This is a genomic window from Carnobacteriaceae bacterium zg-84 (assembly GCA_013874835.1).
GTDB lineage: Bacteria > Bacillota > Bacilli > Lactobacillales > Aerococcaceae > WM01.
This window is the reverse complement of record CP059430.1, coordinates 1,441,784-1,557,126: the sequence shown is the minus strand read 5'-3', so window position 1 is coordinate 1,557,126 and position 115,343 is coordinate 1,441,784. Positions and strand designations below refer to the sequence as shown.

Genomic DNA, 115,343 nt, shown 5'->3' with positions numbered 1-115,343 from the left:
AGGTTTAAATATTATTGGTGTTACGACATCTATGGCAACAAAAAAACAAGCAGAAGAGTTAGGTATTCCTTTAAAAAGTGTCGATGAAGTACCATATATTGATGTGACGGTTGATGGAGCTGATGAAGTAAATCATCAGTTGAATGGTATTAAAGGTGGCGGTGGAGCATTATTATTTGAGAAAATAGTAGCACGTCACTCCAAAAAAATTGTGTGGGTAGTAGATAAGTCTAAAGTGGTAGATACACTTGGGAAATTCCCGCTTCCCGTTGAGGTTGTCAAATATGGTTCTACTTGTCTTTTAAACTATTTTACAGAAAAAGGCTACTCTCCTGTTTTACGCCAAAAAGATAATGCTGTCTTTGTAACAGACGATGGCAATTATATTATCGACTTGCATTTAGACAAAATTGAAGATGAATATGCACTTGCGAAAGAGTTAGATAGTTTAACAGGTGTTGTTGAACATGGATTATTTTTAGATATGACATCGGTCGCATTGGTTGGGACGGAAAATGGTGTGGAGGAAAAATATCATGTTTAGAATGGTTGATTTAATCGAGAAAAAAAGAGATGGTTTTACCTTGACTAATCAAGAAATTGAATGGATGATTGATGGTTTTACAAAAGGGGAGATTCCGGATTATCAAATGAGTGCAATGGCTATGGCGATTTTGTTTCAAGGGATGACTCACGAAGAATTAGGTGTTTTGACGCTATCAATGGCAAAATCGGGAGATCAATTTGATTTAAGTGCTATCCATGGAATAAAAGTTGATAAGCATTCAACAGGTGGCGTTGGAGATACAACAACATTGGTTTTAGCACCATTAGTAGCTAGTTTAGGTATTCCTGTGGCAAAAATGAGTGGTCGTGGGTTAGGGCATACTGGTGGTACGATTGATAAATTAGAGGCGATACCCGGTTTTAAAGTAGAGGTGTCTGAACAAGATTTTATAGATTTAGTGAATAAAAATAAAGTAGCGATTGCTGGACAAAGTGGTAATTTGACACCAGCAGATAAAAAGTTGTATGCTCTACGTGATGTGACAGGTACAGTACAATCTATTCCGTTAATTGCAAGTTCGATTATGAGTAAAAAAATTGCATCTGGAGCAGATGCGATTGTTCTTGATGTGAAAACTGGTGCAGGAGCATTTATGAAAACTGTTGAAGATGCTCAAGCTCTTGCAACTGAGATGGTGGCCATTGGGAATCAAGTTGGACGTCGTACAATGGCTGTTATTTCAGATATGAGTCAACCATTAGGAGTTGCGATTGGGAATGCCAATGAAGTGATTGAGGCAATCAATACGCTAAAAGGGAACGGGCCTAAAGATTTAGTCGAATTGTGTTTAGTGTTAGGCTCCCAAATGGTTTATTTAGCAAATGGTGCTTCTAGTTTAGAAGAAGCAAGACAAAAATTAGAAGAAAATTTACAAAACGGCAAAGCATTGGAAGTATTCAAAACATTTATTGCTTCTCAAGGTGGAGATGCCAGCGTGGTTGATGATACAAGTAAATTACCGCATGCTTTATATGACATTGATGTAGTAGCAGATAAGAATGGTTATGTGACCTCTATTGTGGCAGATGATTTAGGTGTTGCAGCTATGATGTTGGGTGCCGGACGTGCCACAAAAGAAAGTCAAATTGATTTAGCGGTAGGTATTTCAGTTTTGAAAAAAGTAGGCGATAAAGTTGTGACTGGTGAACCGTTCGTTCGAATACACTCTAATCAAGAACATGTAGAAGATGTTATGTCAAAAGTAAAAGAAGCCTATACAATCGGTGATGAAAAAATATATCAACCGTTAATTTACAAAGTGATAACAAGTAAGTGAGGATAACTATGGCAAATCAAGTAGAGCCACTGAAAATAGGCATATTAGGTGGAACATTTAATCCTATTCATGTGGGGCATTTGATGATGGCAGAGCAAGTAAGAGATTTTTTTTCGTTGGATAGATTTCTATTTATGCCAAGTGCAACACCTCCACATAAAAAAGAGAAAAAAACAATTGATAGCGTTCATCGTCAAGAAATGGTACGTTTAGCGATACAAAATCATCCTTGTTTTGATTTAGAAACTTATGAAATTGAAAATGGTGGTGTAAATTATACATATAATACAATACAAGCATTAAAAGAAAAATATCCAAATGCTATATTTTATTTTGTGATAGGTGCTGATATGGTTGAAGATTTACCAAATTGGTATCGTATTGACGATTTGGTACAAGAGGTTCACTTTATAGGTATCAATAGAGTAAGTGCGTCTTTAGAAACACCGTATCCAATTTCTATTTTGAAATTACCTCTTATTGAGATTAGCTCAACAATGATTCGAAAACATGTGAACATGAAAAAGTCTATTACATACTATGTGCCTGAATCTGTTGAAAACTATATTATGAAACATAAATTATATGTAGAAAACGAGGGATTTATGCATGTTGAATGAACAAAAAAGACAAAGCATTTTAGAGGTATTAGAAACACAAATATCAAAAAAACGATACGAACATGTTTTAAGAGTAGAGAAAAAAGCGATTGAATTGGCTACCGCATACAATGTTGATGTTGAGAAATGTCAGTATGCAGCATTACTACATGATTACGCTAAAGAATGGAGTATGGAACAATATCAAGTGATATTAAATAAATATGCATTAGATATGACCATGTTAGATTACGGAAGTGAAATTTTACATGGACCTGTGGCTGCGATGATTGCTAACGAACAGTTTCACATAAAAGATAAAGATATTTTAGATGCTATTTTTTACCATACGATTGGGCATGATGTCATGAGTGATGTTGCTAAAGTTTTGTTTGTTGCAGATTATATTGAGGATGGACGAACATTTCATGGTGTTGTAGAAGCACGTGTGTTAGCAAGACAAAGTTTAGACAGTGCCATTGTGTATAAGCTACAACAAACTATTATGTTTTTGGCACAAAAGAAAGTACCTATTTTTCCAGATACGATAAAAGCGTATAATACATGGATAAGTAAATTTTAAGGAGAAAAAAGATTGAAATATACAAGTGAACAAATATTAGAAAAAGTAATTTTAATAACTGATGATAAATTAGCACAGGATACTGTAGCATTAGACGTAAGAGGACTGACACCTATTGCTGATTTTTTTGTAATTACACAAGGTAAAAATGAAAAACATGTTGACGCCATTGTCCAAGCTGTTTTAGAAGAAGCGCATAAACAAGGTATGGATGTGAAAAATATTGAAGGACGAGATACAGGGAAGTGGACATTAATTGATTTAAATGATGTGATTGTACATGTCTTTTATCCAAGTGAGCGTGAGCATTATCAATTAGAAAAATTATGGCATGATGCTCCTTTATATGATATTGCTAAATGGGTAAACTAAGTATGGCATATAATAAATTTGCTGCTGTCTATGATAAACTAATGGATAAAAGTATGTACCAACAATGGTTTGATTATGTCAACCTTATTGGGAAACCCACTGATACCATATTGGAATTAGCTTGTGGAACAGGAGATTTAGCTGTATTGCTTTGTAAAACGTACAATGTGTATGCAAGTGACCTTTCAGAAGATATGCTTGCCTTAGCTAGTCAAAAAGTAGCGAGTATTCCTTTGTTTCAAATGGATATGTGCCAGATTGATGTGAATAGAACATTTCGTATCATTACTTGTTTTGCAGATTCGCTTTGCTATTTAAAAGATGAAAAATCTGTTAAAAGAGCTTTTCAAGAAGCATATCGTGTATTAGAAGTAGGTGGATACTATTTGTTTGATGTACATTCAACTTGGCAAATGGAAGAAGGGTATCGTGATTATGTGTACCAATATTGTGATGAAGATACGGTCTTTTTGTGGCAATCCTTTCCAGGAGAGTTTCCATATAGTGTAGAGCATGATATAACGTGTTGTCAAAAAATATATGATAATGAATGGTATGAACGTTTTGATGAGTTCCATAAAGAAAGAACATACCCATTAGATAGTTATATAGCATGGCTAAAAGAGGCAGGATTTCATACGATACACGTAACAGCAAACTTTGGGCAATCAAATATAACAGAAACAACACCAAGATGGTTTTTCTGTTGTGAAAAAAAGTAGGCATGAGATGAAAAAACTAAGAAAATATGTAATGAGATTTATCTTGGTTGTTTTTTTATTAACAGTTATTATGAATATTTATGTGATATACAAAGGCAATACAAAAATTGTTGATAATCAAACAGCACAAGAATTTAAAGCGGATGCTATTGTTGTATTAGGTGCAGGGTTGCAAGACGGAGAACCCGGTTCTATTTTGCAAGACAGATTAAATACAGCTATTGAGCTATATAAAAAAGGTAAAACAAAAAAAATCATTATGAGTGGTGACCATAGTAGTGACTTCTATAATGAAGTATCTGCAATGAAATTATATGCGATGCAAAAAGGTGTGCCATCACAAGACATTTATTTAGATCATTATGGATTAAATACGTATGATAGTATGTACCGTGCTAAATACATATTTGGAGTCAAAAGTCTGATTGTTGTCACACAAAAATATCATTTATATCGTGCTTTACACATTGCAGAAAATTTAAATCTTGATGTAAAAGGTGTTGCATCATCTTTAGAATGGTTTAATAGTAAACTTGAACAAGAAGTACGAGAGTATTTTGCTCGCGTAAAATCTATGTATAGTTTAATGATGCAAGAAAAATCAGAATTTATAACACCTGTCGTTGATTTAAATGGAAGTGGCGACGATACAAATGAACAAATAAATAACTTTAAATAAAGAACGAATCGGAATAGATTCGTTTTTTATTTAAAACTATTTTACAATAAAATGAAAACGTGATATATTTATATAAACCGGTTTACTTTTGATTAAAACAACAAAAAGGAGTCTTTATATGATAACACGTCAAACGTTAAAAAAAGCAATATATGTTTTTTCAGCGTCTATGACTCTTTGTGCTGTGTTAGCTTATCACACAACACAAGTAGAGGGTGTAGAAACATTGCAAGCGGCACCAGTAACACAAGATAATTTATTGAAAAATGGTGATTTTTCAGAAACTATCTCAAATAATATGTGGACAGGAGGAACAGGTGCAAAAGATTGGAATGTTTGGGTAGATAGTAAATATAAAAATGTAACGTATACAATCGGGGTTGAAAATAATCATTTAAAAATTTCAAGTACAGATGAGTTTCGTGTTGCTGTTTATCAAGAAGTATCTATTGATCCAACTAAAAAATATCAATTAAGTTTTAAAGTGAAAACGACAAATAAAACAGGTGTTGCTAGAGCGCGTATTCAAGCAGGCACAGGTGATAGCAAGGTACTTACTGTTTCTGAAAACACATCAGGTACAACAGATTGGAAAGATGTGACAGTTGATTTTATGCCACCGGCAAATGTTGATAAAGCTAAAGTAGAATTATTTTATGAACCAGGTACCGGAGAAGTTTTATTCTCAAATCTTGCGTTTAAAGAAGTTGTACCAGAAAAAGTAGTAGACACACCAGCAACATTAGAAGAAAAAGTATCAGTACCATTAAATAAAAAATATTTATTTAATGTAAAAGATTATCGTTATGTAACAGATAATGCGTCAGTTGTAGATGTTATAAATGGATTATTGATACCAAAACAAGAAGGAACTGCAAATATTAAAGTGTATCAAGACAATACTCTTTTAAAAACAATTCCTGCAACCGTTTCACCTAGTGTAGAAGATGATTATACGAAACGATTACAAGAATGGAATGATATTATTGCAGGAAATCAATTTTATGATCCAAGTAACGAACAAATGAAAGCGCTAAATGATGAGTTGGAAAAAAACGTTGAAAAAAGCATTGCTGATTTGTCGACAGAACCGAATCGTACGTTTTTATGGGCAAAACATGGTGATTATACAAAATCAGCTAATTTAACGGCGACTTATCGTAAACTTGAAGAAATGGCAAAACAAATTACGAATCCACATTCTAAATATTATCAAGATGGGCATCTAGTTCGTATTGTCAAAGAATCTTTAGATTGGCTAGATAAACATGTTTATAATGAGTCAAAAAGTATTGTCGGCAACTGGTGGGACTATGAAATTGGGACACCAAGAGCTATCAATAATACTCTTTCATTGATGAATGACTATTTTAGTGATGAGGAAATAAGACATTATACAGATGTGATTGAAAAATTTGTTCCAGATTCTAATTATTTTAGAAAAACAACAAATAATCCGTTTGAAGCTTTGGGTGGAAATCTTGTTGATATGGGTCGTGTAAAAATTATTGCAGGTCTGTTAAGAAAAGATGATGCTGAAATTAGCAGTACGAGTAAATCAATAGAAAAAGTATTCAGAATTGTAACAAGTGGCGAAGGCTTTTATCCAGATGGTTCTTACATTGATCATACCAATGTTGCTTATACAGGAGCATATGGAAGTGTGTTGATTGATGGATTATCACAATTATTGCCAATTATTCAAAAAACGAAGTCACCATTACCAACAGATAAAATGACAACGATGTATCAATGGATTGATCGTTCATTTGTGCCACTTATTGTGCATGGCGAGTTAATGGATTTGAGTAGAGGACGCTCTATTAGTCGTGAGAAAAGCAACGATCATGCTGCTGCAGTAGAAGTATTAAGAGGTATTCAACGTATTGCGAATATGTCTGATGAACCGACACGTAAACGTTTAGAAACAACGATTAAATCATTTGTTGTATCAGATACGTTTTATGATGTATTCCAGAATTTGAAAACATATCGTGATATCTCTTTGATGAATACTTTATTAAATCGTGCAGATGTTCCAACTGTTAAACCAGATAATGCTCTACATGCTTTTAACGCAATGGACAAAGTAGCGATGTATAATGCGGATAAAGATTTTGGTTTAGGTTTGTCTATGTTCTCAAGTCGTACGAAAAATTATGAGGGTATGAACAAAGAGAATCGTAAAGGGTGGTATTCAGGAGATGGAATGTTGTATTTATATAACAATGATTTAAGCCATTATAGTAATGACTATTGGGCAACAGTCAATCCGTATAGATTACCGGGAACAACAGAGTTAACAACAGCTCGTGACAATGATTCAGGTCAAGTAGTATTGCCATCGGCTTTTGTTGGTACAAGTAAATTAGACGAACAAAATGGTACGTCTGCTATGGACTTTACAAATTGGAACAATGTACTACAAGTTCATAAAGGATGGTTCATGTTAAAAGATAAGATAGTTGCTTTGGGTAGCCAAATTAAAAATCAATCAACTGATGAAGTTATTACGACTATCGAACAAAGAAAAGTAGATGCTAAAGTACCATACAAAGTGTATGTGAACGATAAAGAAGAAGCTTTGACTGATGATGAAAAAGAATATAAAGAAACAGAAACCGTCTTTTTAGAATCAAGTGATACAAATCGTAATATTGGCTATGTCTTCTTCAAAAAAGCAGACTTGATAATGTCTCAAGCGTTACGTAAAGGAAAATGGAAAGATATCAATGATGCGCAATCAGATGAAGAAAAAGAAAATACATTTATCACAATGTATCAAAAACATGTCAAAGATAATGATGAATATGCGTACATGATTGTTCCAAATGTAGATCGTGACACATTTAAAAAACTTGTAGATGCAATGAAAAATAGTGTTTTACAAAATGATGACACTTTACAAGTTGTGTATGATCCAACACAAAATGTATGGGGAATTATTAAGTACGATGATGAACCATCTACGATTGATGGAAAATTCCAAGTATTAAAACGTGGTATTTATACCATTAAAAAAGAAGATTCAGATTATGCTGTTTCTTATTTAAATCCAGAAAAACAAGAAACAGATAAAAAAGAAAATGTGTTTAAAGTATTAGAAACAGATACGGAAAAACCAGAAGAGTCAAAACCAACACCTGATATGACGACAACGACATCTATGACTTTACCAATAACGACACAAACTAGAAAACATGTATCACTAGGTGTACCATACGTTTTAGAAAAACATGCAGATAATCGTTTATTTAGCGTTGTGTTTAAAGAACGCGTAGATGCTGATATGCTTCATGTCGAAAAAGTAGAGAATCCTGTTATTGCAGAAAAATTAAAACCAAAACATGCAATGGTTTATGATATTTACTTAACAAAAAATGGACAAAAAGTAGAGATTAAAGATAATCGTATTGTGGCTATTGAATTATACAAAAACGAAAAAAATCCTGTGTTATATCATGTATTATCTAATGGTCAATTAGAAAAAATAGAAGCAAAAGTTGAGAATGGTAAACTTGTTTTTGAAACAAATCATTTTAGTCATTTTGTTTTAGCTGTAGATGCAGGCGTATCAAAATCATTGCCATATACAGGTACACAAGAAACGCATATCTTTACATATGTAGGTGTTTTATTTGGAGGAATGGCAATATTCGCATATAATAAAAGAAAAAGCGAATAAATGGTAAAGGAAATTTTTCATGTTTGACACATATTTTTCTCATCTTATGAAAACAGATACAATTAAAACAGCTAAAGCCTTATTAGGTATGGATTTGTTTTTAAATGGTAGAAAACTTGGAAGAATCGTTGAAACAGAAGCCTATTTAGGCACCATAGACAGTGCGTGTCATAGTTTTAATGGTAGACGTACACCCAAAAATGAAGCAATGTATTTAGCTTATGGACATTGGTATGTGTATCATATACATCAATACGATATGCTAAACCTAGTGACAAAAAAAGAAAATATTGCAGAAGCTGTTCTCATTCGTGCTATTGAAGTATCAGAGGGGATTATTGCTAATGGTCCAGGAAAACTGACAAGATATGCACACATTACGAGAGATTTTAATGGGAAATTACTCGACAAATATTCTTTAACCGTAAAATATGGTGCTACACCAAAACGTATTCAAGCACGTGCGAGAATCGGCATCACTTGTCAAGATGAATGGCGTGATAAATTTCTGTGTTTTTATGTTGCTGGTAGTCCTCATGTGTCGAAGATGAAGAAAAAAGACATACAAGTAGATAATGATGTATGGATGTAAAACGATTTTTTGTTAAGTTATGGCATTAAATCGTTGCAAGTAAAAAAGTCACACAACTTTTCACTGTGAAAAGTTGTGTGACTTTCTTTTTTATAGATTTATATTGTTATATTATACAAGATGACGATAATCTTGTGCTAATGTTGTGATTGCTTCAAAATCTTGTTTTGCAGCTAGTTTATTAAATTCTCCACCTATGCCAATAGCATCTACACCTGCGTTCAGCCAATCAGTAGCGTTTTGCAAATTAACACCACCAGTAACCATAATTGATACTTGTGGAATTGGAGCTTTAATGGCGGAAACATAGGATGGTGAAATGGCATTTCCAGGGAATAATTTAATGATTTCACAACCGCTTTCAAGTGCTGTTGTAATTTCTGTTAGTGTAAAGCATCCAGGAATATATAAAACATTATATAAATGACACATTAAAGCTGTTTCTTGATGAAATGATGGGGATACGATGTAACGAGCACCGGATAAAATGGCTAATCGTGCAGTGGTTGCATCTAATACTGTACCTGCACCAATGATAACGTCCGTGTCATGTTTGTATGTTTGATTTAATACTTTGATAATATCACTTGCTTCAGGGTTTGTATAAGCCACTTCAATGGCTTTAATACCACCTTTAATGCATGCATTAGAAGCATTTATACCTTCAGCTGAGTTTTCTCCACGAATAACAGCAACAAGTTTTTGTTGTTTTAATTGAATAACTGTATCAGATTTACTCATAATGTTTCCCCTAACGTATAATATCTTTGTGTGTTACTAAAATTTTTTCAATATCTGAAACGGATTTAGTCATGTTATCTCCATAAATGGTACATTTTAAACTTGCACTGGCGGCACCAAAATTTAAAGTATCTACTAGATTAGATTCCGTCACAAGTTTATAAATAGCACCTGAAACAAAAGCATCTCCGCTTCCGATACGGTCTAAAATAGTTGTTTTCATCGGTGTAGATTCTACAAATGTATCGCCCAATGCGTAGGCTTTGTAGATATGTTGTCCGTTTTCGTCAGTGGAACGTTGTGTATGAAAAATTGTTTTGAACTGGTAAATCTCTTTTAATTGTTGCATACGATCTTGTAACTGTGCGATACTAGCATTTTCTCTATCGAACATTGTTAAATCTTTTTCATTCATCATTAGTGGTTCAATACCAAAACAATAGTCGGCGTATTTTGCAAAAGTAGAGAATATTTTTTTAGCGTCTAATATACTAATAAGTTTTGTACGTAAATTTAAATCAATAGATATGGTAATACCTCTTTTTTTTGCTTCTTTTAAAATGAATAAAAGCGTTGTTCGAACGTTTTCGCCAAGAGCAATGGTAATACCACTAAAATGGAAGTGGGACACATCTTGAAGAAGAGTGTCTATATCCAGTATATCTGGTTTGATGTCGCAAATACTTGTATGTTTACGATCATAAAAGACTTCGGTTTGTCTGCAACCAAATCCTGTTTCTGTGTAATATGTACCGATGCGATCGCCAATATGACAAATGGCACTTGTGTCAATGGAACGTGTTTTCAAAAAATCTAAAAATCGATTTCCTAAATCATGTTTAGGAAGTGCAGTTAATACTTTAGTAGGAAGACCTAGATATTGTAGATTGCATGCCACGTTAATTTCTGAGCCACCATAATATAAAGTAGAAAGAGTACCATTTGATACACTTTGATAATCTATTGGTGTAATTCGAATGAGAGGTTCACCAAAAAATAGAACTTTTGTCATAGAAAAGACCTCTTTATTTTTCAAGAATTGTTTTTAAATAATCAGCAATTGCTTTATCTTGGCAATTTGCAAAGAAATATTCTTGGAATTTTTCTCCAGAAATTGTTTCTTTTAAAAATTCTTGATCGATTGTTTTTAGAATAGTTAATAAGTCAGTATGTGTGATTTCTTTTAATTCATTTAAAATACGTGCATTGCGTTGTTCAGGAATAGCACGTTCTTTAGGATAACCACCGCCTGATGTTTCTGCGAATAAACGTTCAAATATCAATTTAAGATTTAATTCAGCTCCCCAACCAAAGCCTTTTGCATAAGGAATAGACAGAGCGTTTCCTCCATTGATTTGTGAGAATAAATATGCGTCTGTTGGTTCAGAAGCAAATCCACACACAACACCAGGGAAACTGTTTAAAGCTAACATAGCACCTACACCTGTTCCGCAACCTGTTACAACGAAATCTGCTGCTTTACTATTTAATAAAATAGCTGCTAATAGACCGTTTTGAACGTATGTTAATTGACTTTCTCCTTCTTTTCCGTACATACCATAATTATAAAGCTCATATCCGTGTTTTGTTGTTGTTTCTTTTAACGCATCGTAAATAATGCTGTTTTTACTTGCTTGACTATTTTCATTAATTAAAGCTACTTTCATGTTTTCTTTCCTTTCGTATTTTATTCTGGCTGTTTTCCGATATAGGCTAAAATCCCACCGTCAACGTATAAAATGTGACCATTGACAAAATTACTTGCATCACTAGCTAGAAAAACAGCAGGTCCCATTAAATCTTGTGTTTCCCCCCAACGTGCAGCAGGTGTTTTAGCGATAATAAATTGATCAAATGGATGACGAGAACCATCAGCTTGGCGTTCTCTTAATGGTGCTGTTTGTGGAGTGGCAATGTAACCAGGTCCGATACCATTACATTGAATATTTGCATGACCATACTCAGATGCAATATTTTTTGTTAACATTTTTAAACCACCTTTTGCAGCAGCATAAGCACTAACTGTTTCACGACCTAACTCACTCATCATTGAGCAAATGTTAATAATTTTTCCATGTCCTTTTTTAATCATAGAAGGGATAACATTTTTAGCCAAAATAAATGGTGCGTTTAAGTCAATGTCAATTACTTTACGAAATTCTTCAGCGCTCATATCACACATTGGTATACGTCTGATAATACCGGCGTTATTTACCAAAATATCAATAATGCCCACTTCTTGTTCAATTTTTTGTATCATGTGAGATACTCCGTCTTCATCTGTTACATCACAAACATATCCATGTGCAGTAATGCCTTCTTCTTTATAAGCAGCAGTACCTTTGTCCACAAGTTCTTGCGTAATATCGTTAAACACAATGGTTGCTCCTGCTTGTGCGTAGGCTTTTGCAATGGCGAATCCAATACCGTACGAAGCTCCTGTAATAAGAGCGATTTTTCCTTCTAATGAAAATTGTTGTATAGAAAATGTATTACAAGTCATATCATTATCTTCCTTTCATCAATTTTTTATGGTAAGTTTATTATAGATAGGTAAACCGGTTTTGTCAATGTGATAGAGCATTTATCATGTAATGGAGTTGTATATAAAAGATTTTTTAATTATTTTATTTAGTTTTTATATGAAATGGGTGTGATATTGAAAGAATAATTTTGTTATAAAAAATGTAATCGCTAACTTTTTTTATTAAAAAGTATTGACAATAGTAAATCAATCCACTAAAATAACCTATATAAGTAAACCGGTAAACTAAAAACAGAAAGGAGATCCAATGGTAAAAATTATAATGACAGGGCATGGACACTATGCAACTGGTATTTTAAGTTCATTACATTTGATTGCAGGGGTACAAGAAAACGTTGCAACCATTGATTTTGTAGAAGGTATGTCCAGTGAAGATGTCAAAGTAGCATTAAAAAATGCGATTGAAGGGGCAGATGATATTTTAGTTCTTTGTGATTTATTAGGAGGAACACCATTTAATGTCGCTTCACAAATAATGTGTGAATATCCAGAAAAAACAATAAATGTTTTAACAGGATTGAATTTAGCGATGATTATGGAAGCTGTTTTTGCACGTACAGAGGGTACTTTTGATGAGATTGTTTCTAAAGTTCTTTTAGCAGCACACACCGGTATTGTCGATGCGAAAACATTATTTAATACATCAGATGATACAGAAATTGAAGACGGGATCTAAAAGAGGAAATGGTAATGATAAAAAAAATGACACTGGAACCACTTCAAAATCCTAGTAGATTTTTAAGTGTAGATCTTTTAACAAAAGAAGAAATAAAAAAAGCAATAGACCATGTTGTAGAACAGCTACTTATAAACATAGAATATTTCAAGGAAGATTTTCCAACACCTGCTACAAAAGATAATTGCTATCCTATTATGGATAATACAGAATGGACAAATGGTTTTTGGACAGGCCAATTATGGTTGGCTTATGAATATAATAAAAATAATGTGTTTTATGATGTTGCACATAAAAATATGCTATCGTTTTTAAATCGTGTTAATCAACAGATTGAATTAGACCATCATGATTTAGGTTTCCTATATACACCGTCGTGTATGAGTGAATATAAATTAACCGGAGATTTACAAGCAAAAGAAGCATCATTAAAAGCAGCTGATAAACTGATTGAACGTTATCAAGAAAAAGACGGCTTTATACAAGCGTGGGGTGAACTTGGTAAAAAAGAGCATTATCGTTTAATTATTGACTGTTTATTAAATATTCAACTACTATTTTTTGCTTATGAAGAAACAGGGAATGAACGTTATTACGATATTGCAAAAAATCATTTTTATACTTCTGTTAATCATGTTATTAGAGATGATGCCTCATCATTCCATACATTTTATTTTGATCCAGAAACGCATACACCATTAAAAGGTGTTACACGACAAGGATATAGTGATGATTCTTGTTGGGCGAGAGGTCAGTCTTGGGGAGTTTACGGCATTCCGTTAACGTATCGTTTCTTAAAAGATGAGCAATGTTTCGATACATTTAAGAGCGTTACAAACTACTTCTTAAATCGTTTGCCGCAAGATTTTGTATCTTATTGGGACTTGATTTTTTCAGATGGTAGCGGACATGCAAGAGATTCTTCAGCAACAGCAATTAGTGTTTGTGGTATACATGAAATGTTGAAGTATTTACCTGAAGTAGATAGTGATAAACAATATTACAAATATGCAATGCATGCGATGTTACGTTCGTTAATTGAGAATTATGCAAATAAAGACATTTCTTCTGGAGGAGCAACATTGCTTCATGGTGTTTATTCTTGGCATTCTGGAAAAGGTGTTGATGAAGGAAACATTTGGGGAGATTACTATTATTTAGAAGCACTGATGCGTTTTTATAAAGACTGGGATGTCTATTGGTAGGAGGAAAAGAATATGGCACCAAATATTGTAATGACTAGAGTAGATGAACGTTTAATTCATGGACAAGGTCAATTATGGGTAAAATCACTAGGATGTAATACAGTGATTGTAGCAAATGATGAAACAAGTGAAGATAAAATACAACAAACATTGATGAAAACGGTTATTCCGGAATCTGTAGCAATGCGTTTTTTCTCACTTCAAAAAGTGATTGATGTAATACACAAAGCAAATCCTGCCCAAACAATTTTTATTGTTGTAAAAAGTTTGGAAGATTTACTTACTTTAGTACAAGGAGGTGTACCAATTACAGAAGCGAATATCGGAAATATTCATAATGCAAACGGAAAAGAGCAAGTAACACGTTCTATTTTCTTAGGTGCAAAAGACAAAGAAGCGATTAAAGAATTAAGTCAAAAATATCATGTCAAATTTAATACGCAAACAACACCTAGTGGAAATGACGGAGCAGCCGTTGTAGATATTTTAAACTATATTTAAGAAGCAAAGGAAGGGAAGTCTTATGACAATCAGTATATTTCAAGCCGTTTTAATCGGTTTATGGACAGCATTTTGTTTTAGTGGGATGCTTCTTGGAATCTATACAAATAGATGTATTATTTTATCATTTGGTGTAGGTATTATTTTAGGAGATGTTCCAACTGCTCTTGCAATGGGGGCTATTGGTGAATTAGCATATATGGGATTTGGTGTCGGTGCCGGAGGTACAGTACCACCTAATCCAATCGGTCCTGGTGTATTTGGTACATTGATGGCCATTACAAGTGCCGGTAAAGTAACACCAGAAGCAGCGCTTGCTTTATCAACACCAATCGCTGTGGCAATTCAATTTTTACAAACTTTCGCTTATACAATTCGTGCGGGTGCACCAGAAACAGCAATGAAACATTTAAAAAATCGTAATATTAAAGCATTTAGATGGACAATCAATGCAACGGTTTGGTTATTTGCTCTTATCGGTTTCTCATTAGGTTGCGTTGGTGCATTATCAATGGATACATTGTTACATTTAGTTGATTATATTCCACCTGTTTTATTATCAGGATTAACAGTTGCAGGTAAAATGCTTCCTGCTATTGGGTTTGCAATGATTTTATCAGTTATGGCTAAAAAAGAATTGATTCCATTTGTTTTATTAGGATATGTATGTGCTGCATACTTAAAAATTCCAACAATCGGTATTGCAATCGTCGGAACAATTTTCGCTTTAATTGAATTTTATCATCGCCCAGAAAAAGTGGTTGTGAAGGAGGAAGAAAAAGATGACTGGATATAATAAATTAGAGAAAAAAGATTATGTAAAAACATCTTTAAGAGCATTTTACTGTCAAAACGGATTTAATTACAGCAATTATCAAGGTTTAGGTTATGCGAATGTTTTATATCCTGCTTTGAAAAAATATTATGGTGACGATCAAGACGGTTTATACAAAGCTCTTGAAGAAAACTGTGAATTTTATAATACTAACCCTCATTTCTTACCATTTGTAACAAGTTTACATTTAGTTATGTTAGAAAAAAATAGACCAGTTGAAGAAACACGTAATATTAAAATGGCGCTAATGGGGCCTTTAGCAGGTATTGGAGATTCTTTATCTCAATTCTGTTTAGCTCCTCTATTTTCAACAATTGCTGCATCTTTTGCAACAGATGGATTGATTCTTGGACCAATTGTTTTCTTCGTCGCAATGAACCTTATTTTAACAACAATTAAATTATCAACTGGTTTATATGGTTATAAATTAGGAACAAAAATTATTGATAAATTAAGTGAACAAATGGGAACTATTTCAAAAATTGCTAATATCATTGGTGTAACAGTTATTTCTGGATTAGTTGCAACGTCTGTTAAAATTATGGTACCAATAACATTTGCTGCTGGTGAAGTGAATAAACAAGCAAATCAAAGTATTGTAAGTATTCAAGGTATGTTGGATAAAGTGGCACCAGCATTATTACCAGCTCTATTTACGGTTTTAGTTTACTATTTAATCAAAAAGAAAAAATGGACAACTTATAAACTTGTTATTTTAACAGTTATTATCGGTATTATCGGAAGCTGGTTACATATTTTATCATAAAAATGTCGGTTTATCGTGTTAGTCATGTGACTAACACGATAAATTGTCTAGTGTAAAAATGAAACTGAATAACTATTCAGTTTCTATTTTTGTTATAGGAGAAGTCATGGAAGTAGAAATAAAAAAATATTTTGCAACATTTGATAAAGAGTATTGTCGAACATATATTCAAACAGTTTGTGCAGATGAATATAAGCAAGTTAAAAGAAGAATAGATAGATTATTAGATAATCGTTTTATTTTTGATAGAACGTGGGATATGGAACCTTGTCTAGTTGAGCATCAGCTAATAAATATGGATTGGACGACTGTATATCACGATGATCCAGAATGGGCGTATATGTTAAATCGACACGAGTATTTATTAGATTTTCTTGTTGGATATTTAGTTGAGGAAAATCCTCTTTATATTGAGAAATTAAAATGGTATATTTTCCACTGGATAAATCATGTGACCGACTTCTTCCCAAACAGTGTAACAACGAGAACACTTGATACGGGTATTCGTTGTTTTTCTTGGTTAAAAATTATTTTGTTTTTAATAGAGTGGGAACTATTAGATGAGCGTGAATTAACGATTTTGTGTCAATCGCTACAAAAACAAATTGACTTTTTAATGACATACTATCGTGAAAAGTATACATTAAGTAACTGGGGTGTTTTACAAACGACTGCTATTATTGCTTGTTATCATTTTTTAGCAGATAAGCTAGAGATTGATGATGCGTATTTATTTGCAATAAAAGAGTTAGAAAAACAATTATGCACACAAGTTTTAGAAGATGGTACACAATTTGAGCAGTCTATTTTATATCATGTGGAAGTATATAAAGCGATATTTGAGTTAGTTGTTTTAGTTCCAGAAATGAAAGAGAGTATTGCTGCTATATTATCTAAAATGGCTCATTATATTCGTATGATGACGACATCAAGTGGGAAAACAGTAGCTTTTGGGGATAGCGATGAGCATGATACAGCAGATTTATTACATGCTAGTGCTATTCTGTTAGAAGATTCGCAATTATTAGATAATCATGCACATTTAGAAATATATGGTGTAATGTTATTTGGTAAAAAAGGAATTGACTTGTTTAAAATATTAAAAGAAAACAATGTAGAAAATACAAGAGAGTCTGCTTTTTATAAAAACTCGGGACATGTTTGTATTAAAGAACAAGATAGTTATCTTTTCTTTAAAAATGGTCCAATAGGAAGTGCACATTCTCATAGTGATCAAAATAGTTTTTGTTTATATGTAGATAATTGTCCAATTTTTGTTGATTCTGGTCGATACACATATAAAGAAGAGGAAAGACGATATGACTTAAAAAGTGCATATAGTCACTCAACTTGTTTAGTTGATGGTATATCTCCAGATAATGTTGTAGGTTCTTGGGAATATGATGACTATCCTCAAACTTTGTATTGCGATTATCGTCATGAAGAGGCGTATCATTACATAGAGGGAGCATATCTTTCTCATCGTCATCATCATTTATGTGTACATAAGCGACATATTGTTGCTATAGGTAATAGTGCGTGGTTTGTGATTGATGAGGTGATTTGTGAAGGGGAGCATGGATTGAGCACACAGTTTATTTTAGATGATACAGCTGTTTTTCAACATAACACTGTGAATACATTAAATATTATGAGTAAGGTACCTTTTACAGTAGAACCTGCGATTATATCTAAACAATATAATACTATTGTGGATACGAAAAAATTAGTGAAGCACCAACCATTTACAAATCAGATAATTGATTATACTTTATTTGCTAAAGATACTGTATCTATTAGGAAAAAAGACGTTTATCAAAGTGACGGTACTTTATTAGAAAACGGACTTGCATTTGAAATAAAAGACAACAATAAGCATCTTCTTCTTATTTTAGTTGTTGAAGAAATTTATAAGGGAGAAAAATTAATCGTTGTTGATGATGTGAAAGTAAAAGGAAAGTGTAGTATTTATGATAAAAAAACAAATAAATTACATCGTCTGAAATAATAAGGAGTAAAAAGTCGTGAATATGGCATTATACGTAACATTTTTCTCATTAAAATCACGCTATTTAGCTATTTTTATAGGATAAATATGTTATAATATGAAGTGTTTTTAGAGGAGGAAATGTTTTGATGAAAAAACTTACCATTAAAGATATTGCAGAAATGGCACAAACGTCAAAAACAACAGTCTCTTTCTATTTAAATGGTAAATATGAGAAAATGTCACAAGAAACTAGGGGGAAAATTGAGCAAGTTATTCAAGAAACGAATTATAAACCCAGTATTGTGGCACGGAGTTTAAATTCAAAAACGACGAAGTTGATTGGCGTATTGATTGGTGATATTACAAATAGTTTTTCAAATCAAATAGTAAAAGGTATTGAGGATATTGCAAGTCAAAATGGATATCAAGTCATCATCGGCAATAGTGATTATAATCAAGAAAATGAAGATAGCTATATAGAAAGCATGCTCTTATTAGGTGTGGATGGATTTATTATTCAACCGACTTCTACGTTTAGAAAATATTCACGTATTATTGAAGAGAAAAAGAAAAAAATGGTATTCTTTGATAGTCAATTATATGAGCATAGAACAAGTTGGGTAAAGACAAATAATTATGATGCTGTTTATGATGCGATTCAAACTTGTGTAACGAAAGGTTACGAAAATTTTGTGATTATTACTGCCGATACTAGTCGTATTAGCACACGTATTGAACGTGCAACAGGATTTATTGATGCGTTAAACGATGTCAATATTGGACATGATATACTGATTATTGAAGATAAGCAAACGGTTTTAGAAAACATTCGTGAATTTTTAAAAGAAATTTTTACAAGAGAGAAACGTACACTTGTATTTGTACCGAATTGTTGGGCTTTACCGCTCGTATTTACTGTGATGAAAGAGTTAGATTATGATACATCTCGAATCGGACTGATTGGATTTGATAATACGGAATGGACAGATTTATCATCTCCACGTGTAACGACGATTGTTCAGCCAGCTTTTGAGGAAGGTCAGCAAGCAACAAAAATTTTAATTGATCAAATAGAAGGTAAATATCAAGAAGAAAAGCAACAAGTTTTAGACTGTGTTATTCATTGGAAAGAGTCTACAATTTAGTGGTATAAAAGAATGAATTGAAGAGTCTAAAAGAAGTATATAATTGAATTATATGAAAAATAAGCGTATGATACTCATGTAAAACATAAATGGAGGTTTACCATGAAAAAAAGGATAATGCTTGTAGGTACACTTATGTTATTGGGTGCTTGTAATCAGCAACCACCAAAACCTATGACAGCAGTTGAAGTGATTGAAAAACAAGAAGCAGCGGCTAAAGAAATAAAAAGTATGTCAATGGGAATGGATATGTCTATTGATATAAAACAAAGTGAAATGACTTTGCCGACTATCAAAACACATTTAAATTTAGATGTTATTGAAAACCCACCTGCTATGAAACTAGATATGGGTGGAGTCAATCAAATCATAAATGGTCAAGTTTATTATGTAGATAATACGCTATACACGAATGTTTCTGGAACGTGGGTTAAAAAAGAAGGCACTATGGATGAGTTTGAAGAAATGAAAAAAAGTGCTCAAAGAACCAATACAATTCCGGCGGGTATAAAAGAGAAGTTTGAAGTAAAAGAAACGATGGATAATTATGTTTTAACCCTTCAACTAAAAGATAAAGAAGACTTTGATAACTTAATCAATAGTATACCAACATCAGCAGAAGCGATAGAGAATTTTAAACAAGCTGGTGCGACATTTGAAAGTGGAGAAGTAACTTATGAAGTGGATAAAAAATCGTTCTATATCGAAAAAATGGATATGATACTTTCTATGGTGACAGAAGATACTACTGCACAAAAAATATCCGTTAAAATCACGATACACGCTGATCTTAAAGGTATCAACAATGTAAATAAAATAGAAGTACCACAAGAAGCAAAAAATGCAAAAGAATCATAATGTAAAAGAGCAAGCCAAATTTGGCTTGCTCTTTTACTATAAAATAGAAAGAGGTAACTTCCTACATTTTTATCCATATAAAAGGTTAATTTTAGTAGTTTTTTAAATTTATAATATAAAATACAAGGTAAAAAAATGGATACAAATCCTTTTGATTTGAACCTTAATTTGATAGCTATTGATGAATATTATTTAAAGAGAATGACTGTTCTCTTTTTTTCTTGTCTTAAAATATGATAATACAAAATATAATGTTTTAAGGAAGCAATTTGATGAATATTTAAATTTATACTATTCAGGACAAATAACAAGGGTGTTATATTGCTAGAAGTACCTAAAAGTACATTTCATAATTGGATAAAATCTAACAAAATTTGTCCAAAAGAGTAGACTTTTTTGGATTATGCTTCTACCTTTAAAATATTCAAAAAATTAAGATAAAAACCTTGTTTTCTTATTATTCTCCGAATATTTATGAACATATTTAATATATCATCAATGTCCAAAAAAGTCTACTTTTATGGACAAAAAATATCGAAAACATAAGGAGGTCATTTTAAAATGACAAAAACAAGTAAAATTTTATCTGTAGCATTTGCTGCATCAGCAATCTTAACACCATTAGCAACTGCAACTCAAACTTATGCTGCAGGAACAACGTACGAATATAAAGGCACTTTTTCAAAAGTGAAATACGAAACTGACGGTATTTTCGATTCATTTGAAGAAGCAGAAGCATTTGCTAAAAAAGTTCAAGAATATTATGGTACGCTAGTTGGTAAATACGGAGTTGCTCATGCTACTGCAATGCCGGCATTGCCAAGTACTACTAAATATATGGTTTCAGGTGATATCGACTTCCCACTTCATCGCGGTGATGTCGAAGCTGAGATTAAAGCCCGATTAGAAGGATACGCGAATCACATCATTGCTATGTCAACAGAATTTAAGGCAAGTTTAGCAAAAGCTGAAGAGCCTAAACGTAATCATTCAGTTGGAGAACCTGCTTTAGCAGAAGAAAAATTAAAAGCTAATGTGACTGAAAACGGCGTAAACGCTGTAGTGAACGAAAACTTAAAAGCTGAAAAACCAACTCTTTCTCAATCAGAAGCTGAAGAGCCTAAACGTAATCATTCAGTTGGAGAACCTGCTTTAGCAGAAGAAAAATTAAAAGCTAATGTGACTGAAAACGGCGTAAACGCTGTAGTGAACGAAAACTTAAAAGCTGAAAAACCAACTCTTTCTCAATCAGAAGCTGAAGAACCTAAACGTAATCATTCAGTTGGAGAACCTGCTTTAGCAGAAGAAAAATTAAAAGCTAACGTGACTGAAAAAGGTGTAAACGCTGTAGTAAATGAAAACTTAAAAGCTGAAAAACCAACTCTTTCTCAATCAGAAGCTGAAAAAATGACGAAAGAGAGAAAAGGTAAATATACGATTAAATCTACAGAACCAGCTAAATCCAAAAACATAAGTAAACCTGATGAAAAAAGCACTGTTACATCTAAAGGTACATTACCAAAAACATCTGCAGTTCGAGGCTCACGTCCATTTGTTGAAGTGGTTGTAGAAGTATCGTTAGTGATTATTGGAGTAGTTGTGGGATTGAAGAAAAAAGTTTTTAAATAAAGATGGGTATTCGAAATGCATATTTTCTAATTTAGATATAGGGTATTTATAAGGGAGGTAAATATGAATTTTACAAGCTATTATATAAACAAATTGGGAATAGAGCTTATAGATTCAGGATTGATAAGGGGATAAAAACGAAAACAGAATTATTAGATAAATTATGCGATTTTTATTCATCAACTTCAAAACATTCAGAAATTTCAGTAGAAGAAATTCCAGTGAATACGAAAGTGATTTCGCATTTGGAAAAAATAGAAAAGCTTCGCATTATAAGTACCTTATGTCTTCTACTGTATTTACTATATTGAAAGATTTTTATAAAGTCGATGATGAAGTGTTTCTATTTGGAGAAGAAAAAGAAAAAGTGGACTTTATTAAATTTTGCTTAATCTTACTATTAATGCAAGATGTGGGCAATCCATTTTCTGAAAAAGGTGAGGATACATTTTTTGATAATAAAGTGATAAAAAAGAAATACTTACCTGATTAAATAACAAAGATAAACAAAAGATGTTTCTCGGTAATTATTACATAAGAAGATGAGATATTTTTGAATCATACTAGTGTAGAAAGAAGATGGAATTACTGAGAATGATAATCTATGCTTAAAATATATCGTTTAAAGATATTGGCATAAAAATGATTATCTGTTTTAATTAGGCTCTATAATAAATCGTGTTGGTGGGAATAATCCACCAACACGATTTTGTATATAAAAGTGGACAAAAAAAGAGAAATACCTGTATGATTAAATCACCACAATTAAACAAGGAGGTATTTCTCATGGATTATTATACAAAAAAATTATTGACATTAACAGATAAATCTTTCATAGCTGATGAACATTGGTTAGAAGAAAAAACAATAAATGGTATTCCACACCACTTTATTAAAGGTACTTGGACAAAGCCTTGCCACACCTGTCCACATTGTCATGCTAAAACACTCATCAAACATGGGACATATCAAACGAAAACATTATTACCAAAGTTTAGACAAATCAAAACTGTTTTACTTCTTAAAAGAACCCGTTATCGCTGTAAAACGTGTCTAAAAACCTGTTCTTCTTCGTGTTCTTTAGTCGATAAACATTGTTGTATTTCTAAAGAATTAAAACAACTTATTGCACTTGATTTAACGAAAAATATTTCAAGAAAACATATCTGCCAAGACCACTTTGTATCTGATGTGACCGTACAACGTGTCTTAGATAAATATACAAAACAAGTTAAACCGTCTTTTCATTATCTACCTAAGGTACTATGTATCGACGAATTTAAGTCTGTGACATCTCATTTAGGGAAGATGAGTTTTATCTGTGTAGACGGATTGACGCACCGTATTATTGATGTGTTACCTAGTCGCCAATTAGACCATTTAATCACTTATTTTAAACAATTTTCTAAAAAAGCAAGACATAGCGTTCGCTATCTTGTTATGGATATGAATGCCAATTATGGCAAACTTATTCAGAAGGTTTTTCCTAATGCCGTTATTGTCACAGATAGATTTCATATCATACAACATATACATCGGAATTTAAATACACTACGTATAAAAGAAATGAACACCTTTAAAAAAGAAGAAAAGGCTTATAAACACTTAAAGAAATACTGGAAATTATTATTAAAAGATGCCTTTGATGTAAATGATACAGACTATCACTATCACCAATCCTTTAAAACATATCTGACACACGCACAAATCCTGGATAGATTATTAGACTATAGTCCTGTTTTAAAACAAGCATATGAGTTTGTACAAGAGTTGAGATATGCTTATAGACAGCGAGATTTTGAGTCATTTATGGAGGTTATTCATCATATTGACCCGTCATTACCAGAGTGGTTTAGAAAGAAATTTGATATTTTTAAAACCTATCAGAATGGTATTTATCAAGCTTTTACCACACCTTATTCAAACGGTATCACAGAAGCTATCAACAATCATATTAAAGTCATCAAACGGATTGCCTATGGCTACAGACGTTTTTCTTATTTTAGATTGCGTATTTTAATCATACAACACCATTCTCAGTGGCAGAAAAAGAATGTGAAAAAGGTAGTGAATGGTTAATGCCATTCACTACCAACATACTCACTATTTCTCTCCACCAACACAATTTGACGAAGAGCCTTTAATTAACGATTTGATAATACACAAAAAGGCTTGATATCAACTTATGCAATATGTTGATGCCAAGCCTTTTTACTATTTACTTAATGTGTATATTACTTTTAATCAAATAATTGACTAACAGCATTTTTAACTAAATCTTCATCTGCTAAGTAAGGGATTGTGATATGATCACTTCCTGCACGGTTTTTATTGTATTCAATAGAAGTTTCAATAGCGTGTTCATTTCTTGCCCAGTTGCGACGAGCAACGCCACCCATTGTGTCCCAAGCGATAGCTGATTTGATGATTTCATCACATAATTCACTACCGTCTAATACTAGACCAAATCCACCATTGATTGATTTACCGATACCAACGCCTCCACCGTTGTGTAAAGCAACTAAGCTCATACCACGTGCAGCATTACCTGCATAACATTGTGTTGCCATATCAGCTGTGATATTACTACCGTCTTTAATATTAGATGTTTCACGGAATGGAGAATCTGTACCAGATACGTCATGGTGGTCACGGCCTAGCATAACAGGACCAATTTTTCCTTCGCGTACTAATTGATTGAATTTCAATGCGATATTAACACGTCCCATTGCATCTTGGTATAAGATACGTGCTTGTGTACCAACAACTAGTTGATTTTTCTCGGCGTCACGAATCCAAACGTAGTTATCACGATCTTGGTAACGACGAGTTGGATCAATGGCTTCCATGGCAGCTTTATCTGTTGCAACTAAATCTTCGTGTTTACCACTTAAACATACCCAACGGAATGGACCATACCCATAGTCGAACAACATAGGGCCCATGATGTCTTCCACATAAGACGGCCAAATGAAACCGTCTTTGTCATCAATGCCATTTTTAGAAATTTCTTTAATACCTGAGTCATAAATAGATTTCATAAAGGCATTACCATAGTCGAAAAAGTAAGTTCCTTTAGCTGTTAATGATTTAATAACATTATAGTGACGTTCTAATGTAACATCAATCAAACGTCTAAATTCTTTTTGGTCTTCTGCTAAAAGACGTGTACGTTCTTCAAAGGTGATGCCGACTGGACAATAACCACCAGTGTAAACATTGTGACAAGATGTTTGGTCAGATAATAAATCAACGTGGATATTATTTTGGTCAATGTATTCTAATAAGTCAACAATATTACCGTGATAAGCAATAGAAGTAGATTCACCTTTTTGTAAAAATTCTTGTGCTAAGGCAACTGTTTCTTCTGGTGTATTGCGAACATGGCTAATCCAACCTTGAGAGTGACGTGTTTCGATACGAGATGCATCCACTTCGGCAATAATAGCCACAGCATTTGCGATTTCACCGGCTTTTCCTTGAGCACCACTCATACCACCTAAACCAGATGAAATAAATAATTTACCAGTTAAATCGCCGTCATCTGCAATGCCAAGTTTTAAACGGCCAGCATTTAATAATGTATTGAAAGTACCATGAACAATACCTTGAGGACCAATATACATCCAACCACCAGCTGTCATTTGTCCATAATTTGTGACGCCCATTTGCTCGGCAATTTCCCAATCTTCTTGATTGTCATATTCACCAACAAGTAAGCCGTTTGTAATAATAACACGTGGTGCATCTTTTTTAGATTTGAATAAACCTAATGGATGACCAGATTCAACAACTAATGTTTGTTCGTCTGTCATTTCTTCTAAATAACGTTTAATTAAATGATATTGCATCCAGTTGGAACAAACAGCTCCTGTTTCTCCGTACGTCACTAATTCATAAGGGTAAAGAGCAATTTCAAAACTTAGGTTATTATCAATCATCACTTGCATAGCTTTAGCTGCAGTACATTTTCCTTTATACTCGTCAATAGGTTTTCCGTAAATGCGTTCTTTTGGATACCAACGATAGCCATAAATACGACCACGTGTTTTTAATTCTTCTAAAAATTCTGGAATAATTTCTTCGTGATATTTTTTAGGAATATAACGTAATGCGTTTTTTAAAGCCACTTCTGTTTGTGCTTTTGTTAAACGAAATCCTCTATCAGGTGCACGACGAATTCCTTCTTGAAATACTGTTTTTTCGGGAAGGACATCATCTAGTTTGATTGTCATGGCTGCTTCTATATCTTTGTATTGAATCATTATAAAATCCTCCTAATATAAAATAGTGGCATCATTGCCTTGTAACGCTTACATCATATCCTCTAGTTGTCTACAGAGTGTCTATACACATAAAAAACATCAAAAAACTATCTTAAAAATGCTTTTATGTTTTTTTGACACAAATTAGACTTAAAAAAGATAAAGTACGTTTGTATAGATAGTTTACTACAAAATATAAGGAATGAGGAGTAATATAGATATGAGAGCAAATAAAATTTTAGTACATTTTAATCAAGTGTTCTGTCCAAATGATAAAGGATATGCACTATATGGAGAAGATATGTCCCATGCAATGATTATTGAAGATGGTTATATTGCTATTAAAGATGGAAAAATTTTAAAAATAGGTTCGGGTAATCCTGATAAATCGTTGATAGATGAACAGACGGAAATCATTGATTACAGTGGTAAAATAGCAACACCAGGTCTTATTGATTGTCATACACATTTGGTTTATGGAGATAGTCGTGAAAATGAGTTCGCTCAAAAATTAGCAGGAGTGTCTTATTTAGATATTTTAAAAAATGGTGGAGGTATTTTAAGTACAGTACGTGCGACACGTTCCTCATCAGAAAATGTGTTATATGAAAAATCAAAACATTTGTTAGACCAAATGCTCGTTCATGGTGTGACAACCGTTGAAGCAAAAAGTGGGTATGGGTTAGATTGGGAAACGGAGCATAAGCAATTAAAAGTAGTGAAAGTATTGGAAGAAAATCATGTTATTGACTTAGTGTCTACTTTTATGGGAGCACATGCTATTCCAGAAGAATATAAAGCGAATCCAGATGCTTTTGTTGACTTAATTATTGAAGAAATGCTACCGAAAGTAAAAGAAGAACAATTAGCAGAATTTTGTGATATTTTCTGTGAAACGGGTGTCTTTACACCAGAACAATCTTATCGTTTATTAAATGCTGCCAAGGCATTAGGTTTTAAGTTACGTATTCACGCTGATGAAATTGATTCTATTGGTGGTGTGGATGTTGCAAGCCAATTAGAAACGGTTAGTGCAGAACATTTGATGAAAATAACAGATGAGGGTATTGAAAAATTACGAGATAGTCATGTTATTGGTAATTTATTACCTGCCACAACATTTAGCTTAATGGAAAATACATACGCACCGGCTAAAAAAATGATAGAAAAAGGTGTTGCCATTACTTTGTCAACGGATAGTAATCCAGGAAGTTGTCCAACAGCTAATTTACAATTTGTGATGCAACTAGGTTGTTTTAAAATGAAATTACAACCGATTCAAGTATTAAATGCTGTCACGATAAACGCAGCTTATTCTGTTTGCCGTGAAAAAGTATGTGGTAGTTTTGATGAGGGAAAAAATGCTGACATAGCAATTTTTGATGCACCAAATATTGATTTTATTTTTTATTTCTTTGCTACAAATTTAGTGACAGATGTTTATAAGAATGGGCGTTGTGTTGTTGCAAATGGAGCTATTGTCAAATAAACGAGTAGGAACTATCTGTTTTGATAGTTCCTTTTACTTATATGACTATGATTTCATGATGCTTTATTGTAGAATACACTTAGTGAATAAAAGAAGGTGATAGTATGTCAAAGAAGTTGTATTTAAAACTATTAGGAGATGCACAGGTCTTTTTGGACGATAAACCTATTTTGTTTTCTTTTGCCAAAATTCATGCACTTCTTTACTATGTGCTAGTGAATAAACATGTTAGCCGAGATGAAATGGCAGGGGTTTTATGGGCAGATAAAACAGAAAAAGGAGCTAAAAAAAATTTACGAAATACGATTTATCAAGCGAATAAAGTGCTTGGAGATGACTATATCGTTTCTCCTAATAAAAGCGTGTTAACGTTGAATGAATCATTGATGATTGAAAGTGATATTGACTTATTTTTAAAAAATCCAGTAAAACATCTAGATTTATATGGAGGAGAATTTTTAAAAGGATTCTTTTTAAAAGATGCAGAGATGTTTGACTTATGGGTTATCAAAACACGACAATACTATGAACAAAAATTTGTACAAGCGTGCTATCAAAAAATACAAACGGATATTGAATATAATGATACACAGACAGTTGAAAAAAATATTCGACGTTTAATTGAAATTGATGAATTTGATGAACGCAATTATCAATTATTGATGTCTTACTATAAAGATAAAGGATTAAATGGCAAAGTTGTTGAGACATATTATGAATTGTCAAATTCTTTAGAAAGAGAATTAGGTATTTCTCCAAGTAAGGAAACAAGAGAGATATATGAACAAACATTGATGATTGTTGACGGGAATAAACGTAAAAAAGATAATCGTACTCTGTTTTTTGGACGGACAAAGGAAATTGAATTTTTAGAAAAAAATGTGCATTTCTTTTTTGAACAAAAAGAGTATAAAAATATATTAATTAAAGGGGATATTGGTTCAGGAAAATCTGTTTTAGTAGAACAAGTATTACATCATGCTAAGAAAAAAGGAGATGTGTTAAGTGTTCAATGCTATCAAGTAGAGAAGCATTATCCTCTACGCTGTTTTAGAATTGTTGTTGAAGAAATATTTAAACTATTGGAAGAAAAAGCTGTTATAACGCAGTTCTTTAAAGAAAAAATTTACCGTTTTTTCCCAACTTTATCAGACTACGAACAAGATGCTATATTGAATAATGAATTAAGTGCTCTATCACAGCTTATTTGTGAACTATTATATAAAATAACAGAAAATCAAAAAATTATTTTATTTATTAAAGATATTCAATGGATGGATAAAGAAAGTTTTTCTTTATTGACAAGTTTAATGTTGCGTCTGCATTCTCAAAAAATTTTATGGTTGTTTACAATGCGCCGTGAAGAACAAGAATATATCGACCGTTTTATCAATACAATGACAATGCATCATCAATTAGATACATTGATGTTATTGCCACTTAACTTTGAGGAAACACAATCTTTTTCTAAAAAATATTTACCTAATAAAGTATTATCAAATGATATTGTAGAACAACTTTATGATGAAACTCAAGGAAATATTTTCTTTTTAACAGAGTATTTAAATGCCTTAAAGGTAGATGCGAAATTGGATTATATGTCGCTAAAAATGCAAGATGCGATTAAAAATAGATTTGCGTATCTAACGGCAAATGAAAGGGAAATTGTTTATTTTATTTCGTTTTTTGACCGTCCTGTGTCGCTTTCTTTTATTGCAAAAGTGCTTGAAAAAGATGTTTCATCTGTTGTAGATAGTGTGGATTCTTTAGTCAAACAATATATTTTAAAATCAGATATTGAGCAAGAGGATATAGTTGTTATTTTTACCCATAAAAAATTAAAAGAATTTTTATATCAAAATCAATCTGTTGCAAAAAAACATTTGATGCATGGAAAAATTGCGAGATTACTTGAAATGGATATAGATGTCCAAACAGCAGATATATCAGTATTATCTTTAATTTCTTATCATTATCAACAAGCTAGACAAGAGTTGGAATCATTGTATTATCGATTACTCTGTCTACAAAATCAACTAAAAATACAAAATGAATTATTTCCTATCTATTCAGATAAAGTACCATTAAAAGAGTATCCTATAAAAATTAGCCAAGAAGATATTTTTTTACAATTTCAAGATATTAAAGAAAAAATTGAACGGTTAAAAGAACAATATAATGGACATAAACTCTATCAAACGCTTGTCTTAAAATCATTGTATTTAGAGGGAAGATATTTTATTTTCTGTGCGGAATATGAAAAGGGACTTGAAGCTATTCATCAAGTTATTTTAAAAGCAAAAATGAGTAATGATACGGAATATGTTCTAGAGGGATACAGACAAATCATTCATTATTATATTCAATTAGATGATGCAGAAAACATGCAGCGTTATATTGAACTTGCAATCAATGCAGCGACACAAGCTAATAATCATGAATTTATTGGTATTTTACTAAGATTAAAAGGATTGTATCATTTAATGAGTGGGGATTTAGATACAGCTATAAACCTGTTTTATCAATCTATTTCAACATTAACAATTACAGATTACTTAAAAGAAAAGTACTCATTGAATATTGCAGCAGCTTATGATTATTTGTCTGAAGTTGAAAGTATCAAAGGAAATTATGAGAATGCTGTTCTTTTACTAGAAAAATCAATTAACATTGCTATTAGTCAACAGTCACCGTCAAGTTTAGTTGTATTTTATACAAATATGGGTGTTATTCTATATATGATGGAAGATTATGAACGCTCTAAATATTTTTTATTAAAAGCAAAACAGTTATATAGTAATACATTTTCATCTCTTTGGAAAGAAGTACAGTTAAATGCACATATTGCATTGATTGCACTAAAAGAACGAGATACACAAACGGTTTATCGTTTTTTGAAAGAGAATAAAACAGACATTAAATTAATTTCAAATAAGAGAGATATTGGATTTATTTATTATGTAAAAGCAATAACAAAGCATGAAATGGATAGAGGTTTATTAGTGGATAAGCACTTAGAAACATTATTGAGGCAACCGTTTGGTTACTATAAAGAGCAAGCTTTAAAATATTTAAGTCCAAATCGAGATGTATCGGAAAGTAAATTGTTAAAAATGATAAATTGATGAGAAAAAATACTTTTTTTAGAAAAAAATAAAATCTATAAAACGTCAAAAACATATTTTTCTTTTTTACGCATCTTCTGTATATGATGTGAGATTAAAAAAGGAAAATATGTTTTTTTATATGTATAAGCGTCCTTTTTTTCAAAAAGGTCAAAAAAGTGTCAAAGAATAATTTGTTATGAAAATATAGAAAACTTAAAAAATACTTTCATTTTTTTACAAAGAGAAAATATACACAAAAAGAGTATTGAAATGTATTTTTATAACGTTGACAGAATACTTTTTTATGTTAGTATGAACACATAAAGATTTAGAAATATTGCTTTTTATAGGTAGAGTAATGATGCAAAAATAACGAGTGATAATAATGTTAGATAGGTGTATTATGTGCTATTATTTTTTGAAAGTAATATAAAATCTTTATGTATTCATATTAGCACGTTGATACATGTGCTTTTATTGTTAACCGTGGGTAACGATATACAGAGTTCATTGTGATAAATCAAATGGGAAGAATGTTACAAGAGCTCAATTTTAAATTAGTTTATTAAATAAAAAATAAATAGTAAGAAAGGAAGAAAAAAATGGCAAAATTAGTTGAATGTATTCCAAATTTTAGTGAGGGACGTAATGAAGAGGTGATACAAGGGCTTGTACAAACGGCTAAGAGTGTACCGGGTGTTACATTATTAGATTATTCATCAGATACTAGTCATAATCGTAGTGTCTTTACATTAGTGGGTGATGAAGAAAGTATTCAAGAGGTAGCTTTCCAATTAGTAAAATATGCAAGTGAACATATTGATATGACAAAACATGTTGGTGAACATCCACGTATGGGAGCGACAGACGTTGTACCATTTGTACCAATTAAAGATATTACAGCCCAAGAATGTGTTGATATTTCTAAAAAAGTAGCTAAACGTATCAATGATGAGTTATCTATCCCAATTTTCTTATACGAAGATTCTGCGTCAACACCGGAACGTGTGAATTTAGCGAAAGTAAGAAAAGGTCAATTTGAAGGCATGCCTGAGAAATTGTTAGAAGAAGAATGGGCACCAGATTTCGGTGAAAGAAAAATTCATCCAACAGCAGGTGTAACAGCTGTAGGTGCGAGAATGCCTTTAGTAGCATTTAATGTTAATTTAGATACATCCGATATTACCATTGCTAATAAAATCGCAAAAATTGTACGTGCATCAAGTGGAGGGTTTAAATATTGTAAAGGTATTGGTGTTATGTTAGAAGATAGAAATATTGCACAAGTATCTATGAATATGGTGAATTATGAAGGAACACCATTGTATCGTGTGTTTGAAACGATTCGTTTTGAAGCAAAACGTTATGGTGTCAATATTATCGGTAGTGAAGTCATTGGGTTAACACCTGCCAAAGCTTTAGTAGATTGTGCAGAATATTACTTACAAATTGAAGATTTTGATTATGGTAAACAAGTTTTAGAAAACCATTTATTAAATTAGTAAACTGGAAAATAATAGAATAAGGAGAGAGGGCATGAAATTAGTTGATTTAAAAGTAAGTGAATTTATGCAAGTGTTAGGTTCTAATGAACCGGCTCCAGGGGGTGGTTCTGCTTCTGCTTTAGCGGCTGCAATGGGAATATCATTAACAAAAATGGTGTGTGAGTTAACTGTTGGCAAGAAAAAATACGTAGAATTTGAAACAGATGTGCAAGTATGTTTAGATAAAACAATTATATTACAGGAAAAACTATTAAAAGCCATTGATGATGATACAGAAGCATTTAATGTTGTTTCAGCAGTATTTAGTATGCCAAAAGAAACTGATGAAGAAAGAGTAGCTCGTCAAAAAGCGATGCAAAATGCTTTAAAAGTAGCAGCAAAATCGCCATTGGATTTAATGGAAATAATTTTAGATGCTTTAAACACAACAAAAAGCATTATTGGAAAATCTAATACAAATGCAGCAAGTGATTTAGGCGTTGCCGCATTGAATTTAAAATCTGGATTACAAGGTGCTTACTTAAATGTTTTAATTAACTTATCTAGTATTAAAGACGATGCTTTTGTATCGGAATATAAAGCAAGTAGTGACCGTTTATTAGAAACAGGTATCGCATTGGCAGATGATATTTACGAACAAATTTTAAAAACATTGTAAAGGTGGGTAAATATGGCATATTTAACAGATATTGAAATTGCAAATCAAGTAGAGATGGAACCGATTGAAGAAGTTGCTAAAAGAGTCGGTATTGACAAAGATAACTTATCACTTTATGGCAAATATAAAGCAAAAGTGGATGTCAATCAATTAACAGCTTTAAAAGAGCATAAAGACGGTAAATTGATTTTAGTCACAGCGATTACACCAACACCTGCAGGCGAGGGTAAAACAACAACGTCAGTTGGATTAGCGGATGCTTTATCATATATCGGAAAAAATGCAATGATTGCATTGCGTGAACCGTCTTTAGGTCCTGTTTTTGGTGTGAAAGGTGGAGCAGCTGGTGGTGGCTACGCACAAGTTGTACCAATGGAGGATATAAACTTACACTTTACAGGTGATTTCCATGCGATTGGTGCAGCAAATAATTTATTAGCAGCGCTATTAGATAACCATATTCATCATGGGAACACATTAGGGATTGATTCACGTCGCATCACTTGGAAACGTGTTGTAGACATGAATGATCGTCAATTACGCCATATTGTGAATGGATTACAAGGGAAAGTGAACGGTGTTCCTAGAGAAGATGGATATGATATTACCGTTGCTTCGGAAATTATGGCAATTCTATGTTTAGCAAGTGGTATTACTGATTTGAAAGATAGATTACGTAAAATTATTGTTGGGTATAGTTACTCAGGAGAGCCTATTACAGCGGGTGACTTAAAAGCAGAAGGAGCATTAACGGCCTTATTAAAAGACGCTATTCATCCAAACTTAGTGCAAACATTAGAGCATACACCTGCATTCATTCACGGAGGTCCCTTTGCAAATATTGCACATGGTTGTAATAGTGTATTGGCAACAAAATTAGCAATGAAGTATGCTGATTATACGGTTACCGAAGCAGGTTTCGGAGCTGATTTAGGTGCTGAAAAATTTATTGATATTAAATGTCGTATGGCTAATTTAAAACCAGATGCTGTTGTTTTAGTTGCAACTGTGCGTGCATTAAAAATGCATGGAGGTGTGGCAAAAGCAGAGTTAGGAACGGAAAATGTTGCTGCTGTTTTATCCGGTTTAACAAACTTAGACAAACATTTAGATAATATACAAAATGTTTATGGGTTGCCAGTTGTTGTTGCTATCAATAAATTCCCTACAGATACACAAGAGGAATTAGATGCTGTTCACAAAGCGTGTCAAACACGAGGTGTTGATGTGGTATTATCTGATGTGTGGGGTGCAGGAGGAAAAGGTGGTATCGAACTTGCACATAAAGTTGTTGAATTAGTAGAAAAACCAAATAATTTTAGTTTTGTATATGATTTAGAAGATAGTATTGAAGAAAAATTAAATAAAATTGTTCAAAAAGTGTATGGTGGTAAAGGTGTTGAGTTAACACCGGCAGCTAAGAAAGAACTGCAAGAATTAGAAAAACTAGGTTTTGGTGAATATCCAATATGTATGGCAAAAACACAGTATTCTTTCTCAGATGATGCTACTTTATTAGGTGCACCAAAAGACTTTACGGTGACCATTCGTAATTTAAAAGTATCTGCTGGAGCAGGATTTATTGTTGCTTTAACAGGAGCTGTTATGACGATGCCAGGTTTACCAAAATCACCAGCAGCTGAACGAATTGATGTAGATGAAAAAGGAAATATTACTGGATTATTCTAGTTAGGATTTATGATGAACATACAAATAATTGATAAAAAAGAGTATGTTGTATCTGTTTGGAGTGGTGGTAAGACAACTCAAATTTGTCTTGCTCCACCACATGCCAAATTTGAAGTAGGCGAATTTGATTATCGTGTGTCGTCTGCGACGATTAATTTAGAAAAAACAGTATTTACGTCGTTACCAAATTATAATCGTATCATTATGCCGATACAACAGACATTGACATTGCAACATCCTGATATAAGTCAGAAAAAAATTGTTTTACAATCCTTTGAGATCTATTTCTTCAATGGAGATATGAAAACAGTTAGTTATGGGAAATGTGTTGATTTTAATGTTATTTATAAGCCCACATATAAAAGTGAGGTAGGCGTGTATAACGCAAAAGATGTAAGCGTATTAAAAAAAGGTATTGTGTATATTTTGTTCGCCATACAAGATATTCAGCTTACATTTTATAAAAATGGCAAAGATATGGTAAATCTCACATTACCTAAACATCATAGTTTACATGTAACAAATATCCTAGATGATTATGAAGTACACACTTTATCACATATACAAGATCATGTACCAGTATATATTCAAGTAAGTATATGTGATAATGATTATGAAAAATTGTGAGGGAAGAATATGAGTAATGAAGTACAAAATGAAAAAGCTAAATTTAGTTTAGGTGGAGCTACATTATACGGTATCAATGCTGTTATTGGTTCGGGTATTTTCTTATTACCTAAAAAAATATATCAAGATTTAGGACCAGCCTCTATTGCGGCGATGGTATTTGATGCTATATTAGTGTTAATGTTGGCTGTTTGTTTTGCTGAAGTAGCCGGCTATTTTAATAAAAATGGTGGAGCATTTCAATATGCTAAAGCAGCATTTGGTGATTTTGTTGGATTTAATGTTGGATTTTTAGGTTGGGTTGTTACAGTAACAGCTTGGTCAGCAATGGCGGCAGGATTTGCGAAATTATTTATTGTCACTTTTCCAGCGTTTGAAGGACAAAATTTATTATTGAGTATCTCTTTAATTGTTTTGCTATCTTTAATGAATATTGCAGGATTAAAAACATCAAAAATGTTTACATTGAGTATGACGATTATTAAATTGATACCAATCATTGGATTTGCTATCTGTACATTGTTCTTTATCGGACATGGTATTGATAAAGGGAATTTTACACCATTTTTACAATTAGCACCCGGAAAATCATTATTTGACGGTGTATCTGCAACAGCTTTAATCGTATTTTATGCATTTATTGGTTTTGAATCAATGCCCATTGTTGCTGGAGAAATGCGTAATCCAGAGAAAAATGTGCCAAAAGCAATTTTAGGTTCTATTTCTATTGTATCTGTTTTATATATTTTAATTATTGCAGGTGCTATTGCTATGTTAGGCAATGATATTATGAACACAAATGCACCTGTGCAAGATGCTTTTGCCATGATGATTGGTCCTGCTGGGCGTTGGATTGTTGCGATTGGTGCGTTAGTATCGATTACAGGTTTGAATGTTGGAGAATCTATTATGGTACCACGATATGGAGCAGCTATTGCTGAAGAAGGATTATTGCCGTCGTTTATTGCTAGAAAAACAGCAAATGGAGCACCTATTGCCGCTATTCTTATTTCTGGTGGATGTGCATGTCTATTCTTGTTAACTGGTTCTTTTGAGCAATTAGCTACATTGAGTGTCGTTTTCCGCTTTATTCAATACATTCCAACTGCTGCAGCTGTAGTTGTTTTACGCAAAAAAGATATGGGTATTAAACCGGTGTTTAGAGTACCATTTGGTCCAGTGATTCCAATTATTGCAACAATTGTCAGCTTGTTGATGATTTGGGGAGATACACCAAAAAATTTCCTTTACGGTGGTATCGGTATCTTAGTTGCCTCTGTATGCTATTTCTTATTTGGTAAGAAAAGGGTATAATAGAAAGTACATTGTTTATAGACAATAATTAAAGATAGATAGGATGATATGAATGTCAATGAATATTGAAGAAGCGTTAGCATGGATTCACTCAAGAGTGACACTTGCCCCAAGATTAGGATTGGAAAGAGTGGAAACATTATTAGAAATGGTTGATAATCCGCATCGTGCTATTCCAACTATTCACATTGCTGGAACGAATGGGAAAGGTTCAACAGTAACATACTTACGTTATATGCTAGAAGAATTAGGTTTAACTGTTGGAACGTTTACTTCACCATATATAGAAGCCTTTAACGAACGGATTGCCATCAATGGCGTTCATATTACAGATGAAAAAATTATTGAATATGTTCAAAAATATAAACCTTTAGTTGAAAAAATGGATACAATATCTGAATTATCAGGTATAACAGAATTTGAAATATTGACAGTAATCGCATTTGATTACTTTAAAGAAACAAAAGTAGATATTCTACTATTAGAAGTTGGTTTAGGTGGCTTGTTGGATAGTACAAATGTTATATCTCCAATTTTAACAGCTATCACTACCATTGGGTTAGATCATATAGATATTTTAGGTCATACATTAGAAGAAATTGCTGCACAAAAATCCGGTATTATTAAGCAAGGTATTCCGGTTGTTACAGGAAATATTGTTTCGTCCGCTTTACAAGTCATTGAAGAAACAGCACATAACAAAAATAGTCGCATATATATGCTAAATCGTGATTATCAAGTGACGTATGTGCCACAAGAAGAAAACTGGGGTGAATGCTTTAATTTTTCAAATCAGACTTGTCATCTTGATAAACTTTTTGTTTCTTTACTTGGTAAACATCAAGTGGAAAATGCGGGATTAGCTGTACAGCTCTTCTGTGTGTATTGTCAAGAACAAAATGTTCTTTTTAAAGAGGAATATGTTTATGCAGGCTTATCCAAAGCGTTTTGGCCTGCACGTATGGAAAAAGTATTAACAGAACCTGATATTATTTTAGATGGTGCACATAATGTTCATGCAATGTTACGTTTGGTGGATAATATTGAAAACAAATTTACAAAAGAAAATCTCACAATTTTATTTTCTGCTTTAACAACAAAAGATATTCATGAGATGATTGGAATGCTGAAGAATATTCCGCATGTTAAACTTGTGTTAACGACATTCGATTATCCAAAAGCGATGACTTTAGAAGATGTTGAACAATATCGTCAAGAAGGTATTTGTACGATTGATGACTGGCAAAATTTTGTCAATGTGTATAAAAAAGAAAGTAGTGCTGAAAGTACCTTATTGATTACAGGTTCATTATATTTTGTTTCTCAAGTAAGAGCATTTTTAAAATAAATCAATAGATAGGGACGGTTGAAAATTATGACAAATGTTGTTGTATTAGATGGAAATAGTTTAACACTAGATGAAGTTGTTGATGTAGCTCGTTTTTATGCTAAATGTGAAATAAAAGAAGATGCAAAAGCAGCTGTTATTGAATCAAGAAGAATTGTTGATGACATCGTAAGAGAAAAACGTGTTGTTTATGGTGTTAATACAGGATTTGGTTCATTATGTAATGTGAGTATTTCTCCAGAAGATACTGCACAGTTACAAGAAAACCTGATTCGCACACATTCAAGCGGATTCGGTGATCCATTTCCAGAAGATGTAGTACGTGCTATTATGTTAATTCGTGTAAATTCGTTATTGAAAGGTTGTTCAGGTATTCGTTTGAGTACCATTGAAGCATTGATAGGTATGCTGAATGCAGGTGTACATCCTTTTATCCCTGAAAAAGGATCGCTAGGAGCATCTGGAGATTTAGCACCATTATCACACATGGTATTGCCTTTATTAGGTTTAGGTAAAGCATATTATAAAGGTGAATTATTACCGGGTAGACAAGCAATGGAGAAAGCAGGGCTAGAAATTATTGAGTTAAGTGCAAAAGAAGGGTTAGCCTTAATCAATGGGACAACGGTATTAACTGGTGTTGGAGCACTAGCAACATATGATGCCATTGAATTATTAAAATTATCAGATATTGCAGGAGCATTATCTTTAGAAGTACATAATGGTATTTCAAGTCCATTTGAAGAAGATTTACATACAATTCGCCCTCAAAGTGGACAATTAGCGACAGCTCGTAATATTCGTCACTTAATTAAAGATAGTGCACATACAACGGTTGCCACACCAACACGTGTACAAGATCCATATACATTGCGTTGTATTCCGCAAATTCATGGTGCAAGTAAAGATAGTGTTGCTTATGTAAAAGAAAAAGTTGAAATTGAAATCAACTCTGTTACAGATAACCCAATTATTACTAAAGACGGTAAAGTCATTTCTGGAGGTAATTTCCATGGTGAACCATTGGCGCAGCCATTTGATTTTTTAGGCATTGCTGTATCGGAAATTGGGAATGTTTCTGAGCGCCGTGTTGAACGTTTAGTTAACTCTCAATTAAGTAAATTACCATCATTCTTAGTGAAATATCCAGGGTTAAATTCAGGATTTATGATTACGCAATATGCTTGTGCATCATTGGCATCAGAAAATAAAATTTTATCACATCCAGCAAGTGTAGACTCTATCCCGTCTTGTGAAAATCAAGAGGACTTTGTCAGCATGGGAACAACAGCCGCTCGTAAAGCTGCTGAAATTGTAAAAAATTCAAGACGTATTGTTGCCACAGAAATTATGGCAGCATGTCAAGCTTTAGATTTGAAAGAACAAACAACACAATTAGGAGCAGGAACGCAAGCTGCGTACGATACATTTAGAAAATTTGTCAATGTGATTGAATACGATAAAGATATTGAAATATATGAAGAATTAAATAAAGCAACAGAAGCATTACAAAGTGGTGCCTTATTAAAAGCTGTTGAATCAGTTGTTGATTTATCTATTCAATTTTAGACTAAAAAACGTAACAGGCATGGAAAAGAGTGTCCTGCCTGTTACGTTTTTATGTTATAATGTAGATGTTGTTTGTGAAATGGCCGTGTCTTTATGTGATTATATTCACAAGCAGAAAAAGAAAGGAGATGTTATAAATTTGTTTTTAACTAAAATAGAAAAAGTTTGTCATAAAAAAGAAGAGTTATTTGATAACAGTAAATCACGCTATGCAATGCGCTCAATTTTTGCTGGAGTATTTTTAACAATGAGTACAGCAGGAGGAGCTTATGCAGCTGAAAAAATAAGCCATATTCATCCAGATTTAGGTAAGTTCATGTTTTCGTTTTTATTTGCATGGGGACTTATTTATATTTTATTTTTAAATGCTGAATTAGCAACATCAAATATGATGTACTTAACAGCAGGCGTGTATCATAAATATATATCACTTAAAAAAGCTATTATTATTTTATTTTACTGTTTATTGTTTAATTTGATAGGTGCCATGCTTATTGGATATTTATTCGCACATTCTAGTGCATTTTCTCATATAAAACCAGATAATTTCATTGTGTCATCTATTGTTCAAACCAAAGTACTTAGAACACCTGAATTGATTGTATTAGAAGGTATATTGGCAAATATTTTTGTGAATGTTGCTATTTTAGCATATTTATTTATCGAAAAACCAGGTGCAAAAATTGCTGTTGTTTTATCTGCTATTTTCTTATTTGTTTATTTAGGAGAAGAACACGTTGTAGCTAATTTTGCTTCTTTTTCTATTGTGAAATTTAACGATATTGCACAGCAATTAGATTATTTTACATGGTTCAATATAGTAAAACAATGGCTATTTGCCTTTATTGGTAACTATATCGGTGGAGGACTTGTCATTGGTCTTGCTTATGCATGGTTAAATAAAACCAATTCAAAATATATAGACTAATAATGTAAAAGATATTATTGTATTGATGAAAAAAGAGAATGAACATGAATTTTTTTAAGAGATTCATGTTCATTCTTTTTTCTTATGAATATGGAAGCGGCGGGAGTCGAACCCGCGTCCAAACATATTGCCACAATCAATTCTACAATTATAGTTTATCTATTTATATTTCACTTCTTTTTAGCCAATAAACAGGCATTAAAAGTTGCTAATCTGATAAATCTCTTTTACGCACTCCAGATGTAAGTTTGTAACGTATCCCATTCATTTAAGACCTGTCACTTACTCATGGGAGAAGTAAGGCAGATCTTCGCTCACTGTTTTTTACGCAGCGAAAGCGAAAGAATTATTTTGTGTTTTGTCAGTTATATTTAAACTGTGATGTTTTAACGTAGCCATCGCCTACGAATTGCCTTAACTGTTCAAACTATGCCTGTCGAATCCGTAACGCCCCCAAGTTATATAAATTCATTATATAGGAAAGTCATTAAAAGTCAAAGTAAAAAGCTACCGTCTTTTTCAGATGAAAAATAAATGCGACTCTAATAAATGGTATTTATCATTTTGAAAATATAATGATATGTATTATGAACGATTATTTTTTGGTATCATATAAAAATGTGTGTATTAAAGAAAGATTTATCGCCTAATATAATAAATTTAGTATTGTTTTATCAACCAAACTATAATTGTTGTATAGTGTTGGAAGTTAGGAAATAAAGAAAAGTCTAACATTTAATCACTTTGTATCAACGTTGGAGTGAAAAATATTAGTTATTTTTATGGTATACTCAGAAAAAATCATAAACTTATAGATTATATATAGCTTTTTGTTTTGTGTAAATTTTAACATAATTAATTTGAATAAAACTATCTACAAGACAATGTAGGGTATTGAAATTTTATTTATTATTAAAACAGTATTTCATATTTTTATAAAATAAAAACGCTTGCGAAAAGTAGGATTTTGATGTATGATTTAATTAAATAAAGGCAAAAAAGCTTTTTTTAATACATAATGTGAAAGTAATCACATAGAAAGAAGGAAATTATGAAAGTTTTTGCAAGTCCATCTCGTTATATTCAAGGAAAGGATGTTTTATTTACAAGCTTAGATCATATTAAAGCATTAGGAACAAAACCACTCGTACTTTGTGATGATGTTGTATATGATATTGTAGGAAAAAAATATTTAACTGCATTATCAGAAAATGAGTTCAGTGCAACTCGAGTAGCATTTAATGGTGAAGCATCAGATAATGAAGTGAATCGTGTTGTAGCAGTAGGGAAAGCAGAAGGAAACGATGTTGTCATTGGTCTTGGTGGTGGTAAAACATTAGATAGTGCCAAAGCGATTGCTGATTTAATGGGAGTACCAGTAGTTATTGCACCAACAATTGCTTCAACAGATGCTCCATGTTCTGCTTTATCTGTTATTTATACAGATGAAGGTGCATTTGATAAATATATTTTCTATTCTAAAAACCCAGAACTAGTCGTTGTGGATACAAAAGTTATTAGTCAAGCACCAACACGTTTATTAGCCTCAGGTATTGCTGATGGATTGGCAACATGGGTAGAAGCTCGTGCTGTTTTACAAAAAAATGGTGAAACAATGGCAGGAGGTTATCAAACACTTGCAGGTATTGCAATTGCACAAACATGTGAACGTACATTGTTTGCTAAAGGATTAGAAGCAATGGCAAGTAATAAAGCAAAAGTTGTGACAAAAGCATTAGAAGAAGTAGTTGAAGCTAACACATTGTTAAGTGGTCTTGGTTTTGAAAGTGCTGGTTTGGCAGCTGCACACGCTATTCATAATGGATTCACAGCTTTAACAGGAGATATCCATCATTTAACACATGGTGAAAAAGTTGCGTATGGTACATTAACACAACTTGTATTAGAAAATGCTCCAAAAGAAGAATTAGATAAATACATTCATTTCTATCAATCACTTGGATTACCAACAACATTAAAAGAATTACATCTTGAAAATGCAAGTTATGAAGACTTATTAAAAGTTGGACAACAAGCAACTATTGAAGGGGAAACGATTCATCAAATGCCATTCAAAGTAACGGCAGAAGATGTAACGGCTGCTATTTTAGCTGTTGATGCTTACGTGACAAATTTAGCGAAATAAATGTGTTAATGCAAGAGCGATAAGGTTGGCTTATCGCTCTTTTTTTGGGTTCTTCTTCAAATCGTATTGGTCCAATACGATTTGAAGAAGAACCTTTTTATTGGCTAAAATAGACAATAATTCCATATTGTAAACGGATATGATAAGATACGTATAGACAGATTGATTTAAGAAAGGAATGTCATCATGAAAATTGAAGTATTTGATAAATTAGTGAATGAAACTGATGATTTTGATACTCGACAAGAAGTACAACGTGTTGAGTTAATTCTTGAAGGCTTAGGTAGTTTAGATAGTTTTGAAACAGCTTATGTGGTTTATGGAAAAGATGTATTTCCTGAAAAAGTTGAAACATTGATAAATGAACAAACAAATAACATTTTACCTCTAACATATATTGATGATGTGTTAGTGAAACAATCAGCACATTTAACAAATGAAGAATTTATAACACATAGTGGCATTGAATTTAGTATCGAAGAAGAGCATGAACATGATTGTAATGGAGGATGTTGTTGTGGACATCACCACTAATTTTAAAACGCCTTTATATGTGTTTGAAGATAAAATGATGATTTCTGAACAACTATACCAACCATTTGCTTGGGGAGATGTTTTTTTACGTGAAGTAAATCGTAACATTAACCAAACAATTTTACACATTTGGCCAATGCAAGATACTGTTATTTTAGGTATGCTAGATAGACGCTTGCCATATTGTGACAAAGGCATTAAACATATTCGCACGCATGGCTATCGTGCTGTTGTACGAAATGTGGGAGGATTAGCTGTTGTTGCGGATGAAGGGATTTTGAATTTTTCATTTGTGATACCAAAATTAAAATATGACAAATTCTCTATTCAAGATGGTTATTTATTTATGACAACATTTATTCAGGAATTATTAAAACCATATAAAGCATCTGTGGAGTATCGTTTAATTGAACATTCTTATTGTCCTGGAGATTTTGATTTAAGTATAAATGGGAAAAAATTCGCAGGTATTGCACAAAGACGATTTAAAGAGGGTGTGTCTATTTCTGTTTATTTAAGCGTGTGTGGTAATCAACAAAAAAGAGGAGAACTTATTAGAGATTTTTACGTTTCAGGTTTGCAAGACGAAGAAACGACCTTTAAATTTCCAGAGGTTCACCCAGAGGTTATGGCAAATTTATCCGATTTATTGGACGTATCATTGACCGTCAATGATTTAAAAATGGCGATGATCGATTTATTAGTATCTAAAAATGTTGATTTAAAAACTTTTCAAATAACAGATACTCTAAGAAAAGAATACCACTCTTTTTATGAAAAAATGATTGAAAGAAATAAAAAAGTATAAGACCTATTTGAAATGATTTCGATAGGTCTTTTTATATACTATTTAAAATTTGTGCCATTTCTTGAGGTGTTTCATTTGCACCCGTTTTTATCCAATAAAGGATAATTGCCTCCATGCTGGAGAAAAAAACCTCTTTAGCATATAGGAACGGAAGACTTTTATATTGTGAAATTTTTTGATGTAAAACAGGTGCTACTTTTAATAATTCTTCTAGGAATTTTCGGATTTCTATTGCTAAATGGACGCTTTGGTTCATAGATAATGCATAAATGAAATCAAAATTTTTCTTTAAATAAGTTAAAGCCTCGATAATAATATCAATTGTATGTTCATTTGGATTATCAATAAGAATAATATTAAATAGATTAGAGGTCAATTCTTGTTTTAATTGTTCTAATAAATCGTATTTATCAAGATAATGCAAATAAAATGTGCCACGGTTGATACGTGCTTCTCGTGTTATCATGCTGATAGTAATAGTTTCAAAATCATGTTTTAATAGTAATGTTGTAAAGACTTTTTTTATAAGGGTTTTTGTTTCTGTGTGACGTTGTTGCATTGTATCTCCTTTATATGAACACTTTGAAATGGATTGTTTATTGCTTTTTAGATATGCTGATTATATACTGAAGGTAGTATTAAATCAACATGTTGTTTATTTAACAGAAAGAGGATATAAATGTCTTATATTGAAATGAAGCATAGCTATAAACGCTATCAAGTCGGAGAAACAGAAATTATTGCAAATCGTGATGTGACGTTTTCTATTGAAAAAGGCGAACTTGTGATTATACTAGGTGCATCGGGTGCAGGTAAATCAACAGTATTAAATATTTTAGGTGGAATGGATACGAACGATGAGGGAGAAATTATTATCGACGGTATTCATATAGAACGATATTCAAAAAAAGAATTAACGACATATAGACGAGAAGATGTTGGTTTTGTTTTTCAATTTTATAACTTAGTAGGAAATTTAACAGCAAAAGAAAATGTTGAATTGGCATCTGAAATTGTTAAAGATGCTTTAGACGCACAAATGGTATTAAAGGATGTTGGTTTAGAAAACCGTATCCATAACTTTCCTGCTCAATTATCTGGTGGAGAGCAGCAACGTGTAGCAATCGCTAGAGCAGTTGCTAAAAACCCTAAAATTTTATTATGTGATGAACCAACTGGAGCATTAGATTATCAAACCGGAAAACATATTTTGCAGATTTTACAAAACATGGCACGAGAAAAAGGAACGACAGTTATTATTGTGACACACAATAGTGCATTAGCCCCTATTGCAGATCGAGTGATTTATATGCATGATGCGAGTGTGAAGAATATTGTAGTGAATGAGAAACCTAAAGATATTCAAGAATTGGAGTATTAAAAGGTATGAAAAGAAAAATATTTTGGAAAGATATTCGGCAATCGTTTTCTAAATCAAAAGGGCGCTTTTTGTCGATCATTTCGTTAATGGCATTAGGTTCTTTTGCTTTAGTAGGTTTAAAAGTGACAGCACCAGATATGCAAGTAACCGGGCAACACTATTTTAAAACACATCAAACGGCAGATATAAGTGTGTTAAGTGACTATGGTTTAGATAAGGACGACCAAGATTTATTAGAAACACTTTTTCAACAAGCGTTCATTGAATATGGTTATTTTAGTGATGTATTATTAAAAGATACGACTCAAACGTATCGCTTGCTGTCAAAACCAAAAAATATTTCACAATACGAGCTGGTTGAAGGGCGCTTGCCTGAAAAAGAAGATGAAATTGCTGTGTTTGATATGCAAAAAGATAAAGTGGCACTATCGGATACATTGACTTTTGAAGCAAGAGAACAAGATAAATTAAACAATCATACATTTAAAGTGGTCGGGTATATACGGTCAACGGATATATTATCTAAAGTTGATTTAGGTGTGACAACTGTTGGAACAGGAGAGTTATCTGCTTATGGTATTGTGACAGAAAAAGTATTTGACAGTTCGGTTTATATGATTGCGCGTTTATCTTACCACGATTTAGTAGGTGCCAATCCGTACCAAGAAATGTATTTACAAAAGGTACACGCATACAAAGAAACAGTGCAAACATTGTTGAAGCAACAACCTAAAAAGAGATTGGATAGTATCGTATCTAAGACACAAGAAATAATCGATGAAAAAGAAAGTGACTTAAAGAATGCTAAACAAACGTTAACAGATGCACATTCACAATTAGAAGATGCCAAAGAACGTATTGATGAGGGGAAAGAAAAGCTTGAACAAGCCAAAGAAACATTACAACAAAGGAAAATTCAACTAGATAATGCACGTGAAGAGCTTGCCATTGCTCAATTTCAACTTGATGAAACTTATCAAATGCTACAAGAAAAAGAAGTAGCACTTCAAAAAGCGATTGCTATTTTACCAAAAGAACAATGGGAACAACAAGCTGTACAATTAGAAACTGGAAAACAATCTTATGAACAAGGACAAGCCCAGTTAAATGAACAAATAGAGCAATACACAAACGGTGTATCAGAGTATGAGCAAGGACTAAAAACTCTTCAAGAAAAAGAAAGAGATTTATCGATAAATGAAGAATCACTTACAAATAAACGGCAAGAGTATTTTGTACAAAAACAAAAAGCGGATGTTGATATAAGTGATGGAGAACAAAAATTAGCAGATGCTAAAGAAAAATTGAGCGTATTAGAAGAACCTGTTTATCATGTGTATACTAGACGAGAAACACCGTGGTCAGCCGGATATCGTTCGTATGAAAGTAATGCAAATGTGATTGATGCTGTTGGAAATATCTTTCCCATTGTTTTGTATTTTGTAGCTGCATTAGTAACATTTACGACAATGACACGTTTTGTTGATGAAGAACGTTTGATTATAGGGACGTTTAAAGCATTGGGTTATACCGATAAAGATATTTATAAAAAATTTATAATATACGGCTTTACAGCAAGTATGATTGGTACACTAATTGGTGTTTTACTAGGGCATATTGTTCTTCCGAATGTTATTTATGATACGTATAGTCATAGTGTAAGTATCCCCAAAATTGAACTATATATTTATCCGGAATATATTTTCTTGTCATGCCTGTTAGCTTTCATTAGTGCTGTTTTACCTGCGTATTTAGTTGTTAAAAAAGAATTAAATGCTAAACCGGCACAATTATTGTTGCCAAAACCTCCTGTCGTATCGGGGGCAAAAATTTTATTGGAGTATGTAACACCTATTTGGTCACGTATGAGTTTTACACAAAAAGTAACAGCTCGTAATATTTTCCGATATAAAAAACGTATGTTGATGACTATTTTTGGTGTATCTGGTTCGATAGCACTTTTATATACGGGATTAGGTATTCGTTCATCCATTGAAGAATTGAGTACAAAACAGTTTGGTGATATTGTGATATACGATATGATTGTGGCACAAAAAAATCATATGACATCACAAGAAAAAATAGATTTATCTCATGCATTGTCATCTTCTGATGTGTCATCTTTTTTACCGACATATTCTCAAACATTGATAAAAGTTGCAGGAGTAAAAAAAGATGAACAACAAATAACAATGATTGCTGTTGATAATGAACAAAAAACAGCTTTTCAAGAGTATATAAAACTTCAAAATCGGCAAACACAAAAATCGATTGATTTAACAGATAGAGGTATTGTTTTATCGGAAAGATTGGCAATGTTACTAAATGTTAAGATTGGTGATACAGTTGTATTTCTTGATGAAAACAAAAATGAATGGAGCATGAAGATTTCAGGCATTACGGAAATGTATATGGGGCATTTTGCGTTTATTACGAAACACTATTATGAAGAAGTGTTCAATAAGCCATTCAAAATAAATGCGTATTTAGTGAAATCCATGGTTCATACAGACGAAAACATTCAAAAGAAAGCAACTGATTTTATGATGTTGAGTGGTGTCAAAGCTGTGGCACAAAATACAACGTATAAAAATCTCATTCAAACAGTTGTGACATCATTGAATAAAGTCATGTCGGTCTTGATTATATCGTCTGTGCTATTAGCTATTGTTATTTTATATAATTTAACTAATATCAATGTTGCTGAACGTATTCGAGAATTGTCAACGATTAAAGTATTAGGTTTTTATGATAAAGAAGTAACTTTATATATCTATAAAGAAACGATGTATTTATCTATTATTGGTGTTTTTGTTGGATTTGGATTAGGACATCTTTTGCATCAATATATTATTGGCATGGTACCACCAGATAATATTATGTTTAATCCAAATGTGGCAATGTATGTTTATATACTTCCTACTATTTTGCTGATACTACTACTCATTGGTTTAGGATATATTGTTCATCGTTATTTAAAAAAAGTAGATATGCTAGAAGCTTTAAAATCAGTTGAATAAATAATAAAAGAGGTGTTTTAGACGAACATCTCTTTTATCTTGTTGTAAAGTGGTATATACTATGTAAAGAGTAAAGAAAAAGGAGATGTAACATGAATAAATTTGCGATTATTTTAGCCGCAGGAAAAGGGACACGTATGAAGTCCTCGTTATATAAAGTTTTACATCATGTATGTGGAAAAGCAATGGTGGAGCATGTTGTTTCTCAAGTTGAAAAATCAGGCGTTAAAGAAATTGTAACGATTGTAGGCCATGGTGCTAATGATGTGAAAGATTTGATGAAAGATCGTTGTGTTTATGCGTTGCAAGAGGAACAATTAGGAACAGGCCATGCTGTAAAACAAGCGAAATCATTTTTAGGTGATAAAGATGGTATCACGATTGTGCTATGTGGCGATACACCACTTATTCAAGCAGAAACGATTGAAAAAGCAATGGCATATCATTTAGAAAAACAAGCGAAAGCAACCATTTTAACTGCAATTGCAGATGATCCAACTGGATATGGACGTGTCATTCGTGATGGAAATGGGCATGTTTTAAAAAATGTTGAGCATAAAGATGCAACAGAAGAAGAACGTTTGATTAAAGAAATTAATACAGGCACATATGTGTTTGATAATCGTGCTTTGTTTGAAGCGTTAGAATATGTTAATAATGATAATGCACAAGGAGAATATTATTTACCAGATGTGCTTGAAATTTTGAAAAACAATCAAGAAATCGTGACAGCTTATCAAATGGATTCTTTAGAAGAAAGTTTAGGTGTCAATGATAGAGTTGCTTTACAACAAGCGAATGTACTAATGCGGAAACGTATCAATGAACAACACATGAGAAATGGTGTAACACTAATTGATGCTAATGCGACATATATTGATAGTGATGTACAAATTGGCTCAGATACGATTATTGAACCAAATGTTTACTTAAAAGGAAAAACGGTGATTGGACAAAATTGTTTCATTGGTATGAATTCTGAATTAGTTGATATGACACTTGAAAATCATATCACGGTAAAATCTTCTTGTTTAGAAAAATCTTATATCCATTCTTTCTCAGATATTGGTCCAATGGCACATATTCGTCCGAATACAATTTTACATGAGCGTGTCCATGTTGGAAACTTTGTTGAAGTAAAAAATACAACGATTGGTAATGATACAAAAATGGGTCATTTAACGTATGTTGGAGATGCAACATTAGGTGAACGTATCAACGTTGGTTGTGGTACGGTTGTTGTGAATTATGATGGAAAAAATAAACATCATTCAACGATTGGTCACGATAGTTTTATAGGATGTAACGCTAATATCATTTCTCCGGTAACGATAGGAGATGGTGCGTTTATAGCTGCGGGTTCAACGATTACAAAAGATGTTCCTGATAATGCTCTTGCGATTGCTAGAGGAAAACAAGAAAATAAAAAAGATTATGCGACTAAACTTCCTTATGCGAAAAAAGATTAAAAAAAGTATGGTTTTTACTGGAAAAACGGTACCAATAGGAGTATTATAAGGGTAGTGTTAAAAAATAATTGTTATAATCGGAGGAATTCATAATGGTACATTATTCTGATCCAAAGTTGAAGATTTTTTCTCTAAGTTCAAATAGACCTTTAGCCGAAAAAATTGCTGAATCTGTTGGAGTAGAATTAGGGAAATTAACGGTCTCACATTTTAGCGATGGAGAGATTAAAGTCAATATTGAAGAAAGTATACGTGGCTGTCACGTTTATGTTGTACAGTCAACATCACATCCAGTCAATGATAATTTAATGGAATTATTGATTATGATTGATGCATTAAAACGTGCGAGTGCGAAAACAATCAATGTGATTATGCCATATTATGGTTATGCAAGACAAGACAGAAAAGCAAAACCGAGAGAACCAATCACATCAAAATTAGTAGCCAATATGATAACTCAAGCAGGAGCAGATCGCTTATTAACAGTTGATTTGCATGCTGCACAAATCCAAGGATTTTTTGATATTCCGGTAGACCATTTGTTAGGTGCTCCGTTACTGGCAAATTATTTCTTGGAAAAAGATTTAGATTTAGAAGAAGTTGTCGTGGTATCACCAGATCATGGTGGTGTAACACGTGCAAGAAAATTAGCTGAATTCTTAAAAGCACCGATTGCGATTATTGATAAACGTCGTCCGAAAGACAATGTTGCCGAAATTATGAACATTATTGGGAATGTTGAAGGGAAAACATGTATTTTGATTGACGATATGATTGATACAGCTGGAACTATTTCTCTAGCAGCGAATGCATTAAAAGAAGTAGGACATGCAACAGACGTTTATGTATGTTGTACGCATGCTGTGTTATCTGGCCCAGCAATTGAACGTTTAAATAACTCTATTATTAAAGAAGTTGTTGTGACGGATACGATTGATTTACCAGAAGAAAAACAAGGCGGAAAAATTGTGACGGTATCTGTTTCTGAATTGATGGCAGAAGCAATTACACGTATTCATGAAAATAGACCAGTCAGTCCACTATTCATTGAAAAATTTTCAAAACATAAATAATGAGTTCAAAGATGTGAAACAACGTTGAGTTGTTTCACGTCTTTTTTTGTTATATCTATATTTTTGCTTGAGTATAGAAAAATAGACGGATTTATGGTAAAGTATAAAGTGAGTTTTACTGTCTAAAAGAGCTCTATAAAGGAGAAGTGTATGACACCTGAACAGTTTATATTATTACTTGAAAAACAGGGTATTCATTTAACAAAAGAACAAGAAAAACAATATGATACGTATTATCGTATGCTTGTGGAATGGAATGAAAAGATGAATTTAACGGCTATTACAGACCAAGCCGATGTGTACTTGAAACATTTTTATGACTGCTTAACATTAGCCATTCATACAGATTTATTAAATGAACCCATTCGTGTTTGTGATGTTGGTGCAGGTGCAGGTTTTCCAAGTATACCATTAAAAATTGCACTACCACATTTGCATATAACCATTGTTGATTCATTAAATAAACGTATTACCTTTTTGAATGAGTTAGTTCGTGTATTAGCATTAAAAGACGTTGTTTGTTATCATGATAGAGCAGAACAATTTGGTCAAAATAAAGTATATCGTGAAACATTTGATATTGTAACCGCACGAGCTGTGGCAAGATTGAACTTATTAACAGAATTTTGTTTGCCCTTAGTGAAAAAAGGTGGCTATTTTGTGTCGATGAAAGCTGCTAGTACACAAGAAGAAAAAGAAGAAAGTCAAAAAGCAATCACATTATTAGGTGGACAATTAGTAGATGATATTTCTTTTGAATTACCGCAAGATGCGGGAAGTCGGCATATTATTATTGTGAAAAAGACAAAAGAAACACCAAATAAATATCCAAGAAAAGCTGGTATACCGGCTAAAAGTCCAATTAGATAGGAGGATAGTATGGGAAAAGTTATTGCAGTTTCAAACCAAAAAGGTGGCGTTGGTAAAACGACAACAGCTATCAATTTAGGTGCGTCCTTAGCTTATTTAGGAAAAAAAGTATTGTTAATTGATAGTGATGCACAAGGAAATGCGACCAGCGGTCTAGGTATCAATAAAGCTGATGTTGAACATAAAGACATATATAGTGTTTTAGTCGATGACTTAAACATCAAAGAAGCTATTTTTGAATCTAGTCGTGAAAATTTATGGGTTGTACCAGCCACTATCAATTTAGCAGGTGCTGAATTAGAATTGTATGCTGTAGAAAGACGAGAACAATTATTAAAAAGAGCTATTCAACCGATTATTGATGAATACGATTATATTTTAATTGATTGCCCCCCTGCTTTAGGAGCATTGACGTTAAATGCTTTTACAGCAAGTGACTCTGTCTTAATTCCTGTACAATGCGAGTATTATGCGTTAGAAGGATTAGGACAATTATGGAATACAATTCGATTGGTGCATCAAAATTTCAATAAAGAATTAAAAATTGAAGGAGTACTTTTAACGATGTTAGATGCACGCACAAATTTAGGTGCAGAAGTAGTTGAAGAAGTACGTAAATATTTTAAAGAAAAAGTGTATGATACGATTATTGTGCGAAGTGTACGCTTATCAGAAGCACCAAGCTATGGACAAGCTATTATTGATTACGACAAACGTTCAAAAGGTGCCAAGCTATATTTAGACTTAGCAAAGGAAGTGTTAGATAATGGCAACTAAAAAAGAGAAACAAACAAAAGGTTTGGGAAAAGGTATTGGTGCTTTATTTTCTAGTCCAATGGAAGATTTTGAGACGATTGATTTAGATAATGAACAAGTCGAAGAAATTTTGTTGAGTGATATTCGTCCAAATCCTTATCAGCCAAGAAAAACATTTGATGAGCAGGCTTTAAATGAATTAGCAGAGTCTATTAAACAAACTGGCGTTTTTCAACCCGTTATTTTAAGAAAGTCAAGTATTAAGGGATATGAGATTGTTGCTGGAGAAAGACGTGTACGTGCGTCTAAATTAGCAGGGAAAGAAAGTATACCTGCGATTGTTAGACAACTTGATGAACCATTGATGATTGAAATTGCTGTGGTTGAAAATTTACAACGCGAAGATTTAAATCCACTAGAAGAAGCTCAAGCGTATCATACATTAATGACAAAATTGTCATTAACACAAGCGCAAGTAGCAGAACGTCTAGGAAAAAGTAGACCGTATGTAGCTAATTACATTCGTTTGTTAGGATTACCTCAAATTGTTAAAGTGATGTTAGAAAATCAAGAGTTGACAATGGGTCAAGCAAGAACACTATTAACCCTTGAAAAAGAGGAAGATATTGTAGCATTAGCCAAAAAGACAATTAAAGAAGGTTTGACTGTTCGTCAATTAGAGGAGATCGTACAAAAAATGTTAGTACCTCAACCTCATACAAAAACGAAAAAACAACGTGAAAGCAGACCGTATTATGTGGTTGAAAGTGAAGAGCGGCTAACGGATAAGTTTGGTACATCTGTACATATTATTGAAAAAGGTAATAAAGGTAAGATTGAAATCGAATATTTATCTAAAGATGATTTAACACGTATTTTAGATATATTAAATATTCAATTTGATTAGGAGAGTATTATATATAAAATAGTGGCATTATCAAATGAAGAAAGTGATATACTTGATGAATTGTTGCAAATATATGATGAACAATATATAACATACAAAAAAATAGGTGACATTCAAATTGGTATGAAACAAGATGATAAATTGATTGCAGGTTTATCGGCAACTTTGACAACATGCCGCATTTATATACCTCGAAAGTTTTTGTTGATGAAGCGTATAGACGTCAAGGATTAGGAAGAATGTTGATGCAAGAAATGGAAACTCGTGCAAAAAAATTAGGTGTCAATATTATTCGACTAGATACATTTAATTGGTAAGGTAGAGATTTCTATTTAGCACTAGATTACGAAGAAGTTGGTTTTTATGAGCAAATAGATGATGCGTACTCAGAGCATTTTTTTGTGAAACGACTATAACAAAAAAGAAAGGTAAAATCTATGGCAGTACAACAAAAGGTTTATGGCTTACATGATATTGTTGAAATGAAAAAGCCGCATGCATGCCAAACGAATCGTTGGGAAATTATTCGTATGGGCATGGATATTCGGATAAAATGTGAACATTGTGGGCATCTTGTGTTAATGCCACGCAATGATTTTAATAAAAAAATAAAAAAAGTATTGGTGAAAGTTGCACCGATACATACACAAACAGTGGAAAAATAAAGGAGAAAAAGAAATGGCTTTAACAGCAGGCATTGTTGGTTTACCAAATGTTGGTAAATCAACACTATTTAATGCAATTACAAAGGCAGGAGTAGAGGCGGCAAACTACCCGTTTGCAACCATTGATCCAAATGTGGGTGTGGTTGAAGTACCTGATTTACGTTTACAAAAATTAACAGAACTTGTTAAACCTAAAAAAACAGTACCGACAACCTTTGAGTTTACAGATATTGCTGGTATTGTACGTGGTGCAAGTAAAGGTGAAGGTTTAGGCAATAAATTTTTAAGTCATATTCGACAAGTAGATGCGATTTGTCATGTGGTGCGTTGTTTTGAAGATGAAAATATTACACACGTTGACGGAAAAGTAGATCCATTAGCAGATATTGAAACCATTAACTTAGAGCTTGTTTTAGCCGATTTAGAAAGTGTAGATAAACGTTTAGCGCGTGTGGCCAAACTAGCAAAATCAAAAGATAAGGATGCCATGATTGAAGCGGATATTTTAACACGTTTAAAATCTGCGTTGGAAGAAGGGAAATCAGCAAGAACAGTTGAATTTGCTGATGAAGAGTTACCGATTGTGAAAGGTTTATTCTTATTGACAACAAAGCCTGTTTTATATGTAGCAAATATTTCAGAAGATGATTTATCTAATGGTGGTACAAATGACTATGTTAAACATGTTGAAGCATTCGCAGAAAGTGAACATGCAGAAGTCGTTGTCGTATGTGCTAGAATTGAAGAAGAAGTTGCAGAATTAGAAGATGATGAAAAAATAGAATATTTAAAAGATTTCGGTATTGAAACGTCAGGATTAGATATTTTAATTCAAAAAGCCTACACATTATTGGGATTAGGCACTTATTTTACAGCAGGAGAACAAGAAGTACGTGCATGGACATTTAAACGTGGTATGAAAGCTCCTCAATGTGCTGGTATTATTCACTCTGATTTTGAGCGAGGTTTTATTCGTGCAGAAACGGTAGCGTATGATGATTTATTACATTATGGAAATATGCAAACAGCAAAAGAAGCTGGACGTGTTCGTTTAGAAGGAAAAGAGTATGTTGTTCAAGACGGGGATATTATGTTATTTAGATTTAATGTATAATCATTATATGAAATAACTGTATGGTCGTATTGTGCTAGGATAATATAAAAAGTAGAAGAAATAAAAAATAAAAAACTTTCTATGGATGGTATTTTAGAACAGTCAAAGAAAGATGATATGCAAACAGATATAAATGGAGGCGAGTAGTAATGGTAGCCAAAAAGAAAGAAGTTATTGAACACATTGATTATGCTAAAGAGAATGTAGTATTGGCGGGACAGTTAACAAAAAGAAATGAACAATACATTCATGATTTAGATAAAGCATTGTCTTTAGCGAATGTATCAGAATTAGACAGACAGCGTTTAGCCTATACAATGATGCAAGAACTTATTCAAAATCAAAAAACAGGTAAAACGGCAAGACAGTTGTATGGAACAGTTGCTGAACAGACAAAACGTATTTTAGAAGGGCCGAAAGAAGATGAAACAAAACCGTCTCCTGACTGGAAATTATTTTTAGACGGTGGACTACTTATGGGGTCATTCTTTATGATTATGACAGGAATTTCTGCTAATAGTCAGTCGTTAGGGATTGTGTCTATGTTGCTTAATTATGTGATTATGGGATTGGCGATGTTAGTATTAACGAAAGCATCTCCTAAGTATCAAGAAATGATGAAAGCATCGACGCATAAATGGGTTGCATTGTTTAAATATTTGATGATTACAATTTTAACGATGTTAATTTGTGTGTCGGGTATTTTTGTCACAAGTTTTATTCCAGCAGTCATCAACCCTGTTTTAGATAAATCTATTTATTTAATCATTGGAGTTATCACATTAGGTGCAAAATTCTATTTGAAGAAAAAATTAAATATTCGTGGTGGACTATTTTAACGAAAAAGTATGCTTGTAAGAATTTCTTACAAGCATACTCATTTAAAAGAGAGATAAGGAGGCATGTATGGAAACTTTTAAGCAATACCATTTTCCAGAATTTATAGAAAAAGCTTTGGAAAAATTAGGGTTTAAAACCCCAACACATATTCAAAAAGAAATTATTCCATTAGTACAACAAGGAAAAAATGTTATTGGACAATCACAAACAGGCTCAGGGAAAAGTCATAGTTTTTTATTACCACTCATTGCTAGTGTGGATGTAAGTAAACCTGATGTACAAGTAGTGATTACCTCTCCAAGTAGAGAGTTGGCTAATCAGTTGTTTAATGTTGCCAAACAGTTAGTTGAAGAAACGGATATTACAATTTCCAATTTTGTTGGTGGTACGGATAAACAACGCCAAGTGGCAAAATTAAATGCTAGTCAACCACATATTGTGATTGGAACACCTGGTCGGATTTTAGATTTAATGAAAGAGCAAGCGTTAAAAGTATATAAAGCGAAAACACTTGTAATTGATGAAGCAGATATGACATTAGATTTAGGTTTCTTACCAGAAGTTGATGAGATTGCTTCTCAATTCCCTAAAGAATTACAAATGCTTGTGTTTTCAGCAACTATTCCACAGAAATTAAAACCGTTTTTAAAGAAATATATGGAAAATCCAGTTGAAGTTAATCTTCAACCAGAAACAATAGTGGCGTCTACTATTCATAATCAGCTTTTGTCGACTAAAGGACAAAATGAATTAGATATTTTATACCAAATTTTAAATATTGGGCAACCTTATTTAGTCATGGTATTTGTGAATACAAAGCAAAAGGCAGAAAAAGTAACGACCACTTTGAGAGAGCGTGGATTAAAAGTAGCCATGATACATGGCGATGTTCCTGCTCGTGAAAGAAAACGATTGATGAAACAAATTCAGCAATTAGATTATCAATATATTGTCGCAACAGATTTAGCAGCAAGAGGTATTGATATTGAAGGTGTTTCACATGTTATCAATATGGATATACCTAAAGATTTAGATTTCTTTATTCATCGTGTGGGACGTACGGGGCGAAATGGATTATCTGGAACAGCCATTACATTTTATGCTCCAGATCAAGATCAGGCAGTACAACAATTAGAAAAACGTGGTGTTCAATTTACACCAGTAGTGTTGAAAGATAACGAGTTAGTTGAAACTTTTGATAGAAATAGACGTGAAAAAAGAGAAAAAATTGTTGAAAAAGAGCATGATACCGTTATTGCAGGTATGGTAAAAAAAGCCAAGCAAAATGTAAAACCTGGTTATAAACGAAAATTAAAAACACAAATTGAAAAACGTGAACGACAAAAACGTAGACAACAAAAAAGAAAATAAAGAGAAAAGTCGGTGTATAGAAAATATACGCCGACTTCTCTTTACAAAATATCTTTTAAAATACGGTGTTGTTGAAAAATAATGTAAGCCGTAGCTAATGCAATACCTATGGAGATATAAATACCAAATAATTCTAATGCAGTCATTATCATATAAGGTAAAGCAGATAAAAATAAACAAACTCTCCATAAATAATCACGTCTTATTTTACGTCTGGTTGTTAAAAAAAACATATTTGACGTTAAACTAAAAACAATATTGTTAACGAGTACCGTCAGTAAAGACGTAAGAATCATTAAAAATGGTACTAGAAGATACAATAAGTATAGACTATTATTAAAACCGTTGATTAGTTGGGTTAACCTATCTTTTGAAAAATCATTTGAAATAGTCATGTTTGAAACATTCATACCGACTGTATAAATACTTAATGTTTTATCATTTAAAATAAGAACCATTGTATTTTTAGAAATAATTGTTTCGATGGTGCTTTTAGAAATACTGTTTTGACTATCATATAAAAAATACACATTATCGGTTTGAATAGCTTGGCTCTTTTTACTTGTTTCATCAATGGCTTGATGATTTTTTAAGTAAAAGTCGGGTAATTGTGACGAAATTTTTGTTAAGTCATTTCTTAGTTGTGTTGTTGTATAAATATTTCTCGCCATACTTGGTAAAGAAATCAATACTGCTAAAAATAGTGTGAGTTGCACAATCATTTTTCTAGGGAGTAATGTTACTTGTAAAAGTAATTTTGGATTTTGAAATGATAAGAGTAGTACTTTTAACACATCAGACCTCCTTCTTTTTTTAACTTCTTTACTATACTTTATTTAGTATGTAATTTCAAATATTTCACTAATGAAATAAGAAAATAATGAGTTGTTGTCTTGCACCAAATACTATTTGATGTTATCATGATAATTGAGTTTTAATGGTCAAAAAATGCTTAAGGTGGGTACAATATGGTTATGATACCTGAAGAAAAGATACTATATATTAAACAGCATACCAATATTGTGGATATTATTGATCAATATGTTTCTTTGAAAAAAAGTGGTAAAAATCATTTTGGTTTTTGTCCATTTCATGAAGAACGTACACCGTCTTTTTCTGTATCCGAAGAAAAGCAAATTTATAAATGTTTTAGCTGTGGTAGAGCAGGAAATGTTTTTTCATTTTTTATGGAAAAGGAAGGAATTACATTTCCAGAAGCTGTTAAGAAAGTAGCTGATTTGAATCATTTACCATTAGAATTACCTGAGGACGTTATAGAGAAAAGTCCAAAAACGAAGCAAATAGATACCTTAAAAGAGATACATCATTTGGCTGCTGATTTTTATCATCATGTACTCGTACATACGAAAGAGGGCGAAGAAGCACTTTCTTATTTATACCAAAGAGGTATTACAGATGAAACCATTCGTACCTTTCAATTAGGTGTTGCACCACATTCAAGAGATCTTTTAACAAAGTTATTGATACAAAAAGGTTATACGAAAGAACTAATGGAACAATCCGGTTTATTTTCCATTTATCAAGAAAGTTTTTTAGATAGATTTTTTGATAGAATAATGGTGCCATTGCGTAACGATAAAGGTGAATGCGTAGCGTTTTCTGGTCGTATTTATTTAGATACGTCCGAACAGGATGATAAAAAAGCACCTAAATATTTAAATAGTCCTGAAACATTGATTTTTCAAAAAAGCGCGTTCTTATTTAATTTAGATTTAGCTAAAGCAAATATACGTAAACAAACAGAGTTTATGCTTTGTGAAGGGTATATGGATGTCATTGCGACGTGGCAAGCGGGTATCACAAATAGTGTAGCATCAATGGGTACGAGTTTGACAGTGGAACAAATCAACATGTTGCAACGATTAGCAAATAAGGTACTAATTGCTTATGACGGTGATCATGCAGGGTTAAATGCAACGGATAGGGCCATTCAACTATTTAGAGAGCATGGTAAATTTGACATTTATGTTTTACCTATGTTGGACGGCATGGATCCAGATGAACTTATTCGTTCAAAAGGGAACCAATACTTTTTAAATTATATTGCTCATGATCAAGAAACAGCTTTTCATTTTTATAAGCGGTTTTACCGAATGCAATATACATTGGATACACAACGTAGCCAAATTGATTACTTAGATGATTTATTAAAACAAGTATTATTTGAAACAAGTTTAACCACACGTGCTATGTACATTCAAGATTTAGCAGATGAATTTCATTTGCCGATGAATGCGTTAAATCAACAATTAGCTGTATTTGAAAAGAAAGAGCGTCAAAAAAATAAAAACAAAGAGCGGTATTATCAAAAAGATGTGTCTATCTTAGATATTTCATTGTTACAACCTAGTCAAACAATTTTAAAAGCTAGAGATAAGGCACAACGACAGTTGCTCTATCGCTTGTTTACAAGTCAAGAGGCTTTTCAAACGGTACAAACTTTACAAGATATTCCATTTTTAGATAATGTCTATCAAAACGTTTATTTGTACTATGTTGACTATAGAAAAACACATCATTTTGATGACAATATTTATGACTTTTTAGATTATGTACCGAGTAGTGAATTAAAAAATACTGTCGCAAGTATACTAACCGATGATTTTCAAGAAACCGTATCTTCAGAGGAAATGCAAGATTTATTAGAGGTTTTGCGAATTGAACAGTTAAAAGATGAGAGAGCGGTCTTAGTTGCTCAGGTGAGCGAAGCTGCAAAATCAGTAAATAAAGATGAAGTCACTCGTTTACTGGAAATGATACAAGTATTGGATAAAAAAATAAATAAAAGGTGGAGAGTGTAATATGGCAGAAAACAAAATAACACAAACAAAGGAAGAAGCTATTGCGTTACTACTTTCAGAAAGAAAAGTGTTTGGAACAGTCACTTATGAAGAGTTAGCCGACCGTATTGCCATTCCTTATGAATTAAACGCTGATGATGTGGATACGCTTATTCAACGTTTTGAAGATAATGCTGTAAGTGTTGTTGATGAAACAGGAAATCCAACTGCTAGACAGTTAGAAAAAGAAGAAGATGAAGTCGTACATTTATTAGAAGATAGTATTCAAGATGATGATTTAGATTCAAGTATTAAAATCAATGATCCAGTCAGAATGTATTTAAAAGAAATTGGTCGTGTGCCATTGCTAACAGCTGATGAAGAAATTGATTTAGCTTTACGTATTGAACAAGGTGATCATGAAGCAAAACAACTTTTAGCAGAGGCAAACTTAAGATTAGTTGTGTCTATTGCGAAACGCTATGTTGGACGTGGTATGCAGTTTTTAGACTTGATTCAAGAAGGTAATATGGGCTTGATGAAAGCCGTTGAAAAATTTGATCATACAAAAGGATTTAAATTTTCTACATATGCAACATGGTGGATTAGACAAGCTATTACACGTGCGATTGCCGATCAAGCTAGAACAATTCGTATTCCAGTACACATGGTTGAAACAATCAATAAATTAGTGCGTATTCAAAGACAACTAGTTCAAGAATTAGGGCGTGAACCATCTCCAGAAGAAATTGGAGCCAAAATGGATTTACCTGCGGATAAAGTAAGAGATATTTTAAAAATTGCACAAGAACCGGTATCATTAGAAACACCTATTGGTGAAGAAGAAGATTCACATTTAGGAGATTTCATTGAAGATGATGGTGCAACAAGTCCAGCAGAGCATACAGCCTATGCTTTATTAAGAGAACAGCTTGAAGAAGTATTAGACACATTAACGGATAGAGAAGAAAACGTACTACGCTTACGTTTTGGATTAGATGACGGTAATGTGCGTACACTAGAGCAAGTTGGGAAAGTATTCGGTGTAACACGTGAACGTATTCGTCAAATTGAAGCAAAAGCATTGCGTAAATTACGCCATCCAAGTCGCTCAAAACAATTAAAAGACTTTTTAGAATAAAATTTCTTCGTCAAATCGTGTTGGTGGATGACATCCTACCAACACGATTTTTTAAATAAAAAGGATTCTCGTTAAATTAAGGTAGTTTGGAGACATGTTTATATTGGTTTATTCAAATAGAGCAATAGAATTTGTATGGTTCAAGTATTATTCTCAGTAGAAAAGTCAATATATAATAGAGGTAAACTAATGCTTACAAATGTTAGTTTACCTCTTTAGTATAGTACTGTAAATTTTTTGATAATTTTATTATTTATAATGGTACGTGATAAAAGACAATAAATGCTAATAAATCAAAAACATAGTGAATCATAAAACTTACCCATATACTATTAGATTTTTTCCAAAAAATATTTAATAGTAGTCTAACTGGAAAAATAGTCAACAAAAGATAAAAATATTGATTATGAAATACTGGTAAATGCCACATCGCGAAAAGAAAAGAAACAATCGTTGTACTCATATAAAAAGGTAGTTTTAAACCAGAAAAAGCAATGAGTAAATTAGTGCTTAAACATTCTTCTCCTATTAGCATAAAAGGAAGTGCATATAAAAGAACTTGCCAAGACAGTTGTGATGAGAAACGATTGATAGGTGGAGTACCAATATATTGACTATATAAATAATGCCCTATATATGCAACAAGAGTTACAAGAAGAATACCACATAGTGTTGATACGATAGAAAATTGTTTAAACTGAGATAAAAAAGCATGCCATGATAATAGTAGACCGATAAGTATGCATAATGTCATGTTCCAAAGAATACTTATATAAGGTTGATAAGGTGTAAAAATAGAAAAAGTATGTAATTGAAGATATGTAAATCCAATTATACAGGTGGATAGCAAAAGTAAAAGATGACGTATTGTTTTCATAATATCTACTCCTATATTATTATAAAAGAAGGTATAGAAGAAGCTACACTCCAAAGATGCAGAGTGTAGCTTTTATATATTAGTTACTAGTACTTCTAAATGTGTAGCGGCTTAAAAAGTCTCTCCAATTTTCTAATGATGTTGATGAATCGGTAGATTCTTCGTCCTGATGTTTTTCTTTTTCAGCCTTTTCACGTTCTTCTTTTTCTTTCTTCTCTTTTTCTTCTTTTTCTTTTTCCTCTTTCTCTTTGTCTCCGTTAATGAGTTTGTTCCAAAAATCTGTTAAATCTTTATCACTTGCCCCCGGTGAGAAATAATAAGAAATAGGGAATGGCGGTCTTGATTTTGAGAATAGATCGACAACTTTTTCTCCTGAAACAGGATGTTGGGAACCATCCGGTGCAGCAATACTTCCCTCTAATGTTCCTGTTGAAGCTAATACAGCTTGTTGTGTAATAGACGGTGGAGCAGGGCTAAATCGTTGTGATGTATCAAAGTATTCAGGTTTTGCCGCTCTCATTGCATTTGCAATATCTGCCCATACTTGTTGTGTTCTCACAGACACATTTCCGTATGCATTATCGATTGGAAAGACGTGTTTGACACCATGATTATTGTCCCAACCAGCCCATTGACCGATAGTAATTTGTGGTGTGCTAATAATAGCCCACATATCTAAGTAGAAATCAGATGTTCCTGTTTTCCCATAAGCTTCTGGGAAAGAGAAATTTAGATATTGTTTAAAGTATTGTGTCGTACCTCCATTGATAGAGTCAGTTAACATACTTCTCATTAAATAAGCTGTATCTTCAGTAAATACTCTATTTTTAGTAGATTGGTGTTCGTAAACGACATTACCTTCTCTGTCTTCAATGCGTTCAATCATATATGCTGGTACATATTCACCGTTATTAGCAAATGTTGTAAAGGCACTTGTTTGTTCTAAAACAGTTGGTCCAGTTGAAAATCCTCCAACAGATGCCGCTTCATTTGCATATTCATTTGCAGGAATAGCTGTAATTCCCATGGCATTCATATATGTATTTGTTTGAATACCTCTTGCAAGCATCGAACCATATAAATGAATAGTTGGATTATTTAGAGATTGTTTCAATGCTTGACGTGCAGAAATAAATTGATTAGATACGCTACCGCTAGCATTTAAAGGGGTCCAGTAAGTACCGTCTTGTTGTAATCTAGAAATTTGCGTATCAGCTAACATCGTTGCTGGATAAATTAAATTATTTTCAATCGCTGGTGCATAAACCAATAAAGGCTTAATTGTAGAACCAGGAGAACGTCTTGTAGCAAATGCGTGGTCAATTTGGGATGTGTTAAAATCTGTTCCCCCGATAAATCCTAAAATTTTACCTGTTTTATTTTCAATAGCAACAGAACCGAGTTGAGGTGGTTCATTTACTGTTGTCGTTTCATTTGTTTCAGGATTTGTGTATGGTGTTTCATAAGTTGGTCCTAATTTTACAGCACTATTTGAAATAGCTGTTTGCATAGCGTTATAAATGTCTTTGTCAATCGTTGAATAGATTTTATAGCCAGATGAAGCTAAAGTATCGGCTGCTCTAAAATAATACTCATTGTATAAGTCAACAGAACTGCTGATTGTTTCCCATGATCTGCCTTCTTTTTCGACTTGCTGTTGCATTAAGATTTCAATGGCTTCTTTATGAATACGTTGATATAAATACGTTTGAGCAGGACGTTGTTTATTTGTTCGTTCGATAAAATCTTGTGAAATATCATAGTTATATGCTTCTTGATAGTCTTGTTCAGAAATGTAACCTTGACGTTTCATAGCATCTAGGACGATTTTCATTTTTTGAATACCGTAAGAAAAATCTTCTTTTTTTGTTCCTGCATTTGTATATGGCGTATAGACATAAGGAGATTGAGGTAAACCGACTAAAAAAGCAGCTTGTGCTAATGTTAAATCTTTGGCAGATTTTCCAAATATACCTTCAGCAGCAGTTTCAATACCGGCAATATTTTGACCGTCACTATTTCTACCAAATGGCGATACATTTAAGTATGCTGTTAAAATTTCGTCTTTTGAAAAATATTTTTCGACACGCATTGCCAATAAAATTTCTTTTGCTTTTCGTGTAAATGTTAATTCATTTGTTAATAATTGCTGTTTAACTAGTTGTTGTGTCAGTGTAGAGCCTCCTGTTTGGCTACTTGCTCCAGACACTTCTTGTAAAGTCGCACGTAAAACGGCTTTAGGTACGATACCATTATGTTCATAAAAATAACTGTCTTCAGTTGCAATAATACCTTTTTTTACGTAATCAGAAATATCTTCTGAAGAAACGATTTTTCGTGTTAAATCGGACTGTACTTCAGAAATCAATTCGCCGTTTTGATAGTATAAGCTAGAAGCTTGATTTAATTGACCTAAACTTGTTTTTAAAGATGTTTCTGAAGGAATATCCGTATGTGAAATAATATTGGCAAAATAACCTAAACCAATCCCTAGTCCACATACACCGAGTAAGACAAGGCCTAGCGTACCAATTAAGATTAGTCTTTGAATGACAGTATAACTAATATTAAAAATAGATTTTCCAGTTTGACTAAATGGACTATTAAAAAATCGTTTGATACGATTAAACAAATTATTTTCGTTCATAAAATACCTCACTTTGCTGACAATTATACCAAAAAAACTTGTTTATGGCTATTCTTTATCAGTTGTTTGATACTGTTTCCAAAGTTGATATAATTGATGCTCATATTTTCCAGTATTACCAGGTACATAGTAAGTTTGATGCTGTAAAGTCGTTGGTAAATATTGTTGAGAAACAAAATGATTTGGATAGTGATGTGGGTATTTATAAGTTAGACCATGCCCACGTTCATTAGCACCTTTATAATGATTGTCTTTTAAATGAGCAGGTATCTCTAGATTTTCAAATAATGCTAAATCAGCCAGTGCCTTATCAATCGCTGTAATACTTGAATTTGATTTAGGTGATAATGCTAAATCAATAACAGCCATAGATAAAGGGATTCTTGCTTCGGGAAAACCTAGTCTTTCTGCTACTTGAACAGCATTGAACGTCCTATCCACAGCTGTAGGGTTTGCCAATCCAATATCCTCGTAAGCAATGACGAGTAATCTTCGAATAATGGATATTAAATCTTGTGATTGAATAAGTCTTGCTAAATAATGCAAAGAAGCATCTACATCGCTACCTCGAATTGATTTTTGAAAGGCTGAAATAGTATCGTAATGAGCATCTCCGTCTTTATCATGTACTAACACTTTTTGTTGTAAGCACTCACTGATAACTTGTGTATCAATATCAATGGTGTTATCAGCATTTTTTTGTGTGGATAGAACTGCTAATTCTAAAGCATTTAAGCATCGACGTAAATCACCATGCGTTGCTGTTGCTAAAAATGTCACAGCATCTTCTGTTATGTTTACGGCATAATTCCCTAAACCGTCTTTAGTATCTGATAAAGTTTTATAAATGGCTTTTTTTATATCTTCTGATGAGAGTGGATATAATTCAAATAGTTGTGTTCTACTACGAATAGCTGGATTAATTGAGATATACGGATTTTCAGTTGTGGCACCAATCAAAATAATAGAGCCTTTTTCTAAGTGAGGAAGTAGAAAATCTTGTTTTACTTTATTTAAACGATGAATTTCATCTAGCAATAAAATAACTGTTCCGCTTAACTTAGCTTCTTCCACAATAACTTCTAAATCTTTTTTGCCGTCTGTTGCAGCATTTAATATTCTAAATGCATATTGTGTTGAACCGGCAATAGCACTGGCAATACTTGTTTTTCCAATACCTGGAGGGCCGTATAAAATCATTGATGATAATCTTTTAGCGTTTACCATACGACGAATGATTTTGTTTTGACCAACGAGATGCTCTTGTCCGACAATATCATCAATATGTGTTGGACGCATCCGAAATGCTAAAGGTTTAACCATGACATACCTCCTATCTTTTCTTGTTAAGTATAACAAATAACCTATAAAAAAACACTTTTATCCTATTGATAAAAAAGAGTTAAACCGAAAGTATCGATTTAACTCACTGGTAGTCTATTTTAGTGTGATGCACACTGTTTAACAAAATCTTCGAATAAGGCACGAGATTGTTCATGATGTTCTTGTAATAAGATTTCAGGGTGCCATTGCACAGCTAATAAGTATTGGCTATTATTTTCCCATTCAAACGCTTCGATAAATCCATCTGGTGAAAAAGCCGTTGCACGTAAAGAGGAACCAAGTGTTTTAACAGCTTGATGATGAAAGGTATTCACATATGTTGTTTCTGTTTGCCAGATACGATGTAATAAACTATCTTTTTCGATAGATAAACTATGTGCAACATAATGAGGATCTGTTTTTTGTAAGTGTTGAATGGTTGAGTTTGTTTGTTTATGAATATCTTGGTAAAGAGAACCTCCTAAAAATACATTTACAAGTTGTAATCCTCTACATATTGCAAAAACAGGTTTATTTTGTTTTAGTGCTTCTTCTAAAAGCGAAAATTCGAATGCATCTCGAATGGGTAAAGTAGTACCTAACTCTAAAATAGGTTCTTCTCCATAATAGCTAGGAGAAATATCTTGACCACCTGCTAAAATCAATCCGTCAATAGCATTTATATAATCTTTTGCATGTTTAGAATCTTGAATGGGTAACATAACAGGAAGTCCACCAGCTTGACAGACACCTTTTACAAAATTGAGGGGTGTATACGCAATCCCTAAATTATTGATCAATGTTGTGTCGTTTGTGAGCTGATTTCCGGCAATGCCAATTATTACTGGTTTTGTCATGGAATGACCTCCTAAATTAAAATAGTATGAGAATATCATACACGATTATAAAAATAATGCAACTAAAGTATGATGAATTGATACAAAAAAAGTGTATACTTTTTAATGAAGAAAGGGAGCGAGAAATATGCAAAATATCAGTCAAGCATTAAATATTGCTTATACACTTAGAGAAAAATTAGTTATAACAAAAAATATATTATCATCCGCGAAAAATTGGGGAATATACGATTTATGGTCTGGTGGTTTTTTCACATCTCTGGTAAAACGTGAAAAAATGGATAATGCTTATAAAGACTTAAAAGAAGTAGAAAAATTATGCAATGAATTATCCTCTTATTTAAATGGAATTACTTTAACACTTAGTCCAAATATGCTCAATGCCGATAAAAATAGAGGGTGGGATATTTGGTTTGATAATCTATTTACAGATTTCAAGGTTCAAAGAGATATTAAAAATACTCTTGAAAAAGTGTGTGATTTGCAAGATGAAGTTGAGGATATTATTGATATTTTAACAGAAAACTTGAAAAAGCAGTCTTAAAATTTAGACTGCTTTTTTTTGTGTTTGTATCCAAAAGGAACTTTTGATTCAGTTTTTTGTCGAATGCGTTCAATATTAGAACGGTGTCGATAAATGATAAATACTGTTAATGAAAAACAAAAAATTGTAAAAATAGTATCTTGTAAAAATAAAGAAGCTAAACTTAATAAAAATGCTGTTAACATACTTGATAAACTAACCATACGTGAAAAGTAGAGTAAGATTAAAAATAATAAAATACCACTTAAAAGAAAAAATGGATAAATGGCAAGGATAACACCTGCGCTTGTTGCTACTGCTTTTCCACCTCTAAAATTGGCAAAAAGAGAAAATGTATGTCCTAAAATAGCAAATAATCCAATGATTAAAGGATTGATATCTGTTTTAATAAAAAAGTTAGCTAATAATGTTGGAATCGTACCTTTTAAGATGTCTATAAGAAGTACAATAATGCCTGCTTTTTTTCCTAAAACACGGAAGGTATTGGTGGAACCACTATTTCCACTGCCGTGTTCTCTAATGTCTATTTGGTAAAAATACTTTCCTATCCAAATACCAGATGGGATAGAGCCCAGTAAGTAGGCTAAAAGAATAAAAATAATGACCATGTAAGGCTCCTTTGCGTCATGATGTGCTGGAATTAGTGTAGCATTTTTTAAATAAAAAGAAAAGTCATACTTCAGTCTTTTGGCTGATGTTATCAAGTCTTTTGAAATGTATACTTGAATAGTATATAATTATAAAAAAAGAAAAGGAGAATATTATCATGGTATGGTTAATTATTTTAGGTATCGTCGCAATCGTTGTTTTGTGGGGTATCGCAACATATAATGGTTTAGTAAAATCAAGAGGTTGGATTAAAGAAGCATGGGCACAAGTAGACGTTCAATTAAAACGTCGTAATGATTTAATTCCAAATGTAGTGTCAACAGTAAAAGGATATGCAAAACATGAGCAAGAAACATTAGAAAAAGTGATTGCTGCACGTAATCAATTAGTGAACATGCAAGGTGCAACACCACAAGAAATTATGGAGACATCTAATCAAATTACAGGTGCATTAAAATCTATTTTTGCATTAAGTGAGTCTTATCCTGAATTAAAAGCAAATCAAAATTTCTTATCCTTACAAGAAGAATTAACAAATACAGAAAATAAAATTGCTTACTCAAGACAACTATATAATTCAAGTGTTGTCAATTACAATATTAAAGTACAATCTATTCCAACAAATATTATTGCTTCTATTGGTGGTTTTAAAGAAGAAAGTGTTCTTGAAACACCACAAGAAGAAAGAAATGTTCCAAAAGTATCATTCGATTAGAGGAAACGTATGTTACATCAACAAATTATACAAAATAAGAGAAAAACAATTCTTGTTTTACTTGTTTATACATTGTTATTTTTAACAGTTGGTATTGCTATTGGATACTTTATGTTTGATGATATTTTAATTGGTACAATAATTGCTACTGTATTAGGTGGCATATATGCTATTGCTATGCTTTCTCAGTCAACGGAAATTGTATTGAAAAGAAATCATGCACATCAAATAACCGAAGAAATGTATCCAATGTTATGGCATATTGTTGAAGATATGGCGATTGTGGCACAAGTACCTATGCCAAGTGTTCATGTCATTCAAGATGATTCACCAAATGCATTTGCTACAGGTATGTCACCAGATAAAGCAGCAGTAGCTGTTACAACGGGATTGTTAAAACGACTAAATCGTGAAGAATTAGAAGGTGTCATTGCACATGAATTTTCACATATCAAAAATTATGATGTTCGTTTACAAACAATTTTAGTTGCATTAGGAACAGCCATTGCATTATTAATTCAATTTAGTTCCTATGGCATGCGATTTGGTGGTAGACATAAGTCTAATAATAATGATAAAAATAGTGTACTCGGTATTGTTTTATTCATTGTGTCGATATTAGCGATTTTTTTAGCACCGTTATTATCAACACTTACGCAATTAGCTTTGTCGAGAAATCGAGAATATTTAGCAGATGCAACGGCGGTTTCGTTTACAAGAAACCCTCAAGGTCTTATATCTGCTTTACAAATTATTTCTCAATCACCTGATATGAAAGGTGTTGACCCACAAAGTGCAGCCTTATATATTGCGTCACCAATACATAAAAAAGAAAAAGATTCTCTGTTTGCGACACATCCGTCAACAGCCAATCGTATTGCTAGATTAAGAAATATGTAATAAAAAGCCCTTTGATAGTCACTGACTGTCAAAGGGCTTTTTCATATGTTGCTGAGATTTTACATAGTCTTTTTTCCATGAGTGTGGAGATTGGTTAAAAAATTTTTTAAAAGCAGCCGAGAAATTAAATTGGTTTGAATAGCCGACAGCTTCTGCGATAGATGCGATACTATCATTTGTGTGTTTTAGTAAATCGCATGAACGAATTAGTCGATAATGTATTAAAAACTGCTGGGGTGTCATGTTCATATTTTCTTTAAATAATCGACTGAAATAAGAGCGATTTAGATGACAATGTGCGGCAATATCCTCAATACAAATATTTTCAGCATAATGCTGTTCAATATATTGGAGTGCTTCGGTAATATATAAATCATTAGCGGTATATTCTGGCACGTTTACTTGATTGGTTGCAAGTGATATGAGAGCATCCATAAAAAGATACACATGTGCAATGATATTGGCGCTGTATAATTGATAATGTTGAAAAATATATTCCATTTCTTTATAGACATCATTTTCAGTAGGTGGTAATGGTTGTGTGAAAATATATTCTGTATCCATTAAATGAGCTTTTTTGAAATAGTGTTCGGCTTTTAATCCGTCTAGTTCAATCCAAATGTATGTCCAAGGATCATCTTTATCGGCTTCGTAGCTACAAATTGTATTTGGAGGAATTAAAAATCCTTGTCCGGCATTTAAATGATATTCTTTTTGTTTTTCTGTTTGGAAAAAGGTACCTTTACCAGAGATAATGTAATGAAATAAATAATGTTGTTTAATAGATGGACCAAAAGAGTGGAGTGGTTCACATGCTTCTTTTCCAAATTGAATTGGATATAAATCAACATAAGAATGATTATTGAAAATGTGAAATGTGGCATTGTTTGACATAGATAATCCCCTTTCTTGAAAACGTTATCTGTAAATAGTATATCATTTATATGAAGATTTGACAAAATATATAAAAAAGAGCATAAAATGGTCTTTGGTCATATATTAGAGTCACGTCATCGTATCGTGTAGAAAGCGTTTTTATATTATAGTAAAGATACAAATAAATGAAATTCTTTGTTTGTAATTTTTAATGAAGTGGAAGGGAAAAATTATGAGAAAAATAATGTCTTATATTGGTGCTATTTCAGCAACAGTTATGTTGGCAGCATGTGGGAATGGTGCACAAAATACATCGAATAAAACAGAATCAGAATCTAGTGGTACAAAATCAGAAATCACTTATGCAATTTGGGATTCAGGACAAGAAAAAGGATTGAGAAAAATTGCAGATAAGTTTGAAGAAAAAAATAAAGATATTAAAGTTAAAATACAAGTAGTGAATTGGGATGCGTATTGGACAATGTTAGAAGCAGGTGCAACAGGAGGCACATTGCCAGATACATTCTGGATGCATTCAAATGAAATTTACCGTTATGGTTCAAATAATATGTTATTGGGTTTAGATGATTATTTAGCAAAAAGTAAAGATGCTAAATTGGAGAATTTTCCAGAGGGGTTAAATAAAATTTATAATGTTGGCGGTAAACAATATGCTGTACCGAAAGATTATGACACGATTGGTCTATGGTATAACAAAAAAATGTTCGATGAAGCAGGCGTTGCTTATCCAGATGAGTCATGGGATTGGAATAAATTATATGAAGTAGCTAAAAAATTAACAAAAGAAGATGGTAGTCAATATGGATTTTTAGCACCTTTACATAATCAAGAAGGTTTTTATAATTTTATTTATCAAAACGATGGAACAGTAATTACACCTGATAAAAAATCAGGGTATGACAATCCAAAAACAATTCAAGCTTTAGAATATTACATGCGTTTTGTGAAAGAAAAATTATCTCCAGAAATTACAGATGACAAAAAACGTGCAGAAGCACTTCAAAATGGTCAAGTTGCTATGGCGTTATTCGGTTCATGGAATTTAAGTTCATTTAATGATAATGAATACATTAAAAATAATTTTGATATTGCTGTATTACCAAAAGGAAACACAGGTAAACGTGTGACAATTTTCAATGGATTAGGAAACGCTATTTCTGCCAACACAAAACATAAAGAAGCATCTTGGAAATGGGTTGAATTTTTAAGTTCAAAAGAAGGTCAAGATATGCAAGCAAGTTTAGGTGTAGCGATTTCTGCTTATAAAGGGGCAGCGACAACTTGGGTAGATTCAAATAAAAATTTCCATATTAAATCCTTTATTGATATGGTAGATGATGCACAAATTAGACCTTATTCTAATTCAACATCAAAATGGGAAGAAAAATCTTATGAATTATTAAAACCTGCTTACTTAGGACAAAAAACAGTTGAAGAAGCATGTAAAGATGTTGCTAAAATGATGAATGAAGAACTTTCTTCTGAAAAATAAGCATAGATAAATATGGAAGAAGACAGCAACTGTTTAAAGTCAATGTCTTCTTCCTTTTTATAACAGGCTTTGTTGAAAGTGAGGAAAAATCGATAATGAAAAAAAGAAATAAAAAGTGGAACGAATACTTTTGGGGATGGTTTCTCGTAGCACCGACAATTATCGGACTAATCATTTTAAATATTATACCTATTTTTGAAACATTACGTATGAGTTTTTTTAAGAGTGGTGATTTTGGGAAAAATAATATTTTTGTTGGATTGGATAATTATAAACGTTTATTTGAAGATACTCAAGTATGGCAAGCAACGTGGAATACAATTCAATATACACTCTTGGTCGTACCGATAACAGTTATCTTTGCTCTTATTTTAGCAACACTTTTAAATTCTAAATTAAAAGGGAAACATGTATATAGAACGATTTATTTTTTACCTATGGTTGCTGCACCAGCTGCGGTTACAATGGTTTGGAAATGGCTTTATAATACTGATTTTGGACTAATCAATTACCTTTTGAAACAAATTGGATTAGGACCTGTGAACTGGGTAGAAGATCCAACGATTGCTATTTATTCAATCGCTATTATTGGTATTTGGAGTACTGTGGGGTATAGCATGATTTTAATTTTAGCTGGTTTACAAGAAATTCCGAAAGACTTCTATGAGGCAGCAAAAATAGATGGTGCAAGTGCCACGAAACAGTTTTTTCATATCACGTTACCACTTGTATCGCCAACCTTATTTTTTGTTGTTGTAACAAGTATTATTCAAGCAATGCAAGTGTTTGATTCAATTTATATGATGGAGAGTGTGACAAGTCCTGCTTATGATAAGACTGTTTCATTAGTTTATTTATTCTATAACAATTCATTTAAATATGCAGATAAAGGCTATGGTTCAGCTATTGTAATGTTGTTATTAGCCATTATTTTGATTATTACAGTTATTCAAATGAAAGCACAGAAAAAATGGGTAAACTATATGTAGAGGAGGTAAATAATGAAAAAATATTATACATCAATACTGACACATGCTTTTTTAATCTTTGTTGCTTTAGGCATGATCGTACCATTTATTTGGATGGTATTGACATCATTTAAAACAGTGACAGAATCTACACAAATGAATCCATTTCAATTATTTCCTAGTCAATTAAGAACAGAGAATTATACAGAAGTCATTCGTTCTAATAATTTTATTATGCTGTATTTTAATACGATTATGATGATGTTATGGAGAATTATTAGTTCTGTTTTATTCAGTGCAATGGCGGCATATGCTTTTGCACGATTAGAATTTCCAGGACGTAATCTGTTATTCGGTTTAGTGCTATTTCAAATGATGGTACCAAGTCAATTATTTGTTATTCCACAATATTTAATGATTAATCAATTAGGTATGCGTAACACAATTTTTGCCTTAGTCTTTCCTGGATTGGTAAGTGCATTTGGTACATTTTTATTAAGACAATTTTTCATGGGATTGCCTAAGGAATTAGAGGAAGCAGCCAGATTAGACGGCTGTAATATTGGACAAACTTTTTTCAAAGTTATGTTACCTTTAGCCAAATCTGGTCTAATTGCACTAGGTATTTTTACAGCATTATTTGCCTTTAAAGATTTATTGTGGCCCTTAATTGTGAATTCTGATGCAAGTGCAGCAACGCTTTCTTCGGCGCTTTCTAAAATACAGGGTGCATACTCTGTGAATTATCCACAGTTGATGGCAGCATCGGTGTTAGCTATTTGGCCAATGGTTATTATTTATATTTTATTTCAAAAACAATTTATTCAAGGGATTGCTACATCAGGTAGTAAATTATAGAGATAAGGAAGAAAAAAATGTCAATTTCTGTTCAGCTAGAAAACAAAGAATTTCATTTATATAATGACGAAATAAGCTATATAATGCATCTTTTACCAAATGGGCATATTGGACATTTGTATTATGGAAAAAGAGTAAGTGAAAAAAAATCATATCAACATTTATTTCAGGGAGTATCAAGACCTTTAGGAGCATGTGTTTTTGATGATGACGACACATTTTCTTTACACTATACAAAACAAGAATATGCTTGTTATGGTACAACGGATTTTGGATTACCAGCTTTTTCATTACGTCAATCAGATGGTAGTACATTATCGGATTTTAAGTATAGAGAGCATCGTGTTTTACAAGGGAAACCGCATATAAAGGGGTTGCCACACACATATACAAATGATGATTTAGAAGCGCAAACATTAGAAATTATTTTAGAAGATAATATCTCAAGTACGATATTGTATTTATATTATACTATTTTTGAAAAATATCCTGTTATTACTAGACATGCCTCATTTGAACAGCTTGGACAAGAAAGTGTATCGATTGAAAAGGCGATGAGTATCTGTTTAGATTTGCCAGATTCTGTATATGAATGGATGCACTTAGACGGTGCATGGGGAAGGGAAAGACATCTCATCACTTCTAAACTTCAATCGGGGAATCAGTCTATTTATAGCTTAAAAGGAGCGAGTAGTTCAGAACATAATCCGTTTATTGCATTAAAAAGACCGTATACAACAGAAGATATAGGAGAAGCCATAGGATGCTCTCTTGTATATAGTGGCAACTTTTATGCAGGAATAGATGTCAAAACACATGGTATCAGTCGTTTGTTAATGGGGATTCATTCAGATTATTTTTGTTGGGAGTTAAAACCTAATGAACGTTTTGATACACCAGAGGTTGTACTAGTTTATTCAGATTGTGGATTAAATAAAATGAGTCAAATTTACCATGCTTTTTATCGAGAACATTTGATAAGAGGTACTTGGAAAGAAAAACCTCGTCCAGTATTATTAAACAATTGGGAAGCGATGTCCTTTGATTTTGATGAATCGAGTATTCTAGCTTTAGTAGATGAAGCAAAACAAGTAGGTATGGAGTTGTTTGTACTAGATGATGGTTGGTTTGGACATCGTAATCATGATGCATCAGGATTAGGGGATTGGACTGTTAATAAAGAAAAATTACCAAATGGCTTAGAGAGTATTATTTCTCATGTTCATTCATTAGATATGATGTTTGGTTTATGGATTGAACCGGAAATGGTTAATAAAGATAGTTTACTTTATCGAGAGCATCCGGATTGGATAGTACATCATCCGAATAGACGACAATCTCCATCAAGACATCAACACACACTTGACTTATCTAGAGAAGATGTCTATCAAAATATTTATAAGCAACTACATACTTTATTATCTACGAACCAAATCGACTATATTAAATGGGATATGAATCGATATATGACTGAAACATATAGTCTATATTATGATGCACGTCATCAAGGTGAACTTTTCCACCGATATATATTAAACGTCTATCGTTTATATGAGGCACTTACAACAGAATTTCCGCATGTTTTATTTGAATCTTGTGCAAGTGGAGGTGCTAGATTTGATGCTGGTATGCTTTATTATGCTCCTCAAACTTGGACAAGTGATAATACGGATGCTATTGAAAGATTGTTTATTCAATATGGGACGTCTATGGTTTATCCGCTTGTCAGTATGGGATGTCATGTGTCGGAAGTACCTAATCAGCAAGTTAATCGTGTAACACCGTTACACACAAGAGCAAATGTTGCTTTTTTTGGTAATTTTGGATACGAATTAGATTTATCTAAATTAACCGTAGAAGAGAAAAATAGTGTGCGAGAGCATATACAATTTTATAAAACATATCGTGATGTTTTTCAAAAGGGAACATTTTATCGTCTGTTATCGCCATATACAGATATAGATACAGCTTGGCAAGTTATATCAGAAGATAAAAAAACAGTAATTGTTGGATATTACCAGCAATTAACGAGAGCAAATAGAGGGTTTAGACGATTTGTTTTAAAAGGAGTATCTCCGGAGAAAATGTATCAATGTCAAAAAGGTGTTTTTTACGGTAATGAACTAATGTGTGTAGGTTTACCAATAGATAATCAAGAGCATGACACAGATTTTTCATCTGTTTTATATGTTTTAAAAGAAATAGAAGAATAAAGGAGTATATTATGGCAACATTATCATTAAAACATATCCATAAACGATATGAGAATGGGTATCACGCCGTCGATAATTTTAATTTAGAAGTTCAAGATAAAGAATTTATTGCATTAGTTGGTCCTTCAGGGTGTGGTAAATCAACTTTATTAAGAATGATTGCAGGATTAGAAGATATTTCTGAGGGGGAATTTTATATTGATGATTTATGTGTGAATGATGTTGAACCTAAAGATAGAGATATTGCAATGGTATTTCAGTCATATGCTTTATATCCACATATGACTGTCTATGATAATATGGCGTTTGCTTTAAAACTGAAAAAAATAAGTAAAGACGAAATAGATAGAAAATTAAAAGAAACAGCACAAATTTTAGGTTTAGAAAATTTATTAGATAGAAAACCTAAGGCTTTATCTGGTGGACAAAGACAACGTGTGGCACTGGGACGCGCGATTGTTCGTTCTCCAAAAGTCTTTTTAATGGATGAACCTCTTTCTAATTTAGATGCGAAATTACGTGGAGATATGAGAACGGAGATTATCCGTATTCATAATGATTTACAAGCTACAACCATTTATGTTACGCATGACCAAACAGAAGCGATGACAATGGCACATCGTTTAGTCGTTATGAAAGCAGGTGTGATACAACAAATTGGGACACCAAAAGAGATTTATGATTTTCCAATCAATTTATTTGTTGCAGGATTTATTGGTGCTCCTACGATGAATTTTATTGAAGGAACACTTGAAAAAGGTTGTTTTAAAGTAGATGAAACAATTTCTTTAGAGTTACCTTTGGCACAATATCAACAATTAAAAGAAAAGGGTTATGAAAATAAACCAATAGTATTAGGGATTCGTCCAGAAAGTTTATCTAATGATCCATTTGTGATGCAAACTTATGAAAAAGCAATGATAACGTCAAACGTTATGGTAGCTGAATTACTTGGTGCTGAATATATTGTGCATACGCAAATCGGTTGTCAAAAGATAAAAGCAATTGTACATAGTAGACAACATATTCAAATGGATCAAGAGATTACCTTGGCATTCGATATGAATAAGGCACATTATTTTGATAAGAATACAGAACAAAATATTTTGTTATCATAACGATATTTATTAGAAAGAGAGGGATAACGATGAAAAAATGGGTGTTGAAAATAGGTGTAGTAGCACTGGTGGGTTTATCTTGTGTATCCAAACAATCCAATGTATATGCACAGTCTAGCGAAAAATTAGTAGAGTCAAATGTTTTATTGGGAAAAATACCAACGTCCAATGCAACTACGAAAATTGGTTCTGGTGATTCTACAACACCGCAAGTTCAGATTTTAAATCCAGAAGGAGCTACTGACGGGCAAATTAGTCAATCAGATGATGCGATGTCTACAAAAGTGATTGTAGGGAATGAAGTTGGTGGAGATGATAATGGATATAATCAATGGCAACATGTATATTTGCAATACGATTTAGAAAAAATAAGAGAGTTAAAACGATTAAAATTATATCGGAATAGTTATCCAAATGCTGTATCTACGTTTAAAGATGTGAAAATAGAAGTATCTCAAACTGCAGATTTTAAACAATCAACGACGGTATTTAACACAACAGATGTCATTGAAACGCCTGAAACAAAAGAAAAACCACAAATTGTAGATTTAGAAAATCCTATTCAAGCGAGATACATTCGTATTTGGGGGAAAGGGCATTATATTCAAAATACGAATAGCTCATGGAAAGGATACAGTAATGGCATATTGTTTTCAGAAATTGAAGCTATTGCGAATGTACCTGAATCTGAAGTGGTTGTGCCAAAAGAGTTAGAATTGCGTAATATAGCTCTTGGAAAACTTCCTTTTGTGAAAGGGTTAACACCCGTAGATATTGAAAAGATAAGTGATGGTAAACTGAATACAGGGTATGCTATTCATCAGACACCTGGAGAAAATCAACTTCAATTTGAATATAAGAATGTATATCAAATCAAAGAAGTTCATTTTAAATTAGAAGAGGGAACATATAAACATGTTAAAATAGAGGTAAGCTCTTCTCCAACATCACTTGGAACAACTATTTTTTCCAAACAGCAATTTACCCAAGGGAAAGATATAGAGAAAGTTATTTTAGATAAAGCGTTATCTGGGAAAATTGTGCGATTTACTGTTGAAAAAGATGCACAGTCACCTGTTAAATATAATGAAGTTGAAATTTTAGCATCAGGAAAGGATTTTGATGAAACAAGACCAGACTATATGATGCCAGAAACACCTTATAATAAACTAGTTTGGTCAGATGAATTTAACGAAGATACTATTGATGAAAGTAAGTGGCAAATTATTGATGGTATGGTAAATCATGCTGCTATTTATAATCGTAAAGCAGTTAGTATTGTGAAAGACGGAGATAATAGTTATTTAGCGATTAACAGTCGTAATTATAATAGTACACAAGCGCTTATTGATGCAGTTGGTATTGATAGATATACAAAAGATAATATTCCAAGTAAAGTAACATGGTCGTCGGGTCGTCTTGAATCTAAAGATAAATTTTCGTTTCAATTTGGGCGTGTAGCTGTTAGAGCAAAAGTGAATGATTCAAAAGGGATTTGGCCAGCTATTTGGAAGATGAAACAGGACATGATGAAATTGATATTTTAGAGTATTTAGGTCAAGATTCATGGGATGCTTGGACAACCAATCATTATGGTATTTTAGCTAAAAACAAAGGTTCACATGGAGTACCGACAAAAAATTATGAAGCGTGGAGTCAAGCATTTCATGTATATGAAGTAGAATGGTCACCAACACATATTTCATGGTACATAGATGGTAAAAAAGTGTTTACATCTACTCAAGGACAAGAGTTAGATAGTATGCATCATCGTCCAATGTTTCCGATTTTAGAAACACAAGTTGGTGACGGTTGGGTTGGTGATGTCGATTATAGCAAACGTTTAACAAAACAAGACAGTAATTATTTGATTGACTGGATAAGAGTGTATCAAACAGAAGATGCACCGATAACACGATTTGATAATCTTGATACACCAAATGAATCAACACCATACCATATTCGTCCAATCGTTAAAACGGACGGTCTAACCTTTGTGTCACATGGTGAACAACAATATGAAAATAAAAATAATTTCTTCTATGGTGGACAACCACGATATGAAAATAGTCGATTGTATGTAAAAGAAGGATCAGAAAATCAATCGCTTATTTATAAAGTAAATGGTGTTAAAGATGTGCATTTAACGACTTATTATCAAACATTAAGTGATGTTTCTCAATATAATTCTAGAGCATGGGCAAATGAAGGTGCATCTATTCGATCAACTGTTGTTCAAAAAGATTCATTAGATTTTAAAATTGAAACATCATTAAATGGAAAAGATTGGACGCCGTATCAATCATTACGTGTTGTTGATAATTTTGTAGATGCTTATCCAGCCTATGCACGAACAACATTTGATGCGTATGATTTGCCGAGTGGAACAAAATATGTAAAAGTTATTTTCCCGAATTACAAAGGTGCAATGTATACTTTGAGAAATGGATCTGTTCAATCGGTTAAACATACTGATATTCAATTAGCAAAAGTTACTTTTTTAACAGATAATATTATAGATAAGTCTGATTTAGAAGCATTGAAAAATAAAGTAGAGGCATTGGAAAAAGATTCGTACATAAGTGGAATGGAGAAACTAGAACAAGTTTTAAAACAAGCAAAAAATGTACTATCATTATCAACAGCTACTCAAGAAGATATAGATGATGTGACAAAGCAATTAGAAGAGGCACTTGGACAACTTATTGAAAAAAAAGTGTTTATGTTAATAGATAAAAAAGTAACGGTTACAACAGCTAAAACGGAAAAAACAGATGACCTCTCTTTTGTAGTGAAAGATGCGACAGAAGAATTAGAAAAACAATTTGATAAGCAAGTAGATATATACGATATGTATTTTGTATCAAATAAAACAAAAGAAAAAGTATCGTTTGAACAAGAAGCACATGTTAGTGTCATGAAAAAAGATGACCGTAAAGTAGAACAAGTCTATTTCTTAAATGGGGATAAAAAAGAACCAATACCTTTTACTGTTACAGATAAAGAAATCTTATTTACTGTTAAACATTTTAGTCATTATGCAGTGGTTTATAATGAAGGTAAAACGAAAAAACCATTTGCTATCAAATCAGAAATTACTAAGTCAAATACAGTGTCCATGAGTAGTTCTTTATTAAAAAATAAAGTTTCTGAAGAGAGAAAGTTACCGAAAACAAATGAAGAAAAATCTTATGTAGGTGTACTCATTGGTAGTTTATTATTAGGATTAGGATGCTTTGTTTTTAAAGTAAAGGATAATAGAATTTAACATATATACATATATAAAAAGGATTGATATGATAATGTATCAATCCTTTTTATGATGCTTTATGTTATAAAGTTAAAATAGTTTGTTTTTATTTTATACAGGATTGATGAAAGAGTATGTTTTTAAAAGTATATGCCTTTCCCGATATCTCAAAAAGTGGTATGATAAAAAAGAGTATAAATTTTTAAGATAGAGGTAAAAAAATGACCGTAACTGTTCAAGAGCTAGTGAATACATTAAGATTGAAGGTACAGCATGGGGAGGCATTTTTAGAAAGACATATTTTTACTAGTGAATTATCTAGGCCGGGTGTTGAATTAACGGGATACTTTGAATATTATGATGAGCGACGTATCCAAGTCCTAGGAATGACTGAAATATCGTTTATTCAAAAATTAGATAAACAAGAAGCACTTGATGTTATGAGAAAATTATGTGCGCATGAAACACCTGCATTTATTATTGCACGTAATTTAGAAGCACCGATGTGTTTAGTAGAAGCTGCTGAAAAGGCGTGTATTCCGATTTTACAAACATCAAGTAAGACAACGAGCGTCATTAGTAATTTAACCAATTATTTAGAAAGTAAATTAGCAGAGCGTGTTTCTATGCACGGTGTGTTTATTGATATATTTGGTGTTGGTGTATTGCTTACAGGAGATAGCGGTGTTGGAAAAAGCGAGACAGCTCTTGAGTTGTTACAACAAGGGCACCGTTTAGTTGCAGATGATAGAGTTGATTTTTATCAAGTGGATGAGTTAACGCTTATTGGAGAGTCTCCGAGTATTTTGAAAAATTTATTAGAAGTACGCGGTATTGGTATTATTGATGTGATGACATTATTTGGTGTCGGTTCTGTTCGTGATACGAAAAAATTAGATTTAATTGTTAGACTTGAAGTGTGGAATGAACATAAAACATTTGATCGATTAGGGAATGGGCAACAAAGAGTTCGTATTTTAGACGTAGATGTGCCACAAATTTCTATTCCAGTTAAAATGGGACGTAATTTAGCGAATATTGTTGAAGTAGCAACGATGAATTATCGTGCTAAAGGAATGGGATTTGATGCAACAGAAGTTTTTCAAAATAATTTAAATAAACTTATTCAAGAAAATACAAAAAATTAAGGAGATTATAATGACATCATTAGCTATAAATCCAGAAATTGTATCTTTTTTTGGCCTGTCTATTCGTTGGTATGCCGTCATTATGGTATCCGGTGCTTTTTTAGCAACTATTCTATCAAATAGAGAAGGACAACGAAAAGGACTTCCAAAAGATTTTTTTACAGATTTAGTGTACTATTTATTTCCAGTTGGAATTTTAGGGGCACGTATTTATTATGTCGTCTTTAAATTTGAAGATTATCAACATGATTTATTACGTATCTTTTATATATGGGAAGGTGGCCTAGCCATTTATGGAGGATTGCTTGCTGGTATTGCCTTTTTATATTGGTATGCTAAGAAATTTAATATACCAACTTTTATTTTGCTAGATATTATTACACCGGGTGTGTTATTGGCACAAGCGATAGGAAGGTGGGGTAACTTTGTCAATCAAGAAGCTTATGGTGCCCCAGTTACACGTGCTTATTTAGAGCAACTACATTTGCCTAACTTTATTATTGAGCAAATGAATGTGAATGGACAGTATTATCAACCAACTTTTTTATATGAATCTGTTTTAAGTGTGATTGGCTTTGTGTTGTTAATGGTGCTTCGCCGAAAACTAAAAGGATTAAAAATTGGAGATACGACACTGTTTTATGTTATTTGGTATGGTATAGAGCGTTTCTTTGTAGAGGGTATGCGTTCAGATAGTTTATGGTTAGGGCCATTAAGAGTATCTCAAGCATTATCACTTGTATTAGTGGTTTTATCCATCTGTATGTATGTATATCGTCATCGTAAAGATGTATCGCTCTATGAAATGTATCAGTATGAAAACCAGTTAGGAAGTGTGTAGATGAAACAAAAGATTGCTGTATTAGGTGCTGGTTCTTGGGGAACGGCATTGGCGACTTGTTTAGTCGAAAATGGGCATGATGTATGTTTGTGGGGAAACAATCAAGATGATATTGATTGTATCAATGAATACCATAAAAATGAAAGATATTTAAAAGATATTTTATTGCCTGAACAATTAAGAGCTACTATAAATTTGAATGAAGCACTTGAACAGGTGGATTGTATTTTATTTGTTGTGCCTACAAATGCTATTCGACAAGTAGCACAACAAGTGAATATGGCTATAACGTCTAAACCTTACATTGTACATGCAAGTAAAGGTTTGGAGCAAGGTAGCCATAAACGTATTTCGCAAATTTTATCAGAAACATTAGATAAAGATGTGTATAAGGATATTGTGGTGTTGTCTGGGCCAAGTCATGCAGAAGAAGTGGCTAGAAAAGATTTAACGACGATTACGGCTGCGTGTCAAAATAATCAATCGGCAAAATATGTACAATCATTGTTTATGAATAAGTATTTTAGAATTTACACAAATGAAGATGTTGTCGGTGTTGAATATGGAGCAGCTTTAAAAAATATTATTGCATTAGGTGCTGGTATTGTAGCTGGACTAGGATATGGTGACAATGCCAAAGCAGCACTTGTGACGAGAGGACTTGCTGAAATTACGAGATTTGGTATGTATTTTGGTGCAGAACCATTAACATTTATCGGATTAAGTGGTGTTGGTGATTTAATTGTGACATGTACGAGCGTGCATTCGAGAAATTGGCAATTAGGTTACCGATTAGGAAAAGGTCTTTCTTTACAAGAAGCAATGGAAGAAATTGATATGGCAGTTGAAGGTGTTTGGACAACGAAAGCAACTTATGAAATTGCACATCAAGAACAAATAGATATGCCGATTACAAAGGCAATTTATGAAGTGCTATACCATAATAAAAATGTGAAGCAAGCGATTGTTGAATTGATGGCACGAGATGGAAAAAGTGAAGAAATAAAGGAGATATCATGATGAAAAAAGTGAAAAAAGCGATTATTCCAGCCGCTGGATCAGGGACACGTTTATTACCGGCTACAAAAGCAATGGCAAAGGAAATGATGCCAATTGTTGATAAACCAACTATTCAACTGATTGTGGAAGAAGCTGTTGCATCTGGTATAGAAGATATTTTAATTATTACTGGTAAAGGTAAACGACCTATTGAAGATCATTTTGATGCAAATATTGAATTAGAAGCAACATTGCGTGAAAAAGGTAAATATGATTTGTTGAAACTAGTGGAATCAACATCAGGCGCTAATATTTATTTTGTACGTCAACCGTATCCAAAAGGATTAGGAGATGCTGTTTTACAAGCTAAAGCATTTGTTGGTGATGAACCTTTTGTTGTATTATTAGGTGACGATATTATGCATGATGAGGTACCATTAACAAAACAGTTGATTGATAGCTATGAAAAAACACATACAGCACAAATTGCTGTCATGGAAGTTGAACCGCACCAAACAGGTAGTTATGGCATTATTGATGTCGATTCTGAATTAGAAGAAGGTTTATACAATGTGAAACGCTTTGTAGAAAAACCAAAACCTGAAGAAGCTCCAAGTAATTTAGCGATTATTGGACGTTATTTATTAACGCCAGAAATTTTTGAAATTTTAGAAACATTGGAACCAGGTGTTGGAGGAGAAATTCAACTAACGGATGCGATTGACCGTTTAAATCGTACACATCGTGTTTTTGCAAAAGTATTCCGTGGGATTCGTTATGATACAGGGAATAAATTAGGCTTAATTACGACGAATATTCAATATGGTTTATCTCACCCGGAAGTCAAAGAAGGATTGAAAGAATATATCATTCAATTAGGTAAAATTTTAGAACAAGAAAATTAAGGAGTATATATGGATAAAATATTTGATGTCATTATTATTGGTGCGGGTCCTGGAGGGATGACGGCGGCATTATATGCTTCACGTGCCAATTTATCAGTGCTGATGTTAGAACGCGGTGTTCCAGGAGGAGAAATGCTGAATACATCAGAAATTGAAAATTACCCTGGATATGTGTCTATTTTAGGCCCAGATTTAGCAAATAAAATGTATGAAAGTGCGATGCACTTTGGTGCAGAATATGCTTATGGAGATGTGACAGACATTACACTCGAAGAGGATATAAAAGTCGTTCATGCAGGTAAAAAAACATACCGTGCTTATGCTATTATTATTGCGACAGGATCACATCATCGTTTATTAGGTGTTGATGGAGAAAGTCAATATAGCGGCCGAGGTGTTAGCTATTGTGCTGTTTGTGACGGTGCATTTTTCAAAGATAAAGAATTGATTGTTGTTGGTGGAGGAGATTCTGCTGTTGAAGAAGGTACATATTTGACGCAGTTTGCATCAAAAGTAAGTATTGTACATCGTCGTGATGCATTACGTGCACAAAAGATTTTACAAGATAGAGCTTTTAAAAATGATAAAATAACATTTATTTGGGATAGTGTTGTTGAAGAAATTTTAGGAGAAGATAATGCTGTTAGTGGTGTTCGTTTAAAAAATGTTAAAACGAATGAAGTTTCAACAGTATCTGCTGCAGGCGTATTTATTTATGTTGGATTGCTGCCAAATACAGAAGCATTTAAAAATTTAGGCATTACAGATGATGAAGGTTGGATTTTAACAAATGATCAAATGGAAACAGTCATTCCGGGTGTGTTTGCTATTGGAGATGTTCGACAAAAAACATTACGTCAAGTAGCAACAGCTGTTGGAGATGGTGCCCAAGCAGGTCAAGGTGTATATCATTTTATTGAAACACTAAAAGAAAAACAAGCACAATAAGGAGATAAAATGGGCAGACGAGAACAAAGATTACAAAGAGAACGACAAGAAAAACGTCAAAAAGGAGCACGTTCAAATAAATGGGTAACAGCACTAGCTATATTATTAGCAATCATAGGTATAGTGTTGATTTTCTCAAATCAAATTCGTAACATGATGTTAACACATCAGATTACACAACAAAAACCTGTCACGGTTAGTGAAATTGCTGAAAACAAAAAAGTAGAAGCGAATTTTGATTATGCAGATATTCATCCAATTAGTTTTGAAACAGTATTACAAGCAAGTTTAGCCAATGCTAAAGTACCGTCTATTGGTGAAATCGCTGTACCGTCCGTAGGTATTAAGTTGACGATTGCTAAAGGCGTGAGTGATTTGAATATGTTAGTTGGTGCTGGAACACTTCGTGCCGATCAAGAAATGGGAAAAGGGAATTATCCATTGGCTAGTCACTATACAACAGCCGGAGATGGTAAAATGTTGTTTACACCATTATTAAATATTCAAAATGGGGCAAAAGTTTACTTAACTGATTTAGAAAATGTTTATGAATATGAAGTATACTGGCATGAAACAGTTGCACCAGAGCGTGTGGAATTAGTGGATGATACACCAGATGAAGATATTGTGACGTTGATTACATGTGCTGATTTAGAAGGGCTACAACGCTATGTTGTGCGTGGACGTTTGAAGAATAAAACGAGTGTTAAAGATGCACCACAAGAAGCTAAAGATGCTTTTAATTTAGAAAGTAGAACATTCTAATAGGAGAACTATATGAAAACATTATTTTTAATTTATGGTGGGAAAAGTCAAGAACACGATATTTCTATTCTGACAGCATTTAATATCTTAAAAGCTATTTCTTATGATACTTATACAGTAAAACCAATTTATATTCAAAAAAATGGAGATTGGATTTTAGGGCAGACATTAACACAACCTGTTGAAAATGAAGCTGTTTTAACATGGGAAAAAGTAGGACAATCTGTTTTACCAACGGTTGTAAAAGAAGAAAATGCCGTTGTCTTTCCTGTGTTGCATGGGCCAAATGGAGAGGATGGTACTGTTCAAGGTTTATTTGAAATTCTTGATACTGCTTATGTTGGGACAGGTGTTTTAGCAAGTGCATGTGGTATGGATAAAATTATTTCAAAAAAATTATTTGCACAAGCTGGTTTACCACAATTACCTTATGTGACTATTTTGAAAAAGCAATGGTTATCTAGTGCTGAAACAGTCGTGACACTTTGCGAAAAAGAATTAACGTATCCAATGTTTGTAAAGCCAGCTAATTTAGGTTCAAGTGTAGGGATTTCAAAAGCAACGAATAAAGATGAGTTAATCAAAGCGATTGAATTAGCTTTATCCTTTGATAGACGTGTTGTCGTTGAAAAAGGTGTGATTGCTAGAGAATTGGAAGTTGCTGTCTTAGGATATGATGATATAAAAGCATCTGTTGTTGGTGAAGTAGTAAAAGTGGTTGATTTTTATGATTTTGAAGAAAAATATAAAAACAATCAAGCAACTTTACAAATTCCAGCACAAATTCCAGAAGATATTAGCGAAACATTACGACAATATGCTATTCAAGCTTTTGAAGCGATTGATGGCAGTGGTTTAACAAGATGTGACTTTTTCTTAACGGAAGATAATAAAATTTATATCAATGAAGTAAATACTTTGCCAGGATTTACACAATTTAGTATGTATCCTTTATTATGGGAAGCTACGGGTATCCCTTATGCTGATTTAGTGAATATGCTATTAGATTTAGCTGTTAAAAGATATGAAGAAAAAAGAGTATATCAAATGGTAGAATAAATAAAATTCCACATCTAACGATGTGGAATTTTTATAATAATGAATTGAAAAGGAAAGTATCCACTGATATACTTAGTTTAATGTTAAATGAAATGAGTGAAGAATATGAGAGAAATGACGATTGTTGAAATCGTGAAAGCTGTAAGAGCCATTGATTATACATCAAGTAATCGTTTTGCACCTGTTACAAATGTACAATTTAATACATCACTTTGCAAAACAGGGAGTTTATTTGTCCCTTTAAGAGGAAATAGTGACGGGCATGATTATGTTGAAAAAGCAATTGAACAAGGTGCGACTGTGACATTTTGGGACAGATCACAAGATGAAGCACCAGAGGGGATTGCGTGTATTTTTGTGGATGATACATTACAAGCATTTCATGATTTAGCAAGTTACTATTTAGAAACAACTCAGATGAAAGTGGTGGCCATTACAGGAAGTAATGGAAAAACAACAACAAAAGATATGGTTGCTGCTATTTTAGAAACGTCTTATTCTGTGTATAAAACACAAGGAAACTATAATAATGAAATAGGTGTACCAAAAACAATTTTAGATGCTCCTGAACAAACGGATATACTTGTTTTGGAAATGGGTATGGATGGATTTGGACAAATCGAGCAATTATCTACATTAGCAAAACCGATGATAGCTGTGATTACATTGATTGGCGATAGTCATTTAGAATTTTTAGGTTCTCGAGAAGGAATTGCTAAAGCCAAATTAGAAATGACAGCTGGTTTACGCGATAAAGGTATCCTTATTGTACCTGCTGATGAACCATTATTACAAAATAAGTATCCTTTTACACAAACATTTGGTGAACAAAAAGATGCTTTCTTGTGTATTGAAAATATTTCAACTAATCAGTATGGAACGCACTTTACACTAAAAAATAGTGACCAATCTATCCAATTGAAGATTATTGGTAAATATAATGCAAAAAATGCTGCAGCTGCTATATTGGTAGGAAACTTTTTCCAAGTTCCTATGGAAACGCAAATTCAAGCATTAGCAACATTTACACTAACCGCTAATCGAACAGAATGGGTGGATGGGATTTATCATACAACATTATTAAATGACGCATATAATGCTAGCCCAACATCTATGAAAGCAATATTGAAAGATTTCCAAACCTTAAACGTATCTGGAAGAAAAATTGCTGTGTTGGGAGATATGCGTGAATTAGGGCAAGAAAGTGATATCTTACATGCTAGTATCGCAAGTGTTATTGATGAACATCATTTAGATTGTTTATATTTATTTGGTGAACATATGCGAGCATTAAAAGAGGTGCTAAGCACTAAACAAATACCTGTATTTTATGAAAAAGACAATCACGATACATTCATTCAATTATTGAAAAATACATTACAAGAGAAAGATACAATTTTAATAAAATCCAGTTTTGGCACGAATTTATTATCCGTCGTAGAAGCATTAAAAAATCCAAACAATTAAGGTGAATGGTTTGAAAAATATATGCTAAAACGTTATACTAAATGATGACTTTATATGAAAGGTAGAGGTGTAAAATATGAGAGTAAGACGAACAGAACGACTAATTGATATGACACAATATTTAATATCTAATCCGATAAAATTGATTCCACTATCTTTTTTTGCCAGTAAATATGACGCTGCAAAATCATCGATTAGTGAAGATTTATTCATTATTAAAGAAACCCTTGAAAAAAGAGGAACAGGGACTGTTGAAACGATTCCCGGAGCTGCGGGTGGAGCACGGTATATTCCGCTGATGTCCATTTATGACGCCAAACAAACATTATCTTTTTTACAATCTAAATTAGAAGATCCTGAGCGTGTACTTCCGGGAAATTATGTCTATATTTCAGATTTACTAAGTGACCCTAATTTATTATCACGTATTGGAAAACTTATTGCGACATTATACATGACAAAACGTATTGATGTTGTTATGACCGTTGCAACAAAGGGTGTTCCTCTTGCTCAAGCTGTTGCACACGAATTAGGTGTACCGTTTGTTATTGTAAGACGTGACTCAAAAGTAACAGAAGGGGCTACTGTGAGTGTGAATTATGCATCACCAACATCGACACGTGTGGAAAGAATGGAATTATCTAAACGTAGCTTAAAAGCAGGTGAACGTGTCTTAATTGTAGACGACTTCTTAAAAGGAGGCGGAACAGTGAATGGTATGTATAGTTTAGTTGAAGAGTTTGAAGCAAAAGTAGCAGGTATTGCTGTTTTGATTCAAGCAAAATTCCAAGGTAAACTAGAAGTACCGTCATTTACGTCTTTATTAAAAATTGACCAATTAGATTATCGTACAAAATTTATTAAAACAAGTTTAGGTAACTATATAGAAAAACGTACAAAATAAAGCTATATGGAGAATAAGATGATACAAGAAGTGACATCCTTACAAAATGCACAAGCAAAATTGTGGAAAAAATTACTCACGGCAAAAGGTCGAAAAAAAGAACAACTATATGTCCTTGAGGGGTATCATTTAGTGTTGGATGCGTTAAATAGTCAACAAGCCTTATATTGTATGATGTCGAAAGAGGTATATGAACGATTAACCATACAGATTGATGTTCCAATATATATTTTATCTGAGAGTATCTTGAAAGAAATTTCAGAAACAACAACGTCACAATCTATTTTTTGTGTCGTTAAGATGTCTAAAAAAGTATTAGAAAAACCAAAAGGGAAGTATATCTTATTAGACAGTTTACAAGATCCTGGGAATGTTGGAACGATTATTCGGACAGCAGATGCAGCGGGCTTTCAAGGTGTTGTGATTGGGAAAAATTGTGTCGATATTTACAACGGAAAAACAGTACGTTCGATGCAAGGGAGTCAGTTCCATATTCCGATTTATCACATGGATTTATGTGAGTCTATTGCTTTATTCAAAAAAGAAAACATATCTGTTTTTGGTACAGAATTAAATCATAAAGCTATACGTTTGCAAGAGGTTCCATATCAAGAACATTGTGCAATTATTGTCGGAAATGAAGGAAATGGTATTCAAAAAGACATTTTAAACATGACAACACAAAATGTGTATATTCCTATTTTAGGACAAGCAGAATCATTAAATGTTGCCGTGGCTGCTGGGATTATGATGTATCATTTTGTAAAAAAATAGGAGGGTATTATGGTTGTTGATATTATTGCAGGAGCGTATGCTTTATTTATATTATTTGCGATTGCAACAAGTTGGAGAAGAATTCCGAAATCAGCTTTAACAAGTTTATTTTCAGGAGCTGTTTTATTAGCTTATTGTGTAGTGCTACATATCAATCAACAGTTAGTCAATCACACATTTGTCGTGATACTATCTGTGACATTATTGCAGTTAGCACCATTTGAGATTGCATTACGAAAAGGACGTATCAACTGGCTACATCATACGATACGCTTTGCATTACATGCGTATATCGTATGGGCGTTAGTATTTTAATGAGAAAGGATATTATACATGGCACACGTTTTATACTACAGTTCACTTTGTCCAGATACTCCACCATTTGTAGAAGCATTAAAAGAAAGAAATATTTCATACGAAGCGGTAGATATTACAGAAAGTATGAAAAACCTAAAACGTTTTTTACAGTTGCGTGATGAACGTGCTGAATTCAATGAACGAAAAAAATGGGGATTTGTTGGAGTTCCTGTGCTAGTCACTGAAAACAATCAATTTATATTTGATTTTAATGATATTTTAGGGACAACATGCACACCACCAGTTATTTAATGGATAAAAAAGTGAGTATATGGGTAGCGAATGGTATCTACCATTCACTACCTTTTTCTGCACTTAAAATGGTATTGTAGCATTAAAATATATTGTCTTATCTGATGAAGACGTAAAAATATAGTCTTTTATCTGATTTTTTTATTTTAGTATGCTTTTATGAAAATAATTGATTAACTAAAGAAAATACTTGAAAAAGTTATCAGTATTTGATAATATATATCAGTACGTTTGTACAGAACGTAGGCGTGGGAGGGGAAATCTTTTAAACCCCATTAAACCACATCACGGACTTAATCAAGGAGGAATGTTTCGTGGCTAAAAAAGTTGTCAAAATTGTTAAATTGCAAATCCCTGCAGGAAAAGCAACACCAGCTCCACCAGTAGGGTCAACATTAGGTCAAGCACAAGTAAACATCATGGGATTCTGTAAAGAATTCAATGCACGTACAGCTGACCAAGCAGGTTTAATTATTCCTGTTGTTATTAGTGTTTATGAAGATCGTTCATTCGATTTCGTAACAAAAACACCACCAGCTGCAGTATTATTGAAAAAAGCAGCTAAAGTAGAAAAAGGTTCTGGAGAACCTAACAAGAAAAAAGTAGCGACAGTTACTCGTCAACAAGTTAAAGAAATCGCTGAATTAAAAGCACCAGATTTAAACGCAGCAAGCGTAGAAGCTGCTATGCGTATGGTTGAAGGTACAGCACGTTCAATGGGCTTCACCGTAGCTGACTAATCAGTCAAAACCGACACAGACAGCTTCTCATACTAGATTAAAACAAGGTCTTTAATCTGTGGGAGGTCAAACCGTTAAAACCACAATAGGAGGAAGAAAAATGGCAAAGAAAAGTAAAAAATTCCAAGCAGCTGCTGCGAAAATTGATGCAACAAAATCATATTCAGCAGAAGAAGCAGTTGCATTAGTAAAAGAAACAGACTATGCAAAATTTGACGCAACAGTTGAAGTTGCTTACCGTTTAGGTATTGATACAAGAAAAGCAGACCAACAATTACGTGGTGCTATCGTATTACCACATGGTACTGGTAAAACAGCTCGTGTATTAGTATTTGCTAAAGGCGAAAAAGCGAAAGAAGCAGAAGCAGCTGGAGCAGATTTTGTTGGTGAAGTTGACTTAATCGAAAAAGTTGCAGGTGGATGGTTCGACTTCGATGTTATCGTTGCAACACCTGATATGATGGGTCAAGTTGGTCGTTTAGGTCGTGTATTAGGACCTAAAGGCTTAATGCCAAACCCTAAAACTGGTACAGTAACAATGGATGTTACAAAAGCTGTTGAAGAAATCAAAGCTGGTAAAGTAACATACCGTGCTGATAAAGCAGGTAACTTGCACGTAACAGTTGGTAAAGTATCATTCGATAACGAAAAATTATTAGAAAACTTAAAAGCAATCCATGAAACAGTTGTTCGTATCAAACCATCAACTGCTAAAGGACAATACATTAAAAATGTATCATTAACATCTACATTAGGACCTGGTGTTCGTGTAGATAGCAACACATTATAATAGAAGATATAAGACCAGTAGATTTCTCTACTGGTCTTATTGATTATGAAAAAAGGTTCTTCGTTAAATTCTGTTATCAGGAGTAATCCATCAATATGATTTAACGAAGAGTAAAAAAAGCTTAAAATCAACATATTTAAGATGTTGATTTCAAGCTTTTTATTGATATAATTCTATTTTATTGTTCGTTTTTAATAGCGAGTGCAATACCAATACCACCACCAACACAAAGTGTTGCTAATCCGTATGTTCCTTTTGTTTCTTTTAGTTGATGTAAAAGAGAAACAACAATTCTCGCTCCGGAAGCACCGATTGGGTGTCCTAAAGCAATAGCTCCACCAGACATATTAACTTTTTCTTGATTTAATCCAAGTTCATGTATCACGGCAAGACTTTGAGCGGCAAATGCTTCATTCAGTTCAATACAATCAAAATTCTCGAGAGTGAGGCTAGTTTTTTGACATAGTGTATGAACAGCATTAACGGGAGCCATTCCCATATAGTCTGGGTCATTTCCAATTTCAGAATAACCGAGTATACTTGCTAGTATAGGTAAGTTGTGTTGTTGTGCATAATCACGTGTTGTTAAGAGTAATGCTGCTGCACCATCATTTAATGGAGAAGCATTTCCTGCTGTTACCGATCCGTTTTTATCAAAGGCGGGAGGGAGTTTCCCCAGAGAATCTAATGAGATATTTAAACGAATACTTTCGTCTTGAGTTAGTTCATCAATAGCACATAATGACTCGTGTTGAATATGTTGAATGGCTTTTTGATGTGAGTAGAATGCAAAATTATCCTGTTCTTCACGTGTAATGTGGTATTTTTTAGCAATATTTTCAGCGGTAAGACCCATGTGTTGCTGACTAAAAGCATCTGTCAATCCGTCGACTAAAATACTGTCGAATAATGATTGATGTCCATATTTAGCACCTGTTCGTTCATTTATTGCGTAGTGTGGAGCATTTGACATGCTCTCTGTACCACCGGCTAATATCATGTTTGCATCACCTAAAGCTAAAGATTGATAAGCTAACATAATCGCTTTTAAGCCTGAGCCACAAACTTCATTAACCGTCACGGCAGGAGTTTGTTGGTTTAATCCACTTTTTAAAGCAATTTGACGAGCAGGATTTTGTCCATTATTCGCTTGTAGAACATTGCCAAAAATAGCGTAATCAACAGAATCTTTATTTATTTTTGTTTTTTCAAGTAATGTAGTGGATACTATTGTACCTAGTTCAACAGCAGAATATTGACGTAATCCTCCTAAAAATTTACCGATAGGTGTCCGTAATGCACCAACAATGACAATATCTTTCATAATTATTCATCCTTTTTAAAATCTCTTGTTTACCATAACATATTCTAATTTTGTGGTATAGAGTTTTAAAGAATTTTTAAATTTTCCAAAATGGATATGACGCTAAAGATACTTTTATTTCTTTTGTTTTAGTAGCACTCACTTCACCGTCTATTTGCATCGTAGCATGTTTAGGTAGATGCAATGTTGCAGAAATATCATGATGATTGAAAAGAACTTTATCATTTAAATGTTTTTGTTGAAATAGTTTTGGTATAAAGCGGAGAATATCTTTAAAACCGACATCGTGTAAGACAACAATGCTGAATTGATTGTCCATTAAAGATAAACTAGGCTCCATATATATACCACCACCAAAATAAGGATTATTCATCACACAAACAAGGAAAGCGTGATCGAATGTTTTGGTAATGCCTGATGACGTTTCAATGGTGCATGTAAATGTTTTAAAGCGAAATAATGCTCTTAAAACATTGATAAAATAAACTGCAAAACCAAGTCCGATTTTATTTAATTTTTCTTTAAGCAAAGATTGTTCAGTCATAGCAACCACTTGCGCATCAAATCCGACACCAAAGCTATTGATAGCAATACCGTTTTCTGTTTGTAAGATAGGGACTTGTATCGTTTCTTTGGCGTATAATAATTTTTTCAAGTGGGAAATAGGGGACTTGGTGCTAGGGAAATATCTCGAAAAATCATTTCCCGTACCGGCAGGTATAAAACCAACGGGTATATGTAAGTTCATGCTGACAAGTGTTTCGATGACTTCGTGTAATGTGCCGTCGCCACCAATGACTAAAAATAAAATATTTTCTTGTTGACAATATTCTTTGGCGATGCGTCTTGTTAAGGAATAAGCATGTTCTTTATAGGCTGTTTTAAACAGAATATAAGGGATATGAACACGAGATAAATATGCTGTGACCTCGTTTGATAGGTGAAGTCCTTTTCCACCACCTGATTGTTCATTCACTAGAATATAGACTTTATCTTTTGACATAGTTGTTCTCACTTCCATAGAATATGTTTATTTTACGATATTTTTTTTAAAAATGCTAGAAAACTTGAGGAAGTGACAAAAATGTGACAAAATAAGAAAGACAAATAAAAAGGAGGCAAAATATGTTTACACCAGCACAAATGATGACAGCCTTTAGTTTGCTGAAAAGTCCTACATCTATATCGCAATATGTGACAGATGCAAAAGAAAAAGGGTATACAACACTTGTACTAAGTGAATGGCAAACTTTATCCAGTGCTGTATCATTTTTTAATGAGTGTCAAAAACAACATGTCAAACCAATTATCGGACTAACATTTCCAATAGATCAAATGATTCTTGTAGCTATTTCGATGAATGAAAAAGGATATTTAGAGCTCGTTGATTTATCAAGTCAACTATTGCTAGAACAATTTTCTGTAAAGCAATTATCAAATTATCAGCATATTACGTTTTTAACAACACAAAATATCACAAGAGAACAGCTGACATATCTATGTGAGTATATTGATAAAAAGTTTTTACGTATTAGTGTATATGCTGATGACACTAAACACATATCTCTTGCACGTGAGTATCAAATTGATACGATTGCCAATCGTGTTGTGAAATATTTGAACCCGACAGATTATTTAACACTTAAAGTATTACAATCTATTGAAGATAATACAACTATTGAGGAAACAATGACAGGGCAAACGGGAGCAGATTATTTACCTTATGCACAACAATTTAAAGAAAACTTTCAAGAGTATTCTGATATTTTGTATCAAACAGAACAATTTTATGAGAGTATTGATACGCATATTCCTTTACATCAATTACTACTTCCAAAATTTAGTACGCATGCTTATGATGAATTAAGACAGATTGCTTATGCTGGATTAGAAAAAAGAGGACTACAGTTATCTGTTTATCAAGAACGTTTGGAAAAAGAACTATCAATTATCAATCAAATGGGATTTTCAGATTATTTTTTAATTGTTTGGGATTTGATGACGTATGCACATCAAGAGGGTATTATGACAGGAGCAGGGCGTGGGTCATCTGCTGCTTCATTAGTGTCTTATTGTTTAAATATTACACAAGTAGATCCTATTCAAAATCAGTTACTATTCGAGCGTTTTTTAAATCCAGAAAGGTATACTATGCCCGATATTGATTTAGATTTTCCAGATAATAGACGTCAAGACATGTTACAATATGTTGCGAAAAAATATGGAGCAGATAAAGTGGCACAAATTGCAACTTTTGGAACCTTTGCAGCGAAACAAGCTTTGCGTGATGTTTCTCGAGTATTAGGATGTACACAAGTAGAATTGAAAAAATGGTCATCTAGTGTGCCAAATAGTTTGAAAATAACACTAAAACAAGCGTATGAACAATCTGTTTCTTTGCAAAAACTCGTCGAAAAATCTGAGAAAAACAAACTGATTTTTGATTTAGCTTGTAAAATTGAAGGATTGCCTCGTCATGTATCCACACATGCTGCAGGTGTAGTTATTAGTGACAGACCTTTAACAACCATTATTCCAATTCAACAATCAGAGCCATTGCATTTAACGCAGTTTGCTATGCAAGATGTGGAACAAGTCGGATTGTTAAAAATGGATTTTTTAGGATTGAAAAATTTATCTATTTTAGCAGATGCTCAAAATGCAATACAAAAAATAAATCCACAATTTAATGTATGGCATATTGATTTCCAAGATGAAAAAACATTAGATATTTTTAGGAAAGCAGATACGGAAGGTGTTTTTCAGTTTGAATCACCGGGTATCAAACGTGTCTTGCAATTTGTTTCTCCAAATTCACTTGAAGAAGTAGCTGCTGTCAATGCATTGTATCGTCCGGGGCCAATGCAGCAAATTCCTCATTTTGCCGATAGAAAGCATCAAAAAGAATTGGTCGTCTATCCTCATGATGACTTAAAAGATATTTTAGAAGAAACGTATGGTATTATTGTATATCAGGAACAAGTCATGCAAATTGCAAATAAAATGGCAGGATTTTCATTAGGGCAAGCTGATTTGTTAAGACGTGCTATTGGAAAAATGAAAAAAGATGTTCTACTTGCTGAAAAAGAGCATTTTATTATGGGAGCTATTCAAAACGGTTATTCAAAAGAGATTGCCACAACTGTTTATGAATATATTGAAAAATTTGCCAATTATGGTTTTCCAAAATCACATGCCTTTGCCTATTCGGTATTAGCTTATCAGTTAGCCTATATGAAAGCCCATTATCCACATGCTTTTTATTTAGCATTATTATTACATGTTAATGCTAAAAGTGAGCGATTTACAAGTTATTTAATGGAAGCCAAACAACATGGGGTGACATTTTTATTGCCTCATATCAATAAAAGTCATATAGAGCATACAGTTCAAGGTGAGGGAACGATTTTATTTGGGCTATCGGCTATTCAAGGTATTTATAAAGATTTACGGTATGCGATTGTGAAAGAGCGTTTTGCTCATGGCATATATCAATCTTTTGAAGATTTTGTGTCGCGTATGGATAAACGTTATTGTAAAAAGGATATTTTGGAAACATTGATTTTTTCTGGGGCTTTTGATTGTTTTGGTAAAACAAGAGCAACCCTTGTATCAAGTATTGATGCTGTTTTAGATAATACGTCTTTATTTTTAGGTATCTTACCGTTGAAAGAAGAAAGGCTTGAAGAATATGATGAGGATACCATTCGAGAAAAAGAAAAAGAAATTTTAGGTTATGCCTTTTCAAATGATGCACTTGATGCCTTCATGCCATATTATCAAACAGGACAATTACAAAAAACAGCAGATATAGTATCTCATCAGCAGGTTATATTATTAGGTTATTTAAGAAAAATCAAAAAAATTACAACTAAAAATAATAAACGTATGGCGTTTGCTGTTTTAGAAGATGCCTTTGGAAAAGTAAATATGACCATATTTCCAACAGTGTATGTTGCGAATATGTCACATATAGAAGAAAATGAATTGATTGTTGTACATGGTAAAATTGAGTGGACAGAAAGAGAAGAACTTACATGTATCGTGCAACGTTTTGAAACAGTAGATGCTTTTTTACAAAAAGAGAATCAATGCTTTTTAAAAATAGAAGATAGTACAATGTTGAAAGATATTCAAGCATTATTATTGAAACATCCTGGGCATACACAAGTTGTCGTTTATTTTAGTCAGTCAGATGTTTATAAAAAAATGCCTGAAAAGTACAATGTTTATTTTCAAGACGCTTTCAAAAAAGAGGTTGAAGATTTATTAGGTAGTGGAAATGTGGTCCTGAGAAAAAATAAAAAATAAATAAAAAAATCAAATAATACAAGACATTTTAAAAAAAAAATGATATGATGTGACAGAAAAGAAGTTGTGAAAATTGAATGAAAACAACAATAAAATTTTTGAGGTGATAAAGCAATGAAGCGTATTGCGGTTTTGACAAGTGGTGGAGATGCTCCTGGTATGAACGCAGCTGTTCGTGCAGTAGTACGTAAAGCCTTGTATGAAGGTATGGAAGTCTATGGTATCAATTATGGCTATGCTGGTTTGGTAGCAGGAGATATTCGTCAAATGAGTGTGAGCGATGTTAGCGATACAATTAGTAGAGGTGGTACACTATTATACTCTGCTCGTTATCCAGAATTTGCCAATGTTGAAGGTCAATTAAAAGGTATTGAGCAATTAAAAAAATATGGTATTGAAGGTTTAGTCGTTATTGGAGGAGATGGTTCTTATAGAGGAGCACTTGCTTTGACAAAACATGGTTTTCCAGCCGTAGGTATTCCAGGAACCATTGATAATGATATTCCTGGTACAGACTACACCATTGGATTTGATACAGCCGTTAATACAGCACTAGATGCTTTAGACCGCATTCGTGATACAGCAACAAGTCATGTACGTACGTTTATCGTTGAAGTAATGGGGCGTAATGCAGGAGATATTGCTTTATGGGCAGGTGTAGGTAGTGGTGCAGAGCAAATCATTATTCCAGAAGTAGATACAGAGATGGAAGATATTGTCGCTAAATTAAAAGAAGGACGTCAAAAAGGTAAAAAGCATACATTGATTGTTCTAGCAGAAGGTGTAATGGGCGGAAATGAATTTGCTCAAAAACTGAAAGAGTATGGCGAACAGCATACGCGTGTTTCTGTTTTAGGACATATTCAACGTGGAGGTTCTCCAACAGCTCGTGACCGTGTTCTAGCAAGTTTATTTGGATCGAAAGCCGTGGACTTATTACTTGCAGGTATTGGTGGCGTATGTGTAGGTATCCGTGATGATAAAGTCATTTATACAGATATTATTGAAACACTTGAACATGGTAAACATATACCAAACTTAGATTTGTATCGCTTAAATAAAGAAATTTCAGGATAGAGGAGATTGAATATGAAAAAAACAAAAATCGTTTGTACGTTAGGTCCGTCAAGCCAAACTGTTGAACAATTAGTGAAAATGATTGATGCTGGTATGAACGTGGCACGCTTTAACTTTTCACATGGTTCTCATGAAGAACATTTAGCACGTTTTAATGCGTTAAAAGAAGCAAGAAAAATAGCAGGTAAACCATGTGCTATTTTATTAGATACAAAGGGACCAGAAATTCGTACACATGATATGAAAGACGGAGCGATTGCTTTAGAAACAGGTATGATTGTCCGTGTAAGTATGGAACAAGTGGAAGGAACAGTAGAACGTTTCTCTGTTAGTTATCCAGAATTGATTAATGATGTGACTGTTGGTAGCCGTATTTTAGTAGACGACGGATTAGTGTCATTAAGAGTGACAGAGATTGATGCATTTAATAAAGATATTGTGACAATCGTTGAAAATTCAGGTGTTATTAAAAATAAAAAAGGTGTCAATGTACCAAATGTAAGTGTGAATTTACCAGGTATTACACAAAAAGATGCTGACGATATTCGTTTTGGTATTAAAAATGGTATTGACTATATTGCAGCAAGTTTTGTTCGTCGTGCCAGCGATGTATTAGAAATTATCAAGATTTTAGAAGAAGAAAATGCGACACATATTCAAATTATTCCAAAAATCGAAAACCAAGAAGGTGTCGATAATATTGATGAAATTTTAGCTGTATCACACGGATTGATGGTTGCTCGTGGTGATTTAGGTGTTGAAATTCCAACAGAAGATGTACCAATCGTGCAAAAAGCTTTGATTAAAAAATGTAATATGGTTGGAAAACCAGTTATTACAGCAACACAAATGTTAGATTCAATGCAACGCAACCCACGTCCAACACGTGCAGAAGCAGGAGATGTTGCAAATGCAATTTTTGACGGAACAGATGCTGTGATGTTATCTGGTGAATCAGCAGCCGGAGATTATCCATTAGAAGCTGTTCAAACAATGGCAAATATTTGTGTTCGTACAGAGCAGGCATTAGAAAATCAAGATGTATTTAAATTGAAACAATTTAAACAAGATATTACAGAAGCTATTGGACGTTCAGTAGGTCATAATGCACGTAGCTTAGGTATTGAAACAATTGTTGCAGCAACAAGTTCAGGTCATACAGCACGTATGATTTCAAAATATCGTCCAAAATCAAATATTATTGCACTGACTTTCTCAGAAAGAGCACAATTAGGTTTATCACTTGTATGGGGAGTTCAAGCTGTATACGTTGAAAAACCATCTTCAACAGATGCTATTTTTACAGAAGCAGACAAAGTGGTGAAAGAGTTAGGATTTGCTAAATCTGGAGATGTGATTATTGTAACAGCAGGTTTACCAGTTGGTGAAGCCGGTACAACAAACATGATGAAACTACAAGAAGTACAATAAAAGCAATAGAAAGGTAGTAAATAGCGTTTGCTATTTACTCAGACTGTTGACAAAGTAAGAGTGTCAACAGTCTTTTTTCGTATCAGACGTTAAGTTGTACGGCTTACCACGATGTACACGATACATCGCTCGTTCTCTACTACGTGCGAGAACGAAGCCATTCGTACCACAACGTCTGATACGATAATAACGCTTAAAAGTGGTATAATAGAGATAAGAAAAAGGAGGGAAAAATCTATGTTTTATAAAGAAACTCACCCAAATGATGAAATCATATTAAACACATTGTCCGAATTAGTACCAAAAGACCATTTACTACGTAAAATTGATAAATCAATTGATTTCAATTTTATTTATGAGATTACTTCTCCCTAGTATAGTCATACCAACGGTCGCAATAGTTTAGACCCTGTTGTTTTATTTAAATTGGTCTTTTTAAAAGATATTTATGGCATTAAATCCATGCGAGAAACCATTAAACGTGTCGAAACGGATGTAGCGTTTAGATGGTTTTTAAACCTCCCTTTCTCTAAACCTACCCCACATTATTCTACTTTCTCTCAAAATTATATTCGCCGTTTTCAAGGGACTTCTGTGTTTGAAGATATATTTAATACTATTGTACACCAAGCTATCTCACATCATTTAATTAGTGGGACAGCTTTATTCACAGATTCCACACACATTAAAGCAAACGCCAATAAAAATAAATTTAGAAACGCTGTTATTGAAGTGGTTCAAGAACGTAAGCGAGATTTAGAAAACGAAATCAACGCCGAACGAGAAGCTATTGGAAAAAAGCCTTTTAGCTACACAGATAAAATCATCTCTAAAAACATAAAAGAAAGTACGACTGATAAAGAAAGCGGCTATTACCATCGGGATAATAAAGAAAAAGGATTTATGTACTTAGACCATCGTAGTGTAGATGGTAAACACAATTTTATTGTAGACTGCTTTATTACGCCAGGAAATGTTCATGATAGTGTACCGTATATGTCACGATTAACGTATGTGATGGAAAAATTTAAATTTGATGTGAATTGTGTCGCGTTAGATAGCGGGTATTATAAAAAAGACATTTTAAAATTTTTAGAAGAGAAAAAGATATTTTCTGTGATTGGGTATAGACGTTTTCATCGCAATCCTGACCATAAGTTTTTTCGCTATGATTCATCTAGAGATTGTTTTACGGATACACGTACGGGAGAAATTTATACCTACAGAAACATTGATAGACAAGGATATAAGCAGTATCGTATAAGCGATAACAGTAATAAACGGATACTACGTCGAGCGATAGATGCTGATGTATATGATAGATGTCGTGAACGTCGATTATCTACGTTTGGGAAAGCACTATATAAACGACGGAAAGAAACGATTGAGCGTAGCTTTGCAGACTCTAAACAAAATCATGGGTATCGGTTTGCACAATATAGAGGAGTAGCCAAGATGCAACAGTACACTTGGTTATCTTGTGCTGCCCAAAATATGAAAAAAATGGCAATTCTGCTCACGAGAGATAGCCATTTTTTACAATATAGTTCTTTATTTATCATTTTTAAATGCAAAATCCAACGTATTTTTCAAAACTGGAAAAATACGTTGGATTTTTTATCGCTATTGTCAACAGTCTGAGTAAATAGCGTTTGCTATTTACTGCCTTTTTTATTTAAAAACCATATTTTTTATGTATAAATATAATGATGTTTTGTATAAGGGGAAAAAGTAGAAATCATTGGGGGAGTTGACAAAGAGCATCTCTCAAGTGATAATGGATACTATATTTAAAAATTGATTTTTATACAGGGGGATTATGGGTGTAAAATCAATAGCCAAAAGGAGATTCAGACGTGAAAAAACGAATAAAGCGAATGGTTCTAATCATGTGGAGTTTAGCACAGTTGTTTGGAAGTATGGCCTATTCAGTGAATGTAGCGCACTCTGATAACACAAATTGGTGGGGAAGTATACCGACACGATTTTTTGATTTTGGTAAGTTTGCATTTCCAATAAAACTGGAAAATCTTGAACAACGTTCAGAACTTATCAAAAAAGAAATTGTAAGGCATGAAGATGGGACATTTCGTATTATTTGGGAGTATAAAACGCACTTAACGGGTATAAAACAAGTGACGCAAGTCCAAAAATTAGAAACTTATTTTACGACAACAAAAGATTCAGGATTGGGGCAACCTGTTATTACCTCTATTCAAAAAGATGGTGTGGATATTACTGATACGGTTATACATACGACAACATCTGATTTATTAAATTCAACAGAAGAAGTCACAACGGATGTTAACAATGGTAATTATACATATATTATTGAAACGCCAGTCTTAGATATACGTGATAACTATGCTCTTGATTTTTATACGAATTTATCAGTACTTGTGAAAAAGGGTGTAGAAGTAACTTATAATGGTCAAAAAATAGTGTTAGAACAAGATAAACAGTTTGACTTACCTGCCTCTTCTAGAGTTTTTTTATCTGGTGATGATAAAGACTTATTAACGCTTAGACAAGATGCTCCTGTATCACACTCATTATTAGAAAATAAACAGTTATTAGGAGGAGAGTATCTGTCAGAAACGTCTGTTCGATGGACATCTTCTTATTTTAATACAGAATCTGTACCGGTTACGACAACATTTAATATGACGCCTGATCACTCGCAAGAACCGGTTAGTATGAAAGTTTATTATTATAAACCTAGTCATGATGCACATGCATACGTTTTAGATAGAGTTGAAGAAGAAACGACGACGAATTTTACGGTATCGGACATACCGAGTGGTTGGATTGTTCAAACAGAAGTGATAACACATATTACAAATGAAAAAGAAGAGCATTGTATACCAAATGCAAGTTTGGAATCTTTAAAAACAGATTTATCTATTCGTAAAATTTGGGAAAATGAATCTAGACCCGTTGAAACGAGTTATGACATTCTTAAAAATAATAATCTTTTTGAACATGTAATCTTACCTCCCTCTGAAGCGGAATATGTTTTAGAAAATATTGATAAATTTGATGTAGATACATCAGGTAGACGTCATCGGCATCTTTATAAGGTGAATGAAAATGTACCTGATGGGTATTATCTTTCTTATTATGGTGTTGAAAATAATACATTGCACTATTATTTTGCCAATAAAGAAGAGATTCAAGAAACTCCGAATATAACAGAAACAGCATGCAATATGTATGGTGTGACGAAAGTACACGACTTAGAAATCGACTGGTTTACATCAAAAACTTGGACTGGTTGGGGTGGAAATTTGAGGTTTGATTTTAAAGTACCTGCACATGTTCATGCGGGAGATTCGTTTTCCGTGACTTTACCAGAAACTATCTTTTTTGGGCATACACCTGATGCATCTAAAGTGTATGAACGACTAGATATTGGTGACAAAAAAGGAGCCATTGAAATTTATCATGTAGCGGATAGAGAGTTTAAATTCGTTGTCACAGAAAATGGTGTTTCTCCTGTCGATTATTTGGGTTATTTTGAATTACAAGGAGCTCATGAAAATAAAGAAAATATTTCTTCTGTGAATGGGGGAAAACCGAAACAAGATAGAGAGTATTACTTTGGTGGTATTCAACCGACAACAACAGGGGATTTACGTCAAGGGAATGCGAATAAATGGGAAGGTCCATTAGTATTTGAAACGACAAATACTTTTTCTTCAACGTCCTGCCATTCTCAACTAAAAAATAGAACGCTTGTTCACTATGATGATACAGTATCAGCCAATGTTTCTCCTCAAATTGGAAAAGGTATTGTTGAAGAGGGAGCCGATTATATTGTTTGGGAACTTGTGTTTAATTCGGCTGGTTGGAATAGAGATTCAAATCTACATAGACAAAACCAACGTCGTTTTTGGGAGGTGTTAAATAAAGACATTCCTCTATACCATGGAAATGATGCGTCTAGTTTAGAAAAAGATGTACAAGTCTTTATAGCAGATTCTGCACCAGGTGGCTATGTGGGAAGTACAAAAAAAGCATTATTTCCTAATCGAGAACCTGATACACCGGAATTAGAAATTGAATTTGGTCCTGCTGCTAAGAGGGATTTATTAGGTAAAGGGAACCAAGATTTAACAGTCACAAGTTTTTATGATGATAACGGTCATGTACAAACGATAAAAAATAATTATCAAATCGCATTTTTTATAAAGAAAAATTTAGGGACAAAAGCTGTTGTAGCACGTGTTAAAACAAGAAAAATGCCAAATCCTCAATACAATATGTATTTAAATTCGGCGTATGCCTCCTTCCGTTCAGGAACAACGGAACCCTATAAAATTATTGCTGCGTCAAAACCTGTAGATAAAGAGGGACATATTTTTTATCCAAATGTCTTTTCTTATTCGTTTAAAAAAGTTGAAGAAATAGACGGATATACACAACCGATGATAAATAAGACGGCTACATTTCTTTTATATGACGAAGAAATATTACCCTCTGGAGAAAAAAGAAAAAACACATTAGGAACATATACGTCAGATAAAACAAATGGATTGGTGACTTTTGACAATTTATATCCAAATATTCCCTATTTTTTTAAAGAAATAAAAGCACCAAATGGATTTGAAAGAGATGATACAGAACATGCATTAATGGTTGATGATCAAGGAAATACGACTGTTGATGGGCATACTTATACAAGTGAACATCTTCAAGAAATTATCAATAGACGTTCTCCAAATTCTAAAGACACAACATTGACAGTTGTCAAAAAAGATAGTTTAACCAATCAACTTTTATCTGGTGCTGTTTTTGAATTAGCCAATCAAACAGGGACATATCGTGTTAGACAAGGGGAGATGTCCTCGGCAAGCACTATGGTATTTACACATTTATCTCCTGGAGAATATACATTAACTGAGGTGACACAACCTACTGGCTACATTCTATTATCTAAACCAATTACTTTTACGGTACAAACTGATGGGACAATTCAACAAACAAGTGAACATAATGCTGTATATGCTAATTTAACCAATCATCAATTAAATCTTGAATTACATATAAAAAATAGTAAACAGCTTTATCATTTTGATGTTATAAAGAAAAATACACAAAATGAACATCAATTATTGCAAGGGGCAACATTTAGATTGTATAAGGAGGATCAAATTACACAAATTGGTATTGATAAAACGACCGATGAACAAGGACATGTGCAATTTCATTCATTAAAACCAGGTATGTATTATCTTCAAGAAGTCATTGCTCCAGTTGGTTATCAGTTAAACGATAAAAAATACCCTGTACTAATTGCAGAGGACGGTACGGCACATCTAAAAAAATCGGATAGTCACGTTTTTGAAAATCAAAGTGATACGCAAGGATTGACGATTATTGATAAAAATGATGAACAAACATATCACATAAAATTGATAAAAATAGATGCGGCGACGAATGCTTTATTACCAAATGCACGTTTTTCAATAAAACAAAGTGCGGATAAACAAGCTAGTGTTTATAATGGACAAATTGCTACGCTGACAACTGGAGAATTTGAATTTGATAATCAAAATAGGGGATTTGGTAAGGGAACTTACTATATTCATGAAGAAATTGCACCAAATGAGTATCAAATATTATCTGAAGCAATTCCAATAACACTTTCTGAAACGGGAAATATTATTGTATCTGAAAAATATAAAGATATTGTCCTTATTGATAAGAACGAACAGGAAAATATTGTGAATATTCGTATCAAAAATGTTAAAGTTGGCGAATTTCCAAAAACAGGTAGCTTTATTGGAACAGAAGTATTCTTATTAGTAGGCATTAGTTTAATGATGAGCTGTTTTTGGTTATATCATAAACAGAGAAAATAGTAAAATTGTGCTGATGAGTTTTTTTCATCAGCACAATTTTTGATAGGAGATACAACTAAAGTATGATTTCTTGGAGAACGCTTTAAAAAGCTGTTTTTTAGTAGTATAATCATGATAAGGAAAAAGGTGTGTAATGATGAAAAATATTAAATTAACAGTCGATAAAACGATACCTAAAGAAAGTTATTTTTATAGTATCTATGATGAAAATAAAAAGCAACGTATTGAGTGTTTGAAAAGCTTAAAAGATGAACAAGAGATTGCATTAGAGGACGATGTAGAGATAATTAGTATTCGCTCTTTTTATGGACGGAGTAATCGTATCCAAGTTGAACAGGATATGCATTTACATTTCTCAACAGTAATGAAGATGTATACTATGTATGGATTGTTTGAAGGACTATTACTCTTGTCCGTGCAGTTATTTATAAAAGAATGGTGGATTTATGGTATTGCTTTTTTAGTGATGTTATTCACTATCTTGTTTATATACTGTCATTATTATTTATTAAAAAGAATAGATTAAGAGGAAGAAACGATGAACAAAGTGATTATTAAAAAAGATGATATGAGTTTTTGGTTAAGAGCACTATCTTGTCATGTTTATGACAGTGAAACAAAGAAAAAAATTGCGACCATTCATAAACGTCAAACAGAAGTGGTGTTGGAAACAAATGCAAATAGTGTTTATGTTGCATCGATATTAGGAAGAGGAAGAAAATGTTCTATTGAAAATGGAGATATACTCTTTTTATCATATCAGAATAGATTATTGTTTGTATTATTTGCTGCTATTTATGCTATTTATGTGATTTCAAAAAAATTCTCCAAAGGATATGGTATCCTGTTTATGTTATTTATATTAGTCATAAATTATTTTGAAAATTATGAATTAACTTATGCAGGTAATACTTACAAAACTGAAGAAAAAGACTCTATTTTAATTTCAACATCTAACCCTTATACAACTTTTAATATATATGGTAATAAAGAAAAAATTGGTGTTTTACTAGCCAATCATAATGTATTTTATATATCTGACATGGAAAGTGTCGTAATACATATTCGACATATTCTTTCTCGTTGTAGAGCTGTTCAGGCAATAAAAGGAGACGTGTTTATTTTACAACGCTCAGCATTATCTTATGTACCACTTACATTTATATTCTTATCATATATCAATCCATTATTTTTTATTGGCTTTTTATTATCATTGCCACTCGCCTTTTTATATGGGTTTAAACTATCTAAAGTGAAATAAAAAATTTTTTAAAAAGTAAAAAGGAGGTATATAAATGAGTACAATTACCGTTATAAAACAAAAAGTATTTGAATTAAATCATATATCATGCCATATTTATGATAATCAAACAGATACTAAAATTGCAACAATAGCACCACATGAATGTTCTAAAACGATTGAAACAGACGCAAAAGAGATTTATGTTAAGACGCTATTTGGTCGCTCGACAGCTACTCCTTTAGACCAAACAGATACACTTTTTATTTCACAAAAATATACAGTGGCGTGTTATTTTCTTGTTGCTGCGGGTATCCAGATTCGAGATTTAAGAGCAAATTGGTTTGTCATATTAGGCATTTTGGGAATTTGGTTTTTCTTTAGACAGATGATGTATATTATGACACCAATCCAACATGTGCAAACGACTGAAGAAAATGTACTTATATTCAAAGAATCACCAACAGTTAACTATACATTGACTCTAGATAATGGCGACAAATTATCTTACAAAGGAGATAAACCCCTACTTGTAATAGTCCCCACACAAACATTGCAAGTAACAAGTTGGCATGGATATTCTAAAAAAGTATTGGTGAATGCGTACGACAAACTAATCATTACGTCTGATAATACGTTTTATGGAAGGATAGTAATCATTTTAAGTATATTCAAAGTTCTGTTTGATTATTATTTCGGTCATATAGGAGATATAAAATACTCCGTATATATGGGAGTTTCTTTATTGTTATATTTGGTTTTATTATTTATACCACAGTTGTTCAAAGTATATCACATTGAAAAATTACCTGTGGAGGAAGTATACAATACATATCATCATGATTAGAGATGATTTAAATATAGTGTGCCACAAGATGATTAAATATTATCTTGTGGTATTTTTAGTAGGGGGTAAAGATGAATCAGGGTATCTCTAAACTGAATATCACATCGTGAATGTTTATTCAAAACAGTAGCTGCTATTTCTCGTATGAATGGTTTGTTTCACTATGGTAAGCAGGTAAATGCTTTCTTCTTTATAATGGGTTTACTCTCTCTTATTTTGGTTATTTATGCTATAATAAATATGAAAACTAGTAAACATAAATATGATGAAGGAAGAATGATATGACACAACAATATGAGTATCCAATAGACTACACATGGACGCAACAGGAAATGACAACGGTCATCACATTGTTTAATGCGGTGGAATCAGCGTACGAAAAAGGTGTTGATACACAGGTATTCTTAAAAGCGTATCAAGCATTTAAACAAGTTGTCCCTTCTAAAAGTGAGGAAAAGCAACTAGGTAACACTTTTGAAAAACGATCAGGCTATTCATTATATAAAGTATGGAAGAAAGCACAAGAAACACCTAAAAAGATATATATGGAGAAATGAAATGATAGAGCAATTACACCAAGAAATAAAGGCGTGGATAAAACAAGCTGGTGAAATGGCGAAAAAGGGTTTAGAGGACGGACTTACTGTTGATACAAAAACATCGGCATCAGATTTAGTCACAAATATAGATAAAGCCATTCAAGAATCTTTTATAGCGTATATTTATAAACATTATCCAACGCATCATATTTTAGGAGAAGAAGATGATACACATATTACGTCCATGAATGGATATGTGTGGATTATTGACCCCATTGATGGTACATTAAATTATGTGAAAGAAAAAGAAAATTATGGCATTACGGTTTCTTTATACATCAATGGACAAGGAACGTTGGCATACATATATGATGTTGCTAAAAGTCATTTGTATCACATGATAGCAGGGCAAGGTGTGTACTGTAATGAAGAAAAATTACAACCCTTAGATTGTGGATTATTAAAAGATACCGTGATTAGCATATCCTCAAGTGCGTTAGATATACCTGTTTATCAAGAGATAATGAAAAAGGCGTTATCAGTACGTGTGATAGGCTGTTCGTCCCAATCATTTATCCGCGTGATAACAGGGAAATATGGAGCATATATATCATGTGCTTTACCTTCTTGGGATTTTGCAGCAGGTGCTATGATGATTAAAGAACTTGGCGGTAAATGCACACAGCCAGCAGGAACAGATTTGAATATACTACAAAAAACACCAATTATTGCATCGTCAGGTACGATACATCAAGAACTAATAAATATGGTAAAAGGATGTTGATATGAAAATCGTACACGCTAAAGTGGAACAATTACCACAAATTTTAAACATCTATGCCTATGCAAGAGAACAAATGAAAAAATCGGGTAATCCAAATCAATGGAAAGATAATCGCCCATCGATTGATGCAATAAAAGAAGACATTCGACAAAAAAGATGTTTTTTGCTTGTTGAAAAAGATGTGATTTGTGGAGTATTTGCTTTTATGATTGAACCAGATATATACTATCGAGCTATTTATCATGGAAACTGGTTGAATGATGGGCCTTATGGTGTTATTCACCGTGTTGCCAGTAGTGGACAACGAAAAGGTGTATTGAACGACATTTTAGATTACTGTGAAACACAAATTGATAATATTCGTATTGATACGCATGAAGATAACCGTATTATGCAACATTTATTAGAAAAAAGAGCGTATGTAAAATGTGGGATTATTTTTGTTGATGATCAAACACCTCGATTAGCCTATCAAAAAGTAATTGACAAAAAACATAATTAGTAACACAGAAATACTCAAATGTTTTTCTTGCTTTTCTCATCATAATTTGTTAGAATGACACTGTTGTATGCACACCAGCTACAACCGCACGATGTAGCGTTATAAAGACCGAAAGGCACGTACATTGGCGAGTCTAAGTGAACAATAAGGAGGTGCAAATATGTACGCAATTATCAAAACAGGTGGTAAACAAGTCAAAGTTGAAGTAGGTCAAGCAATTTACGTTGAAAAATTAAACGTAGAAGCTGGCGAAAAAGTTGTCTTTGATGAAGTTGTTTTCGTAGGTGGAGAAACAGTTAAAGTTGGTGCTCCATTCGTGTCAGGAGCAACTGTTGAAGGAACTGTTGAAAAACAAGGACGTCAAAAGAAAGTTGTAACGTTTAAATACAAACGTAGAAAAGATACACACCGTAAACAAGGTCACCGTCAACCATATACAAAAGTTGTTATCAATGCAATTAACGCATAATAACAGGTGACAAGATGATTCAGATTATCTTTAAAAAGAACGAAAAAAACAAATGGGTATCGTTTGAAATAACGGGGCATGCACAATTTGCCGAACATGGAGAAGACATTGTCTGTGCGGCCGTATCAGCCTTAGCTATTACAACGTGCAATAGCATTGAACACATTGCTAAATATCAGCCGATTATTGATATAGAAGAAGAATTTGGTGGATATATGTATGTTGAAGTTTTGGATGATTTAACAAACGACCAACACTATATTACGCAAATTTTATTAGAAAATCTCTATTTAGGACTTTGCGAGATTAGTAAAGAATATCCTGATTTTGTTCAATTTCAATGATGAAAGAAACCAACGAGGAGGTGCAACCAAATGTTGAAAATGAATTTACAATTATTCGCCCACAAAAAAGGTGGAGGTTCTACTTCTAACGGACGTGACTCACAAGCGAAACGTTTAGGTGCTAAACGTGCAGACGGTCAACACGTATTAGGTGGAGCAATTTTATATCGTCAACGTGGTACAAAAATTCATCCAGGTTTAAATGTAGGCCGTGGTGGAGATGATACACTATTTGCAAAAGTAGAAGGTATCGTACGTTTTGAGCGTTTAGGACGTGACAAAAAGCAAGTTTCTGTTTATCCAGTAGCTGCTAAATAATGAAATTAGAGGTTGAAGCGGTAACGTTTCAGCCTTTTTTTAAGGAAGGATGTGTTAATCATGACGGATAAAGATCATGTATTATCACTATATGATGTTCTCAATCAATCTGCACAATTATTATCTTCAGATTTAGAAACAGCTTATTTAGAAGGGCTAGCTGAAACATTACAAAATTTAGTGTTTGAACAAAAAGCTCAACAAGTAGATGGATTGCCAAGTCAAGAAACGATTCAAACATTAAATCAGTTATATCAATTGATTGATTTAAATGCATATACAAAAGAAGAAAAAAGAAAAGCCATTCAACTTGCTTTATTACAAGCTATTCAAAAGGATAATATTCAATCAAATCATCAAATAACACCGGATAGTATTGCATTTTTGATTGGGTATTTTATGAATACATTAAGCAAAAAGCCGATACGATTATTGGATATTACAGCTGGGACAGGAAATTTATTAAGTGCTTTATTAAATCATTTCGGAGATGAACATATTGAATCAACGGCTATTGAAGTTGATGAGTTATTAGTGAGTATTTTAGCTATGTCTATGCAACTTCAAGGACATGATACAAAAATTATGCATCAAGATAGTGTCCAACCTTTATTGGTAGATAAACCAAATATGATTGTCTCTGATTTACCCATTGGTTATTATCCACATGATGATATTGCTAAAATGTTTAAAGTAAGTGTGAGTAATGAACATACGTATGCACACCATGTGTTGATTGAACATGGTATGCAATTATTAGAAGAGAATGGTTGGGGAATTTTTATTGTACCAAGTAATGTTTTTGAAACACCACAAGGCCACCATTTGTTACAGTTATTAACGACTGATTATTATATGCAAGGCTTTTTACTTTTACCAGCAACCATGTTTAAACAATCTTCTGCTAGGAAAGCTATTTTACTTGTTCAAAAAATGGGTGATACAGCGACAAAAGCAGATGAAGTACTTATCGGAGAAATTCCCCCTTTAAAACAAATTGAGAAAGTACAAGACTTTTTAAGTAAATTTGGAGAATGGGCGGAAGCGTTCGCAAAATAGTTTAAACATCTGCAAATTTGTGGTATAATATTTCAGAAAATTTAATGATATAAAGGAGAAAAAACATGTCAAAAACAATTGCAATCAATGCAGGTAGTTCAAGTTTGAAATTTCAATTATTTCAAATGCCTGAAGAAACAGTATTAGCAAAAGGTTTAGTAGAAAGAATTGGATTAAAAGACTCAATATTTACAGTAAGTTATGGAGATGGAGAAAAACATAAACTTGTTTTAGATATTCACAATCACGACCAAGCTGTTCAAATGTTATTAGATACATTATTAGAATTAAAAATTGTTGAAAAATATGAAGAAATTACAGGAGTTGGCCATCGTGTTGTTGCTGGTGGAGAAATCTTTAAAGATTCAGCTCTGATTGATGATAAAGTCATTGAACAAATTGAAAGTTTAACAGAATATGCACCATTACACCAACCAGCAGAAGTTGCCGGCATTCGTGCTTTCAAAAAATTATTACCACATATTACAAGCGTTGCGGTATTTGATACATCATTCCATACATCAATGCCTAAAAAAGCGTACTTGTATAGCTTGCCAATTGAATATTATGAAAAATATGGTGCTCGTCGTTATGGTGCACATGGAACAAGCCATAATTATGTATCAAGACGTGCAGCAGCAATGTTAGGTAAAGATATTAAAGATACAAAAATTATCACATGTCATTTAGGAAATGGCGGTTCTATTACAGCTGTTGACGGTGGAAAATCTGTTGATACATCAATGGGCTTCACACCATTAGCGGGTATTACAATGGGAACACGTGCAGGAGATTTTGACGCATCTCTTATCCCATTCTTAATGGAAAAAGAAGGTATGACAAGTGTTAATGAATTTATTGATGTAGCTAATAAAAAATCTGGTTTACTAGGTTTATCAACTGTATCAAGTGATATGCGTGATGTAGAAGCTGCAGCAGCAGAAGGTAATGAACATGCTAAAACAACATATGAAGTGTTTATTTACCGTATTCAAAAATACATTGGGGCTTATATTGCAGCTATGAATGGTGTTGATGCTATTGTCTTTACAGCCGGTATCGGAGAAAATTCAGCAGAAGTAAGACGTGATGTTATTGGTGGATTAACATGGTTTGGTTGTGATATCGATCCAGAAGCAAATGCATTACGTGGACAAGAAAAAGTTGTATCAACACCAAATGCGAAAGTAAAAGTACTTAATATTCCAACTGATGAAGAAGTGGAAATTGCCCGTGATGTAGAACGTTTAAAAAAATAATTTAAATAAGTTTAGATAAATGAGGGGATTTTCTATGATTACGAAAGATCAGTATAGGTTTATTCGCGAACATGTAGCGTTCAAAAATATTAGGCAAGAACAGTTTGATGAGTTATCTAAATTTATTCAATATCGTCGTATTCCAAAAGATCAAATTTTATTTTTTACTGGGGATACACGAGATAAGTTTTTTCTAATTTATTCAGGTTACGTACGAATAGAACAGTATGATGCATCGGATAACTATTTATATGTAGATTTTGTAAAACCGGAAGCTTTGTTTCCGTATGGGGGAGTTTTTCAAGATGAAGAGTATCACTATACGGCAGTTGCAATTACGGATTTAGAATGTTTTTATATTCCTCGAGAGTTATTTGAAACATTTAGTTTAAAATCAACAGAACAAATGGCATTTTTATGTAGCAAGCTATCACAAATTTTAAGACTGCATGAATTGCGTTTGCGTAATATGATTAACTCTAGTGCAACAGATAGAGTGATACAATCATTGGCTGTTTTATTATTTGATGTGTGCGGCGAAGAAAGTGTTCTACCGTTTCCAATTACTATTTTAGAATTGGCAAAATTAAGTGGAACGACACGGGAAACTGTAAGTCAAGTCATGAAACGCCTAAAGCGAAAAAATATTATTACTTACTCTCATAAGCGTTTAACTTATATGAATCGAAATGTATTTTTAGAAAATTTATATTAGTAGTTAAAAAGAAGTGCTGAAAGGTACTTCTTTTTATTATGGATAGTATATATTGTGAATGATGAACTTTGTTTGAAAGATATTATGAACATTACACAAATGGCATCGATATTTTTCTTCATCAATACTATTATCAAAAAATTTTTTATGCACAAAAGTGACAAAACAAGAATATTTTATACAATTTCTTGCATAATTTTATTTTTGGAATAAATGATATTTAAGTAAAAAGTCAAATTTTATATTGAAAAATATTTATTCCGTAAAGAAATGATAATGTATAAACTTTCATATTTTTGTATACCTCTTGAATAAAACGGAAAAACCATTAAAAAATGAGAAATTCTTGGCAAATTATTTGAGAAATTATTCGAGAAAGCGCTATAAAAAAAGGCTATGATATGAGTGTGAAGTGGAGCATGGTTGAACCACAGAACAGATTTAAACAAATAGGAGGAGAAAACAATGACAAACGAAAGACCAATTCACGTATATTCAGAGATTGGAAAATTAAAAAAAGTTATGTTACATAGACCAGGTAAAGAATTGGAAAATTTGATGCCAGACTATTTAGAAAGATTACTTTTTGATGATATTCCATTTTTAGAAGATGCTCAAAAAGAACATGATGCATTTGCTGACGTTCTTCGCTCAGAAGGTGTCGAAGTTGTTTATTTAGAA

The 115,343-nt window shown here is 32.8% G+C and carries 104 protein-coding genes, 1 other RNA gene, 1 pseudogene and 1 other annotated feature (2 of these 107 running past the window's edge); of the genes and pseudogenes, 90 read left to right on the top strand and 16 right to left on the bottom strand.

The features are described from left to right. From rpiA to H1220_07230, 9 genes are all read left to right on the top strand, one after another. Positions 1-544, top strand: the 3' portion of a protein-coding gene (gene rpiA, locus H1220_07270; GenBank protein ID QMI85511.1) for a ribose-5-phosphate isomerase RpiA. 125 nt of this gene lie to the left of the window's left edge; the window shows 544 of its 669 coding nt (coding positions 126-669); its start codon lies off the left edge, out of view; it ends in the stop codon at positions 542-544. Position 545: 1 nt separating this feature from the next. Beyond that, positions 546-1,844, top strand: coding sequence for a pyrimidine-nucleoside phosphorylase (locus H1220_07265; GenBank protein QMI86687.1), 1,299 nt, complete (start codon positions 546-548; stop codon positions 1,842-1,844). An 8-nt stretch (positions 1,845-1,852) separates the two neighbouring features. Next, a complete protein-coding gene (locus H1220_07260; GenBank protein ID QMI85510.1) occupies positions 1,853-2,464 on the top strand; it encodes a nicotinate-nucleotide adenylyltransferase in 612 nt (203 codons plus the stop codon). Further along, complete coding sequence (gene yqeK / locus H1220_07255) at positions 2,454-3,026, top strand: bis(5'-nucleosyl)-tetraphosphatase (symmetrical) YqeK (GenBank protein QMI85509.1); 573 nt, start codon at positions 2,454-2,456, stop codon at positions 3,024-3,026. Before H1220_07260 ends, yqeK begins: the two co-directional genes overlap by 11 nt. 12 nt (positions 3,027-3,038) lie before the next feature. Further along, positions 3,039-3,398 (top strand): ribosome silencing factor, encoded by a 360-nt coding sequence (gene rsfS / locus H1220_07250; protein ID QMI85508.1) that lies wholly within the window; start codon positions 3,039-3,041, stop codon positions 3,396-3,398. Next, positions 3,386-4,120 carry a class I SAM-dependent methyltransferase gene (locus tag H1220_07245; GenBank protein QMI85507.1) on the top strand — a complete coding sequence of 245 codons (735 nt, stop codon included), beginning with the start codon at positions 3,386-3,388 and terminating at the stop codon, positions 4,118-4,120. The genes rsfS and H1220_07245 overlap by 13 nt, the downstream gene beginning before the upstream one ends. Positions 4,121-4,127: 7 nt before the next feature. Further along, positions 4,128-4,799 carry a YdcF family protein gene (locus H1220_07240; protein QMI85506.1) on the top strand — a complete coding sequence of 224 codons (672 nt, stop codon included), beginning with the start codon at positions 4,128-4,130 and terminating at the stop codon, positions 4,797-4,799. A 118-nt stretch (positions 4,800-4,917) separates the two neighbouring features. Next, positions 4,918-8,484 carry an LPXTG cell wall anchor domain-containing protein gene (locus H1220_07235; protein QMI85505.1) on the top strand — a complete coding sequence of 1,189 codons (3,567 nt, stop codon included), beginning with the start codon at positions 4,918-4,920 and terminating at the stop codon, positions 8,482-8,484. Positions 8,485-8,530: 46 nt separating this feature from the next. Further along, positions 8,531-9,076 carry a DNA-3-methyladenine glycosylase gene (locus H1220_07230; GenBank protein QMI85504.1) on the top strand — a complete coding sequence of 182 codons (546 nt, stop codon included), beginning with the start codon at positions 8,531-8,533 and terminating at the stop codon, positions 9,074-9,076. Positions 9,077-9,187: 111 nt separating this feature from the next. Here H1220_07230 and H1220_07225 read toward each other — a convergent pair whose 3' ends face one another. Genes H1220_07225 through H1220_07210 form a run of 4 tightly spaced genes read right to left on the bottom strand, consistent with a single transcriptional unit; the run spans position 9,188 to position 12,320 of the window. Continuing rightward, positions 9,188-9,817: a bifunctional 4-hydroxy-2-oxoglutarate aldolase/2-dehydro-3-deoxy-phosphogluconate aldolase gene (locus tag H1220_07225; GenBank protein ID QMI85503.1), complete on the bottom strand. Its 630-nt coding sequence runs from the start codon at positions 9,815-9,817 to the stop codon at positions 9,188-9,190. A gap of 10 nt (positions 9,818-9,827) precedes the next feature. Continuing rightward, positions 9,828-10,829, bottom strand: a complete 1,002-nt coding sequence (locus tag H1220_07220) for a sugar kinase (protein ID QMI85502.1) — start codon at positions 10,827-10,829, stop codon at positions 9,828-9,830. Between the two features lie 13 nt (positions 10,830-10,842). Then, positions 10,843-11,484 (bottom strand): RpiB/LacA/LacB family sugar-phosphate isomerase, encoded by a 642-nt coding sequence (locus tag H1220_07215; protein ID QMI85501.1) that lies wholly within the window; start codon positions 11,482-11,484, stop codon positions 10,843-10,845. 20 nt (positions 11,485-11,504) lie between these two features. Continuing rightward, entirely contained in the window at positions 11,505-12,320 is an 816-nt protein-coding gene (locus tag H1220_07210) for a gluconate 5-dehydrogenase (protein QMI85500.1), read from the bottom strand. Positions 12,321-12,609: 289 nt separating this feature from the next. Between H1220_07210 and H1220_07205 the strand changes: the two genes are divergently transcribed. The 11 genes from H1220_07205 (at position 12,610) to H1220_07155 (ending at position 24,046) form a co-directional block, all read left to right on the top strand. Further along, on the top strand, positions 12,610-13,038 hold the full coding sequence (locus H1220_07205) for a PTS sugar transporter subunit IIA (GenBank protein QMI85499.1): 429 nt from the start codon (positions 12,610-12,612) through the stop codon (positions 13,036-13,038). Positions 13,039-13,052: 14 nt separating this feature from the next. Beyond that, positions 13,053-14,243, top strand: coding sequence for a glycoside hydrolase family 88 protein (locus tag H1220_07200; protein ID QMI85498.1), 1,191 nt, complete (start codon positions 13,053-13,055; stop codon positions 14,241-14,243). Between the two features lie 12 nt (positions 14,244-14,255). Then, positions 14,256-14,744 carry a PTS sugar transporter subunit IIB gene (locus tag H1220_07195; GenBank protein ID QMI85497.1) on the top strand — a complete coding sequence of 163 codons (489 nt, stop codon included), beginning with the start codon at positions 14,256-14,258 and terminating at the stop codon, positions 14,742-14,744. Positions 14,745-14,766: 22 nt separating this feature from the next. Next, positions 14,767-15,540 carry a PTS mannose/fructose/sorbose/N-acetylgalactosamine transporter subunit IIC gene (locus H1220_07190; GenBank protein ID QMI85496.1) on the top strand — a complete coding sequence of 258 codons (774 nt, stop codon included), beginning with the start codon at positions 14,767-14,769 and terminating at the stop codon, positions 15,538-15,540. After that, entirely contained in the window at positions 15,527-16,345 is an 819-nt protein-coding gene (locus H1220_07185; protein QMI85495.1) for a PTS mannose/fructose/sorbose transporter family subunit IID, read from the top strand. Before H1220_07190 ends, H1220_07185 begins: the two co-directional genes overlap by 14 nt. A 106-nt stretch (positions 16,346-16,451) precedes the next feature. Beyond that, a complete protein-coding gene (locus tag H1220_07180; protein QMI85494.1) occupies positions 16,452-18,353 on the top strand; it encodes an alginate lyase family protein in 1,902 nt (633 codons plus the stop codon). A 125-nt stretch (positions 18,354-18,478) separates the two neighbouring features. Then, a complete protein-coding gene (locus H1220_07175) occupies positions 18,479-19,480 on the top strand; it encodes a LacI family DNA-binding transcriptional regulator (protein ID QMI85493.1) in 1,002 nt (333 codons plus the stop codon). A gap of 102 nt (positions 19,481-19,582) precedes the next feature. Further along, positions 19,583-20,338 carry a hypothetical protein gene (locus tag H1220_07170; GenBank protein QMI85492.1) on the top strand — a complete coding sequence of 252 codons (756 nt, stop codon included), beginning with the start codon at positions 19,583-19,585 and terminating at the stop codon, positions 20,336-20,338. Positions 20,339-20,899: 561 nt separating this feature from the next. Further along, complete coding sequence (locus H1220_07165; GenBank protein QMI85491.1) at positions 20,900-21,967, top strand: hypothetical protein; 1,068 nt, start codon at positions 20,900-20,902, stop codon at positions 21,965-21,967. Between the two features lie 307 nt (positions 21,968-22,274). Continuing rightward, a complete protein-coding gene (locus tag H1220_07160; protein QMI85490.1) occupies positions 22,275-22,460 on the top strand; it encodes a hypothetical protein in 186 nt (61 codons plus the stop codon). Between the two features lie 185 nt (positions 22,461-22,645). After that, positions 22,646-24,046 (top strand): ISL3 family transposase, encoded by a 1,401-nt coding sequence (locus tag H1220_07155; GenBank protein QMI85489.1) that lies wholly within the window; start codon positions 22,646-22,648, stop codon positions 24,044-24,046. Positions 24,047-24,207: 161 nt separating this feature from the next. On the opposite strand, the gene H1220_07150 is transcribed toward H1220_07155, so the two are convergent. Then, complete coding sequence (locus H1220_07150) at positions 24,208-26,232, bottom strand: urocanate hydratase (protein QMI85488.1); 2,025 nt, start codon at positions 26,230-26,232, stop codon at positions 24,208-24,210. Between the two features lie 220 nt (positions 26,233-26,452). Here H1220_07150 and H1220_07145 point away from each other — a divergent pair, with 220 nt between their 5' ends. The 10 genes from H1220_07145 (at position 26,453) to H1220_07100 (ending at position 40,466) form a co-directional block, all read left to right on the top strand. After that, on the top strand, positions 26,453-27,721 hold the full coding sequence (locus H1220_07145; protein ID QMI85487.1) for an imidazolonepropionase: 1,269 nt from the start codon (positions 26,453-26,455) through the stop codon (positions 27,719-27,721). Positions 27,722-27,825: 104 nt separating this feature from the next. Continuing rightward, positions 27,826-30,846 carry an AAA family ATPase gene (locus H1220_07140; protein ID QMI85486.1) on the top strand — a complete coding sequence of 1,007 codons (3,021 nt, stop codon included), beginning with the start codon at positions 27,826-27,828 and terminating at the stop codon, positions 30,844-30,846. Between the two features lie 584 nt (positions 30,847-31,430). After that, on the top strand, positions 31,431-32,330 hold the full coding sequence (gene ftcD, locus H1220_07135) for a glutamate formimidoyltransferase (protein ID QMI85485.1): 900 nt from the start codon (positions 31,431-31,433) through the stop codon (positions 32,328-32,330). Positions 32,331-32,364: 34 nt separating this feature from the next. Beyond that, positions 32,365-32,991 carry a cyclodeaminase/cyclohydrolase family protein gene (locus tag H1220_07130; protein ID QMI85484.1) on the top strand — a complete coding sequence of 209 codons (627 nt, stop codon included), beginning with the start codon at positions 32,365-32,367 and terminating at the stop codon, positions 32,989-32,991. Between the two features lie 12 nt (positions 32,992-33,003). Further along, positions 33,004-34,680, top strand: a complete 1,677-nt coding sequence (locus tag H1220_07125; GenBank protein QMI85483.1) for a formate--tetrahydrofolate ligase — start codon at positions 33,004-33,006, stop codon at positions 34,678-34,680. A gap of 12 nt (positions 34,681-34,692) precedes the next feature. Continuing rightward, the gene (locus tag H1220_07120) at positions 34,693-35,307 is read left to right on the top strand and encodes a HutD family protein (GenBank protein ID QMI85482.1); all 615 of its coding nucleotides are present in this window, start codon (positions 34,693-34,695) and stop codon (positions 35,305-35,307) included. A 9-nt stretch (positions 35,308-35,316) separates the two neighbouring features. Continuing rightward, positions 35,317-36,621, top strand: a complete 1,305-nt coding sequence (locus tag H1220_07115) for an amino acid permease (GenBank protein QMI85481.1) — start codon at positions 35,317-35,319, stop codon at positions 36,619-36,621. 52 nt (positions 36,622-36,673) lie between these two features. After that, positions 36,674-37,969: a bifunctional folylpolyglutamate synthase/dihydrofolate synthase gene (locus tag H1220_07110; protein QMI85480.1), complete on the top strand. Its 1,296-nt coding sequence runs from the start codon at positions 36,674-36,676 to the stop codon at positions 37,967-37,969. Positions 37,970-37,996: 27 nt separating this feature from the next. Then, positions 37,997-39,538, top strand: a complete 1,542-nt coding sequence (gene hutH / locus H1220_07105) for a histidine ammonia-lyase (protein QMI85479.1) — start codon at positions 37,997-37,999, stop codon at positions 39,536-39,538. A 79-nt stretch (positions 39,539-39,617) separates the two neighbouring features. After that, positions 39,618-40,466 (top strand): formate/nitrite transporter family protein, encoded by an 849-nt coding sequence (locus tag H1220_07100; GenBank protein ID QMI86686.1) that lies wholly within the window; start codon positions 39,618-39,620, stop codon positions 40,464-40,466. Positions 40,467-40,554: 88 nt separating this feature from the next. On the opposite strand, the gene ssrA is transcribed toward H1220_07100, so the two are convergent. After that, positions 40,555-40,921: a transfer-messenger RNA gene (ssrA, locus tag H1220_07095) on the bottom strand. Positions 40,922-41,517: 596 nt separating this feature from the next. On the opposite strand from ssrA, the gene H1220_07090 reads away from it, so the two are divergent. The 3 genes from H1220_07090 (at position 41,518) to H1220_07080 (ending at position 43,954) form a co-directional block, all read left to right on the top strand. Beyond that, positions 41,518-42,612: a glycerol dehydrogenase gene (locus tag H1220_07090; GenBank protein QMI85478.1), complete on the top strand. Its 1,095-nt coding sequence runs from the start codon at positions 41,518-41,520 to the stop codon at positions 42,610-42,612. A gap of 186 nt (positions 42,613-42,798) precedes the next feature. After that, entirely contained in the window at positions 42,799-43,146 is a 348-nt protein-coding gene (locus tag H1220_07085) for an arsenic metallochaperone ArsD family protein (GenBank protein ID QMI85477.1), read from the top strand. Further along, positions 43,106-43,954: a lipoate--protein ligase family protein gene (locus H1220_07080; GenBank protein ID QMI85476.1), complete on the top strand. Its 849-nt coding sequence runs from the start codon at positions 43,106-43,108 to the stop codon at positions 43,952-43,954. Before H1220_07085 ends, H1220_07080 begins: the two co-directional genes overlap by 41 nt. Positions 43,955-43,985: 31 nt before the next feature. Here the strand turns inward: H1220_07080 and H1220_07075 are convergent, their stop codons facing one another. Beyond that, entirely contained in the window at positions 43,986-44,513 is a 528-nt protein-coding gene (locus H1220_07075; GenBank protein ID QMI85475.1) for a TetR/AcrR family transcriptional regulator C-terminal domain-containing protein, read from the bottom strand. Positions 44,514-44,633: 120 nt separating this feature from the next. Here H1220_07075 and H1220_07070 point away from each other — a divergent pair, with 120 nt between their 5' ends. The 12 genes and pseudogenes from H1220_07070 to H1220_07015 all read left to right on the top strand — a co-directional run bounded on the left by H1220_07070 (position 44,634) and on the right by H1220_07015 (position 57,420). Then, positions 44,634-45,335: an ABC transporter ATP-binding protein gene (locus H1220_07070; protein ID QMI85474.1), complete on the top strand. Its 702-nt coding sequence runs from the start codon at positions 44,634-44,636 to the stop codon at positions 45,333-45,335. A gap of 5 nt (positions 45,336-45,340) precedes the next feature. After that, positions 45,341-48,355, top strand: coding sequence for an FtsX-like permease family protein (locus H1220_07065; protein ID QMI85473.1), 3,015 nt, complete (start codon positions 45,341-45,343; stop codon positions 48,353-48,355). A 92-nt stretch (positions 48,356-48,447) separates the two neighbouring features. Next, positions 48,448-49,824, top strand: a complete 1,377-nt coding sequence (glmU, locus tag H1220_07060; protein QMI85472.1) for a bifunctional UDP-N-acetylglucosamine diphosphorylase/glucosamine-1-phosphate N-acetyltransferase GlmU — start codon at positions 48,448-48,450, stop codon at positions 49,822-49,824. Between the two features lie 92 nt (positions 49,825-49,916). Next, entirely contained in the window at positions 49,917-50,897 is a 981-nt protein-coding gene (locus tag H1220_07055) for a ribose-phosphate diphosphokinase (GenBank protein QMI85471.1), read from the top strand. A gap of 150 nt (positions 50,898-51,047) precedes the next feature. Continuing rightward, positions 51,048-51,767 (top strand): 16S rRNA (guanine(527)-N(7))-methyltransferase RsmG, encoded by a 720-nt coding sequence (gene rsmG / locus H1220_07050; protein QMI85470.1) that lies wholly within the window; start codon positions 51,048-51,050, stop codon positions 51,765-51,767. A 9-nt stretch (positions 51,768-51,776) separates the two neighbouring features. After that, complete coding sequence (locus tag H1220_07045; GenBank protein ID QMI85469.1) at positions 51,777-52,544, top strand: ParA family protein; 768 nt, start codon at positions 51,777-51,779, stop codon at positions 52,542-52,544. After that, positions 52,534-53,430 carry a ParB/RepB/Spo0J family partition protein gene (locus H1220_07040; GenBank protein ID QMI85468.1) on the top strand — a complete coding sequence of 299 codons (897 nt, stop codon included), beginning with the start codon at positions 52,534-52,536 and terminating at the stop codon, positions 53,428-53,430. Before H1220_07045 ends, H1220_07040 begins: the two co-directional genes overlap by 11 nt. Positions 53,431-53,439: 9 nt before the next feature. Further along, positions 53,440-53,846: pseudogene (locus H1220_07035) on the top strand (GNAT family N-acetyltransferase). A gap of 21 nt (positions 53,847-53,867) precedes the next feature. After that, positions 53,868-54,095 (top strand): DUF951 domain-containing protein, encoded by a 228-nt coding sequence (locus tag H1220_07030; GenBank protein QMI85467.1) that lies wholly within the window; start codon positions 53,868-53,870, stop codon positions 54,093-54,095. 13 nt (positions 54,096-54,108) lie between these two features. After that, on the top strand, positions 54,109-55,209 hold the full coding sequence (gene ychF / locus H1220_07025; GenBank protein QMI85466.1) for a redox-regulated ATPase YchF: 1,101 nt from the start codon (positions 54,109-54,111) through the stop codon (positions 55,207-55,209). Between the two features lie 149 nt (positions 55,210-55,358). Next, positions 55,359-56,048, top strand: coding sequence for a DUF1129 family protein (locus H1220_07020; protein ID QMI85465.1), 690 nt, complete (start codon positions 55,359-55,361; stop codon positions 56,046-56,048). Positions 56,049-56,115: 67 nt separating this feature from the next. Beyond that, a complete protein-coding gene (locus H1220_07015; protein QMI85464.1) occupies positions 56,116-57,420 on the top strand; it encodes a DEAD/DEAH box helicase in 1,305 nt (434 codons plus the stop codon). A gap of 41 nt (positions 57,421-57,461) precedes the next feature. Here the strand turns inward: H1220_07015 and H1220_07010 are convergent, their stop codons facing one another. Continuing rightward, a complete protein-coding gene (locus H1220_07010; protein ID QMI85463.1) occupies positions 57,462-58,214 on the bottom strand; it encodes a DUF1189 family protein in 753 nt (250 codons plus the stop codon). Between the two features lie 174 nt (positions 58,215-58,388). Here H1220_07010 and H1220_07005 point away from each other — a divergent pair, with 174 nt between their 5' ends. Together H1220_07005 and rpoD are read left to right on the top strand one after the other, a co-directional pair. Further along, a complete protein-coding gene (locus tag H1220_07005) occupies positions 58,389-60,242 on the top strand; it encodes a DNA primase (protein ID QMI85462.1) in 1,854 nt (617 codons plus the stop codon). A gap of 1 nt (position 60,243) precedes the next feature. After that, on the top strand, positions 60,244-61,362 hold the full coding sequence (gene rpoD / locus H1220_07000) for an RNA polymerase sigma factor RpoD (GenBank protein QMI85461.1): 1,119 nt from the start codon (positions 60,244-60,246) through the stop codon (positions 61,360-61,362). A 253-nt stretch (positions 61,363-61,615) separates the two neighbouring features. Here rpoD and H1220_06995 read toward each other — a convergent pair whose 3' ends face one another. From H1220_06995 to H1220_06980, 4 genes are all read right to left on the bottom strand, one after another. Continuing rightward, complete coding sequence (locus H1220_06995; GenBank protein ID QMI85460.1) at positions 61,616-62,239, bottom strand: CPBP family intramembrane metalloprotease; 624 nt, start codon at positions 62,237-62,239, stop codon at positions 61,616-61,618. 79 nt (positions 62,240-62,318) lie between these two features. Then, positions 62,319-64,886: a penicillin-binding protein gene (locus tag H1220_06990; GenBank protein QMI85459.1), complete on the bottom strand. Its 2,568-nt coding sequence runs from the start codon at positions 64,884-64,886 to the stop codon at positions 62,319-62,321. Positions 64,887-64,934: 48 nt separating this feature from the next. Then, positions 64,935-66,209, bottom strand: coding sequence for a replication-associated recombination protein A (locus H1220_06985; GenBank protein ID QMI85458.1), 1,275 nt, complete (start codon positions 66,207-66,209; stop codon positions 64,935-64,937). 119 nt (positions 66,210-66,328) lie between these two features. Next, positions 66,329-67,066 (bottom strand): gamma-glutamyl-gamma-aminobutyrate hydrolase family protein, encoded by a 738-nt coding sequence (locus tag H1220_06980; protein ID QMI85457.1) that lies wholly within the window; start codon positions 67,064-67,066, stop codon positions 66,329-66,331. Positions 67,067-67,193: 127 nt separating this feature from the next. On the opposite strand from H1220_06980, the gene H1220_06975 reads away from it, so the two are divergent. Next, on the top strand, positions 67,194-67,610 hold the full coding sequence (locus H1220_06975) for a hypothetical protein (GenBank protein QMI85456.1): 417 nt from the start codon (positions 67,194-67,196) through the stop codon (positions 67,608-67,610). Here H1220_06975 and plsY read toward each other — a convergent pair. Beyond that, positions 67,607-68,218: a glycerol-3-phosphate 1-O-acyltransferase PlsY gene (gene plsY, locus H1220_06970; protein QMI85455.1), complete on the bottom strand. Its 612-nt coding sequence runs from the start codon at positions 68,216-68,218 to the stop codon at positions 67,607-67,609. The two genes, H1220_06975 and plsY, sit on opposite strands and share 4 nt — an antisense overlap. 158 nt (positions 68,219-68,376) lie before the next feature. Between plsY and H1220_06965 the strand changes: the two genes are divergently transcribed. Further along, the gene (locus H1220_06965; protein QMI85454.1) at positions 68,377-68,934 is read left to right on the top strand and encodes a LemA family protein; all 558 of its coding nucleotides are present in this window, start codon (positions 68,377-68,379) and stop codon (positions 68,932-68,934) included. Positions 68,935-68,943: 9 nt separating this feature from the next. Beyond that, on the top strand, positions 68,944-69,834 hold the full coding sequence (gene htpX / locus H1220_06960) for a zinc metalloprotease HtpX (protein QMI85453.1): 891 nt from the start codon (positions 68,944-68,946) through the stop codon (positions 69,832-69,834). A gap of 18 nt (positions 69,835-69,852) precedes the next feature. Here htpX and H1220_06955 read toward each other — a convergent pair whose 3' ends face one another. Then, the gene (locus H1220_06955; GenBank protein QMI85452.1) at positions 69,853-70,728 is read right to left on the bottom strand and encodes an AraC family transcriptional regulator; all 876 of its coding nucleotides are present in this window, start codon (positions 70,726-70,728) and stop codon (positions 69,853-69,855) included. 214 nt (positions 70,729-70,942) lie between these two features. Between H1220_06955 and H1220_06950 the strand changes: the two genes are divergently transcribed. The 21 genes from H1220_06950 (at position 70,943) to rplA (ending at position 92,579) form a co-directional block, all read left to right on the top strand. Next, entirely contained in the window at positions 70,943-72,223 is a 1,281-nt protein-coding gene (locus tag H1220_06950) for an extracellular solute-binding protein (GenBank protein QMI85451.1), read from the top strand. 95 nt (positions 72,224-72,318) lie between these two features. After that, a complete protein-coding gene (locus H1220_06945; protein QMI85450.1) occupies positions 72,319-73,212 on the top strand; it encodes a sugar ABC transporter permease in 894 nt (297 codons plus the stop codon). A gap of 12 nt (positions 73,213-73,224) precedes the next feature. Beyond that, entirely contained in the window at positions 73,225-74,049 is an 825-nt protein-coding gene (locus H1220_06940) for a carbohydrate ABC transporter permease (GenBank protein ID QMI85449.1), read from the top strand. Between the two features lie 17 nt (positions 74,050-74,066). Then, positions 74,067-76,262, top strand: coding sequence for an alpha-galactosidase (locus H1220_06935; GenBank protein QMI85448.1), 2,196 nt, complete (start codon positions 74,067-74,069; stop codon positions 76,260-76,262). 11 nt (positions 76,263-76,273) lie between these two features. Continuing rightward, positions 76,274-77,380, top strand: a complete 1,107-nt coding sequence (gene ugpC, locus H1220_06930; protein ID QMI85447.1) for a sn-glycerol-3-phosphate ABC transporter ATP-binding protein UgpC — start codon at positions 76,274-76,276, stop codon at positions 77,378-77,380. 29 nt (positions 77,381-77,409) lie between these two features. Further along, complete coding sequence (locus H1220_06925) at positions 77,410-78,927, top strand: discoidin domain-containing protein (protein QMI85446.1); 1,518 nt, start codon at positions 77,410-77,412, stop codon at positions 78,925-78,927. Next, entirely contained in the window at positions 78,888-80,648 is a 1,761-nt protein-coding gene (locus tag H1220_06920; protein ID QMI85445.1) for a family 16 glycosylhydrolase, read from the top strand. The genes H1220_06925 and H1220_06920 overlap by 40 nt, the downstream gene beginning before the upstream one ends. Before the next feature lie 203 nt (positions 80,649-80,851). Continuing rightward, entirely contained in the window at positions 80,852-81,778 is a 927-nt protein-coding gene (locus H1220_06915) for an HPr kinase/phosphorylase (protein ID QMI85444.1), read from the top strand. Between the two features lie 10 nt (positions 81,779-81,788). Beyond that, positions 81,789-82,619, top strand: a complete 831-nt coding sequence (locus H1220_06910; GenBank protein QMI85443.1) for a prolipoprotein diacylglyceryl transferase — start codon at positions 81,789-81,791, stop codon at positions 82,617-82,619. Beyond that, on the top strand, positions 82,620-83,639 hold the full coding sequence (locus tag H1220_06905) for an NAD(P)H-dependent glycerol-3-phosphate dehydrogenase (protein ID QMI85442.1): 1,020 nt from the start codon (positions 82,620-82,622) through the stop codon (positions 83,637-83,639). Then, positions 83,639-84,523: a UTP--glucose-1-phosphate uridylyltransferase GalU gene (gene galU, locus H1220_06900; GenBank protein QMI85441.1), complete on the top strand. Its 885-nt coding sequence runs from the start codon at positions 83,639-83,641 to the stop codon at positions 84,521-84,523. The genes H1220_06905 and galU overlap by 1 nt, the downstream gene beginning before the upstream one ends. 9 nt (positions 84,524-84,532) lie before the next feature. Further along, positions 84,533-85,471 (top strand): thioredoxin-disulfide reductase, encoded by a 939-nt coding sequence (gene trxB, locus H1220_06895; GenBank protein ID QMI85440.1) that lies wholly within the window; start codon positions 84,533-84,535, stop codon positions 85,469-85,471. A gap of 9 nt (positions 85,472-85,480) precedes the next feature. After that, the gene (locus H1220_06890; GenBank protein QMI85439.1) at positions 85,481-86,236 is read left to right on the top strand and encodes a class A sortase; all 756 of its coding nucleotides are present in this window, start codon (positions 85,481-85,483) and stop codon (positions 86,234-86,236) included. Between the two features lie 12 nt (positions 86,237-86,248). Further along, positions 86,249-87,295, top strand: a complete 1,047-nt coding sequence (locus H1220_06885) for a D-alanine--D-alanine ligase (GenBank protein QMI85438.1) — start codon at positions 86,249-86,251, stop codon at positions 87,293-87,295. Positions 87,296-87,400: 105 nt separating this feature from the next. Beyond that, complete coding sequence (locus H1220_06880) at positions 87,401-88,762, top strand: UDP-N-acetylmuramoyl-tripeptide--D-alanyl-D-alanine ligase (GenBank protein QMI85437.1); 1,362 nt, start codon at positions 87,401-87,403, stop codon at positions 88,760-88,762. Positions 88,763-88,838: 76 nt separating this feature from the next. Continuing rightward, entirely contained in the window at positions 88,839-89,666 is an 828-nt protein-coding gene (purR, locus tag H1220_06875; GenBank protein ID QMI85436.1) for a pur operon repressor, read from the top strand. A 21-nt stretch (positions 89,667-89,687) separates the two neighbouring features. Next, positions 89,688-90,440 carry an RNA methyltransferase gene (locus tag H1220_06870; GenBank protein QMI86685.1) on the top strand — a complete coding sequence of 251 codons (753 nt, stop codon included), beginning with the start codon at positions 89,688-89,690 and terminating at the stop codon, positions 90,438-90,440. A gap of 9 nt (positions 90,441-90,449) precedes the next feature. Then, on the top strand, positions 90,450-90,755 hold the full coding sequence (locus tag H1220_06865) for a hypothetical protein (protein QMI85435.1): 306 nt from the start codon (positions 90,450-90,452) through the stop codon (positions 90,753-90,755). An 18-nt stretch (positions 90,756-90,773) separates the two neighbouring features. Continuing rightward, entirely contained in the window at positions 90,774-91,049 is a 276-nt protein-coding gene (locus tag H1220_06860) for a glutaredoxin (GenBank protein ID QMI85434.1), read from the top strand. A gap of 314 nt (positions 91,050-91,363) precedes the next feature. Then, positions 91,364-91,789, top strand: coding sequence for a 50S ribosomal protein L11 (gene rplK / locus H1220_06855; protein ID QMI85433.1), 426 nt, complete (start codon positions 91,364-91,366; stop codon positions 91,787-91,789). Between the two features lie 100 nt (positions 91,790-91,889). Continuing rightward, on the top strand, positions 91,890-92,579 hold the full coding sequence (rplA, locus tag H1220_06850; GenBank protein QMI85432.1) for a 50S ribosomal protein L1: 690 nt from the start codon (positions 91,890-91,892) through the stop codon (positions 92,577-92,579). A 178-nt stretch (positions 92,580-92,757) separates the two neighbouring features. On the opposite strand, the gene H1220_06845 is transcribed toward rplA, so the two are convergent. Together H1220_06845 and H1220_06840 are read right to left on the bottom strand one after the other, a co-directional pair. Continuing rightward, positions 92,758-93,903: an acetyl-CoA C-acetyltransferase gene (locus tag H1220_06845; protein ID QMI85431.1), complete on the bottom strand. Its 1,146-nt coding sequence runs from the start codon at positions 93,901-93,903 to the stop codon at positions 92,758-92,760. Positions 93,904-93,979: 76 nt separating this feature from the next. Continuing rightward, on the bottom strand, positions 93,980-94,924 hold the full coding sequence (locus H1220_06840) for a YegS/Rv2252/BmrU family lipid kinase (GenBank protein QMI85430.1): 945 nt from the start codon (positions 94,922-94,924) through the stop codon (positions 93,980-93,982). 104 nt (positions 94,925-95,028) lie between these two features. Between H1220_06840 and H1220_06835 the strand changes: the two genes are divergently transcribed. The 19 genes from H1220_06835 to arcA form a co-directional block, all read left to right on the top strand. Next, complete coding sequence (locus H1220_06835; protein ID QMI85429.1) at positions 95,029-98,214, top strand: DNA polymerase III subunit alpha; 3,186 nt, start codon at positions 95,029-95,031, stop codon at positions 98,212-98,214. Positions 98,215-98,328: 114 nt separating this feature from the next. Then, on the top strand, positions 98,329-99,291 hold the full coding sequence (gene pfkA / locus H1220_06830) for a 6-phosphofructokinase (GenBank protein ID QMI85428.1): 963 nt from the start codon (positions 98,329-98,331) through the stop codon (positions 99,289-99,291). A 12-nt stretch (positions 99,292-99,303) separates the two neighbouring features. Continuing rightward, on the top strand, positions 99,304-100,722 hold the full coding sequence (gene pyk, locus H1220_06825; protein QMI85427.1) for a pyruvate kinase: 1,419 nt from the start codon (positions 99,304-99,306) through the stop codon (positions 100,720-100,722). 237 nt (positions 100,723-100,959) lie between these two features. Next, positions 100,960-101,097 carry a hypothetical protein gene (locus H1220_06820; protein ID QMI85426.1) on the top strand — a complete coding sequence of 46 codons (138 nt, stop codon included), beginning with the start codon at positions 100,960-100,962 and terminating at the stop codon, positions 101,095-101,097. Positions 101,098-101,148: 51 nt separating this feature from the next. Further along, on the top strand, positions 101,149-102,363 hold the full coding sequence (locus H1220_06815; GenBank protein ID QMI86684.1) for an IS1182 family transposase: 1,215 nt from the start codon (positions 101,149-101,151) through the stop codon (positions 102,361-102,363). A 215-nt stretch (positions 102,364-102,578) separates the two neighbouring features. Beyond that, a complete protein-coding gene (locus H1220_06810; protein QMI85425.1) occupies positions 102,579-106,586 on the top strand; it encodes a hypothetical protein in 4,008 nt (1,335 codons plus the stop codon). A 136-nt stretch (positions 106,587-106,722) separates the two neighbouring features. Continuing rightward, positions 106,723-107,112: a hypothetical protein gene (locus H1220_06805; GenBank protein ID QMI85424.1), complete on the top strand. Its 390-nt coding sequence runs from the start codon at positions 106,723-106,725 to the stop codon at positions 107,110-107,112. A 12-nt stretch (positions 107,113-107,124) separates the two neighbouring features. After that, complete coding sequence (locus H1220_06800) at positions 107,125-107,847, top strand: hypothetical protein (protein ID QMI85423.1); 723 nt, start codon at positions 107,125-107,127, stop codon at positions 107,845-107,847. 34 nt (positions 107,848-107,881) lie between these two features. Then, the gene (locus tag H1220_06795) at positions 107,882-108,673 is read left to right on the top strand and encodes a hypothetical protein (protein ID QMI85422.1); all 792 of its coding nucleotides are present in this window, start codon (positions 107,882-107,884) and stop codon (positions 108,671-108,673) included. A gap of 281 nt (positions 108,674-108,954) precedes the next feature. Continuing rightward, positions 108,955-109,230: a UPF0223 family protein gene (locus tag H1220_06790; protein QMI85421.1), complete on the top strand. Its 276-nt coding sequence runs from the start codon at positions 108,955-108,957 to the stop codon at positions 109,228-109,230. 1 nt (position 109,231) lies between these two features. Then, positions 109,232-109,996 (top strand): inositol monophosphatase family protein, encoded by a 765-nt coding sequence (locus H1220_06785; protein ID QMI85420.1) that lies wholly within the window; start codon positions 109,232-109,234, stop codon positions 109,994-109,996. A gap of 1 nt (position 109,997) precedes the next feature. Next, positions 109,998-110,498: an N-acetyltransferase gene (locus tag H1220_06780; protein ID QMI85419.1), complete on the top strand. Its 501-nt coding sequence runs from the start codon at positions 109,998-110,000 to the stop codon at positions 110,496-110,498. 72 nt (positions 110,499-110,570) lie between these two features. After that, positions 110,571-110,643 (top strand) — a sequence feature (ribosomal protein L21 leader region). A 15-nt stretch (positions 110,644-110,658) separates the two neighbouring features. Beyond that, positions 110,659-110,967, top strand: a complete 309-nt coding sequence (rplU, locus tag H1220_06775) for a 50S ribosomal protein L21 (protein ID QMI85418.1) — start codon at positions 110,659-110,661, stop codon at positions 110,965-110,967. A 14-nt stretch (positions 110,968-110,981) separates the two neighbouring features. Continuing rightward, positions 110,982-111,311 carry a ribosomal-processing cysteine protease Prp gene (locus H1220_06770; GenBank protein QMI85417.1) on the top strand — a complete coding sequence of 110 codons (330 nt, stop codon included), beginning with the start codon at positions 110,982-110,984 and terminating at the stop codon, positions 111,309-111,311. Positions 111,312-111,341: 30 nt separating this feature from the next. Beyond that, on the top strand, positions 111,342-111,629 hold the full coding sequence (rpmA, locus tag H1220_06765; GenBank protein QMI85416.1) for a 50S ribosomal protein L27: 288 nt from the start codon (positions 111,342-111,344) through the stop codon (positions 111,627-111,629). Between the two features lie 60 nt (positions 111,630-111,689). Next, on the top strand, positions 111,690-112,688 hold the full coding sequence (locus tag H1220_06760; GenBank protein QMI85415.1) for a class I SAM-dependent methyltransferase: 999 nt from the start codon (positions 111,690-111,692) through the stop codon (positions 112,686-112,688). A gap of 65 nt (positions 112,689-112,753) precedes the next feature. Further along, entirely contained in the window at positions 112,754-113,947 is a 1,194-nt protein-coding gene (locus H1220_06755) for an acetate kinase (GenBank protein QMI85414.1), read from the top strand. 34 nt (positions 113,948-113,981) lie between these two features. Beyond that, entirely contained in the window at positions 113,982-114,662 is a 681-nt protein-coding gene (locus tag H1220_06750) for a Crp/Fnr family transcriptional regulator (protein QMI85413.1), read from the top strand. A 465-nt stretch (positions 114,663-115,127) separates the two neighbouring features. Beyond that, positions 115,128-115,343, top strand: the 5' end (the start) of a protein-coding gene (gene arcA, locus H1220_06745; GenBank protein QMI85412.1) for an arginine deiminase. The gene runs 1,017 nt beyond the window's last position; only the first 216 of its 1,233 coding nucleotides appear in the window; it begins with the start codon at positions 115,128-115,130; its stop codon lies beyond the right edge, outside the window.

Excerpts from the sequence above, each read along its gene's own strand:
- galU (QMI85441.1), top strand. The coding sequence starts at position 83,639 with ATGAAAAAAGTGAAAAAAGCGATTATTCCAGCCGCTGGATCAGGGACA.
- rplU (QMI85418.1), top strand. The coding sequence starts at position 110,659 with ATGTACGCAATTATCAAAACAGGTGGTAAACAAGTCAAAGTTGAAGTA.
- H1220_07165 (QMI85491.1), top strand. The coding sequence starts at position 20,900 with ATGACAAAAACAAGTAAAATTTTATCTGTAGCATTTGCTGCATCAGCA.
- H1220_07230 (QMI85504.1), top strand. The coding sequence starts at position 8,531 with ATGAAAACAGATACAATTAAAACAGCTAAAGCCTTATTAGGTATGGAT.
- purR (QMI85436.1), top strand. The coding sequence starts at position 88,839 with ATGAGAGTAAGACGAACAGAACGACTAATTGATATGACACAATATTTA.
- H1220_07005 (QMI85462.1), top strand. The coding sequence starts at position 58,389 with ATGGTTATGATACCTGAAGAAAAGATACTATATATTAAACAGCATACC.
- H1220_06915 (QMI85444.1), top strand. The coding sequence starts at position 80,852 with ATGACCGTAACTGTTCAAGAGCTAGTGAATACATTAAGATTGAAGGTA.
- yqeK (QMI85509.1), top strand. The coding sequence starts at position 2,454 with ATGTTGAATGAACAAAAAAGACAAAGCATTTTAGAGGTATTAGAAACA.
- H1220_07215 (QMI85501.1), bottom strand. The coding sequence starts at position 11,484 with ATGAAAGTAGCTTTAATTAATGAAAATAGTCAAGCAAGTAAAAACAGC.
- H1220_06925 (QMI85446.1), top strand. The coding sequence starts at position 77,410 with ATGAAAAAATGGGTGTTGAAAATAGGTGTAGTAGCACTGGTGGGTTTA.
- H1220_06860 (QMI85434.1), top strand. The coding sequence starts at position 90,774 with ATGGCACACGTTTTATACTACAGTTCACTTTGTCCAGATACTCCACCA.
- H1220_07030 (QMI85467.1), top strand. The coding sequence starts at position 53,868 with ATGGCAGTACAACAAAAGGTTTATGGCTTACATGATATTGTTGAAATG.
- H1220_06785 (QMI85420.1), top strand. The coding sequence starts at position 109,232 with ATGATAGAGCAATTACACCAAGAAATAAAGGCGTGGATAAAACAAGCT.
- pyk (QMI85427.1), top strand. The coding sequence starts at position 99,304 with ATGAAAAAAACAAAAATCGTTTGTACGTTAGGTCCGTCAAGCCAAACT.
- H1220_06885 (QMI85438.1), top strand. The coding sequence starts at position 86,249 with ATGAAAACATTATTTTTAATTTATGGTGGGAAAAGTCAAGAACACGAT.
- H1220_06755 (QMI85414.1), top strand. The coding sequence starts at position 112,754 with ATGTCAAAAACAATTGCAATCAATGCAGGTAGTTCAAGTTTGAAATTT.
- H1220_07090 (QMI85478.1), top strand. The coding sequence starts at position 41,518 with ATGAAAGTTTTTGCAAGTCCATCTCGTTATATTCAAGGAAAGGATGTT.
- H1220_07100 (QMI86686.1), top strand. The coding sequence starts at position 39,618 with ATGGCCGTGTCTTTATGTGATTATATTCACAAGCAGAAAAAGAAAGGA.
- H1220_07120 (QMI85482.1), top strand. The coding sequence starts at position 34,693 with ATGAACATACAAATAATTGATAAAAAAGAGTATGTTGTATCTGTTTGG.
- H1220_07065 (QMI85473.1), top strand. The coding sequence starts at position 45,341 with ATGAAAAGAAAAATATTTTGGAAAGATATTCGGCAATCGTTTTCTAAA.
- H1220_06890 (QMI85439.1), top strand. The coding sequence starts at position 85,481 with ATGGGCAGACGAGAACAAAGATTACAAAGAGAACGACAAGAAAAACGT.
- H1220_06835 (QMI85429.1), top strand. The coding sequence starts at position 95,029 with ATGTTTACACCAGCACAAATGATGACAGCCTTTAGTTTGCTGAAAAGT.
- rsmG (QMI85470.1), top strand. The coding sequence starts at position 51,048 with ATGACACCTGAACAGTTTATATTATTACTTGAAAAACAGGGTATTCAT.
- H1220_07195 (QMI85497.1), top strand. The coding sequence starts at position 14,256 with ATGGCACCAAATATTGTAATGACTAGAGTAGATGAACGTTTAATTCAT.
- H1220_07150 (QMI85488.1), bottom strand. The coding sequence starts at position 26,232 with ATGATTCAATACAAAGATATAGAAGCAGCCATGACAATCAAACTAGAT.
- H1220_07265 (QMI86687.1), top strand. The coding sequence starts at position 546 with ATGGTTGATTTAATCGAGAAAAAAAGAGATGGTTTTACCTTGACTAAT.
- H1220_07225 (QMI85503.1), bottom strand. The coding sequence starts at position 9,817 with ATGAGTAAATCTGATACAGTTATTCAATTAAAACAACAAAAACTTGTT.
- H1220_07185 (QMI85495.1), top strand. The coding sequence starts at position 15,527 with ATGACTGGATATAATAAATTAGAGAAAAAAGATTATGTAAAAACATCT.
- H1220_06795 (QMI85422.1), top strand. The coding sequence starts at position 107,882 with ATGAGTACAATTACCGTTATAAAACAAAAAGTATTTGAATTAAATCAT.
- H1220_06950 (QMI85451.1), top strand. The coding sequence starts at position 70,943 with ATGAGAAAAATAATGTCTTATATTGGTGCTATTTCAGCAACAGTTATG.
- H1220_06780 (QMI85419.1), top strand. The coding sequence starts at position 109,998 with ATGAAAATCGTACACGCTAAAGTGGAACAATTACCACAAATTTTAAAC.
- H1220_06750 (QMI85413.1), top strand. The coding sequence starts at position 113,982 with ATGATTACGAAAGATCAGTATAGGTTTATTCGCGAACATGTAGCGTTC.
- H1220_07085 (QMI85477.1), top strand. The coding sequence starts at position 42,799 with ATGAAAATTGAAGTATTTGATAAATTAGTGAATGAAACTGATGATTTT.
- H1220_07045 (QMI85469.1), top strand. The coding sequence starts at position 51,777 with ATGGGAAAAGTTATTGCAGTTTCAAACCAAAAAGGTGGCGTTGGTAAA.
- rplA (QMI85432.1), top strand. The coding sequence starts at position 91,890 with ATGGCAAAGAAAAGTAAAAAATTCCAAGCAGCTGCTGCGAAAATTGAT.
- H1220_07245 (QMI85507.1), top strand. The coding sequence starts at position 3,386 with ATGGGTAAACTAAGTATGGCATATAATAAATTTGCTGCTGTCTATGAT.
- H1220_07070 (QMI85474.1), top strand. The coding sequence starts at position 44,634 with ATGTCTTATATTGAAATGAAGCATAGCTATAAACGCTATCAAGTCGGA.
- H1220_06800 (QMI85423.1), top strand. The coding sequence starts at position 107,125 with ATGAACAAAGTGATTATTAAAAAAGATGATATGAGTTTTTGGTTAAGA.
- H1220_07115 (QMI85481.1), top strand. The coding sequence starts at position 35,317 with ATGAGTAATGAAGTACAAAATGAAAAAGCTAAATTTAGTTTAGGTGGA.
- H1220_07170 (QMI85492.1), top strand. The coding sequence starts at position 19,583 with ATGAAAAAAAGGATAATGCTTGTAGGTACACTTATGTTATTGGGTGCT.
- H1220_06910 (QMI85443.1), top strand. The coding sequence starts at position 81,789 with ATGACATCATTAGCTATAAATCCAGAAATTGTATCTTTTTTTGGCCTG.
- H1220_07180 (QMI85494.1), top strand. The coding sequence starts at position 16,452 with ATGGAAGTAGAAATAAAAAAATATTTTGCAACATTTGATAAAGAGTAT.
- H1220_06990 (QMI85459.1), bottom strand. The coding sequence starts at position 64,886 with ATGAACGAAAATAATTTGTTTAATCGTATCAAACGATTTTTTAATAGT.
- H1220_07190 (QMI85496.1), top strand. The coding sequence starts at position 14,767 with ATGACAATCAGTATATTTCAAGCCGTTTTAATCGGTTTATGGACAGCA.
- ugpC (QMI85447.1), top strand. The coding sequence starts at position 76,274 with ATGGCAACATTATCATTAAAACATATCCATAAACGATATGAGAATGGG.
- H1220_06905 (QMI85442.1), top strand. The coding sequence starts at position 82,620 with ATGAAACAAAAGATTGCTGTATTAGGTGCTGGTTCTTGGGGAACGGCA.
- H1220_06980 (QMI85457.1), bottom strand. The coding sequence starts at position 67,066 with ATGACAAAACCAGTAATAATTGGCATTGCCGGAAATCAGCTCACAAAC.
- ftcD (QMI85485.1), top strand. The coding sequence starts at position 31,431 with ATGGCAAAATTAGTTGAATGTATTCCAAATTTTAGTGAGGGACGTAAT.
- H1220_07040 (QMI85468.1), top strand. The coding sequence starts at position 52,534 with ATGGCAACTAAAAAAGAGAAACAAACAAAAGGTTTGGGAAAAGGTATT.
- H1220_06945 (QMI85450.1), top strand. The coding sequence starts at position 72,319 with ATGAAAAAAAGAAATAAAAAGTGGAACGAATACTTTTGGGGATGGTTT.
- H1220_07075 (QMI85475.1), bottom strand. The coding sequence starts at position 44,513 with ATGCAACAACGTCACACAGAAACAAAAACCCTTATAAAAAAAGTCTTT.
- plsY (QMI85455.1), bottom strand. The coding sequence starts at position 68,218 with ATGGTCATTATTTTTATTCTTTTAGCCTACTTACTGGGCTCTATCCCA.
- H1220_07210 (QMI85500.1), bottom strand. The coding sequence starts at position 12,320 with ATGACTTGTAATACATTTTCTATACAACAATTTTCATTAGAAGGAAAA.
- H1220_07130 (QMI85484.1), top strand. The coding sequence starts at position 32,365 with ATGAAATTAGTTGATTTAAAAGTAAGTGAATTTATGCAAGTGTTAGGT.
- ychF (QMI85466.1), top strand. The coding sequence starts at position 54,109 with ATGGCTTTAACAGCAGGCATTGTTGGTTTACCAAATGTTGGTAAATCA.
- H1220_07240 (QMI85506.1), top strand. The coding sequence starts at position 4,128 with ATGAAAAAACTAAGAAAATATGTAATGAGATTTATCTTGGTTGTTTTT.
- H1220_06940 (QMI85449.1), top strand. The coding sequence starts at position 73,225 with ATGAAAAAATATTATACATCAATACTGACACATGCTTTTTTAATCTTT.
- H1220_06975 (QMI85456.1), top strand. The coding sequence starts at position 67,194 with ATGCAAAATATCAGTCAAGCATTAAATATTGCTTATACACTTAGAGAA.
- H1220_07220 (QMI85502.1), bottom strand. The coding sequence starts at position 10,829 with ATGACAAAAGTTCTATTTTTTGGTGAACCTCTCATTCGAATTACACCA.
- H1220_06760 (QMI85415.1), top strand. The coding sequence starts at position 111,690 with ATGACGGATAAAGATCATGTATTATCACTATATGATGTTCTCAATCAA.
- H1220_07140 (QMI85486.1), top strand. The coding sequence starts at position 27,826 with ATGTCAAAGAAGTTGTATTTAAAACTATTAGGAGATGCACAGGTCTTT.
- H1220_06965 (QMI85454.1), top strand. The coding sequence starts at position 68,377 with ATGGTATGGTTAATTATTTTAGGTATCGTCGCAATCGTTGTTTTGTGG.
- pfkA (QMI85428.1), top strand. The coding sequence starts at position 98,329 with ATGAAGCGTATTGCGGTTTTGACAAGTGGTGGAGATGCTCCTGGTATG.
- H1220_07020 (QMI85465.1), top strand. The coding sequence starts at position 55,359 with ATGGTAGCCAAAAAGAAAGAAGTTATTGAACACATTGATTATGCTAAA.
- H1220_06790 (QMI85421.1), top strand. The coding sequence starts at position 108,955 with ATGACACAACAATATGAGTATCCAATAGACTACACATGGACGCAACAG.
- H1220_07110 (QMI85480.1), top strand. The coding sequence starts at position 36,674 with ATGTCAATGAATATTGAAGAAGCGTTAGCATGGATTCACTCAAGAGTG.
- H1220_06985 (QMI85458.1), bottom strand. The coding sequence starts at position 66,209 with ATGGTTAAACCTTTAGCATTTCGGATGCGTCCAACACATATTGATGAT.
- H1220_07200 (QMI85498.1), top strand. The coding sequence starts at position 13,053 with ATGATAAAAAAAATGACACTGGAACCACTTCAAAATCCTAGTAGATTT.
- H1220_07235 (QMI85505.1), top strand. The coding sequence starts at position 4,918 with ATGATAACACGTCAAACGTTAAAAAAAGCAATATATGTTTTTTCAGCG.
- rpoD (QMI85461.1), top strand. The coding sequence starts at position 60,244 with ATGGCAGAAAACAAAATAACACAAACAAAGGAAGAAGCTATTGCGTTA.
- H1220_07015 (QMI85464.1), top strand. The coding sequence starts at position 56,116 with ATGGAAACTTTTAAGCAATACCATTTTCCAGAATTTATAGAAAAAGCT.
- glmU (QMI85472.1), top strand. The coding sequence starts at position 48,448 with ATGAATAAATTTGCGATTATTTTAGCCGCAGGAAAAGGGACACGTATG.
- htpX (QMI85453.1), top strand. The coding sequence starts at position 68,944 with ATGTTACATCAACAAATTATACAAAATAAGAGAAAAACAATTCTTGTT.
- H1220_07205 (QMI85499.1), top strand. The coding sequence starts at position 12,610 with ATGGTAAAAATTATAATGACAGGGCATGGACACTATGCAACTGGTATT.
- H1220_06820 (QMI85426.1), top strand. The coding sequence starts at position 100,960 with ATGTTTTATAAAGAAACTCACCCAAATGATGAAATCATATTAAACACA.
- H1220_07260 (QMI85510.1), top strand. The coding sequence starts at position 1,853 with ATGGCAAATCAAGTAGAGCCACTGAAAATAGGCATATTAGGTGGAACA.
- H1220_06805 (QMI85424.1), top strand. The coding sequence starts at position 106,723 with ATGAAAAATATTAAATTAACAGTCGATAAAACGATACCTAAAGAAAGT.
- H1220_06955 (QMI85452.1), bottom strand. The coding sequence starts at position 70,728 with ATGTCAAACAATGCCACATTTCACATTTTCAATAATCATTCTTATGTT.
- trxB (QMI85440.1), top strand. The coding sequence starts at position 84,533 with ATGGATAAAATATTTGATGTCATTATTATTGGTGCGGGTCCTGGAGGG.
- H1220_06935 (QMI85448.1), top strand. The coding sequence starts at position 74,067 with ATGTCAATTTCTGTTCAGCTAGAAAACAAAGAATTTCATTTATATAAT.
- H1220_06995 (QMI85460.1), bottom strand. The coding sequence starts at position 62,239 with ATGAAAACAATACGTCATCTTTTACTTTTGCTATCCACCTGTATAATT.
- hutH (QMI85479.1), top strand. The coding sequence starts at position 37,997 with ATGACAAATGTTGTTGTATTAGATGGAAATAGTTTAACACTAGATGAA.
- H1220_06770 (QMI85417.1), top strand. The coding sequence starts at position 110,982 with ATGATTCAGATTATCTTTAAAAAGAACGAAAAAAACAAATGGGTATCG.
- H1220_07080 (QMI85476.1), top strand. The coding sequence starts at position 43,106 with ATGATTGTAATGGAGGATGTTGTTGTGGACATCACCACTAATTTTAAA.
- H1220_06840 (QMI85430.1), bottom strand. The coding sequence starts at position 94,924 with ATGGAAGTGAGAACAACTATGTCAAAAGATAAAGTCTATATTCTAGTG.
- H1220_07125 (QMI85483.1), top strand. The coding sequence starts at position 33,004 with ATGGCATATTTAACAGATATTGAAATTGCAAATCAAGTAGAGATGGAA.
- H1220_06865 (QMI85435.1), top strand. The coding sequence starts at position 90,450 with ATGGTTGTTGATATTATTGCAGGAGCGTATGCTTTATTTATATTATTT.
- H1220_06845 (QMI85431.1), bottom strand. The coding sequence starts at position 93,903 with ATGAAAGATATTGTCATTGTTGGTGCATTACGGACACCTATCGGTAAA.
- H1220_06880 (QMI85437.1), top strand. The coding sequence starts at position 87,401 with ATGAGAGAAATGACGATTGTTGAAATCGTGAAAGCTGTAAGAGCCATT.
- rpmA (QMI85416.1), top strand. The coding sequence starts at position 111,342 with ATGTTGAAAATGAATTTACAATTATTCGCCCACAAAAAAGGTGGAGGT.
- H1220_07145 (QMI85487.1), top strand. The coding sequence starts at position 26,453 with ATGAGAGCAAATAAAATTTTAGTACATTTTAATCAAGTGTTCTGTCCA.
- H1220_07055 (QMI85471.1), top strand. The coding sequence starts at position 49,917 with ATGGTACATTATTCTGATCCAAAGTTGAAGATTTTTTCTCTAAGTTCA.